Annotated in this window: 97 protein-coding genes (2 of these 97 cut by a window edge); 63 read left to right on the top strand and 34 right to left on the bottom strand. The window is 59.1% G+C overall.

Annotated features, from left to right (window positions below; translation table 11 throughout):
- From rnc to pdxJ, 4 genes are all read left to right on the top strand, one after another.
- A protein-coding gene (gene rnc, locus ACZ9IM_RS16880; RefSeq protein ID WP_007905528.1) for a ribonuclease III crosses the window boundary here: on the top strand, positions 1-250 show its 3' end. The gene continues 440 nt to the left of window position 1, outside the view; only the last 250 of its 690 coding nucleotides appear in the window; the start codon falls outside the window, past its left edge; the stop codon is at positions 248-250.
- Entirely contained in the window at positions 243-1,145 is a 903-nt protein-coding gene (era, locus tag ACZ9IM_RS16875; RefSeq protein ID WP_008073130.1) for a GTPase Era, read from the top strand. Before rnc ends, era begins: the two co-directional genes overlap by 8 nt.
- Before the next feature lie 172 nt (positions 1,146-1,317).
- Complete coding sequence (gene recO, locus ACZ9IM_RS16870; RefSeq protein ID WP_427627526.1) at positions 1,318-2,007, top strand: DNA repair protein RecO; 690 nt, start codon at positions 1,318-1,320, stop codon at positions 2,005-2,007.
- A gap of 99 nt (positions 2,008-2,106) precedes the next feature.
- The gene (gene pdxJ / locus ACZ9IM_RS16865; protein WP_427627528.1) at positions 2,107-2,853 is read left to right on the top strand and encodes a pyridoxine 5'-phosphate synthase; all 747 of its coding nucleotides are present in this window, start codon (positions 2,107-2,109) and stop codon (positions 2,851-2,853) included.
- 128 nt (positions 2,854-2,981) lie between these two features.
- On the opposite strand, the gene mltF is transcribed toward pdxJ, so the two are convergent.
- On the bottom strand, positions 2,982-4,442 hold the full coding sequence (gene mltF / locus ACZ9IM_RS16860) for a membrane-bound lytic murein transglycosylase MltF (protein WP_427627530.1): 1,461 nt from the start codon (positions 4,440-4,442) through the stop codon (positions 2,982-2,984).
- A 274-nt stretch (positions 4,443-4,716) separates the two neighbouring features.
- Between mltF and purL the strand changes: the two genes are divergently transcribed.
- The 3 genes from purL (at position 4,717) to ACZ9IM_RS16845 (ending at position 9,978) form a co-directional block, all read left to right on the top strand.
- On the top strand, positions 4,717-8,613 hold the full coding sequence (purL, locus tag ACZ9IM_RS16855; protein WP_427627532.1) for a phosphoribosylformylglycinamidine synthase: 3,897 nt from the start codon (positions 4,717-4,719) through the stop codon (positions 8,611-8,613).
- A gap of 19 nt (positions 8,614-8,632) precedes the next feature.
- On the top strand, positions 8,633-8,944 hold the full coding sequence (locus ACZ9IM_RS16850) for a YqfO family protein (protein ID WP_038981681.1): 312 nt from the start codon (positions 8,633-8,635) through the stop codon (positions 8,942-8,944).
- A 620-nt stretch (positions 8,945-9,564) separates the two neighbouring features.
- Positions 9,565-9,978 carry a DUF6124 family protein gene (locus ACZ9IM_RS16845; protein ID WP_427627534.1) on the top strand — a complete coding sequence of 138 codons (414 nt, stop codon included), beginning with the start codon at positions 9,565-9,567 and terminating at the stop codon, positions 9,976-9,978.
- 202 nt (positions 9,979-10,180) lie between these two features.
- On the opposite strand, the gene ACZ9IM_RS16840 is transcribed toward ACZ9IM_RS16845, so the two are convergent.
- Complete coding sequence (locus ACZ9IM_RS16840) at positions 10,181-10,684, bottom strand: L,D-transpeptidase family protein (protein ID WP_427627536.1); 504 nt, start codon at positions 10,682-10,684, stop codon at positions 10,181-10,183.
- Between the two features lie 65 nt (positions 10,685-10,749).
- Positions 10,750-11,301, bottom strand: a complete 552-nt coding sequence (locus ACZ9IM_RS16835; protein ID WP_476224500.1) for an NUDIX hydrolase — start codon at positions 11,299-11,301, stop codon at positions 10,750-10,752.
- Between the two features lie 146 nt (positions 11,302-11,447).
- On the opposite strand from ACZ9IM_RS16835, the gene ACZ9IM_RS16830 reads away from it, so the two are divergent.
- From ACZ9IM_RS16830 to purT, 5 genes are all read left to right on the top strand, one after another.
- On the top strand, positions 11,448-12,047 hold the full coding sequence (locus ACZ9IM_RS16830; protein ID WP_007897550.1) for a CoA pyrophosphatase: 600 nt from the start codon (positions 11,448-11,450) through the stop codon (positions 12,045-12,047).
- A 56-nt stretch (positions 12,048-12,103) separates the two neighbouring features.
- A complete protein-coding gene (locus tag ACZ9IM_RS16825; RefSeq protein WP_003221962.1) occupies positions 12,104-12,628 on the top strand; it encodes a gamma carbonic anhydrase family protein in 525 nt (174 codons plus the stop codon).
- Positions 12,625-12,840 (top strand): DUF1289 domain-containing protein, encoded by a 216-nt coding sequence (locus tag ACZ9IM_RS16820; RefSeq protein WP_063341457.1) that lies wholly within the window; start codon positions 12,625-12,627, stop codon positions 12,838-12,840. Before ACZ9IM_RS16825 ends, ACZ9IM_RS16820 begins: the two co-directional genes overlap by 4 nt.
- A gap of 211 nt (positions 12,841-13,051) precedes the next feature.
- A complete protein-coding gene (locus tag ACZ9IM_RS16815) occupies positions 13,052-13,519 on the top strand; it encodes a 7-cyano-7-deazaguanine/7-aminomethyl-7-deazaguanine transporter (protein ID WP_008014742.1) in 468 nt (155 codons plus the stop codon).
- Positions 13,520-13,618: 99 nt separating this feature from the next.
- The gene (gene purT, locus ACZ9IM_RS16810) at positions 13,619-14,800 is read left to right on the top strand and encodes a formate-dependent phosphoribosylglycinamide formyltransferase (RefSeq protein ID WP_123358219.1); all 1,182 of its coding nucleotides are present in this window, start codon (positions 13,619-13,621) and stop codon (positions 14,798-14,800) included.
- Between the two features lie 113 nt (positions 14,801-14,913).
- Here purT and ACZ9IM_RS16805 read toward each other — a convergent pair whose 3' ends face one another.
- The 4 genes from ACZ9IM_RS16805 to ACZ9IM_RS16790 all read right to left on the bottom strand — a co-directional run bounded on the left by ACZ9IM_RS16805 (position 14,914) and on the right by ACZ9IM_RS16790 (position 21,483).
- The gene (locus ACZ9IM_RS16805) at positions 14,914-16,230 is read right to left on the bottom strand and encodes an MFS transporter (RefSeq protein WP_427627999.1); all 1,317 of its coding nucleotides are present in this window, start codon (positions 16,228-16,230) and stop codon (positions 14,914-14,916) included.
- 186 nt (positions 16,231-16,416) lie between these two features.
- Complete coding sequence (gene ltrA, locus ACZ9IM_RS16800; protein WP_476215363.1) at positions 16,417-18,123, bottom strand: group II intron reverse transcriptase/maturase; 1,707 nt, start codon at positions 18,121-18,123, stop codon at positions 16,417-16,419.
- 1,293 nt (positions 18,124-19,416) lie between these two features.
- Entirely contained in the window at positions 19,417-20,658 is a 1,242-nt protein-coding gene (locus ACZ9IM_RS16795; protein WP_427628001.1) for an HlyC/CorC family transporter, read from the bottom strand.
- Positions 20,659-20,670: 12 nt separating this feature from the next.
- Positions 20,671-21,483, bottom strand: coding sequence for a cytochrome C assembly family protein (locus ACZ9IM_RS16790; protein ID WP_032830310.1), 813 nt, complete (start codon positions 21,481-21,483; stop codon positions 20,671-20,673).
- 210 nt (positions 21,484-21,693) lie between these two features.
- On the opposite strand from ACZ9IM_RS16790, the gene ffh reads away from it, so the two are divergent.
- The 5 genes from ffh to rplS all read left to right on the top strand — a co-directional run bounded on the left by ffh (position 21,694) and on the right by rplS (position 25,264).
- Positions 21,694-23,070 carry a signal recognition particle protein gene (gene ffh / locus ACZ9IM_RS16785; RefSeq protein ID WP_008071004.1) on the top strand — a complete coding sequence of 459 codons (1,377 nt, stop codon included), beginning with the start codon at positions 21,694-21,696 and terminating at the stop codon, positions 23,068-23,070.
- Positions 23,071-23,319: 249 nt separating this feature from the next.
- A complete protein-coding gene (gene rpsP / locus ACZ9IM_RS16780) occupies positions 23,320-23,571 on the top strand; it encodes a 30S ribosomal protein S16 (RefSeq protein WP_003198088.1) in 252 nt (83 codons plus the stop codon).
- 5 nt (positions 23,572-23,576) lie between these two features.
- Positions 23,577-24,113 (top strand): ribosome maturation factor RimM, encoded by a 537-nt coding sequence (gene rimM, locus ACZ9IM_RS16775; protein WP_046053340.1) that lies wholly within the window; start codon positions 23,577-23,579, stop codon positions 24,111-24,113.
- Entirely contained in the window at positions 24,095-24,868 is a 774-nt protein-coding gene (gene trmD, locus ACZ9IM_RS16770) for a tRNA (guanosine(37)-N1)-methyltransferase TrmD (RefSeq protein WP_173667518.1), read from the top strand. Before rimM ends, trmD begins: the two co-directional genes overlap by 19 nt.
- 45 nt (positions 24,869-24,913) lie before the next feature.
- Entirely contained in the window at positions 24,914-25,264 is a 351-nt protein-coding gene (gene rplS, locus ACZ9IM_RS16765) for a 50S ribosomal protein L19 (RefSeq protein WP_003175895.1), read from the top strand.
- Between the two features lie 319 nt (positions 25,265-25,583).
- Here rplS and suhB read toward each other — a convergent pair whose 3' ends face one another.
- Positions 25,584-26,402, bottom strand: coding sequence for a type III secretion system regulator SuhB (gene suhB, locus ACZ9IM_RS16760; RefSeq protein ID WP_008070994.1), 819 nt, complete (start codon positions 26,400-26,402; stop codon positions 25,584-25,586).
- Between the two features lie 146 nt (positions 26,403-26,548).
- Here suhB and trmJ point away from each other — a divergent pair, with 146 nt between their 5' ends.
- From trmJ to ACZ9IM_RS16655, 21 genes are all read left to right on the top strand, one after another.
- Positions 26,549-27,319, top strand: coding sequence for a tRNA (cytosine(32)/uridine(32)-2'-O)-methyltransferase TrmJ (trmJ, locus tag ACZ9IM_RS16755; protein ID WP_007903572.1), 771 nt, complete (start codon positions 26,549-26,551; stop codon positions 27,317-27,319).
- Between the two features lie 2 nt (positions 27,320-27,321).
- Positions 27,322-28,098, top strand: a complete 777-nt coding sequence (gene cysE / locus ACZ9IM_RS16750) for a serine O-acetyltransferase (RefSeq protein ID WP_008014724.1) — start codon at positions 27,322-27,324, stop codon at positions 28,096-28,098.
- Positions 28,099-28,362: 264 nt separating this feature from the next.
- Positions 28,363-28,854, top strand: a complete 492-nt coding sequence (gene iscR / locus ACZ9IM_RS16745) for a Fe-S cluster assembly transcriptional regulator IscR (protein WP_007903581.1) — start codon at positions 28,363-28,365, stop codon at positions 28,852-28,854.
- Between the two features lie 50 nt (positions 28,855-28,904).
- Positions 28,905-30,119: an IscS subfamily cysteine desulfurase gene (locus ACZ9IM_RS16740; protein ID WP_476224498.1), complete on the top strand. Its 1,215-nt coding sequence runs from the start codon at positions 28,905-28,907 to the stop codon at positions 30,117-30,119.
- A gap of 85 nt (positions 30,120-30,204) precedes the next feature.
- Positions 30,205-30,591 carry a Fe-S cluster assembly scaffold IscU gene (iscU, locus tag ACZ9IM_RS16735; protein WP_007929523.1) on the top strand — a complete coding sequence of 129 codons (387 nt, stop codon included), beginning with the start codon at positions 30,205-30,207 and terminating at the stop codon, positions 30,589-30,591.
- A gap of 34 nt (positions 30,592-30,625) precedes the next feature.
- Positions 30,626-30,949 carry an iron-sulfur cluster assembly protein IscA gene (gene iscA / locus ACZ9IM_RS16730; protein ID WP_007903589.1) on the top strand — a complete coding sequence of 108 codons (324 nt, stop codon included), beginning with the start codon at positions 30,626-30,628 and terminating at the stop codon, positions 30,947-30,949.
- An 8-nt stretch (positions 30,950-30,957) separates the two neighbouring features.
- Positions 30,958-31,479 (top strand): co-chaperone HscB, encoded by a 522-nt coding sequence (hscB, locus tag ACZ9IM_RS16725; RefSeq protein ID WP_008070981.1) that lies wholly within the window; start codon positions 30,958-30,960, stop codon positions 31,477-31,479.
- 51 nt (positions 31,480-31,530) lie between these two features.
- Positions 31,531-33,396 (top strand): Fe-S protein assembly chaperone HscA, encoded by a 1,866-nt coding sequence (gene hscA / locus ACZ9IM_RS16720; RefSeq protein WP_476224497.1) that lies wholly within the window; start codon positions 31,531-31,533, stop codon positions 33,394-33,396.
- Complete coding sequence (gene fdx / locus ACZ9IM_RS16715; protein WP_007903596.1) at positions 33,396-33,737, top strand: ISC system 2Fe-2S type ferredoxin; 342 nt, start codon at positions 33,396-33,398, stop codon at positions 33,735-33,737. Before hscA ends, fdx begins: the two co-directional genes overlap by 1 nt.
- 14 nt (positions 33,738-33,751) lie before the next feature.
- Positions 33,752-33,952 carry a Fe-S cluster assembly protein IscX gene (gene iscX, locus ACZ9IM_RS16710; protein ID WP_007903597.1) on the top strand — a complete coding sequence of 67 codons (201 nt, stop codon included), beginning with the start codon at positions 33,752-33,754 and terminating at the stop codon, positions 33,950-33,952.
- A gap of 92 nt (positions 33,953-34,044) precedes the next feature.
- Positions 34,045-34,470: a nucleoside-diphosphate kinase gene (gene ndk, locus ACZ9IM_RS16705; protein ID WP_007916882.1), complete on the top strand. Its 426-nt coding sequence runs from the start codon at positions 34,045-34,047 to the stop codon at positions 34,468-34,470.
- 28 nt (positions 34,471-34,498) lie between these two features.
- Complete coding sequence (gene rlmN, locus ACZ9IM_RS16700) at positions 34,499-35,647, top strand: dual-specificity RNA methyltransferase RlmN (protein ID WP_007903600.1); 1,149 nt, start codon at positions 34,499-34,501, stop codon at positions 35,645-35,647.
- A 12-nt stretch (positions 35,648-35,659) separates the two neighbouring features.
- Positions 35,660-36,418 carry a type IV pilus biogenesis/stability protein PilW gene (gene pilW, locus ACZ9IM_RS16695; RefSeq protein ID WP_007903601.1) on the top strand — a complete coding sequence of 253 codons (759 nt, stop codon included), beginning with the start codon at positions 35,660-35,662 and terminating at the stop codon, positions 36,416-36,418.
- Positions 36,418-37,449, top strand: a complete 1,032-nt coding sequence (locus ACZ9IM_RS16690; protein WP_476224496.1) for a RodZ domain-containing protein — start codon at positions 36,418-36,420, stop codon at positions 37,447-37,449. Before pilW ends, ACZ9IM_RS16690 begins: the two co-directional genes overlap by 1 nt.
- 3 nt (positions 37,450-37,452) lie before the next feature.
- A complete protein-coding gene (ispG, locus tag ACZ9IM_RS16685) occupies positions 37,453-38,562 on the top strand; it encodes a flavodoxin-dependent (E)-4-hydroxy-3-methylbut-2-enyl-diphosphate synthase (protein ID WP_008070966.1) in 1,110 nt (369 codons plus the stop codon).
- Positions 38,563-38,599: 37 nt separating this feature from the next.
- Complete coding sequence (gene hisS / locus ACZ9IM_RS16680; protein WP_063341451.1) at positions 38,600-39,889, top strand: histidine--tRNA ligase; 1,290 nt, start codon at positions 38,600-38,602, stop codon at positions 39,887-39,889.
- Positions 39,890-39,929: 40 nt separating this feature from the next.
- Positions 39,930-40,571 carry a tetratricopeptide repeat protein gene (locus ACZ9IM_RS16675; RefSeq protein WP_007903605.1) on the top strand — a complete coding sequence of 214 codons (642 nt, stop codon included), beginning with the start codon at positions 39,930-39,932 and terminating at the stop codon, positions 40,569-40,571.
- The gene (gene bamB / locus ACZ9IM_RS16670; protein WP_476224495.1) at positions 40,564-41,715 is read left to right on the top strand and encodes an outer membrane protein assembly factor BamB; all 1,152 of its coding nucleotides are present in this window, start codon (positions 40,564-40,566) and stop codon (positions 41,713-41,715) included. The genes ACZ9IM_RS16675 and bamB overlap by 8 nt, the downstream gene beginning before the upstream one ends.
- A gap of 140 nt (positions 41,716-41,855) precedes the next feature.
- The gene (gene der / locus ACZ9IM_RS16665) at positions 41,856-43,325 is read left to right on the top strand and encodes a ribosome biogenesis GTPase Der (RefSeq protein WP_008070964.1); all 1,470 of its coding nucleotides are present in this window, start codon (positions 41,856-41,858) and stop codon (positions 43,323-43,325) included.
- A gap of 294 nt (positions 43,326-43,619) precedes the next feature.
- On the top strand, positions 43,620-44,768 hold the full coding sequence (locus tag ACZ9IM_RS16660; protein ID WP_427623016.1) for a pyridoxal phosphate-dependent aminotransferase: 1,149 nt from the start codon (positions 43,620-43,622) through the stop codon (positions 44,766-44,768).
- The gene (locus ACZ9IM_RS16655; RefSeq protein WP_427623015.1) at positions 44,756-45,547 is read left to right on the top strand and encodes an amidohydrolase; all 792 of its coding nucleotides are present in this window, start codon (positions 44,756-44,758) and stop codon (positions 45,545-45,547) included. The genes ACZ9IM_RS16660 and ACZ9IM_RS16655 overlap by 13 nt, the downstream gene beginning before the upstream one ends.
- A 160-nt stretch (positions 45,548-45,707) precedes the next feature.
- On the opposite strand, the gene leuA is transcribed toward ACZ9IM_RS16655, so the two are convergent.
- The 4 genes from leuA to ACZ9IM_RS16635 form a co-directional block, all read right to left on the bottom strand.
- Positions 45,708-47,387, bottom strand: a complete 1,680-nt coding sequence (gene leuA / locus ACZ9IM_RS16650; RefSeq protein ID WP_008014703.1) for a 2-isopropylmalate synthase — start codon at positions 47,385-47,387, stop codon at positions 45,708-45,710.
- 451 nt (positions 47,388-47,838) lie between these two features.
- Complete coding sequence (locus ACZ9IM_RS16645) at positions 47,839-48,660, bottom strand: peptidoglycan DD-metalloendopeptidase family protein (RefSeq protein WP_476224494.1); 822 nt, start codon at positions 48,658-48,660, stop codon at positions 47,839-47,841.
- 3 nt (positions 48,661-48,663) lie between these two features.
- Positions 48,664-50,043: an exodeoxyribonuclease VII large subunit gene (gene xseA / locus ACZ9IM_RS16640; protein WP_063341447.1), complete on the bottom strand. Its 1,380-nt coding sequence runs from the start codon at positions 50,041-50,043 to the stop codon at positions 48,664-48,666.
- Positions 50,044-50,181: 138 nt separating this feature from the next.
- Positions 50,182-51,078: a LysR family transcriptional regulator gene (locus ACZ9IM_RS16635; protein WP_476224493.1), complete on the bottom strand. Its 897-nt coding sequence runs from the start codon at positions 51,076-51,078 to the stop codon at positions 50,182-50,184.
- A gap of 100 nt (positions 51,079-51,178) precedes the next feature.
- On the opposite strand from ACZ9IM_RS16635, the gene ACZ9IM_RS16630 reads away from it, so the two are divergent.
- The 4 genes from ACZ9IM_RS16630 (at position 51,179) to guaA (ending at position 56,021) form a co-directional block, all read left to right on the top strand.
- Positions 51,179-51,946 carry a sulfite exporter TauE/SafE family protein gene (locus ACZ9IM_RS16630; protein WP_427623012.1) on the top strand — a complete coding sequence of 256 codons (768 nt, stop codon included), beginning with the start codon at positions 51,179-51,181 and terminating at the stop codon, positions 51,944-51,946.
- 163 nt (positions 51,947-52,109) lie between these two features.
- On the top strand, positions 52,110-52,658 hold the full coding sequence (locus ACZ9IM_RS16625; RefSeq protein WP_123358101.1) for a sugar ABC transporter ATPase: 549 nt from the start codon (positions 52,110-52,112) through the stop codon (positions 52,656-52,658).
- 216 nt (positions 52,659-52,874) lie between these two features.
- Positions 52,875-54,344 carry an IMP dehydrogenase gene (gene guaB / locus ACZ9IM_RS16620; protein WP_007903618.1) on the top strand — a complete coding sequence of 490 codons (1,470 nt, stop codon included), beginning with the start codon at positions 52,875-52,877 and terminating at the stop codon, positions 54,342-54,344.
- Between the two features lie 99 nt (positions 54,345-54,443).
- Positions 54,444-56,021 (top strand): glutamine-hydrolyzing GMP synthase, encoded by a 1,578-nt coding sequence (gene guaA / locus ACZ9IM_RS16615; RefSeq protein WP_007903619.1) that lies wholly within the window; start codon positions 54,444-54,446, stop codon positions 56,019-56,021.
- A 196-nt stretch (positions 56,022-56,217) separates the two neighbouring features.
- Here guaA and ACZ9IM_RS16610 read toward each other — a convergent pair whose 3' ends face one another.
- Together ACZ9IM_RS16610 and ACZ9IM_RS16605 are read right to left on the bottom strand one after the other, a co-directional pair.
- Positions 56,218-58,290, bottom strand: coding sequence for a TerD family protein (locus ACZ9IM_RS16610; RefSeq protein WP_476224492.1), 2,073 nt, complete (start codon positions 58,288-58,290; stop codon positions 56,218-56,220).
- 577 nt (positions 58,291-58,867) lie between these two features.
- The gene (locus tag ACZ9IM_RS16605; RefSeq protein ID WP_476224491.1) at positions 58,868-59,515 is read right to left on the bottom strand and encodes a TetR/AcrR family transcriptional regulator; all 648 of its coding nucleotides are present in this window, start codon (positions 59,513-59,515) and stop codon (positions 58,868-58,870) included.
- Positions 59,516-59,623: 108 nt separating this feature from the next.
- Between ACZ9IM_RS16605 and ACZ9IM_RS16600 the strand changes: the two genes are divergently transcribed.
- Positions 59,624-60,517, top strand: coding sequence for an NAD(P)/FAD-dependent oxidoreductase (locus tag ACZ9IM_RS16600; protein WP_476224490.1), 894 nt, complete (start codon positions 59,624-59,626; stop codon positions 60,515-60,517).
- On the opposite strand, the gene ACZ9IM_RS16595 is transcribed toward ACZ9IM_RS16600, so the two are convergent.
- Complete coding sequence (locus ACZ9IM_RS16595) at positions 60,412-60,657, bottom strand: DUF736 family protein (RefSeq protein WP_476224522.1); 246 nt, start codon at positions 60,655-60,657, stop codon at positions 60,412-60,414. The two genes, ACZ9IM_RS16600 and ACZ9IM_RS16595, sit on opposite strands and share 106 nt — an antisense overlap.
- Positions 60,658-60,720: 63 nt before the next feature.
- Here ACZ9IM_RS16595 and ACZ9IM_RS16590 point away from each other — a divergent pair, with 63 nt between their 5' ends.
- On the top strand, positions 60,721-61,584 hold the full coding sequence (locus tag ACZ9IM_RS16590) for a class I SAM-dependent methyltransferase (RefSeq protein ID WP_476224489.1): 864 nt from the start codon (positions 60,721-60,723) through the stop codon (positions 61,582-61,584).
- A gap of 321 nt (positions 61,585-61,905) precedes the next feature.
- Here ACZ9IM_RS16590 and treR read toward each other — a convergent pair whose 3' ends face one another.
- Positions 61,906-62,610, bottom strand: coding sequence for a trehalose operon repressor (gene treR, locus ACZ9IM_RS16585; RefSeq protein ID WP_476224488.1), 705 nt, complete (start codon positions 62,608-62,610; stop codon positions 61,906-61,908).
- Positions 62,611-62,847: 237 nt separating this feature from the next.
- On the opposite strand from treR, the gene treP reads away from it, so the two are divergent.
- The 5 genes from treP (at position 62,848) to ACZ9IM_RS16560 (ending at position 70,287) form a co-directional block, all read left to right on the top strand.
- Positions 62,848-64,290: a PTS system trehalose-specific EIIBC component gene (gene treP / locus ACZ9IM_RS16580; RefSeq protein WP_192345556.1), complete on the top strand. Its 1,443-nt coding sequence runs from the start codon at positions 62,848-62,850 to the stop codon at positions 64,288-64,290.
- A gap of 52 nt (positions 64,291-64,342) precedes the next feature.
- A complete protein-coding gene (gene treC / locus ACZ9IM_RS16575; RefSeq protein ID WP_427623010.1) occupies positions 64,343-65,992 on the top strand; it encodes an alpha,alpha-phosphotrehalase in 1,650 nt (549 codons plus the stop codon).
- 94 nt (positions 65,993-66,086) lie between these two features.
- Positions 66,087-67,310 (top strand): carbohydrate porin, encoded by a 1,224-nt coding sequence (locus tag ACZ9IM_RS16570; RefSeq protein WP_476224487.1) that lies wholly within the window; start codon positions 66,087-66,089, stop codon positions 67,308-67,310.
- Between the two features lie 149 nt (positions 67,311-67,459).
- Positions 67,460-69,994, top strand: coding sequence for a phosphoenolpyruvate--protein phosphotransferase (gene ptsP, locus ACZ9IM_RS16565; RefSeq protein ID WP_476224486.1), 2,535 nt, complete (start codon positions 67,460-67,462; stop codon positions 69,992-69,994).
- 2 nt (positions 69,995-69,996) lie between these two features.
- Positions 69,997-70,287, top strand: a complete 291-nt coding sequence (locus ACZ9IM_RS16560; RefSeq protein ID WP_427623007.1) for a PTS sugar transporter subunit IIB — start codon at positions 69,997-69,999, stop codon at positions 70,285-70,287.
- A gap of 247 nt (positions 70,288-70,534) precedes the next feature.
- On the opposite strand, the gene ACZ9IM_RS16555 is transcribed toward ACZ9IM_RS16560, so the two are convergent.
- On the bottom strand, positions 70,535-70,858 hold the full coding sequence (locus ACZ9IM_RS16555) for a hypothetical protein (protein ID WP_476224485.1): 324 nt from the start codon (positions 70,856-70,858) through the stop codon (positions 70,535-70,537).
- A gap of 884 nt (positions 70,859-71,742) precedes the next feature.
- On the opposite strand from ACZ9IM_RS16555, the gene ACZ9IM_RS16550 reads away from it, so the two are divergent.
- Entirely contained in the window at positions 71,743-73,119 is a 1,377-nt protein-coding gene (locus ACZ9IM_RS16550) for a multicopper oxidase family protein (protein ID WP_218398971.1), read from the top strand.
- A complete protein-coding gene (gene tadA, locus ACZ9IM_RS16545; RefSeq protein WP_476224484.1) occupies positions 73,119-73,616 on the top strand; it encodes a tRNA adenosine(34) deaminase TadA in 498 nt (165 codons plus the stop codon). The genes ACZ9IM_RS16550 and tadA overlap by 1 nt, the downstream gene beginning before the upstream one ends.
- Positions 73,617-73,749: 133 nt before the next feature.
- On the opposite strand, the gene cmoB is transcribed toward tadA, so the two are convergent.
- The 7 genes from cmoB to ACZ9IM_RS16510 form a co-directional block, all read right to left on the bottom strand.
- Positions 73,750-74,706, bottom strand: coding sequence for a tRNA 5-methoxyuridine(34)/uridine 5-oxyacetic acid(34) synthase CmoB (gene cmoB / locus ACZ9IM_RS16540; protein WP_476224483.1), 957 nt, complete (start codon positions 74,704-74,706; stop codon positions 73,750-73,752).
- Positions 74,703-75,482 (bottom strand): carboxy-S-adenosyl-L-methionine synthase CmoA, encoded by a 780-nt coding sequence (gene cmoA, locus ACZ9IM_RS16535; RefSeq protein ID WP_476224482.1) that lies wholly within the window; start codon positions 75,480-75,482, stop codon positions 74,703-74,705. The genes cmoB and cmoA overlap by 4 nt, the downstream gene beginning before the upstream one ends.
- Positions 75,483-75,700: 218 nt before the next feature.
- On the bottom strand, positions 75,701-76,336 hold the full coding sequence (locus ACZ9IM_RS16530; RefSeq protein ID WP_476224481.1) for a lysoplasmalogenase: 636 nt from the start codon (positions 76,334-76,336) through the stop codon (positions 75,701-75,703).
- A 2-nt stretch (positions 76,337-76,338) separates the two neighbouring features.
- Positions 76,339-76,731 carry a protease inhibitor I42 family protein gene (locus ACZ9IM_RS16525; RefSeq protein WP_427623005.1) on the bottom strand — a complete coding sequence of 131 codons (393 nt, stop codon included), beginning with the start codon at positions 76,729-76,731 and terminating at the stop codon, positions 76,339-76,341.
- Between the two features lie 201 nt (positions 76,732-76,932).
- Entirely contained in the window at positions 76,933-79,350 is a 2,418-nt protein-coding gene (lon, locus tag ACZ9IM_RS16520) for an endopeptidase La (RefSeq protein WP_427623004.1), read from the bottom strand.
- 256 nt (positions 79,351-79,606) lie between these two features.
- Positions 79,607-82,015: a glucose/quinate/shikimate family membrane-bound PQQ-dependent dehydrogenase gene (locus ACZ9IM_RS16515; RefSeq protein ID WP_427623003.1), complete on the bottom strand. Its 2,409-nt coding sequence runs from the start codon at positions 82,013-82,015 to the stop codon at positions 79,607-79,609.
- Positions 82,016-82,229: 214 nt separating this feature from the next.
- Positions 82,230-83,612 (bottom strand): carbohydrate porin, encoded by a 1,383-nt coding sequence (locus tag ACZ9IM_RS16510; RefSeq protein WP_427623002.1) that lies wholly within the window; start codon positions 83,610-83,612, stop codon positions 82,230-82,232.
- A 350-nt stretch (positions 83,613-83,962) separates the two neighbouring features.
- On the opposite strand from ACZ9IM_RS16510, the gene ACZ9IM_RS16505 reads away from it, so the two are divergent.
- Both ACZ9IM_RS16505 and ACZ9IM_RS16500 read left to right on the top strand, forming a co-directional pair.
- Entirely contained in the window at positions 83,963-84,193 is a 231-nt protein-coding gene (locus ACZ9IM_RS16505) for a VF530 family protein (RefSeq protein ID WP_007941719.1), read from the top strand.
- 2 nt (positions 84,194-84,195) lie between these two features.
- Positions 84,196-84,840: a Pr6Pr family membrane protein gene (locus ACZ9IM_RS16500; protein WP_427623001.1), complete on the top strand. Its 645-nt coding sequence runs from the start codon at positions 84,196-84,198 to the stop codon at positions 84,838-84,840.
- Between the two features lie 170 nt (positions 84,841-85,010).
- On the opposite strand, the gene ACZ9IM_RS16495 is transcribed toward ACZ9IM_RS16500, so the two are convergent.
- Together ACZ9IM_RS16495 and ACZ9IM_RS16490 are read right to left on the bottom strand one after the other, a co-directional pair.
- Complete coding sequence (locus ACZ9IM_RS16495; RefSeq protein ID WP_427623000.1) at positions 85,011-85,808, bottom strand: siderophore-interacting protein; 798 nt, start codon at positions 85,806-85,808, stop codon at positions 85,011-85,013.
- On the bottom strand, positions 85,805-86,386 hold the full coding sequence (locus ACZ9IM_RS16490; RefSeq protein ID WP_008072292.1) for a PadR family transcriptional regulator: 582 nt from the start codon (positions 86,384-86,386) through the stop codon (positions 85,805-85,807). The genes ACZ9IM_RS16495 and ACZ9IM_RS16490 overlap by 4 nt, the downstream gene beginning before the upstream one ends.
- Before the next feature lie 514 nt (positions 86,387-86,900).
- Here ACZ9IM_RS16490 and ACZ9IM_RS16485 point away from each other — a divergent pair.
- From ACZ9IM_RS16485 to ACZ9IM_RS16460, 6 genes are all read left to right on the top strand, one after another.
- The gene (locus ACZ9IM_RS16485) at positions 86,901-87,392 is read left to right on the top strand and encodes a CS1 type fimbrial major subunit (RefSeq protein ID WP_476224479.1); all 492 of its coding nucleotides are present in this window, start codon (positions 86,901-86,903) and stop codon (positions 87,390-87,392) included.
- A 110-nt stretch (positions 87,393-87,502) separates the two neighbouring features.
- The gene (locus ACZ9IM_RS16480; RefSeq protein ID WP_476224478.1) at positions 87,503-90,025 is read left to right on the top strand and encodes a CS1-pili formation C-terminal domain-containing protein; all 2,523 of its coding nucleotides are present in this window, start codon (positions 87,503-87,505) and stop codon (positions 90,023-90,025) included.
- A gap of 5 nt (positions 90,026-90,030) precedes the next feature.
- Complete coding sequence (locus ACZ9IM_RS16475; protein WP_218398986.1) at positions 90,031-91,293, top strand: hypothetical protein; 1,263 nt, start codon at positions 90,031-90,033, stop codon at positions 91,291-91,293.
- A 59-nt stretch (positions 91,294-91,352) separates the two neighbouring features.
- Positions 91,353-92,096 (top strand): molecular chaperone, encoded by a 744-nt coding sequence (locus ACZ9IM_RS16470; RefSeq protein WP_476224476.1) that lies wholly within the window; start codon positions 91,353-91,355, stop codon positions 92,094-92,096.
- Between the two features lie 47 nt (positions 92,097-92,143).
- Positions 92,144-92,638 carry a CS1 type fimbrial major subunit gene (locus tag ACZ9IM_RS16465; RefSeq protein ID WP_218398988.1) on the top strand — a complete coding sequence of 165 codons (495 nt, stop codon included), beginning with the start codon at positions 92,144-92,146 and terminating at the stop codon, positions 92,636-92,638.
- Positions 92,639-92,688: 50 nt separating this feature from the next.
- A complete protein-coding gene (locus ACZ9IM_RS16460; RefSeq protein ID WP_427622997.1) occupies positions 92,689-93,975 on the top strand; it encodes a hypothetical protein in 1,287 nt (428 codons plus the stop codon).
- Positions 93,976-94,196: 221 nt separating this feature from the next.
- On the opposite strand, the gene ACZ9IM_RS16455 is transcribed toward ACZ9IM_RS16460, so the two are convergent.
- From ACZ9IM_RS16455 to ACZ9IM_RS16445, 3 genes are all read right to left on the bottom strand, one after another.
- Positions 94,197-99,308 carry an NEL-type E3 ubiquitin ligase domain-containing protein gene (locus ACZ9IM_RS16455; protein WP_476224475.1) on the bottom strand — a complete coding sequence of 1,704 codons (5,112 nt, stop codon included), beginning with the start codon at positions 99,306-99,308 and terminating at the stop codon, positions 94,197-94,199.
- 146 nt (positions 99,309-99,454) lie between these two features.
- The gene (locus ACZ9IM_RS16450; protein WP_476224474.1) at positions 99,455-102,604 is read right to left on the bottom strand and encodes a transglycosylase domain-containing protein; all 3,150 of its coding nucleotides are present in this window, start codon (positions 102,602-102,604) and stop codon (positions 99,455-99,457) included.
- Positions 102,605-102,949: 345 nt separating this feature from the next.
- A complete protein-coding gene (locus ACZ9IM_RS16445) occupies positions 102,950-103,408 on the bottom strand; it encodes an REP-associated tyrosine transposase (RefSeq protein WP_427622994.1) in 459 nt (152 codons plus the stop codon).
- Between the two features lie 702 nt (positions 103,409-104,110).
- Here ACZ9IM_RS16445 and ACZ9IM_RS16440 point away from each other — a divergent pair.
- A complete protein-coding gene (locus tag ACZ9IM_RS16440) occupies positions 104,111-105,532 on the top strand; it encodes an amino acid permease (RefSeq protein WP_123500624.1) in 1,422 nt (473 codons plus the stop codon).
- A 54-nt stretch (positions 105,533-105,586) separates the two neighbouring features.
- Here ACZ9IM_RS16440 and ACZ9IM_RS16435 read toward each other — a convergent pair whose 3' ends face one another.
- Positions 105,587-106,711, bottom strand: a complete 1,125-nt coding sequence (locus ACZ9IM_RS16435) for an OpgC family protein (protein WP_427622993.1) — start codon at positions 106,709-106,711, stop codon at positions 105,587-105,589.
- A gap of 221 nt (positions 106,712-106,932) precedes the next feature.
- Between ACZ9IM_RS16435 and ACZ9IM_RS16430 the strand changes: the two genes are divergently transcribed.
- From ACZ9IM_RS16430 to ACZ9IM_RS16420, 3 genes are read left to right on the top strand one after another with little or no spacing between them, the layout of a single operon-like run.
- Entirely contained in the window at positions 106,933-107,874 is a 942-nt protein-coding gene (locus ACZ9IM_RS16430; RefSeq protein WP_008072303.1) for a glycosyltransferase family 2 protein, read from the top strand.
- A 1-nt stretch (position 107,875) separates the two neighbouring features.
- Positions 107,876-109,384 carry a glucosyltransferase domain-containing protein gene (locus tag ACZ9IM_RS16425; RefSeq protein ID WP_476224473.1) on the top strand — a complete coding sequence of 503 codons (1,509 nt, stop codon included), beginning with the start codon at positions 107,876-107,878 and terminating at the stop codon, positions 109,382-109,384.
- 47 nt (positions 109,385-109,431) lie between these two features.
- Complete coding sequence (locus ACZ9IM_RS16420; protein ID WP_476224521.1) at positions 109,432-111,003, top strand: glycosyltransferase family 39 protein; 1,572 nt, start codon at positions 109,432-109,434, stop codon at positions 111,001-111,003.
- Here the strand turns inward: ACZ9IM_RS16420 and ACZ9IM_RS16415 are convergent.
- The 4 genes from ACZ9IM_RS16415 to ACZ9IM_RS16400 form a co-directional block, all read right to left on the bottom strand.
- Positions 110,951-111,235 (bottom strand): putative quinol monooxygenase, encoded by a 285-nt coding sequence (locus tag ACZ9IM_RS16415; RefSeq protein ID WP_007905780.1) that lies wholly within the window; start codon positions 111,233-111,235, stop codon positions 110,951-110,953. The two genes, ACZ9IM_RS16420 and ACZ9IM_RS16415, sit on opposite strands and share 53 nt — an antisense overlap.
- A 427-nt stretch (positions 111,236-111,662) precedes the next feature.
- Positions 111,663-113,069 (bottom strand): ATP-binding protein, encoded by a 1,407-nt coding sequence (locus tag ACZ9IM_RS16410; protein ID WP_427622991.1) that lies wholly within the window; start codon positions 113,067-113,069, stop codon positions 111,663-111,665.
- On the bottom strand, positions 113,066-114,877 hold the full coding sequence (locus tag ACZ9IM_RS16405) for a DAHL domain-containing protein (RefSeq protein ID WP_427622990.1): 1,812 nt from the start codon (positions 114,875-114,877) through the stop codon (positions 113,066-113,068). Before ACZ9IM_RS16405 ends, ACZ9IM_RS16410 begins: the two co-directional genes overlap by 4 nt.
- Positions 114,874-115,343, bottom strand: partial view of a cytochrome-c peroxidase gene (locus ACZ9IM_RS16400; RefSeq protein ID WP_427622989.1) — the final stretch only. The gene runs 490 nt beyond the window's last position; the window shows 470 of its 960 coding nt (coding positions 491-960); the start codon falls outside the window, past its right edge; the stop codon is at positions 114,874-114,876. The genes ACZ9IM_RS16405 and ACZ9IM_RS16400 overlap by 4 nt, the downstream gene beginning before the upstream one ends.

Raw genomic sequence — 115,343 nt, 5'->3', positions numbered from 1 at the left:
GCTGGTCGACACCAATAAAGATCCGAAAACCCGCCTGCAGGAATTCCTGCAGTCCCGTGGTTGTGAGCTGCCGCGTTACGAAGTGGTGGATATCCAGGGTGAGCCGCATTGCCGGACGTTCTTCGTCGAATGTGAAATCATCTTACTGAATGAAAAAAGCCGAGGTCAGGGTGTGAGTCGTCGTATTGCCGAACAGGTAGCGGCCGCCGCAGCACTGATTGCCCTGGGTGTGGAGAATGGCAATGACTGATTCAACCGCAACTCGCTGTGGCTATGTTGCCATCGTCGGCCGTCCCAACGTGGGCAAGTCCACGCTGCTGAACCACATTCTGGGTCAGAAGCTGGCGATTACCTCGCGCAAGCCGCAGACCACCCGTCACAACATGCTCGGCATCAAGACCGAAGGCGCCGTTCAGGCGATCTACGTCGACACCCCGGGCATGCACAAGGGCGGCGAAAAGGCCCTGAACCGCTACATGAACAAGACCGCTTCGGCGGCGTTGAAAGACGTCGACGTGGTGATCTTCGTGGTTGACCGCACCAAGTGGACCGACGAAGACCAGATGGTCCTCGAGCGCGTTCAATACGTGACCGGCCCGCTGATCGTGGCGCTGAACAAGACCGACCGTATCGAAGACAAATCCGAGCTGATGCCGCACCTGAGCTGGTTGCAGGAACAGCTGCCGAACGCGCAGATCATGCCGATCTCGGCCCAGCACGGGCACAACCTGGACGCGCTGGAACGAGTGATCGCCGAGCACCTGCCGGAAAACGATCACTTCTTCCCGGAAGATCAGATCACTGACCGCAGCAGCCGCTTCCTTGCCGCCGAACTGGTGCGCGAGAAAATCATGCGCCAGTTGGGCGCCGAGCTGCCGTACCAGATCACCGTGGAAATCGAAGAGTTCAAGCAGCAGGGCAAAACCCTGCACATCCATGCGTTGATCCTCGTCGAACGTGACGGCCAGAAGAAAATCATCATTGGCGACAAGGGCGAGCGCATCAAGCGCATCGGCACCGAGGCGCGCAAGGACATGGAGCTGCTGTTCGACTCCAAGATCATGCTCAACCTGTGGGTCAAGGTTAAGGGCGGCTGGTCCGATGACGAACGTGCGTTGCGTTCGCTGGGTTACGGCGATCTGTAAACCCGGTCTGCGCTGCACCGTAGAACCCTGTGGGAGCGGGCTTGCCCGCGATGAGGATGTAACATTCAGCAGAGATGTTGAATGTAAGTCCGCCATCGCGGGCAAGCCCGCTCCCACATTGGTTTTGGGTTGTTTGTAAAACTGCGCTCCTTCATTGAGAACTGCGATTTCCATGTCGAACACCGCGCCAACCGGCCAACCCGCGTACGTCCTCCACTCCCGCGCCTACCGCGAAAGCAGTGCGCTGGTGGATTTCCTTACGCCGCAAGGTCGGCTACGGGCGGTGTTGCGCAGCGCGCGGGGCAAGGCTGGAACCCTGGCGCGACCGTTTGTGCCGCTGGAAGTCGAATTCCGTGGGCGGGGTGAATTGAAAAACGTCGGTCGCATGGAAAGCGCCGGTGTTTCCACCTGGCTCAACGGCGAGGCGCTGTTCAGCGGTCTCTACCTCAACGAGTTGCTGATCCGTCTGCTGCCCGCCGAAGACCCCCATCCCGCAGTCTTCGATCACTACGCCGCGACCTTGCTCGCCCTGGCCGAAGGCCGTCCATTGGAGCCATTGCTGCGCTCCTTCGAATGGCGTTTGCTCGACGACCTCGGTTACGGTTTCGCCTTGAACACTGATATCCATGGCGACCCCATCGCGCCGGATGGCCTCTACCGCTTACAAGTGGATGCAGGCCTGGAACGGGTCTATCTGCTGCAACCGGGTCTGTTCAACGGCACTGAATTGCTGGCCATGGCCGATGCCGACTGGTCCGCGCCCGGAGCGCTGTCCGCTGCCAAGCGCTTGATGCGTCAGGCGCTGGCCGTTCATCTGGGCGGTCGTCCTCTAGTCAGTCGCGAGTTGTTTCGTAAGCCATAGTTTCGCAAGCCATAGGAACTGTTGATGCTTGCGTCAACAGACCCAGGCTCCCCGTGTATGCTGTGCACCGAACTTTCCCTTGTTTTCAGGAGCGCTTCCGTGACCACCAGCAATCGCATTCTTCTTGGCGTGAACATCGACCACGTTGCCACCCTGCGTCAGGCCCGGGGTACTCGCTACCCGGATCCAGTCAAGGCAGCGCTGGACGCGGAAGAGGCGGGCGCTGACGGCATCACCGTGCATTTGCGCGAAGACCGTCGGCATATTCAGGAGCGCGACGTGTTGCTGCTCAAGGACGTGCTGCAAACCCGCATGAATTTCGAAATGGGCGTCACCGAAGAAATGATGTCGTTCGCCGAACGCATCCGCCCGGCGCACATTTGCCTGGTCCCGGAAACCCGTCAGGAGCTGACCACCGAAGGCGGTCTGGACGTGGCAGGGCAGGAGGCGCGGATCAAGGCTGCGGTGGATCGCCTGGCGAAGATCGGCTGTGAAGTATCGCTGTTCATCGACGCGGACGAGCGGCAGATCGAAGCATCCCGCCGTGTTGGTGCACCGGCCATTGAATTGCACACCGGGCGTTATGCGGACGCCGAGACGCCGACCGAAGTCGCTGAAGAGCTCAAGCGCGTGGCCGATGGCGTGGCATTTGGTCTGGCCCAGGGGCTGATCGTCAACGCCGGTCACGGTCTGCACTATCACAACGTCGAGGCTGTTGCGGCGATCAAGGGCATCAATGAACTGAACATCGGCCATGCGCTGGTAGCCCATGCGTTGTTCGTCGGGTTCAAGTCGGCTGTTTCGGAGATGAAGGCGTTGATTCTGGCCGCTGCGATAAAAGGTTAGATCGGCGGCGCTGCCATCGCGGGCAAGCCACGCTCCCACAGGTCCGAGTTGAACGACAGTTGAATATTCGACGCGGATCTGTGGGAGCGTGGCTTGCCCGCGATGGCGTCTTTGAAGGCTGCGAAGATTTAAAGCGGTGGGGTTTCCTGGCTCGGCTTGGTCTTGTCGACCCCCGGCACATGCAGGTTGCCTTCAGCGACCTGATTGCCTTCCAGCTGCGGCTGCGTGACCCACGTCAGGATGTCGTAGTAACGACGGATGTTCGCCACGAAATGCACCGGCTCGCCGCCCCGGGCGTAGCCGTAACGAGTCTTGCTGTACCACTGTTTCTGCGACAGGCGCGGCAGGATTTTCTTCACGTCCAGCCACTTGTCCGGGTTCAACCCTGCCTTGGCCGCCAGTTTGCGCGCGTCATCCAGGTGACCGCTGCCAACGTTGTAGGCTGCGAGCGCGAACCACGTACGATCCGGCTCCTGGATCGACTCATCCAGTTGCTCTTTCATATAGGCCAGGTACTTTGCCCCACCCATGATGCTCTGCTTGGGATCGAGTCGATTGGACACGCCCATGGCTTGCGCCGTGTTCTGGGTCAGCATCATCAATCCGCGCACGCCGGTCTTGGACGTGACCGCCGCTTGCCACAGCGATTCCTGATAACCGATCGCCGCCAGCAGGCGCCAGTCGACTTTCTCTTTCTTGGCGTACGTCTTGAAATGCTGTTCGTATTTGGGCAGCCGCTGCTGCAGATGCTGGGCGAAGGTATAGGCGCCCATGTAACCGAGTACATCGACGTGCCCGTAATAGCGATCCTTGAGGCGTTGCAGGGTGCCGTTTTTCTTCACTTTGTCGAGGTAGGCGTTGATCTCGTTGAGCAGGCTGTTGTCTTCGCCGGCGGCCACGGCCCAGCTCTGATTGCTGGCGTCACCGAGATCGAAGGCGACCCGCACGTTGGGGAAGTACACCTGGTTCATCGCGACTTCGTTGGAATCGACCAGGGTCAGATCGATCTGGGCTTCGTCGACCATGCGCAGCAAGTCGACGACTTCAACCGCGTCGGATTCTTCGTATTCAATGCCGGGATATTTCTTTTTCAGCTCTGCCAATTGCTCGGCGTGGGTGCTGCCCTTGAGCACCATGATCTTCTTGCCGACCAGATCGCCTGCGTCGGTCGGCCGTGACTGGCCGTTGCGGTAGATGATCTGTGGAGTGACTTCGAGATAGGAGTGGGAAAATCGCACCTGTTTTTTTCGTTCTTCGCTGCTGACCAGGCCGGCAGCAGCCAGCACCGGGCCATTGGGCTTGCCCACCTGATTGAACAGGTCGTCGAGGTTGTCGGCAGTTTCGATCTTGAGCTCGACCCCCAGATCCTCGGCAAAGCGCTTCACCAGCTCGTATTCGAAGCCGGTTTCACCGTTGCGATCCTGAAAGTAGGTGGCGGGACTGTTACGGGTAACCACCCGCAGCACGCCATCCTCCTTTACGCGCTCCAGCGTGTTGGGTTTATCAACACAGCCACCGAGCACCAGGAAGAGTCCGGTTGCGATCAGCCATTTGGCGTACCGCGGACGCAAAGCCGTTGGGGAAAACATCTGCGCAGTATACGCAAAGGACCACGAGCGCCATATCTCGACAGCGAAGGGCTTGTCTGCTAGAGAGTCTAAAACCCGCTTGGAGCCCGCAGGAATGGGCCCGAACAGCATTTTGTGAGATAAAAAATAACCCTCGGCGCACGCTTGTTCAGGGCCCGAAAACCCGGCCCGACGTTCGGGTACAGCCGTGCGTACCGTTTCGGGTGATGTCGCGGGCGGTTTAGGCTAGAATGCACGGCCTCAAAGCACACCCCTTCCCGAGGCTGTCCCGAAGATGTTGATCCTGCGCGGCGCTCCTGCCCTTTCTGCCTTTCGCCACAGCAAACTCCTTGAGCAACTGAGCCAGAAGGTTCCGGCTGTCAGCGGCTTGTATGCTGAATTCGCTCACTTCGCCGAAGTTACCGGCGTCCTGACCGGCGACGAACAGCAGGTGCTCGCGCGCCTTCTGAAGTACGGCCCAAGCGTTCCAGTACAAGAGCCAACCGGTCGTCTGTTTCTGGTGTTGCCACGTTTCGGCACTATCTCGCCGTGGTCCAGTAAAGCCAGCGACATCGCTCGCAACTGTGGCCTGACCAAAGTCCAGCGCCTGGAGCGCGGTATCGCGTTCTACGTCGCCGGCCAGTTCAGCGACGCCGAAGCGCAGCTGATTGCAGACGCCTTGCATGACCGCATGACCCAGATCGTATTGGACAACCTTGAACAAGCCGCCGGCCTGTTCAGCCACGCCGAACCCAAGCCCCTGACCGCGATCGACGTGTTGGGTGGCGGCCGCGCCGCGCTGGAAAAAGCCAACACCGAGCTAGGCCTGGCCCTGGCCGAAGACGAGATCGACTACCTGGTCGCAGCCTTCGTTGGCTTGAAGCGCAACCCGCACGACATCGAACTGATGATGTTTGCCCAGGCAAACTCCGAGCACTGCCGTCACAAGATCTTCAACGCCAGTTGGGACATCGACGGTCAGAGCCAGGAAAAAAGCCTGTTCGGCATGATCAAGAACACCTATCAGATGCACAGCGAAGGTGTTCTGTCGGCTTATAAGGACAACGCCTCGGTAATCGTTGGCTCCGTCGCCGGCCGTTTCTTCCCGGACCCTGAAACCCGCCAGTACGGCGCGGTGCAGGAACCGGTGCACATCCTGATGAAAGTCGAAACTCACAACCACCCGACCGCGATTGCCCCGTTCCCGGGCGCGTCCACCGGTAGCGGCGGTGAGATTCGCGACGAAGGTGCAACCGGTCGCGGCGCCAAGCCAAAGGCTGGCCTCACCGGTTTTACCGTGTCCAACCTGCAAATCCCGGGTTTCGAACAGCCATGGGAAGTGCCGTACGGCAAGCCTGAGCGCATCGTTACCGCGCTGGACATCATGATCGAAGGCCCGCTGGGTGGCGCCGCGTTCAACAACGAATTCGGTCGTCCGGCCCTGACCGGTTATTTCCGTACCTTCGAACAATCGATCACCACCCCGCGTGGCGACGAAGTTCGCGGTTACCACAAGCCGATCATGCTGGCTGGCGGCATGGGTAACATCCGTGCCGAACACGTACAGAAAGGCGAGATCACCGTTGGCTCCAAGCTGATCGTGCTCGGCGGCCCGGCAATGCTCATCGGCCTGGGCGGCGGTGCTGCCTCTTCCATGGCCACCGGCACCAGTTCGGCGGATCTGGACTTCGCATCGGTACAGCGCGAAAACCCGGAAATGGAACGTCGTTGCCAGGAAGTCATCGACCGTTGCTGGCAGTTGGGTGATAAAAACCCGATCAGCTTCATCCATGACGTCGGCGCGGGCGGTCTGTCCAACGCCTTCCCGGAACTGGTCAACGACGGCAACCGTGGCGGTCGCTTCGAGCTGCGCAACATTCCAAACGACGAGCCGGGCATGGCCCCGCACGAAATCTGGAGTAACGAATCCCAGGAACGCTACGTTCTGGCGGTGGGACCTGCGGACTTCGAACGCTTCCAGGCGATCTGCGAACGTGAGCGTTGCCCGTTTGCCGTGGTCGGCGAAGCCACTGCCGAACCGCAACTGACCGTGACCGACAGCCACTTCGGCAACAGCCCGGTGGACATGCCGCTCGAAGTGCTGCTGGGCAAAGCCCCGCGCATGCACCGTTCGGCGGTTCGCGAAAACGAGCTGGGCGATGATTTCGATCCGTCGACCCTCGAGATCGCCGACTGCGTCGAGCGCGTTCTGCATCACCCGGCCGTGGCCAGCAAAAGCTTCCTGATCACCATCGGCGACCGTACCATCACTGGCCTCGTGGCCCGTGATCAGATGGTCGGCCCGTGGCAGGTTCCGGTGGCTGACGTTGCCGTCACCGCTACCAGCTTCGACGTCTACACCGGTGAAGCCATGGCCATGGGCGAGCGTACTCCGCTGGCTCTGCTGGACGCTCCGGCGTCGGGTCGCATGGCCATCGGCGAAACCCTGACCAACATCGCGGCGTCGCGCATTGCCAAAATCTCCGACATCAAACTGTCGGCGAACTGGATGTCCGCCGCCGGTCACCCGGGTGAAGACGCGCGTCTGTACGACACCGTGAAAGCGGTCGGCATGGAATTGTGCCCGGACCTCGGCATCACCATTCCGGTAGGCAAGGACTCGATGTCCATGGCCACCCGCTGGAACGACGAAGGCGTCGACAAGACGGTGACGTCGCCGATGTCGCTGATCGTGACCGGCTTCGCCCCAGTGGCTGACATCCGTCAGACCATGACCCCGCAACTGCGCATGGACAAGGGCACCACCGACCTGATCCTGATCGACCTCGGTCGCGGTCAGAACCGCATGGGCGCTTCGATCCTCGCTCAGGTTCACGGCAAACTTGGCAAGCAGGCACCGGACGTCGATGACGCCGAAGACCTGAAAGCCTTCTTCGCCGTGATCCAGGGTCTCAACGCCGACGGTCACTTGCTGGCTTATCACGACCGTTCCGACGGTGGTCTGCTGACCAGCGTCGTGGAAATGGCCTTCGCCGGTCATTGCGGCCTGAGCCTGAACCTCGACGGTCTGGCAGAAACCTCCGCCGACATCGCCGCGATCCTGTTCAACGAAGAACTGGGTGCTGTGATCCAGGTTCGCCAGGACGCCACTCCGGACATCCTCGCGCAGTTCAGCGCAGCTGGCCTGGGTGACTGCGTGTCGGTGATCGGTCAGCCGATGAACAACGGCGAGATCAGCATCACCTTCAACGGCGACACCGTGTTCGAAGGTCAGCGTCGTCTGCTGCAACGTCAGTGGGCCGAGACCAGCTACCAGATCCAGCGTCTGCGTGATAACGCCGACTGCGCCGAACAAGAGTTCGACGTGCTGCTGGAAGAAGACAACCCGGGCCTGAGCGTCAAGCTCAGCTACGACGTCAACCAGGACGTCGCCGCGCCTTACATCAAGAAAGGCATCCGCCCACAGGTTGCCGTGCTGCGTGAGCAGGGCGTCAACGGTCAGGTGGAAATGGCGGCTGCGTTCGACCGCGCCGGTTTCAACGCGATCGACGTGCACATGAGCGACATTCTGGCCGGCCGTGTCGACCTGAACGAGTTCAAAGGTCTGGTGGCTTGCGGCGGTTTCTCTTACGGCGACGTGTTGGGCGCCGGCGAAGGCTGGGCCAAGTCCGCACTGTTCAACAGCCGCGCTCGCGATGCCTTCCAGGGCTTCTTCGAACGTAATGACAGCTTCACCCTCGGCGTGTGCAACGGTTGCCAGATGATGTCCAACCTGCACGAGCTGATCCCGGGCAGCGAGTTCTGGCCGCACTTCGTGCGTAACCGTTCCGAGCAGTTCGAAGCTCGCGTTGCCATGGTGCAGATCCAGGAGTCGAACTCGATCTTCCTGCAGGGCATGGCCGGTTCGCGTATGCCGATCGCTATTGCTCACGGTGAAGGTCATGCCGAATTCGCCAGCGAAGAAGCGTTGCTGGAAGCCGATCTGTCGGGTTGCGTGGCGATGCGTTTTGTCGACAACCACGGTAAGGTCACCGAGAACTACCCGGCCAACCCGAACGGCTCGCCGCGCGGGATCACCGGTTTGACCAGCCGCGACGGGCGCGTGACCATCATGATGCCGCACCCGGAGCGTGTGTTCCGCGCCGTGCAGAACTCGTGGCGTTCGGAAGACTGGAACGAAGACGCACCTTGGATGCGTATGTTCCGTAACGCTCGCGTTTGGGTTAACTAAGAGCGGGGAGCTGATTGCCGTGTACAAGCTCAGTTTTTTTGTTCCGGCCAGTCATGTCGAGGTGGTCAAGAGTGCTGTGTTCGCTGCCGGTGGCGGGCGGATCGGGGCTTATGATCACTGCGCGTGGCAGGTGTTCGGGTTGGGTCAGTTTCGACCTTTGGATGGCAGTCAGCCGTTTATTGGTGAAGCGGGGCAGGTCGAGCAGGTTGAAGAATGGAAGGTTGAGCTGGTGGTCAGCGATGAGTTGATTCGGGCGGTGGTGGTGGCTCTGAAAGAGAGCCATCCCTATGAGACGCCGGCTTATGAGGTATGGCGGTTAGAGGATTTCTGATCTTCCTGGCCGCTGAAAATGAGAAACCCGCTGAAAGTGATTTCAGCGGGTTTTTTATTGGCTGCGATTTTAGGGCGTGGCGGCCTTGGAGCCGACCAGGTTCTTGTTGATTGAGTGTGCGGGCTTGCTCGCGAAGGCGGTCTGACAGCCAACCAATCTCTCGAAGATGCACACGGCTCAATTGTAGGAGCGAGGCTTGCCCGCGAAGGCGGCCTCACAGCCAACCAATCTCCCCCCGGATGTACGCCAACCCACTGTGGGAGCGAGCCTGCTCGCGATGACGGCCTTACAGGCAACGATGTTTATTGATCAGAAAAAACATCAGAACCTTCCCACAAGTTTTTCAGGTTGTCCGTCGGAAGTGGACTCTCTAACCTTTGGCTGTCGCTGCCAATTCAGTGACCGGGACTGCAAGCCCGCCGATAGTTTGTTAGACACCTTTAAGCGCACCTATAATCGTGGCGCTTAAATCAATGGTCATCGATTTATGGTGGCTGTGTGCGGGAGACCTTCGGGTCTGCCGAGGGCCTAACAACTCGGTCTTGCAGACCCGCGCACAGCTGCCACCCATCATCTGCAAGTGATGCTGGTAGCTCCAACTTTTTGTTAGGAGTTTCACAATGATCAAAGACAGCCCAAATCCTCCAGAAACAGACGTAGAAACAGACGTAGAAACAGATTTAGAAACAAACATGGAAAACGAATCCGTTTCCCCCTACGCCTGCCTTAATTCCAAAAAGCTCCACGACGCCGCAATCCGTGCACTCGATCACTATCTGGCGCCACCTTCCCAGAAGAAGGCCGAAGCCGGCCAGCGTCCAAGTACGATTTTCGTCGTCGCGCCCAACGTAGATTCCGAAACCCTGCTGGCCCATGCCTGTGAAACCCTGGCTTCGGCGAATGTCATGGCCAGTGAGTTGGCGTACGACCTCACTGGGCCGGCGTGCAATCTGGCCTTGGGCATTCAGCAGATGATTTCGTTGGCGGAGTTGTCGGTGAATCGTGTGTTGGATCATCTGGACCCGCAGGGGTAGCACAATGAAAAAAGCCCGCTGGACCTGTGACGGTCAGCGGGCTTTGAGATTTTCATTGGTTGTGCGGGCCTCTTCGCGGGCAAACCCGCTCCCACACTTTGATCTGTACCAAAAAGTTGGATATCAATCCTGATTTTGGGGGCAGATCACCACAGGCAACCCCCTCGCCACAAAAGCTCCTCGCCAGCCTTAAAGGTTGCCGTTAAGGGCGAATTTCAATCATCGTGCCGTCCGGCACCAAACCCCAAACCTCGCGCATGTCCATGTTGCGCATGGCGATGCAGCCGTCGGTCCAGTCCAGTGTATGGAACAGGTCTTCGGGATTGTCTTCGGTGTCCGGGGTGCCGTGGATCATGATCATGCCGCCAGGCTCGACGCCTTCGCGCCGGGCACGGGCGGCGTCGCTGATGTTGGGGTAGGAGATGTGCATCGCCAGGTTGAAACGGTCGCTGATCTTGCGCCAGTCCACCCAATAAAAGCCTTCGGGGGTGCGTTTGTCACCCTCCATCAGCTTTGGCCCCTTGGGGCGTTTGCCTAGGGAAATGCGATAGGTCTTGATCGGCCTGCCGTCATTGATCAACTGCAACTGGTGGGCAGATTTGAGAACCAGGACTTTTTCGATGACCTTGCCGTCCAGCGTTTCCGTGGAGGAAGCCTGGGCGACAGCGACGAACGATAAGCAAAAAACAGCAAGCAACCAGCGCATTGAAACGATATCCCTAAGAGGTGTCGCGACTATTTATTTTATAGGTGCTTTTATGTGTAGCAGCTTTAAATGATGGCAGGCTGGACGAGCGGCGGGATCGATTCGGACCGCACGGGGTAGACCTCGGTCCGCCGGTCAGCGAAGAAGCATTCTAAGGTACGGCCCACCGTGCGGAAAGCCAGTTCGCCCCAAGGAATGTCGGCTTCTTCGAACAGTTGCACTTCCAGGCTCTCGGGCCCCGCGGAAAAATCCAGGTCCACCAGCTCGGCGCGAAAGAACACATGCACCTGGCTGATGTGTGGCACGTCGATCAGCGTATAGATACTCAGGTTGCGCACGCGGGCACAAGCTTCTTCGGCGGTCTCGCGAATGGCGGCCTGCTCGATGGTCTCACCGTTTTCCATGAACCCGGCGGGCAGGGTCCAGTAACCGCGCCGTGGCTCGATGGCGCGACGGCACAGCAACACCTTCGAACCCCAGACCGGCACGCAACCGGCAACGATATTGGGGTTTTGGTAATGGATGGTATGACAGCTGTCGCAGACAAAACGCAGGCGCGAATCGCCTTCGGGAATGCGATGGGTTACCGGGTTGCCGCACTGGCTGCAAAATTTCATGCTTGGGTTCCTGAATGCTGCGCCTATCTTGGCGTGCAGCGGTGTCGGTCGGCAAGTTGTCGTTTCGCGACATGAGGCTGTTCGGGGCTTGGGCGGCCGATGCGATTGGTGCATGATGCAGGGTAAGGCACAGATCGAGAAGACTCATGCTGGACGAGCTACTGCACCGGGTAAGCAATCACACGCCGCGTACGCTGGAAACCGACCGACGTTTCCCCGAAGCCGCGGTATTGGTGCCCATCACGCGCAGTGACGAACCGGAACTGGTGCTAACCCTTCGCGCCAGCGGGCTTTCGACCCATGGCGGCGAAGTTGCCTTTCCCGGCGGTCGACGCGACCCCGAAGACCCTGACCTGATTTTTACCGCCCTGCGCGAAGCCGAAGAAGAAATCGGCCTGCCGCCGGGGCTGGTTGAAGTGATCGGCCCGCTGAGCCCACTGATCTCCCTGCACGGCATCAAGGTCACGCCCTATGTCGGCGTGATTCCGGATTTTGTCGAATACCAGGCCAACGACGCCGAGATCGCCGCGGTGTTCAGCGTGCCGCTGGAGTTCTTCCGCAAAGACCCGCGCGAGCACACTCACCGCATCGACTATCAGGGCCACAGTTGGTACGTGCCAAGCTACCGTTATGGCGAATACAAGATCTGGGGGCTGACGGCGATCATGATCGTCGAGTTGATCAACCTGCTCTATGACGCGAAAATCAGCCTGCATCAACCACCCAAGAGTTTTATCAACACCTGAAGCCATCGTTCGCATGGCATGAGTCTGCGGCTGCCTGAGCCTTTGAGGACAATAAGATGAAATACCGCCTGGGCGACGCCCGCGTCGACACCCATCCGCAGAGTTGGGTCGCACCCAATGCCGTGCTGGTGGGCAAGGTCAAACTGGAAGAGGGCGCCAACGTCTGGTTCAACGCCGTGTTGCGGGGCGACAACGAACTGATCCTGATCGGCAAGAACAGCAATGTGCAGGACGGCACCGTGATGCACACTGACATGGGCTACCCGCTGACCATTGGCACCGGCGTGACCATCGGCCACAACGCAATGCTTCACGGCTGTACGGTGGGCGATTACAGCCTGATCGGTATTAATGCGGTGATTCTCAACGGCGCGAAAATCGGCAAGAACTGCATCATCGGCGCCAACTCGCTGATCGGGGAGGGCAAGGAAATTCCGGACGGTTCGCTGGTCATGGGCTCACCGGGCAAGGTCGTGCGCGAGTTGACCGAGCCGCAAAAGAAGATGCTCGAAGCCAGCGCTGCCCACTATGTGCATAACTCGCAGCGTTACGCCCGCGATCTGGTCGAGCAGGAAGAATGAGCACCACTGAACGACCGGTTCCATCGCCGTGCGTGAACATTTGTGCGCTGGATGAGGATGACATTTGCACCGGGTGTCAGCGCACGGTGGAGGAGATCACGCGCTGGAGCCGGATGGACAACGAAGAGCGGCGCAAGGTGTTGGGGTTGTGTCATGAGCGGGCGAAGTCGAGTGGGTTGATCTGGATGTTGCCCTCCAAATCCGATTCCTGATGGTTGTACGCGGTTCTGTGGCGAGGGGGCTTGCCCCCGTTGCGCTGCGAAGCGGCGCTAAACCTGCGACTTTATTCTTTCAGGCGTATGGCATTTGCTGATTTCACGACTGCTGCGCAGCCGAACGGGGGCAAGCCCCCTCGCCACAGGTGATCTGTGCGTTGAGGATGAAGTACCCTGTGCACCAAAATCGACAGGTACTCCCGCCCCCATGCTCTTCCTGATCGCCTACATCAGCAGCGTTGTGCTGATCAATTACGCTTTTTCCAGCGCCCCGCACCTGGACATCATCTGGTCGGCCTGGGGTGGTCTGGTGTTCGTGCTGCGGGACATGGTGCAAACCCGTTTCGGCCACGGCGCGATCGCGGCGATGCTGGTGGCGCTGGTGCTGTCTTATGTCACTTCTGACCCGTCTATCGCACTGGCCAGCGCGATCGCATTCGCCGTGTCCGAGTGCATCGACTGGCTGGTGTTCAGCATCACCAAGCGTCCATTGCATGATCGCCTGTGGATAAGTTCGGCGCTGAGCATCCCGCTGGACACCTTCATCTTCTTCGGCATGATCGATGCGTTCACTCCGGCCGTGATCCTCACCGCCATGGGTTCGAAGTTCGCAGGTGTGACAGTCGTGTGGCTGATCATGGCCTGGCGCTTGCGTAATCAGGCCGTCGTCAGCTGAAGCCAAAGCCTCAGGTTCATGTAAAATGCCGCGCTTTCTCCCCATGGGAAGCGTGCCAGGCACCGCATCCCTCGATGATCCGCTTCTTGAGGACCTGAGATGACCCGTATCGGAACTCCATTGTCGCCAACCGCGACCCGCGTATTGCTGTGTGGTTGTGGTGAGTTGGGTAAGGAAGTGGTGATCGAGCTGCAACGCCTGGGCGTTGAAGTGATTGCCGTGGATCGCTACGCCAATGCGCCGGCCATGCAAGTTGCCCATCGCAGCCATGTGATCAACATGCTCGACGGCGCAGCCCTGCGTGCAGTGATCGAAGCCGAGAAGCCGGACTTCATCGTGCCGGAAATCGAAGCCATCGCCACCGCGACCCTGGTAGAGCTGGAGTCCGAAGGCTTCACCGTGATCCCGACCGCTCGCGCCGCGCAGCTGACCATGAACCGCGAAGGTATCCGTCGCCTGGCCGCCGAAGAGCTGGGCCTGCCGACGTCGCCGTACTACTTCGCCGACACCTTCGAGGACTACAGCAAGGCCGTCGACGATCTGGGTTTCCCATGCGTGGTCAAACCGGTCATGAGTTCCTCGGGCAAAGGCCAGAGCCTGCTGCGCAGCGTTGATGACGTGCAGAAAGCCTGGGATTACGCTCAAGAAGGTGGCCGCGCCGGTAAAGGTCGCGTGATCATCGAAGGCTTCATCGATTTCGACTACGAAATCACTCTGCTGACCGTGCGTCACGTTGGCGGCACCACGTTCTGTGCGCCGGTTGGCCACCGTCAGGAGAAGGGCGACTATCAGGAATCCTGGCAGCCACAAGCCATGAGCCCGGTTGCTCTGGCTGAATCCGAGCGCGTTGCCAAAGCGGTGACCGAAGCCTTGGGTGGCCGTGGTCTGTTTGGCGTCGAGTTGTTCATCAAAGGTGATCAGGTCTGGTTCAGCGAAGTCTCGCCGCGCCCGCATGACACCGGTCTGGTGACCCTGATTTCCCAGGACCTGTCGCAGTTCGCGCTGCACGCACGGGCGATCCTGGGCCTGCCGATTCCATTGATTCGTCAGTTCGGGCCTTCGGCTTCGGCGGTGATTCTGGTGGAAGGGCAGTCGACTCAGACCGCATTCGCCAATTTGGGCGCTGCGCTGAGCGAGCCGGATACCGCGTTGCGTCTGTTCGGCAAGCCTGAGGTCAATGGCCAGCGTCGGATGGGGGTGGCGTTGGCGCGTGATGAGTCGATCGAGGCTGCACGGGCTAAAGCGACCCGTGCTTCTCAGGCTGTTGTGGTAGAGCTGTAACCGAGGCGCGGCATTCGCGAGCAAGCCCGCTCCCACAGGGTTTTCAGTTGATCACAAATTTTGTGTACACCTGAAAATCCTGTGGGAGCGGGCTTGCCCGCGATGGCGTTTTATCAGGCAACCCGATTCAAATCGTTATGCCGCGTTTCCTTCAGGCACAGCACAGCAATCAGACTGAGTACTGCCGCCCCCGACACATACCCGCCGACATAACTCAAACCGCCCATCGCCACTAGTTTTTGCGCAAAGAACGGCGCCGCTGAGGCTCCGACAATGCCGCCCAGATTGTAGGCCGCCGACGCGCCGGTATAGCGCACGTGGGTCGGGAACAGCTCCGGCAGCAGCGCGCCCATCGGCGCAAACGTCACGCCCATCAGAAACAGTTCGATGCACAGGAACAGCGCCACACCCCAGGTCGAGCCTTGGGTCAGCAGCGGTTCCATCAGGAATCCGGACAGAATCGCCAGCACGCCGCCGATGATCAGCACCGGTTTGCGCCCGAAACGATCACTGGCCCAAGCCGATAGCGGTGTCGCGGCCGCCATGAACAGCACCGCGAAACACAGCAGACCGAGGAAGGTTTCGCGGGTGTAGCCGAGCGTCGAAACACCATAGCTCAGCGAAAACACTGTCGAGATGTAGAACAGCGCGTAACACACCACCATCGAGCCGGCACCCAGCAGCATCGGCGCCCAGTATTGGCTGAACAGCTCGACCAGCGGGATCTTCACCCGTTCCTGACGAGCCATGGCATTGGCGAATACCGGGGTTTCGTGGAGCTTGAGGCGTACATACAGGCCCACCATCACCAGCGCGGCACTGAGCAGGAACGGAATCCGCCAGCCCCACGAACGGAACTGCTCGTCGTTGAGGCTCATGGCCAGGGTCAGGAACAGGCCGTTGGCCGCCAGAAATCCGATCGATGGGCCGAGTTGCGGAAACATGCCGTACCAGGCGCGCTTGCCTTTGGGCGCGTTCTCCGTGGCCAGCAATGCGGCACCGCCCCATTCACCGCCCAGCCCCAGGCCTTGGCCGAAGCGCAGCACGCAAAGCAGGATCGGCGCCCAGGCGCCAATGCTGTCGTAACCCGGCAGCACGCCGATCAACGTGGTGCACACGCCCATCAGCAGCAGGGAGGCGACCAGTGTCGATTTACGCCCGATGCGGTCACCGAAGTGGCCGAACAGCGCCGAACCCAGTGGTCGCGCAAGGAAGGCGATACCGAAGGTGAGGAACGCCGACAGCATTTGGGCGGTACCGGAGGTCTGCGGAAAGAACACCGGACCGATCACCAGCGCTGCCGCAGTGGCATAGACGTAGAAGTCGTAGAACTCGATGGCCGTGCCGATGAAACTCGCGGTGGCTACTCGGGTGGCGGAGTTGGTTGGTTGGACAGGCGTGGTGTCGCTGAACGTTGTGCTGGTCGTCATGCGGTAATCCCTGACAGTCATGTGCCCCAGTGGAGCGAATTATTATGGTCGAATACCCAGGGATGTGGGTTTAACGCAGAGTGCGGGTAGCACGGGGTATGGCGGGGCTGGGTGTCGGGTAGCCCCACTCCATTGCTGGAATGAGGCCCCCTAAGAACCGTACGTGCGCCTTTCAGCGCATACGGCTCAAGCCTTCGCTAAGCCTCGATCAGAGGCCGGTTTGTTCACTGTCAAATCCAACACATGGAGCCGCTGGTGACAAACTGGGTGTAACAATACTCGATTGCCCAAAGAGTCGTCACCGCCTTGAGTGCGGTAAACGATGTGGTGGTCATGCCACCCGGTTTCTTTGGTAACCTCCTGCCCACATAACGCACACCTTCCTTGTTGTTGCTGAAACAGGCTAATTATCTGCTTTCGGTACTTCAGCTTTTTGAGCATCCGTTCCATACGAAGCTTCTCGCCCATTTCCTCCATTGATGGATCGAAGGGGTTGTACCCTCCGCTCACCTTTTTGTGGCGTTCGATGGATGTTTCGGCTATCGAGTACAGCTTCAGGGTTACAAACTCTCCCTTTTTGTTCATCACCTTGACGGCAAATACCCAGTTACGTTGCTCGTGAGCATGGAAATACTTCCTCCGCACCCATGAGGCGTTCTTGTTTGGATGCCGCCGTTTGGCCCAGCGCCATAGTGCGTGGAATATCAGGTAATCCATGCGACTGTATGCCTGCTTTGCCACCACAGGTTGGTGATAAAGCGCCCAGCCCCGCAGCATCGGGTTCAGCGTTCGGATCAGGTCCTCCTGCCTTACCGTCTTTTTGGTGCTTATGACTTCTTTTACCTTGCGATAGAACGTTTGCACGTTCTTCTTGCTTGGTTTGATCAGGAGCTTCCCGTCGTACTTGCGGAAATTCCATCCCAGAAAGTCGAAGCCTTCATCCATATGGATGACATGGGTTTTCTCGAGTGATAACTCCAGCCCTCGCACCGCGAGGAACTGTTCCACCCAAGGTTTGACCTCGTTCTCCAGTATCTCTTTCGAGCTGCCGGTGATCACAAAATCATCCGCATATCGCACCACATTGATTTTCAGCTTTTTGGCCCTTGTCACGCCCAGATGTTGCTTGAGCTGAGTTTCCAGACCATCCAGCACCATGTTTGCCAAGGTGGGAGAGATAATCCCTCCTTGTGGTGTACCCGCATTCGTTGCACTCAGGTGCCCCTTGTGTATCACGCCAGCTTTCAACCATTTCCTGAGGATCGTTTTGTCCGTGGGGACGTTGGCGATCAGCCAGTCGTGGTTGATATGGTCGAAACAGCCTTTGATGTCCGCCTCCAATACCCATTTAGACGAAGCCTTTTGGGATAGGGAGATGAACAGCTGTCCCATCGCATCCGCCGTCGAGCGTTCAATCCGAAAGCCGTAGCTGTTCGGATCTCCCGTGGTCTCTGCGATGGGCGCCAGAGCCAGCAGATACAGCGCCTGCATGGCCCTGTCAGTCATGGTTGGAATACCCAGAGGGCGTTCCTTGCCATTCGACTTCGGAATGAACACACGCCGTAAAGGCCGTGGCTTATATCCGTGGCGCCTCAACCCGTTTGCCGCTTCCCATTTGGCATTGGGTGTATCCCAGAGCACGCGGTCGACTCCCGCCGTGCGCTTACCCTGGTTTTCAGTGACTCGCCGTACGGCCAAGAATCTGGCCGTTCGAGAGTGGGTCAGCATCCGTTGCAAGGCTTTCACCCTGCGCCATTGGCCTTCCCGACAAGCCTTCGCAATCCGTACCTGCATTGCCCGAACATTCCGCTGAACACGACGCCAATCGATGTCGTGCCACTGCTGCGGAACGCCGGAGGGCGCAGACACGGCCTTTAGGCTGTGTTCTATCATGCTGCCTTCCTCTCAAGTTTCCCCGGACAGAAGACGTACGCATCCCCTGACGGGAATGGACGTTCCCGTCAGGGTCGGATTAATTGGAGACCACTACTGCTGGCCTCTAAGATCATTGAGACAGGTTCAGTCAGAGTTCATGCGACGAAAGACCACGCAGAAGTCTGCCCGGTTTCCCGTGGGGTAATGTCTCAACCCCTATCCGAACCATTACAGCCCGGCGTTCGCTTTCTCTGCGATCCCATACCCGCACAGCCAACAGATCCCCTTGCGGTTCACCTGCCCGAAGGCAGCCATACGGGCTTACCACGTTCCCTGCCTGTCACACGATTGGTTTAGGGTCTGCCTATTCACCGGTGGTCTTGTGACGACGTATCCCAACCGCTTAAAGGGATAACCGACCACGTACCTTTTGGTTCGAGCCTGACAGCAGTTTGGGCTCGTCAATCGTTACGATGTTTATCAGCAGTTCACCTGAGTTACCCATGCCAATCAGCCTGGCGCCTCAACCCGGCACTGCTCCGAGTATCTACATTCCGCCTCACGACGGTGATGTACCTATTAGGGGCTACTTTGTAAGAAGAGCTTCACACCTCACCGTTACCAGTGACGCATGTCTTCGTAGGCTATCGTTGGTCGCACAACGAGTCCGCTGCCACCTTGCAGGCAAGGTAGATGGACAATGACAGACAGAGCTTTCGCTCATGTCTCCGAGAGTTGACGAGAGCAGGAACTGCTTATGCAGCATGCTCGAAGAAGTATTGCCTCGTGTGTCTGAGGCGGGAAATAACCCCTGCGGGGATTATTTTCCGCAGGGTTGTGCCTAGAAACAGGCTGGGATGAAACGAGATGAAAGTGCACTCCCGAACCGGGGGAACCGGTTCTTCGGTCAGCGAATAGAGTGCGAGCCGACCTGGATTATGCAGCCGCCAAAGCGGCCAAGTCCTTGAAGCATATGGACTTCTGGGGGGGCCTCAGGATCATGCTCCTGAGCTCAAGTTCTCATTTTGAGAACCCTTCTGGATGCTTTGCACCCCGAAGTTCGGAGACACGCTCTGCGTGTCGCACAAGCGGCTCGATTATAGGAAGGCGGCTAATGATTCAACAAGCGGCTTGGAGGATGCGATGGCTTTTGTGGCGAGGTAGCTTGCTCCCGCTCGGGCGCGTAGCGGCCGCAAACGGCTGAATGCATTCTTTCAGGCTAATCGCGCTGTCTGTGATCGGGCCTGCTTCGCAGTCCAGCGGGAGCAAGCTCCCTCGCCACAGGCAAGCCCCTAGCTACGGGGGGGGCTGTCAGATTTTGGAAAGGGCAGGCACTGAACTGGTATGCCAAATCAACACGCGCGTGACGCGATTGTCTTCCGTCTCCAGAATCTCCAGCCGATAACGCCCGATCTTCAGGCAAACCGCACTCTCCGGAATCGTTTCCAGCGCCTCGGTCACCAACCCGTTGAGGGTTTTCGGACCATCACTGGGCAGATGCCAGCCAAGGCTCTTGTTCAATTCACGAATCGACGCCGCCCCCTCGATGACCAGGCGACCATCGGCCTGCGGGTGGATGTGCGGGTTGTCCAGGCTGTGCTGGCTTTCGAATTCACCGACGATTTCTTCGAGAATGTCTTCCAGGGTCACGATGCCCAGCACTTCGCCGTATTCGTCAACCACCATGCCCAAGCGCCGCTGCTGCTTGTGGAAGTTCAGCAATTGCAGCTGCAGCGGGGTGCTTTCCGGTACGAAGTACGGTTCGTGACTGGCTGCCAGCAGTGCTTCCCGGGTCAGGCTTGAATCCGGTAGTAAATGACGGATCTGTCGGGTGTTGAGCACCGCTTCGACCTGATTGATGTCGCTGTGAAATACCGGCAGGCGAGTGCGTCTGTTATGGCGCAGTTGTTCGATGATTTCTTCGAGGGAATCGTCCAGATTGATTCCGTCGACGTCACTGCGCGGCACCAGAATATCGTTGACCGTGATGTTATCCAGCGCATGGATACCTGACAGCGAATGCGGGCGACTGGCGGCGTGTTCGTGATCGTCATGCCGATCTGCTGGCGCCTCGTCTTCGCTTTGTTGCACCACATTGATTTTGCGGGCGAATGGTCGCATCAGCAGTTGGCTGATGGCATTGAGCAGCCAGGCAGCCGGGTAGACGATCTTCAAGGGTATGCCGAGCAGTGTGTTGCCCAGGCTCAGGACGGCATCGGGATAGCGCACGGCAAGGGTGCGCGGCAGGTAGTCGGCGAACACCAGCAGCACCGCGCTGGCACCGAGGCAGGCAATCCATACACCGTTTTGCGCCCAGGTGAAAATCGCCAGCAAAGTGCTGATGACCACTACCAGCGCGCGGCACAGGGTATTGCAGAGGATCAGGCTGTTGAGCGGGAAACTCAGCTTCGCAACGGGTTTGTCGCTCGAACGCGAGGCCGTGCGCTGGGCCAGCAGCTGCTGTTGTGCAATTTCGATGGCGGTAAACAGCCCCGACCATAAAATCAGCAGGGCCAGCACCGCGAGCATCGGCCCTATGGGCAAGTCGTCCATTAATGCCGCCCGTCAGATATGCAGAATGTATTCGCGGACCAGCTTGCTGCCGAAGTACGCCAGCATCAGCAGGCAAAAACCGGCAAGGGTCCAGCGGATGGCTTTGTGTCCGCGCCAGCCGAGGCGGTTACGTCCCCAAAGCAGCACGCTGAACACGATCCAGGCCAGGCACGCCAGCAAGGTTTTATGCACCAGGTGCTGGGCGAACAGGTTCTCGACGAACAGCCAGCCGGAGATCAGCGACAACGAAAGCAGGCTCCAGCCGGCCCACAGGAAACCAAACAGCAGGCTTTCCATGGTTTGCAGCGGCGGGAAGTTCTTGATCAGCCCGGATGGATGCTTGTGTTTGAGCTGATGGTCCTGAACCAGCAGCAGCAAAGACTGGAACACGGCAATGGTGAACATGCCGTAAGCGAGGATCGACAAGAGGATGTGGGCGAGGATGCCTGGCGCTTCGTCAATGATCTGCACCGTACCGGCGGGGGCGAACTGTGCCAGCACCACGGTGGCGGCGCCCAGCGGGAACAGCAATAGCAGCAGGTTTTCCACCGGAATCCGCGAACAGGCCAGCAGGGTCAGGGCGATGACCGCTGCGGCAATCAGGCTGGCGGCGCTGAAAAAGTCCAGGGCCAGGCCGATCGGTGTCAGCAGATAGGTGATCAGGCTGACGCTGTGAGCCAGCACGGCCAGCACACCGAGCGTGACCAGCAGGCGCTTGTTCGCCTTGGCGCCGGTGGCCAGACGAGTGCCTTGATAGAGGGTCGCAGCGGCATATAAGCAGGCGGCGGCGAGGGTGGTAAGCAAACTGGGTGACAAGGGGAGCATAAATCCTGTTAGGCAAGCCCGAAAGGCGCTGAGTTTGGCATAGAACCCCCATAGCACGAAAGACCATGCAACCTGACGGCGAGGTGTCCGCCAGACGCAGTCTTCGCTATAATCCGCGACCTGCCCACGCCGCAGGCTCGCCGAGCACATGTTTATTCCGGTCTGGGCCGCCATTATCCCGGTCTACACAGGGCCTGAAAGGATCGCGCAATGTTTGAAAACTTAACCGACCGTCTCTCGCAGACGCTGCGCCATGTCACCGGCAAAGCCAAACTGACCGAAGACAACATCAAAGACACCCTGCGCGAAGTGCGCATGGCGCTGCTCGAAGCCGACGTCGCCTTGCCGGTGGTCAAAGACTTCGTCAATTCGGTCAAGGAGCGCGCTGTCGGCACCGAGGTGTCACGCAGCCTGACGCCGGGCCAGGCCTTCGTGAAAATCGTCCAGGCCGAACTCGAAAGCCTGATGGGCGCGGCCAACGAAGACCTGAACCTGAGCGCCGTTCCTCCTGCCGTCGTGTTGATGGCCGGTCTGCAGGGTGCGGGTAAAACCACCACCGCCGGCAAACTGGCGCGCTTCCTTAAAGAGCGCAAGAAGAAGTCGGTCATGGTTGTGTCCGCGGACGTTTACCGTCCGGCGGCGATCAAGCAGCTTGAAATGCTCGCGGGTGAAGTTGGCGTTACCTTCTTCCCGTCCGACCTGAGCCAGAAGCCGGTCGACATCGCGCAAGCTGCTATTAAAGAAGCAAAACTGAAATTCATTGACGTGGTTATCGTCGATACCGCCGGTCGTCTGCACATCGACGAAGAGATGATGGGCGAGATCAAGGCGCTGCATGCCGCGATCAACCCGGTTGAAACCCTGTTCGTGGTCGATGCCATGACCGGCCAGGACGCCGCCAACACGGCCAAGGCTTTCGGCGATGCGCTGCCGCTGACCGGTGTGATCCTGACCAAGGTCGACGGCGATGCCCGTGGCGGTGCCGCGTTGTCGGTACGTGCCATCACCGGCAAGCCGATCAAGTTCATCGGTATGGGCGAGAAGAGCGAAGCGCTCGAGCCGTTCCACCCTGAGCGTATTGCTTCGCGAATCCTCGGCATGGGTGACGTGCTCAGCCTGATCGAGCAGGCCGAACAGACCCTCGACAAAGACAAGGCCGATAAACTGGCCAAGAAGCTGAAGAAGGGCAAGGGCTTCGACCTCGAAGACTTCCGCGATCAGCTGCAACAGATGAAAAACATGGGCGGCCTCGGCGGCCTCATGGACAAACTGCCGAACATGGGCGGCGTGAATCTGGCGCAAATGGGCAACGCCCAGGGCGCGGCAGAGAAACAGTTCAAGCAGATGGAAGCCATCATCAACTCCATGACCCCGGCCGAGCGCCGCGACCCTGAGCTGATCAGCGGTTCGCGCAAGCGCCGGATCGCCATGGGTTCCGGCACTCAGGTGCAGGACATCGGTCGCTTGATCAAGCAGCACAAGCAGATGCAGAAGATGATGAAGAAATTCTCCGCAAAAGGCGGAATGGCCAAAATGATGCGCGGCATGGGCGGTATGTTGCCCGGCGGCGGCATGCCGAAAATGTAAAAGATTCGCGCCGGCAGTCATGTCGGCGCTGCCCACATGGAAGTGGGATCTCCAGCAAACCCGCACTTGGCGGGAGCTGACTGGCCGTTTTCAACGACGGCTCTATAGCAAATCTGGATGGCGACCGATAGGCCGCCGGAAAAAGACATTTGCAAAAGTCCGGATATTCCTTAGAATATGCGGCCTTTCGGGCACCTATGCCCGCTGTGCCTTTAGATTTGCAGCACCGACTACAGGAACGATGTTCACATGCTAACAATCCGTCTTGCCCTTGGCGGCTCCAAAAAGCGCCCGTTTTACCACTTGACCGTAACCGACAGCCGCAACCCGCGCGACGGTTCGCACAAGGAACAGGTTGGTTTCTTCAACCCTGTTGCTCGTGGTCAAGAAGTTCGTCTGTCCGTGAACCAAGAGCGCGTAGCCTACTGGCTGAGCGTTGGTGCACAACCTTCTGAGCGCGTTGCTCAGTTGTTGAAGGAATCTGCTAAGGCTGCGGCCTGAGCAATATGAACGCGACGCCAGCTGTTGCTGATGATTTGATCGTTATTGGCAAAATTTATTCTGTTCATGGCGTTCGCGGCGAAGTGAAGGTGTATTCCTTTACTGATCCGACTGAAAACCTGTTGCAGTACAAAACCTGGACGCTCAAGCGCGAAGGCAATGTGAAGCAGGTTGAGCTGGTCAGCGGACGTGGGAGCGACAAGTTCCTGGTCGCAAAGCTCAAGGGTCTTGATGATCGTGAAGAAGCGCGTCTTCTGGCTGGTTATGAGATCTGTGTGCCGCGCAACCTGTTCCCTGAATTGACCGACGGCGAGTACTACTGGTACCAGCTGGAAGGTCTGAAGGTTATTGATCAACTCGGGCAACTGCTCGGGAAAATCGATCATCTTCTGGAAACCGGCGCCAATGATGTAATGGTGGTCAAGCCTTGCGCTGGTAGCCTGGATGATCGCGAACGCCTGTTGCCCTATACGGAGCAATGCGTGTTGGCTGTCGACCTTGCCGCGGGCGAGATGAAGGTGGAATGGGATGCGGACTTCTAAACGTGGCTAACCTGCGCGTAGAAGTGATCAGTTTGTTTCCCGAGATGTTCTCCGCCATCAGCGAGTACGGCATCACCAGTCGGGCGGTGAAACAGGGGCTGTTGCAGCTCACCTGTTGGAATCCGCGAGACTACACGACGGATCGACATCACACGGTGGATGATCGCCCATTTGGCGGTGGTCCGGGCATGGTGATGAAGATCAAGCCCCTGGAAGATGCTCTGGTTCAGGCCAAAGCAGCAGCCGGGGAGGCGGCGAAGGTAATTTACCTGTCCCCCCAAGGCCGTCAACTGACTCAGTCGGCGGTACGCGAGTTGGCGAATCTGGATGCATTGATCCTGATTGCCGGCCGCTATGAAGGCATTGACGAGCGTTTTATAGATGCTCATGTCGATGAAGAGTGGTCGATTGGCGACTATGTACTGTCTGGCGGCGAGCTGCCGGCGATGGTCCTGATCGATGCGGTTACACGACTGCTGCCTGGAGCTTTAGGGCATGCGGACTCCGCCGAGGAAGATTCCTTTACGGATGGTTTGCTGGATTGCCCGCACTACACCCGACCGGAGGTGTATGCGGATCAGCGTGTTCCCGACGTATTGCTAAGTGGCAATCACGCGCACATCCGGCGTTGGCGTTTACAGCAGTCCCTTGGTAGGACCTTTGAACGACGCGCCGATCTTCTGGAAAGCCGCTCGCTTTCTGGAGAAGAGAAGAAGCTGCTCGAGGAATACATCCGCGAGCGGGACGATAGTTAACAACGTATCGATGGTAGATCCGACGATTTACCTTAGGAGCACAGCATGACTAACAAAATCATCCTTGCACTCGAAGCAGAGCAGATGACCAAAGAGATCCCTACCTTTGCCCCGGGCGACACCATTGTCGTTCAGGTGAAAGTGAAGGAAGGCGATCGTTCGCGTCTGCAAGCGTTCGAAGGCGTAGTTATCGCCAAGCGTAACCGCGGCGTAAACAGTGCTTTCACTGTTCGTAAAATCTCCAACGGTGTTGGCGTAGAGCGTACTTTCCAGACCTACAGCCCGCAAATCGACAGCATGGCCGTTAAACGTCGCGGTGACGTACGTAAAGCCAAGCTGTACTACCTGCGTGACCTGTCCGGTAAAGCAGCTCGCATCAAGGAAAAACTGGCTTAAGTCCAGCTTCCGATGCGCAAGAGCCAGCCTGTTCAGGTTGGCTCTTCAAGAAAATGCCTCGTATCGAAAGATACGGGGCATTTTTCGTTATGGCTGCATATAAAGGTCGGCTAATGTGCGGAACCTGTGGGGGCGGGCTTGCTCGCGAAGAGGGTATATCAGTCGACATTGATGTTGCCTGGTGCGTCGTCTTCGCGGGCAAGCCCGCTCCCACAGGGATCGCGGCGTTAAGGGAGAAGACTTTTTTCGCACAAAAGAAAACGCCCCGAACAGGTCGGGGCGTTTGCTTGAAGTGCTACGGCTTTTTGAGCGTGGGCGCTTAGCGCTTCAGCGAAGCTGGCAGGTGCGGCTGGATCGCCGTCAGTACTGCCTTGAAGCACTTGGTGTTGCCGGCGACGATGTGGCCTTTCTCAAGGAAGTCGTGACCGCCGGTGAAGTCGCTCACCAAGCCGCCGGCTTCCTGGATCAGCAGGGCGCCTGCAGCCATGTCCCACTCGGACAGGCCCGACTCCCAGAACGCATCGAAACGGCCGGCGGCCACATAGGCCAGGTCCAGGCTCGCCGAGCCGGCGCGGCGGATGCCGGCGGTCTGGCCAACCAGGGCGCGGAACATGCCCAGGTAGTTGTCGAGGTTGTCCATCTGGTCGTCGCGGAACGGGAAGCCGGTACCCAGCAGGGCGCCGTCCAGGCTGGTGCGACCGCTGACGCGCAGACGGCGACCGTTCAGTTGGGCGCCGCGACCACGGCTGGCGGTGAATTCTTCCTGGCGAACCGGATCCAGAACAACAGCGTGCTCCAGGCGACCGCGGTATTTGCAGGCAATGCTGACAGCGAAGTGAGGAATGCCGCGCAGGAAGTTGGTGGTGCCGTCCAGTGGATCGATGATCCACAGGTACTCTTCGCCTTCGATGCCGCTACCGGCGTGCATACCGGTTTCTTCACCCATGATCGAGTGATTAGGGTAAGCCTTGCGCAGTGCATCGATGATTTTCTGTTCGGCGGCGCGATCCACCTCGGATACATAATCCTTGGCGTCTTTTTCGTCGACCTTGATGGTATCCAGGCGCTCGATGGAGCGGAAAATCAATTCACTGGCGCTGCGGGCGGCGCGCAGCGCGATATTCAGCATGGGCTGCATGGATGTGTCACCTAAGGTTGTTAAAGAAAGCCGGGCATTCTATCAGAACTTTTCTACAGGTGAAGGTCAGTGTTCGCTTTCATAGCTTAACGGTAGGTTGAGCTGTAAGATTCTGCTCCCCATTAAAGTGTTCGAGAGCGCCTCCCTTGCTGCAAAACATTCGTGTCGTCCTGGTCAATACCAGTCACCCCGGCAATATCGGCGGGGCTGCGCGTGCCATGAAGAACATGGGCCTGTCGCGGCTGGTGCTGGTCGAACCGCGGTTGTTCCCGCACCACGAGGCCGATGCGCGTGCGTCCGGCGCCGGTGACATCCTTGAAAATGCTCAAGTCGTCGCCACCCTGGAAGATGCCTTGGTCGGCTGCAATCTGGTGCTCGGCACCAGTGCTCGTGATCGTCGCATTCCCTGGCCGTTGCTCGATCCCCGCGAATGCGGTGTGAAGGTGGTAGAGGAGGCGGGTCAGGGCGCCGAGATCGCGTTGGTGTTCGGTCGTGAAGATTCCGGCCTGACCAACGAAGAGCTGCAGCGATGTCATTATCACGTGCACATCCCATCAGACCCTGAGTTCAGTTCGCTGAACCTTGGGGCGGCGGTGCAGGTGTTGAGCTATGAAGTGCGTATGTCCTGGTTGGCGGCTGCAGGTCAGCCGAGCAAGGTCGAGAAGGAAGAAGTGGCGTCCACCAAAAGTGGTGAGCTGGCGACCATGGATGAGCTGGAGCGATTCTATGAGCACCTGGAGCAAACGCTGGTGGCCATCGAATTCCTCGACCCGGAAAAACCACGGCACTTGATGGCGCGTCTGCGCCGGTTGTACGGACGCAGCTCGGTCAGCCGGGCGGAAATGAATATATTGCGTGGCATCCTCACGGAAACCCAGAAAGCGGCCCGTGGCGAGCTTCTAAAGCGGAAGGATTAATGATGTTCGAGCGTTTGCGTGAAGATATCCAAAGTGTTTTCCATCGTGACCCGGCGGCGCGTAATGCTTTTGAGGTTCTGACGTGCTACCCGGGCATGCACGCCATCTGGATCCATCGCCTGTCGTCGGCGTTGTGGGGTATGGGCTGGAAATGGCTGGCGCGTCTGGTGTCGAACTTCGGTCGCTGGTTGACCGGAATCGAGATTCATCCGGGTGCCAAGGTCGGTCGTCGTTTCTTTATTGACCACGGCATGGGCATCGTTATCGGTGAGACTGCCGAGATCGGCAACGATGTCACCCTGTATCAAGGCGTGACCCTTGGCGGCACCAGCTGGAACAAGGGCAAGCGTCACCCGACCCTGGAAGACGGCGTGGTGGTCGGGGCGGGCGCCAAGGTGCTCGGCCCGTTTACGGTGGGTGCCGGGGCCAAGGTGGGTTCCAATGCCGTGGTCACCAAGGCGGTTCCGCCCGGGGCAACGGTGGTGGGGATTCCGGGGCGGATCATCGTCAAGTCCGATGAAGAGCAGGACGCCAAGCGCAAGGCCATGGCCGAGAAGATCGGTTTCGACGCCTACGGTGTCGGCGAAGACATGCCGGACCCGGTGGCTCGAGCCATTAACCAGTTGCTCGATCATCTGCAGGCTGTAGACGGTCGACTTGAAGGGATGTGCGGGGCGCTGAAGGACCTGGGTAGCAATTACTGTGCGAAAGATCTGCCTGAACTGCGCGAAGAAGACTTTGCCTGTGTGAAGGATAAGGATCAGAGCCAGGCCGGCTAAACCGAGTCAACTTCATCGCGGGCAAGCCCGCTCCCACAAGGTCTCCGGTGAAGCACAGATTGTGTGAACACCGAAAATCCCTGTGGGAGCGGGCTTGCCCGTGATGAACGATAACTCGGTACTGCTGGCTGTGCACCGCCAGCCTTTGCTATGATGCGCGCGCTCTTTTGCGGGTAAACCTGAGTAAAGCACTAGGTCTTATAGTTGACTTAAATACTCGGGAATTGCATACTCGCCCCATTCCGAATTCCGTGGTAATTGTCCATGCGACTGACTACAAAAGGCCGATACGCCGTGACCGCCATGCTTGACCTGGCGTTGCATGCGCAGCACGGGCCGGTGTCCCTGGCCGATATCTCCGAGCGCCAAGGCATATCCCTGTCCTACCTCGAGCAGCTTTTTGCCAAATTGCGCCGCAGCAATCTGGTGTCCAGTGTTCGCGGTCCAGGCGGTGGTTACCAGCTGTCGCGCGACATGCAGGGTATCCAGGTCGCCCAGGTGATCGATGCGGTGAACGAATCGGTCGATGCAACCAAATGCCAGGGCCAGGGCGATTGCCATCAGGGCGACACCTGTCTGACCCACCACTTGTGGTGCGATCTGAGCCTGCAGATTCACGAATTTCTGAGCGGTATCAGCTTGGCTGACCTTGTAACTCGCCGTGAGGTGCAAGAAGTAGCCCAGCGTCAGGACCAGCGTCGTTGCAACAGCAAGGCGCCACGCCTGGACAAGATTGAAGCGTCCGCCGTCGAATGACAGCCAAAGAGCTAGCGGCACGCCAGCCAGCCTGATTTAGGAGATAGTCCATGAAATTGCCGATTTACCTTGATTACTCTGCGACGACCCCGGTTGATCCACGTGTCGCGCAAAAGATGAGTGAATGCCTGCTGGTCGACGGAAACTTCGGTAACCCGGCGTCCCGTTCCCACGTGTTCGGCTGGAAAGCTGAAGAGTCCGTCGAGAACGCTCGCCGTCAGGTCGCCGACCTGGTTAACGCCGACCCGCGTGAAATCGTCTGGACCTCCGGTGCCACCGAGTCCGACAACCTGGCAATCAAGGGTGCGGCGCATTTCTACTCCACCAAAGGCAAGCACCTGATCACCACCAAGATTGAGCACAAGGCTGTCCTCGACACCATGCGCCAACTGGAGCGTGAAGGTTTCGAAGTGACCTACCTCGACCCTCGCGAAGATGGTCTGGTCACTCCAGAGATGGTCGAAGCTGCCCTGCGTGACGACACCATCCTGGTCTCGGTCATGCACGTGAACAACGAAATCGGCACCATCAACGACATCGCCGCCATCGGTGAACTGTGCCGCTCCAAGGGCATTCTGTTCCACGTCGACGCCGCTCAGTCCACCGGCAAGGTCGAGATCGACCTGTCGAAGCTGAAAGTCGACATGATGTCGTTCTCTGCCCACAAAACCTACGGCCCTAAAGGCATCGGCGCGCTGTACGTCAGCCGCAAGCCGCGTGTTCGCATCGAAGCGACCATGCACGGCGGCGGTCACGAGCGCGGCATGCGTTCCGGCACCCTGGCGACCCACCAGATCGTCGGCATGGGCGAAGCTTTCCGTGTGGCCAAGGAAGACATGGCTGCCGAGAACGTACGCATCAAAGCCCTGAGCGACCGCTTCTTCAAGCAGGTCGAAGGCCTGGAAGAGCTGTACGTCAATGGCAGCATGACCGCCCGCGTACCGCACAACCTGAACCTGAGCTTCAACTACGTTGAGGGCGAGTCGCTGATCATGGCGCTCAAGGATCTGGCGGTTTCGTCCGGTTCGGCCTGCACCTCGGCATCGCTTGAGCCTTCGTACGTACTGCGCGCCCTGGGCCGCAACGACGAACTGGCACACAGCTCGATTCGCTTCACCTTCGGCCGTTTCACCACCGAAGAAGAAATCGACTATGCCGCGCAGAAAGTCTGCGAGGCCGTTACCAAGCTGCGCACTCTCTCGCCGCTGTGGGACATGTACAAAGATGGCGTCGACATTTCGAAAATCGAGTGGGCGGCGCACTGATATTCAAGTCGCCGCAACCGGGCCCTGCCAATCCACGATTTGCAGGGCTTCAAGAGCGACTCCTGATGAGTGAGGATTAAGAATCATGGCTTACAGCGAAAAGGTCATCGACCACTACGAGAACCCGCGCAACGTCGGCAAGATGAACGCGGAAGATCCTGATGTCGGCACCGGCATGGTCGGCGCTCCGGCGTGCGGCGACGTGATGCGCTTGCAGATCAAGGTCAACGAACAAGGCATCATCGAAGACGCCAAGTTCAAGACCTACGGTTGCGGTTCGGCGATCGCCTCCAGCTCCCTGGCGACCGAGTGGATGAAAGGCAAGACTCTGGATGAAGCAGAGACCATCAAGAACACTCAGCTGGCCGAAGAACTGGCGCTGCCGCCAGTGAAAATTCACTGCTCCGTACTTGCTGAAGACGCTATCAAAGCGGCCGTTCGCGACTACAAGCAGAAGAAAGGCTTGATCTGACTTTCAAGATTTGGCGACGAGTAAGGAGTCACCGATGGCTATCAGCATGACAGAAGCGGCTGCTCAACACGTGCGACGCTCCCTCAACGGGCGCGGCAAAGGTGAAGGGATTCGCCTGGGTGTTCGCACCACAGGCTGTTCCGGCCTTGCCTACGTGCTGGAGTTTGTCGACGAGGTGGTTGCAGAGGATCAGGTGTTCGAAAGTCACGGCGAGAAAGTGATCATCGACCCGAAAAGCCTGGCCTACCTGGACGGCACCGAACTCGATTTCGTCAAGGAAGGGTTGAACGAAGGCTTCAAGTTCAACAATCCCAACGTGCGCGGTGAATGTGGCTGCGGCGAAAGCTTCAACATCTGAGGCTGCGCGTGGGTACTCCTTGTCATTTCGCTTTATTTGAGCTGAAACCGAGCTTCCGTCTGGATCTCGATCAGTTGGCCACGCGCTACCGTGAGTTGGCGCGCGGTGTTCATCCGGACCGCTTTGCTGACGCTTCCGAGCGTGAGCAGCGGCTGGCGCTCGAGCAATCCGCGAGCCTCAACGAGGCCTACCAGACGCTCAAAAGTCCCCCCAAACGCGCGCGATACCTGCTCGCCATGGGTGGTCGCGAGCTGCCGCTGGAGGTCACGGTGCATGATCCGGAGTTTCTTCTGCAGCAGATGGAGTTGCGTGAAGAACTCGAAGACCTGCAAGACAGCGCCGACCTGGCGGGTGTTGCAGTGTTCAAGCGTCGCCTGAAAACCGCGCAGGATGAACTGAACGAAAGCTTCGCAGCCTGTTGGGATGATGCAGCGCAACGTGAACAGGCCGAACGCCTGATGCGGCGCATGCAGTTCCTCGACAAGCTCACCTACGAAGTGCGCCAGTTAGAAGAGCGCCTCGACGATTAACCCAGTGCCGCTCCGGTCGCACGCCTGATATACAGATAAGTCCTGATCACGATGGCCCTACTGCAGATCGCCGAACCCGGCCAAAGTCCTCAACCGCACCAGCGTCGTCTGGCTGTGGGGATCGACTTGGGCACTACCAATTCGCTGGTCGCTGCGTTGCGCAGTGGTCTTTCCGAGCCTCTGGCCGACGCGCAAGGGCAGGTCATTCTGCCGTCTGCCGTGCGCTATCACGCCGATCGCGTCGAAGTCGGCGAGTCGGCCAAACTGGCCGCCGCGTCCGATCCTTTGAACACGGTGCTGTCGGTCAAGCGCTTGATGGGTCGTGGTTTGTCCGACGTCAAGCAATTGGGCGATCAACTGCCGTACCGTTTTGTCGACGGCGAGTCGCACATGCCGTTCATCGACACGGTGCAAGGTCCGAAAAGCCCGGTCGAAGTCTCCGCCGATATCCTCAAGGTGCTGCGTCAGCGCGCTGAAGCGACCTTGGGTGGCGAGCTGGTTGGCGCGGTGATCACCGTTCCAGCCTATTTCGATGATGCTCAGCGTCAAGCCACCAAGGATGCGGCCAAGCTGGCCGGTCTGAACGTGCTGCGTCTGCTCAATGAGCCAACCGCCGCCGCTGTCGCCTACGGTCTGGATCAGCACGCCGAAGGCTTGGTCGCGATTTATGACCTGGGCGGCGGTACGTTCGATATTTCGATTCTGCGCCTGACCGGCGGTGTGTTTGAAGTGCTGGCCACCGGCGGCGACAGCGCCCTGGGTGGCGATGACTTTGACCATGCTATCGCTGGCTGGATCATCGAGAGCGCCGGTCTGTCGGCCGACCTCGATCCGGGTACGCAACGTAATCTGCTGCAAACCGCGTGCGCAGCCAAAGAAGCCCTGACCAATTGCTCGTCCGTCGAAGTCGCTTATGGCGACTGGAAGGCCGAGCTGACCCGAGACGCCTTCAATGCGTTGATCGAGCCGATGGTTGCTCGCAGCTTGAAAGCCTGCCGTCGCGCGGTGCGTGATTCCGGTATCGAGCTGGAAGACGTACACGCTGTGGTCATGGTCGGCGGCTCGACGCGTGTGCCTCGCGTCCGCGAAGCTGTTGCGCAGGCCTTCGGTCGCGAGCCGCTGACCGAAATCGATCCGGATCAAGTCGTCGCCATCGGTGCCGCGATCCAGGCCGATACCCTGGCCGGCAACAAGCGTGATGGCGGCGAACTGCTGTTGCTCGACGTGATTCCGTTGTCCCTGGGGCTGGAAACCATGGGTGGTCTGATGGAGAAGGTGATTCCGCGCAACACCACCATCCCCGTCGCCCGGGCTCAGGACTTCACCACTTATAAAGATGGCCAGTCGGCCATGGCGATCCACGTATTGCAGGGTGAGCGCGAGTTGATCAGCGACTGCCGCTCCCTGGCACGCTTCGAATTGCGTGGTATTCCGGCGATGGTGGCTGGCGCGGCGAAGATTCGCGTGACCTTCCAGGTCGACGCCGATGGTCTGCTCAGTGTCTCGGCTCGCGAATTGGGTTCGGGCGTCGAAGCCAGCATTCAGGTCAAGCCGTCTTACGGCCTGACCGACGGCGAAATCGCCAAGATGCTCAAGGATTCGTTCCAGCATGCCAGCGATGACAAAGTCGCCCGCGTATTGCGTGAGCAGCAAGTCGATGCCCAGCGCCTGATCGAGGCGGTGCAGGGCGCTCTGGAGGTTGACGGCGAACGCCTGCTTGACGCCGAAGAGCGCATGGTCATCGAATTGCAGATGCAGGAACTGACCGAATTGATGAAAGGCACCGATGGTTACGCCATCGAGCAGCAGACCAAGCGTCTGTCGCAGGTGACCGATGCCTTTGCTGCCCGCCGCCTGGACTCTACGGTGAAAGCCGCTCTGGCGGGGCGCAATCTGAATGAAATCGAGGATAACTGATGCCGCAGGTCATTTTTCTGCCACACGAGAAGTTCTGCCCGGAAGGCATGGTTGTAGAGGCTGAACCCGGTATTTCCATTCTCGAACTGGCCCATGAACATCATATCGAGATGGAAAGCGCCTGTGGCGGCGTCTGCGCCTGCACTACCTGCCACTGCATCGTTCGCGAAGGTTTCGATTCGCTGGAAGAGGCTGATGAGCTGGAAGAAGACTTTCTTGATCGGGCGTGGGGTCTGGAAGCGCAATCTCGTCTAGCCTGTCAGGCGATCGTCGGGACAGAAGACCTGACCATCGAAATTCCGAAATATTCGCTCAACCATGCAGCCGAAGCGCCGCACTGATTCAAGGAACCGACATGAGTCTGAAATGGGTTGATGTGCTTGAAATCGCGATCCAGCTGGCTGAGTCCAGGCCGGAAGTGGATCCGCGTTATGTGAACTTCGTCGATCTGCACCAATGGGTGCTGGCATTGCCGGAGTTCAGTGATGATCCGACCCGCGGTGGCGAGAAGGTGCTTGAAGCCATTCAGGCTGCCTGGATCGAAGAAGCAGACTGATTCTGCACCGTACGCAGTTAGGCAATACCAAAGAACCCGCGTATAATTCGCGGGTTTAATTTTTCGCAAATTACCGTTTCTGGAGTTACACCATGGCTGTTCAACGTACTTTCTCCATCATCAAGCCTGACGCTGTTGCAAAAAACGTTATCGGCGAGATCACCACTCGTTTCGAAAAAGCTGGCCTGCGCGTTGTAGCTTCGAAACTGAAGCAACTGTCCAAAGCTGAAGCTGAAGGCTTCTACGCTGAGCACAGCGCTCGTGGTTTCTTCGGCGACCTGGTTGCTTTCATGATCTCCGGTCCGGTTGTCGTTCAGGTTCTGGAAGGCGAAAACGCTATCGCTCTGAACCGTGAGCTGATGGGCGCTACCAACCCTAAAGAAGCTGCTGCCGGCACTATCCGCGCTGACTTCGCTGATTCCATCGACGCCAACGCTGTACACGGTTCGGACTCCGAAGCCGCTGCTGCTCGCGAAATCTCGTACTTCTTCGCAGCTACTGAAGTAACCACTCGCTAAGCATTGGCTTAAGAGTGAAGGTGAATCCATGACTACATCGACTGTAAAAACCAACCTGCTGGGTCTGACTCAACAGGAAATGGAAAAATTCTTCGACTCAATCGGGGAGAAGCGTTTCCGTGCCGGTCAGGTAATGAAATGGATTCACCATCTTGGCGTTGATGATTTCGACGCCATGACGAACGTCAGCAAGGCCTTGCGCGACAAGCTCAAGGCCATTGCTGAAGTCCGCGGCCCCGAAGTGGTCAGCGAGGACATCTCCACCGATGGCACCCGTAAGTGGGTGGTGCGCGTGGCGTCCGGGAGCTGCGTCGAGACCGTGTACATTCCCCAGGGCAAACGCGGCACTCTGTGCGTTTCGTCCCAGGCAGGCTGTGCCCTGGATTGCAGTTTCTGCTCCACCGGCAAGCAAGGTTTCAACAGCAACCTCACCGCCGCCGAAGTGATCGGTCAGGTGTGGATTGCCAATAAATCGTTCGGCAGCATCCCGGCGACCGCCGACCGTGCCATCACCAACGTGGTGATGATGGGCATGGGTGAGCCGCTGCTGAACTTCGACAACGTCGTGGCCGCCATGCATCTGATGATGGATGACCTGGGCTACGGGATCTCCAAGCGCCGCGTGACCCTGTCGACTTCGGGTGTGGTGCCGATGATCGATGAGCTGTCCAAGCACATCGACGTGTCCCTGGCGTTGTCGCTGCACGCACCGAATGACGCATTGCGTAACCAATTGGTGCCGATCAACAAGAAATATCCGCTTAAGATGCTGCTCGAGTCGTGCCAGCGCTACATGTCGTCCCTGGGCGAAAAGCGCGTGCTGACCATCGAGTACACCTTGCTTAAGGACATCAACGACAAGGTTGAACACGCCGTTGAGATGATCGAGCTGCTCAAGAACATCCCGTGCAAGATCAACCTGATTCCGTTCAACCCGTTCCCGCATTCCGGTTACGAGCGCCCAAGCAACAACGCGATTCGCCGGTTTCAGGATCAGCTTCACCATGCAGGCTTCAATGTCACCGTACGCACCACCCGCGGTGAAGACATCGATGCCGCGTGTGGCCAATTGGTAGGGCAGGTGCTGGATCGCACCCGTCGCAGCGAACGTTATATCGCCGTGCGCGAGTTGAGCGCCGAAAACGATATCGCAACAAACGCTGCGAACAATAATTAAGAGAGGATCTCTATGTCCCTGCGCTTCGCGCTGCTTGTGCTGTTGGCCAGTCTCTGTGCTGGTTGTGTCCTGTCGGGCGATTTCAACCCGATGAAGACCAGCAAGGGCCGTGATGAGGCGCGTGCCGCCTACGTGCAGCTGGGCCTGGGTTATCTGCAGCAAGGCATGACCGAGCGCGCCAAAGTCCCGTTGAAGAAGGCCTTGGACCTGGATAGCTCGGATCCTGATGCCAACGCGGCTCTGGGGCTGGTGTTCCAGGCTGAGATGGAGCCGGAACTGGCCGATCAGCATTTTCGCAAGGCGCTGTCTTCTCGTCCCGCCGATGCGCGAATCCTGAATAACTACGGCAGTTTTCTTTTCGAAGAGAAACGTTACAAAGAGGCGTACGAACGCTTCGAACAGGCCGCCGCCGATACTTTGTATCCTGAGCGTTCACGGGTTTTCGAAAACCTGGGCATGACCGCTTCAAAGCTTGGCCAGCGTGATCTGGCCCGCCAGCAACTGGAAAAAGCCCTGCGTCTGAATCGCCAACAGCCACGTGCATTGCTGGAAATGGCTGAGTTGTCTTACGAAGACAGGCATTATGTGCCCGCGCGTGACTATTACGACCGTTTTAGCCTGCTCACCGAGCAAAATGCACGTAGTCTATTGCTCGGCGTTCGGTTGGCAAAAGTGTTCGAAGATCGCGACAAGGCCGCCAGTTTTGGCCTGCAATTAAAACGACTCTATCCCGGTACGCCGGAATATCAGCAATACCTGTCGGAGCAATGATGAAAGCGGCGCATCCCGAAGTTGTAGCAGCGAATCGCGTTAACCCCGGTGAGACTTTGCGCCAGGCCCGCGAAAGCAATGGCTGGTCGCTGGCCGAAGTGGCCCTCAAGCTCAACCTCACCGTCAATTCCCTGAGCAATCTGGAAGCCGGCGCTTTCGACAAGCTGCCTGGGCACACCTTTGCTCGTGGCTATATTCGCGCGTATGCCAAATTGCTCGGCATGGACCAAACCGTTCTGGTCCAGCAGTTCGACCAATCCACCGGCACCGACTCCCAGGGCAGCAACGTCCACAGCCTGGGACGTATCGAAGAGCCGGTTCGGGTTTCCCACACTATTTTGCGAATTGTCAGCCTGCTGTTGCTGCTTGCGGTGATTGGCGGCGGTTTTATCTGGTGGCAGGATCAAACTTCACTGCGTACCAAAGACCTGATTGGCCTGGCGCCGGAACACGTTGAAGTCGAAGGCGCTGACGGCACCACCCAGATCCATCCACTGGACGAGCCGGAAGACCAGGCCGTTGCGCAAGGTCAGGCTGAAGGGGAAACACCTCTTGCGCTGCCTCAGGCCGAGACTTCGACCGAGGAGCCAGTCAGTGCCGAAACGAGCGCATCGGTTCCAGCACCAGCGGCTCCAGCAGTGACGCCTGCGGCTGCGGCCCACAACACTGCTCCGGTTGTCGCGACACCGGCGACGCCTGCACCGGCTGTTCCAGCTGTTCCGGCACCGGTTGTCACTGCTCCGATTGCTCCGACCGCCCCGGCTCCAGCTCCGGCAGCTCCGGTGGCCGGCCAAGGCCAGGTTCAACTGCAATTCACCGCCGATTGCTGGACGCAAGTGACCGATGGCACCGGCAAGGTGCTGTTGAGCGGTCTAAAGCGTAAAGGCGAAAATGTTTCCGTTAGCGGCAAGCCACCCTTTTCCGTGCGTCTGGGCTTCGCCCGTGGTGCGCAGGTCAGCTACAACGGGCAGGTGGTCGATGTCGCTCCGTTCACCAGTGGCGAGACTGCTCGCCTGAAGTTGGGTCAATAAGTCATGCACGGCGAATCTCCAATCAAACGTCGCGAATCCCGCAAGATCTGGGTCGGCAACGTGCCCGTGGGCGGCGATGCGCCTATCGCTGTGCAGAGCATGACCAACAGCGATACCAATGACGTGGCCGCCACAGTGGCCCAGATCAACCGTCTGGAAGCCGCTGGCGTCGATATCGTGCGGGTTTCCGTGCCGGACATGGACGCCGCCGAAGCCTTCGGCAAGATCAAGCAATTGGTCAAAGTGCCATTGGTGGCCGACATCCACTTCGACTACAAGATCGCTTTGCGCGTCGCCGAACTGGGTGTGGATTGCCTGCGGATCAACCCGGGCAACATCGGTCGTGAAGACCGCGTGCGTGCGGTGGTCGATGCCGCCCGTGATCGCGGGATTCCGATCCGCATCGGCGTCAACGCCGGTTCCCTGGAAAAAGACCTGCAAAAGAAATATGGCGAGCCGACTCCAGCCGCGCTGGTCGAGTCCGCCTTGCGCCATGTCGAACACCTCGAGCGCCTGAATTTCCAGGACTTCAAGGTCAGCGTGAAAGCCTCCGACGTGTTCATGGCCGTCGCCGCCTACCGCCTGCTGGCCAAGGAAATCGTTCAGCCGTTGCACTTGGGCATCACTGAAGCCGGTGGTTTGCGTTCAGGCACAGTGAAATCCGCCGTGGGCCTCGGTATGCTGCTCGCCGAAGGGATTGGCGATACTATTCGCATCTCGCTGGCGGCCGACCCGGTCGAGGAAGTGAAAGTCGGCTACGACATTCTCAAATCCCTGCACCTGCGTTCCCGTGGTATCAACTTCATCGCCTGCCCGAGTTGCTCGCGGCAGAACTTCGATGTGGTCAAAACCATGAACGAGCTGGAAGGGCGCCTCGAAGACCTGCTGGTGCCGCTGGATGTCGCGGTAATCGGTTGCGTGGTCAACGGACCGGGCGAAGCCAAGGAAGCCCATATCGGCTTGACCGGCGGCACGCCAAACTTGATTTACATCGACGGCAAGCCGGCGCAGAAACTGACTAATGACAATCTGGTGGATGAGCTTGAACGCTTGATCCGTCAGAAAGCGGCCGAAAAGGTCGAAGCCGACGCAGCGGTAATCGCTCGCGGCTGAGCCTGACTAAAGAGCCGAACGAATTTAAGGATTTATAGTGAGCAAGTCTCTGCAAGCCATTCGTGGCATGAACGACATCCTGCCCGAACAGACTCCCCTGTGGCGTCATTTCGAAGGCACCGTCTCGCGTCTGCTGGATAACTACGGTTACAAGCAGATCCGCATGCCGATCGTCGAGTTCACCGAGCTGTTCAAACGCTCCATCGGTGAAGTGACCGACATCGTCGAAAAAGAGATGTACACCTTCGAAGATCGCAACGGCGATTCCCTGACCCTGCGCCCTGAAGGCACAGCGGCCTGCGTGCGTGCGGTGCTCGAGCACGGCATCACCGGCGGCGGTCAGGTGCAGAAACTCTGGTACATCGGCCCGATGTTCCGTCACGAACGTCCACAGAAAGGTCGTTATCGCCAGTTCCACCAGATCGGTTGCGAAGTCTTCAACCTCGACGGTCCGGACATCGACGCCGAGCTGATCGTGCTGACCTGGCGCCTGTGGGGCGAGCTGGGTATCCGTGATGCGGTCAAGCTCGAACTCAACAGCCTGGGCACCAGCGAGTCCCGTGGTCGTTATCGTGAAGCATTGGTCGACTACCTGTCCGCTCGCCTGGATCAACTGGACGAAGACAGCCAGCGCCGTCTGAAGACCAACCCGCTGCGGGTTCTGGATACCAAGAATCCCGACACTCAAGCGGCATTGGCCGACGCGCCAAAGATGGCCGATTACCTCGACGAAGAATCCCGCGTGCACTTCGAGGGCCTTAAGGCTCGTCTGGACGCCGCCGGCATTCCTTATGTGATCAACCCGAAGCTGGTTCGCGGGCTGGACTACTACAGCAAGACCGTTTTCGAATGGGTCACCGACAAGTTGGGCGCCCAGGGCACCGTATGTGCCGGTGGTCGTTACGACGGTCTGGTGGAGCAGATGGGCGGCAAGCCGACCACGGGCGTCGGTTTCGCCATGGGCATCGAGCGTCTGGTGCTGCTGCTTGAAACCCTGGAGCAGATTCCCGAAGAAATCTCCCGTCAGGTCGATGTCTACCTCTGCGCCTTCGGTGAAGCCGCCGAGCTGGCCGGTCTGACCCTGAGCGAACGCGTTCGCGATCAATTGCCCAACCTGCGCCTGCAAGTCAATGCCGGCGCCGGCAGCTTCAAAAGCCAGTTCAAGAAAGCCGACAAGAGCGGTGCGCTGTACGCATTGATCCTCGGTGACGACGAAATGGCCCAGCAAGTGGTAGGTTTCAAACCCCTGCGTGGCCAGGGCGAACAACAAAGCATTGCCTGGGATGCGCTTGCTGCACACCTGGCCACCTGCGTCGTGCAGGGTTGAAGCTGTCAAACAGCCGATTTAGCGATTAAGGAGTATTGGGGTGTCGAGTACCGAAGACGAACATCTGGCGGAGTTGAAGGACTGGTGGACACGCAACGGCAAGCCCCTGGTCACTGGCGGCCTGTTGGCGCTGGTCATCGTATTCGGCTGGCAGGCCTTTCAGAAGTATCAGAGCAATCAGTCGCAAGGCGCCTCGATTCTCTATCAGCAATTGCTCGAAACCACGCTGACGCCTGACGGCAAGCCTGATGCTGCACGTGTTTCGGACCTGGCCGGCAAGCTCAACAGCGAGTTCGGCGGCACCGCTTACGCACAATACGGCAGCCTGTTCGTGGCGAAAGTTGCAGTCGACAGCGGCAAGCTGGACGACGCAGCCAGCGAGCTGAAAGCCATTGTCGCCAAACCGGCCAACCCGGCACTTGGCGAAATTGCCCGTCAGCGTCTGGCGCAGGTGCTGGCCGCGCAGAACAAGGTCGATGAAGCCCTGAAACTGCTCGAAGGCGATGCCGACAAAGCTTTCCTGGCCACTCGCGAAGAACTCAAAGGCGACCTGCTGGTGCAGTTGGGTCGTACCGACGAAGCGAACACGGCGTATCAAAAAGCCAAGGCGGCACTGTCGGATGAAGCGGCGGTCGGTGGCCTACAAATCAAGCTGGACGACCTGGCCAAAGGGGATGCGTGACGTGATCCGTTGGAAACATGCAGCATTGCTGGCTCTGGCCATATTGGCCGCGGGTTGCAGCAGCAACAGCAAAAAAGAATTGCCTCCGGCTGAGTTGACCGACTTCAAGGAAGAAGTGGTTCTGCAAAAGCAGTGGAGTCGTTCGATCGGTGACGGTCAGGGCGAAACCTACAACATGCTGGTTCCGGCGATCGATGGCGATACCATCTATGCCGCCGACGTCACCGGTGTGGTGATGGCGATGGATCGCAGCAATGGCGACGTCAAATGGAAGAAAGATCTCGAACTGCCTGTCTCCGGCGCCGTTGGCGTGGGTTACGGTCTGGTCATGATCGGCACGCTCAAGGGTGAAATCGTTGCCCTGGACGCCAGCAGCGGTGAAGAGAAATGGCGCGCTCGCGTGACCAGTGAAGTGCTCGCGCCGCCGGCCACCAACGGTGATGTTGTTGTGGTTCAGACCCAGGATGACCGTCTGATCGGTCTGGATGCCGCTACCGGCAACCAGCGCTGGTTGTATGACAGCACGCCAGCGGTTCTGACCCTGCGCGGCACCAGCGCACCGATCGTCACCAACCGCCTCGCGGTGGCTGGCCTGTCGACTGGTAAAGTGGTTGCTCTGGATGTTTCCAACGGCGTGCCGGTGTGGGAGCAGCGCGTAGCGATTCCACAAGGTCGTTCGGAGCTGGAGCGTGTGGTCGATATCGACGGTGGCTTACTGCTGTCCGGCGGTACGCTGTATGTCGCCAGCTACCAGGGTCGCGTCGCGGCACTGGATCTGGAAAGCGGTCGTCAGCTCTGGCAGCGTGATGCTTCCAGCTATGCCGGCGTTGCTCAGGGTTTTGGCAGCGTCTACGTGAGCCTGTCTGCAGGCACCGTTGAAGGCGTTGACGAACGTTCCACCACTGCCTTGTGGAGCAACGATTCGCTGGCCCGCCGTCAATTGTCGGCTCCGGAAGTGTTCTCCAGCTATGTTGCAGTCGGTGATATGGAAGGTTACCTGCACTTGCTGAGTCAGGTGGACGGTCGTTTCGTCGGCCGCGAGCGCATCGACAGCGACGGCCTGCGTGCCCGTCCGCTGGTGGTGGGTGAAACGATTTATCTGTATGGCAACAGCGGCAAACTGGAAGCCCTGACCATCAAGTAATGGTTTGACTATGCTTGGGGTTAGTTCCCCAAGCGGCCCCGTTCTGCGGGGCTCGCAGCGCTTACAGGCGCTGCCCCGAGCACCAGCCGCTGCCTCGCAGCGGCTTTTGTATTTTCTGAAATAACGAAGTGGAGAGCCGCATGGTTCCCGTAATCGCCCTGGTGGGCCGACCGAACGTCGGCAAGTCCACCTTGTTCAACCGCCTGACCAGGACTCGCGACGCCATCGTCGGCGACTTGTCCGGTCTGACCCGTGATCGCCAGTACGGTGAGGCCAAGTGGCAAGGGCGTTCCTACATTCTGGTCGACACCGGCGGTATCTCCGGTGACGAGCACGGTATGGACGAAAAAATGGCCGAGCAGTCGCTGCTGGCCATTGAAGAAGCGGATGTCGTTCTGTTCCTGGTAGATGCCAAGGCCGGTTTCACCGCGGCCGACCAGATGATCGCCGAGCACTTGCGCAAGCGTAACAAGCGTTCCTACGTGGTTGCCAACAAGGTCGACAACATCGACCCTGAAATGGCCCGCGCCGAATTCGCCCCGTTGGGCATGGGCCACGCGATCCCGATCGCCGGTGCTCATGGTCGTGGCATCACCCAGATGCTGGAAATCGCCCTGAGCGACTTCCCGAAAGATGACGAAGAGCCGGAAGAAGGCGAAGAAGAGATCGTTGCCGAAGGTGAGGAAGCCAAGCGCATTCCTGGCCCAAGCGAAAAAGACGGTATCAAGATCGCCATCATCGGCCGCCCGAACGTCGGCAAGTCGACCCTGGTCAACCGCATGCTCGGTGAAGACCGGGTTATCGTTTATGACCAGCCCGGCACCACCCGCGACAGTATCTACATCCCGTTTGAACGTAACGACGAGAAGTACACGCTGATCGACACCGCTGGTGTGCGCAAGCGCGGCAAGATCCACGAAGAAGTCGAAAAGTTCTCCGTGGTCAAAACCCTGCAAGCGATCAAAGACGCCAACGTGGTGATCTTCGTGATGGACGCCCGCGAAGGCGTGGTGGACCACGACCTCAACCTGCTGGGCTTTGCCCTTGAAGCCGGTCGTGCGCTGGTTATCGCGATCAACAAGTGGGACGGCATGACGCCGAGCGAGCGCGACTTCGTCAAGGTCGAGCTGCAACGTCGACTGTTCTTCGTCGACTTTGCCGACATCCACTTCATCTCGGCCCTGCACGGCACTGGCGTAGGCAACCTCTACGCGTCGGTACAGAACTCGTTCAAGTCCGCGGTCACCCGCTGGCCGACCAACCGCCTGACCCAGATTCTGGAAGATGCGGTCGGCGAGCACGCGCCACCGATGGTCAACAACCGCCGGATCAAGCTGCGTTACGCCCACTTGGGTGGTGCGAACCCGCCGATCATCGTGATTCACGGTAACCAGATCGAGAAGGTGCCGAAGTCTTACGTGCGTTACCTGGAAAACACTTATCGCCGTGTCTTGAAGCTGGTCGGTACGCCGATCCGCATCGAGTTCAAGGGCGGCGAGAACCCGTACGAAGGTAACAAGAACTCGCTCACCGACCGCCAGGTCAACAAGAAGCGTCGGATGATGTCGCACCACAAGAAAGCCGACAAGAAGCGCCGCGACAAGCGCTGATTCACGGCTCGCCCATGCCGCTGGTGTGGGCTTGTTGTGGCGAGGGAGCTTGCTCCCGCTCGACTGCGCAGCAGTCGCAAACCAGCCGATGTGTTCTGTCTGAACGACTTTGGTTGCAGAGATTGTGACCGCTTCGCGGTCCAGCGGGAGCAAGCCCCCTCGCCACAGGGTTATGTGGTGAATGTTTTAGAAGAAGGGCGCCGGTTGGCGCCCTTTTTTTATGGACGCCGTTTGGGCTATTCTCGAGCTCTCCCGTGCCGTCGTAGAGCCGGGTGTAGAGCCAGGGAATCACCGATGATCACCAGTAAGCTGCCGAAAGTCGGCATCACTATCTTCACGCAGATGTCCCAGCTTGCGGCGCAAACCGGGGCGATCAATCTATCTCAGGGGTTTCCCGATTTCGACGGCCCGCAGGCCCTGCGTGATGCAGTCGGTCGGCACATCGCCAGTGGCCACAACCAGTATTCGCCGATGACTGGCTTGCCGGTGTTGCGTCAACAGATTGCGGCGAAGATCGCTCGCAGCTACGGCGCCCATGTCGATGCCGACAGCGAAGTGACGGTCACTCCCGGCGCGACTCAGGCGATTTTCTGCGCCATTCAGGCGGTGATCCACAGCGGTGACGAAGTCATCGTGTTTGATCCTGCCTACGACAGTTATGAACCCTCGGTTGAGCTGGCCGGTGGTCGCTGCGTCCATGTGCAGTTGGGCCTGAATGACTTCGCCATCGACTTCCAGAAGCTCGCTGAAGCCATTACGCCGCGCACGCGGATGATTATCCTCAATACCCCGCACAACCCCAGCGGCGCGCTGATCAGTCGTGCCGAGCTCGATCAGTTGGCGGCGTTGATTCGCGACCGCGATATCTATGTGATCAGCGACGAAGTCTACGAACACCTGGTATTCGATGGCGTATCTCACGTCAGCGTATTGGCCCACGAAGAGCTCTATCAGCGCGCATTCGTGGTTAGTTCGTTCGGCAAGACCTACCACGTCACCGGCTGGAAAACCGGTTATGTCGTGGCACCTCCGGCCCTCACCGCGGAGCTGCGCAAGGTTCACCAATACGTTAGTTTCTGCGGCGTGACGCCACTGCAATACGCGTTGGCCGATTACATGGCCGAGCATCCGGAACACGTCGAAGAGTTGCCGGGCTTCTATCAGGCCAAGCGCGATCTGTTCTGCGATCTGCTGTCGCCGTCGCGCTTCAGTTTCACCCGCGTGGCCGGTACTTACTTCCAGCTGGTCGATTACTCGCAGATTCGCCCGGACCTCAATGACGTCGAGATGGCGCTGTGGATGACCCGCGAACATGGCGTCGCGAGCATCCCGATCTCGGTGTTCTACCAGACGCCACCCGAAGGCCAGCGCCTGGTGCGTCTGTGCTTTGCCAAGCGCGAGGAGACCCTGCGTGCAGCAGCGGCAAAACTATGCGTGATCTGAGTGCTCTGCCCAATCTGAATGTTGCGCTGATCCAGACCACCCTGGCCTGGCATGATCGTCAGGCCAATCTTCAGCATTTCGAGCCCTTGCTGGAACAGGCTCGCGGCGCGGACCTGATCATCCTGCCGGAGATGTTCACCACCGGTTTCTCCATGGAATCGGAAACCCTCGCCGAGCCGGAAAATGGCCCCACCAGTAAATGGCTGCGGGTTCAGGCGGCGAAACTGGATGCGGTGATCACCGGCAGCATCATCGTCCAGGTGGCTGACGGCAGTCATCGCAATCGTCTGTTGTGGGCGCGGCCGGATGGGGAGGTGTGGCATTACGACAAGCGTCACCTGTTCCGTATGGCGGGCGAGCACAACCATTTCACCCCGGGCGAGCGTCAGGTGCAGTTCGAATTGAAGGGCTGGCGAGTGCGGCCGCTGATTTGCTACGACCTGCGTTTCCCGGTCTGGAGCCGCGACCCTCAAGACACCGACTTGTTGCTGTACACCGCCAATTGGCCGGGCGCCCGGCGCCAGCACTGGAACCGTTTGCTACCGGCACGGGCGATTGAAAACCTCTGCTATGTGGCGGCGGTGAACCGCATCGGTACCGATGGCAAAGGCTTTGCGTATACCGGTGACAGTCAGGTGCTGGATTTTCAGGGTGAGACATTGCTTGGCGCGGGCGATGCTGATGGTGTCTTCAAGGTCGTTCTGGATGCGGCGGAGCTGGCGGCTTATCGCGCGCGGTTTCCGGCGAATCTGGACGCGGATACCTTCGAGTTCACGTAACCGATCGTTCCCACGCTCTGCGTGGGAATGCAGCCCGTGACGCTCCGCGTCACTGGACGCGGAGCGTCCCTTGAGGCGTTCCCACGCGGAGCGTGGGAACGATCAACAAAAAGGCCCCGAGGTTCTCACCCCGGGGCCTTTTGCATTGCAGCGCTGACACTTACGCCGCTTTCGCTTCCGGCTGGCTCAGGGAGCGGTTCAGCGCGCTGAACAGGGCCTTGAAGCTGGCGGTGGTGATGTTTTCATCGATGCCGACGCCGTGCACCGCACGCTCACCGTTTACGCGCAGTTCAATGTAGGCCGCAGCCTTGGCATTGGTGCCCGCGCCGATGGCGTGTTCGTTGTAGTCCATGATTTCCACCGGAATCGGCAGACCGGCCACCAGCGCTTCCAGAGCGCCGTTGCCCTTGCCACGCCAGTGCAGGTTGGTTTCGCCCTGACCTTTGCTGGAGACTTCCACTTCCACGGCGCTGTGACCGTTTTCTTCCTGCAAGCGATGGCTGACCAGCGCGTACGGGGTGTTGGCCTGCAAGTACTCGCTGTGCAGCAACGCGTGGATCTGCTGGGCTGTCATCTCAAGGCCCAGACGATCGGTTTCACGCTGCACGACCTGGCTGAACTCGATCTGCATGCGGCGCGGCAAGTTGATGCCGTATTCCTGTTCCAGCAGGTAAGCGATACCGCCTTTGCCCGACTGGCTGTTGACGCGAATCACCGCCTCGTAGCTGCGGCCGATGTCGGCCGGGTCGATCGGCAGGTACGGAACTTCCCACAGGGCGTCCGGTTGCTGCTGGGCGAAACCCTTGCGGATCGCATCCTGGTGCGAGCCGGAGAAGGCGGTGTGAACCAGATCGCCGACATACGGGTGACGTGGGTGCACAGGAATCTGGTTGCACTCTTCGACGACTTTGCGCACGCCATCGATGTCGGAGAAGTCCAGCTCAGGGTCGACGCCCTGGGTGTAGAGGTTCAATGCCACGGTCACCAGATCGACGTTACCGGTCCGCTCGCCGTTGCCGAACAGGCAACCTTCGACACGGTCGGCACCGGCCATCAGGCCCAGCTCGGTGGCGGCCACGCCAGTGCCACGGTCGTTGTGGGTGTGCAGGCTGATGATCACGCTGTCACGACGGTTGATGTGGCGGCCGAACCATTCGATCTGGTCGGCATAGATGTTCGGGGTGGCGCATTCGACGGTGGCAGGCAGGTTGAGGATCACCTTGTGCTCAGGCGTCGGGTTCCACACTTCGATCACCGCGTCGCAGACTTCCTTGGCGAATTCCAGTTCGGTGGCGCTGAAGGTTTCTGGCGAGTACTCGAAGGTCCACTCGGTTTCCGGCTGCTGGGCGGCGTATTTGACGAACAGCTTGGCGGCATTCACGGCGATGGCCTTGATCCCGTCCTTGTCCTGGTTGAAGACAATGCGGCGGAAGGAAGGGGAGGTCGCGTTATACAGGTGAACGATGGCTTTCTTGGCCCCGCGCAGGGATTCGAAGGTACGTGCGATCAAGTCTTCACGGCCCTGGGTCAGCACCTGAATGGTGGTGTCGTCCGGGATGTGGCCGTCTTCGATCAGGGTACGCACGAAGTCGAAGTCGGTTTGCGAAGCGGCCGGGAACGAGGCTTCGATTTCTTTCACGCCGACTTGCACCAGGGTTTTCCAGAAACGCAGCTTCTTGACCGCGTCCATCGGCTCGATCAGCGACTGGTTGCCGTCACGAAGGTCCGAACTGCACCAGATCGGCGCGGCGGTAATGGTCTTCGACGGCCAGGTGCGGTCCGGGATGTCGATGGTCGGGAACGCGCGGTATTTCGAAGACGGGTCTTTGAGCATGCTCATCGGGAAATCCTTATTGTGTGGGCCGAAAAAAGGCGGCCTGCCGGTGGATCAAAAGTTGGGATAAAGCGTAAGACGAGGCACCGCGATTCAGCCTGGCAGTCGTGCACTGACAAGGCACAGGCTGCGGTGCTGGCGAAGCTGAATGAGGGTGTGAGAGGTTTTCATGCCTTCAACCCTAACCGCGAGGATGAAGGATGGCAAGCAGTCGAAAAAAATTGAGAGGAATACTCGAAAAGCGGAGGTTTGCGCGATTTTATTGTGTTTTATTCGACCGATCGTTGTGATTTTTGCGCGGGGTTTGATAGGTGCGCAATTACGCTGGTCGAGATATTTCAGTGCCTGGGAGTGCGTCATCGCTAGCAGGCTAGCTCCCACAGGGGAGTTGTGTGGTGAACACGGTCCAATGTGGGAGCCAGCCTGCTGGCGATGAGGCCAGTGGCCTCACAATGCTTCAGGGCTGAAATGCGCCAATGAAAATCGCCGGGTCCACCCGGGCGTCATTCAGGCTGACGTTCCAGTGCATATGCGGCCCAGTCGCCCGGCCAGTCGCACCGACCTTGCCAACCACGCCACCGCGAGCCAATTGCTGGCCGACCTTCACGTCGATCTTCGACATATGGCAAAACATGCTGATAAAGCCCTGGCCGTGGTCGACGAACACCGTATTGCCGTTGAAGAAGTAGTTACCGATCAGGATCACCTTGCCGGCGGCCGGGGTCTTGATTGGCGTGCCGGCGGGCACTGCGAAGTCGAGGCCCGCGTGGGGATTGCGTTCTTCACCATTGAAAAAGCGGCGCACGCCGAACTTGCTCGACAGCGGCCCATTGACCGGTTTGTCCAGCAGCAGATTGCTCGGGGTGTTCGGGCTGAAGCTGCGGTAGGCCTGCATCTGCTCCGCCAGCTCACCCTCGATGCGCTTGAGGTTCTCCGGGTTCGGATTGACCTGCTGGGTATTCTTCAGGGTGATGTGCTGTTCCGGGTATTTCTTGCTGGCGACGATGAAGTTCAGGTTACGACCGCCGCTGCTGATTTGTTGTGTACCTAGTTTTACAGTCAGTGGCACGCCGACGATGGCCAGCCAGTTGTTCTGTTCCTTGACCACCAATACCGGTTTGCCTTGATAACTGGCTTTGGGTGCCTGGGCGGAGCTGCCCAAATCCACCACCGCCACGCCACCCGGCACCGGTTTGTTCAACAGGCGGGTGATGTAACTGTCGGCGTGGGCGTTAAAGGTCAGGCACAGCAACAGCAGCGGAGCTAAAAAACGCGGCATGGATCAATCCAGTAAAGAAAGGGTGACAGGCGTCAGGTGATTGTCTTCGACCCGCACTTGCAGTTCGCCTTCACCTAGTTTGGCTTTCAGGCGCTGGCCGGTGTGGGTCTGAGCGGCGCTGCGAATCGCGTTGCCGCGCTCGTCCAGCAGAATGCTGTAGCCACGGGCGAGGGTCGCCAGCGGGCTGACCACATGCAGCGTCTGCATTTGACTTTGCAGTTGCAGGCGACGGGACTTAAGTCCTTCACGCATGGCCCGGGGCAGACGTTCGGCGAGGCTGTCGAGGCGCTGGCGAAGCATCGCCAGTTGTCGCCCGGGATGTTGCCCGGCGAGGCGGGTTTCCAGGCGGATCAAACGTTCGCGACGGGTATTGAGGCTGCGTTCGAATGCGCGGCGCATGCGCATGTCCAGATCATCCAGACGTTGTGCTTGCTGACGCAGTCGTTCACCGGGATGGCGCAGTCGGCGTGAAATACCTTCCAGGCGCAGCCGATCACGCATCAGGCGGTCGCGCATGCGCATCACCAGGCGCCGGTGCAGGCTTTCGACGCGTCGCACCAGATCACTGGAATCCGGCGCGAGCAGTTCGGCCGCGGCGGACGGTGTCGGGGCGCGGACGTCGGCGACGAAGTCACTGATCGACACATCGGTCTCGTGGCCGACGGCGCTGACAATCGGCGTTACGCAGGCATCCACGGCGCGAGCCACGGCTTCCTCGTTGAAACACCAGAGGTCTTCCAGCGAACCGCCGCCACGGGCCAGGATCAGCGCGTCGAAACCGCGGGCGTCCGCCAGTTTCAGCGCGCGGACAATCTGCGCGGTGGCTTCGCGGCCTTGTACGGCGGTGGGGATCAGTGTCAGTTGGATCTGCGGCGCGCGGCGGCGGAACACACTGATGATGTCGCGGATCACCGCGCCGGTGGGCGAGCTGATGATGCCGATGCGTTGCGGGTGCGCCGGCAGCGGCACTTTGCGCTCGGCGCTGAACAGGCCTTCGGCGCTGAGCTTTTCCTTCAAGGCATCGAAGGCCAGGCGCAGGGCGCCATCACCGGCCGGCTCCACGGTGTCGAGGATCAGTTGGTAGTCACCACGGCCTTCAAATAGCGAAACCTTGCCGCGAACCTTGACCGCCAAGCCGTCCTTCAACGCCTGCCGAACCCGAGCGGCGTTCTGCCGGAACAGCGCGCAACGCACCTGGGCGCCGCTGTCCTTGAGGGTGAAATACACATGGCCGGACGCCGGGCGGGCGAGGTTGGAGATTTCACCTTCGACCCAGATGTTGCTGAACACGTCTTCGAGCAACACCCGCGCACGGCCGTTGAGCTGGCTGACAGTCAGGACTTCCCGGTCCAGGCCGAGTCTTGCAAAGGGATCTTTAATCATGGGGCGCATGATAAAGGCAATCTCCTGCGCAATGCACGATCCCCCTGTAGGAGCTGCCGCAGGCTGCGATCTTTTGATCTTGATTTTCGGCGAGGCTGAAATTGCTGAAGATCAAAAGATCGCAGCCTTCGGCAGCTCCTACGCCGATCGGGTGAAGTGTTCGACAAATTGCTGGACCAATGCCGTGGGGGGCTGCCGAAAGGCGAGGGCGACGGTGCTGTGGCAATCCGGGTCGGCCAGGGGGAGGAAGTGGATATCCGGCGGCGCGATGTCCTGCATCGATTCCGGTAACAGCGCGATGCCGAACCCGGCCTGGATCAATTGCAGTTGCGTGGTTTTACGCGACACCACCCGAGCCGCCAGGGGAAAGAACCCCTGGCGCATGCACAACTCGGCGGACAGATAGCTCAGGCCGCCACGCTGTGGATGAGGGATGGAAATAAACGCTTCATTCTTCAACTGCGCCAGATCGATGCCTTGCGCGGACTTATCCACAGCCAGCCGATGATTCGGCGGCACCGCCAGCAACAGACGCTCGCTGTACAGCGGAACAATCTGCACCCCTTCACGCTGACGCAGCACCGGCAGGCGCAACAACCCCACATCGAGACGACCTTCGGCCAATTCTTCCAGTTGCGCCTCGGAGGACAGCTTGACGATGTCCATCGACACTCCTGCATGCCGATCCAGATAGACACTGATGCCTCGCAGCAGTCGACCGCTCATGGGCACGGTACTGGAATGACTCAGGCGCAACACGCCCAGTTGACCGCTGCCCACTTGGGTGGCCATCTCGCTGGCCTTGGTCAGTTCGTTCAGCAGGTTTCTCGCCCGAGGCAAAAAAGCTTCACCTGCCGCCGTCAAACGGGGCTGGCGCGCGGTGCGTTCGAACAGCGGCGTTTGCAGCCGGGTTTCCATGTCCTTGATCTGCCGGCTCAGGGCGGATTGAGCAATAAACAGTCGTTCGGCCGCAGCGCTGAAGCTGCCGCTCTCGGCGATTTCCACGAAGTAACGCAATTGGCGGGTTGAAAGCACGAGGTATGCCTTTTCGAGATGGGTAGTCGACGTTGAAGATATTAGTCGCAACGCTTGGCGCTGGCTAAAGTCATCGCAGGAATAAAAGGAAGCCGTATCGATGAATGTGCTGGAGTTATTGAACCAATGGCCGTGGGGTTCGGTGGATTGGCTGGTGATCGGGTTGGGCGTTGCCTTGGCCTACATAGTGTTCGGCATCGCTGGTTTTGGTACCGCCTTGGTGGCGGGGCCGATTCTGATCCTGTTCATGCCACTGTCGAAAATCGTGCCGCTGTTGGTGCTGCTAGATTTCGTCGCGGCGTTCGGCAATCTGCTGCCCTCGCGACGGGATGTGGCGAGGCCAGAATTGCTTCGACTGCTGCCGTGCATGGCGGTGGGCTGCACGTTGGGGGTGATCTTTCTGCTGAACCTGAAATCCGATGTTTTGCTGCTGTTGATGGGGCTGTTTATCAGCGCCTATGCGGTTTACAGCCTGTGGATTAAAACCCGCCCCACGCAACTGTCCGCCGGGTGGGCGGTGCCGATGGGCACCGTGGGCGGGATGTTCGGGGCGCTGTTTGGCAGTGGCGGCTTTTTATATGCGATCTATTTGAACAGTCGGCTGCCCAAGGACGCGGCCCGGGCGACCCAGAGTGCCCTGATCAGTTGCAGCACTGTGGTGCGTTTGAGCCTGTTTGCCATCGCCGGTGTGTATGCCGAGCTACCCTTGTTGGTGTTGGCGCTGTGTTTGTTGCCGGCGATGGCGTTGGGGTTGTGGATCGGTCGGCGGTTGACCATGAAATTGTCCCGCGAGGCATTCGTGCGGCTGGTGACCTGGCTGGTGCTGGCCAGCGGGATTGCCTTGATCGGGCGCTATTTGAGTACTTGACCGGATTTCGTCAGGGATTAAGCTGCCGGCCGCAAATCCTGTGGGAGCGAGCCTGCTCGCGATGGCGGTGGGTCAGGCAACAACAATGTTGGCTGCAATGGCCTCATCGCGAGCAGGCTCGCTCCCAAAAGGGTGGATCATTCAGCATTTGTAGGCTTGCACCATGAATTCCCAAAGCATCATCGTCCCGAAAATCTCCACCCTGCCGGTACACGAACCCCGGGCCAGGGCGGTCGTGCGTTGGCTGGTGCGCAAGAACATCATCAAAGAAGAATTGACCACCTGTGGCCGCACCGGCAATCGCATGGCCCACGCCATCGCCGACGGAGCCCGCGCCGTGGTCCTGCACCCTGACGCGCTGCCGTTCGGCGAGCCGGTCAATGGCCTGGAAATCATCACCAAGCGTTGCATCTACACACCGGCCAAAGGGTTTCTCGAAGAAGCCGGCTGCGCCGAGTGCCGCAAGGAGATCGGCGAAGCGCTGTTCGAAAGCCTGGAAGAGTGGATGCCGGGGCGCACCGATAACTTCACGTGCCCTGAGTGCGGGCATGAAGACGACATCAACGGGTTTCTGTTCTTGCAGGAATGCGGCTTTTCCAACCTGGGTTTCATCTTCAACAACTGGCTCGAGGCCGGGTTCAAGCAGAGCTTCATCGACGAATTTGCCGATTGGCTGGATCAACCCGTGAGCTGGGTCAAAGTCGAACTCTGAACGCGGGCGCCTTTGTAGGAGCTGCCGAAGGCTGCGATCTTTTGATCTTGTTTTTGAATATCAAAGTCAAAAGATCGCAGCCTTCGGCAGGTCCTACAGAGGCTTTGTTTCTCCGTATGTCAGTAATGCCAATAATAGACAGAGTTTTACATTGAACCCGAGGGGGTGTCTGACTATAATGGCGCGCTTCCATTTTCCCGCTCGGGAGCCCCCGCGATGCTGCGTATCAGCCAAGAAGCTCTGACCTTCGACGACATTCTTTTAGTGCCCGGTTATTCCGAGGTTCTTCCTAACGAAGTCAGTCTCAAGACCCGCCTTACCCGTGGCATCGAGCTGAATATTCCACTGGTTTCTGCTGCCATGGACACCGTTACTGAAGCCCGCTTGGCAATTGCCATGGCTCAGGAAGGTGGCATCGGCATCATCCACAAGAACATGACCATCGAGCAGCAAGCTGCCGAAGTGCGTAAGGTCAAGCGGTACGAGGCCGGCGTGGTCAAGGACCCGATCACCATCGAGGCTGACGCCACGGTTCGTGAACTGTTCGAACTCACCCGCCTGCACAACATCTCCGGCGTACCGGTACTGCACGATGGCGACCTGGTCGGCATCGTCACTTCCCGTGACGTGCGTTTCGAAAACCGTCTGGATGTCAGTGTCCGTGAAGTGATGACGCCTAAAGAGCGTCTGGTCACGGTCAAGGAAGGCGCCGACAAGAACGACGTCCGTGAGTTGTTGCACAAGCACCGCATCGAACGCGTACTGATCGTCGACGACAAATTCGCCCTTAAAGGCATGATGACCGTCAACGACATCGAAAAAGCCAAGGCTTACCCGCTGGCAAGCAAGGACGATCAAGGTCGTCTGCGCGTTGGCGCTGCAGTCGGTACCGGTAAAGACACTGGTGACCGCGTAGCTGCCCTGGTTCACGCTGGCGTTGACGTGGTAGTGGTCGACACTGCTCACGGTCACTCCAAGGGCGTGATCGACCGCGTTCGCTGGGTCAAGCAGAACTTCCCTGAAGTGCAGGTCATCGGCGGCAACATCGCCACCGGCGCTGCCGCCAAGGCCCTGGCCGAAGCCGGCGCTGACGCAGTCAAGGTCGGTATCGGTCCTGGCTCGATTTGCACCACCCGTATCGTCGCCGGTGTCGGCGTCCCGCAAATCAGTGCCATCGCCAACGTCGCCGCTGCCCTCGAAGGCACTGGTGTTCCGTTGATCGCCGACGGCGGCATCCGGTTCTCCGGTGACCTGTCCAAGGCCATCGTTGCCGGTGCTTCCTGCGTGATGATGGGCTCGATGTTCGCCGGTACTGAAGAAGCGCCAGGCGAGATCGAACTGTTCCAGGGCCGTTCGTACAAGGCTTACCGCGGCATGGGTTCGCTGGGCGCCATGTCCCAGGCTCAAGGTTCCTCCGACCGTTACTTCCAGGACTCCTCGGCAGGTGCCGAGAAACTGGTTCCGGAAGGCATCGAAGGGCGTGTTCCGTATAAGGGCACCCTGAGCGCCATCATCCATCAACTGATGGGCGGCCTGCGTTCTTCCATGGGCTACACCGGTAGCGCCGATATCGAAGAAATGCGCACCAAGCCTGAATTCGTGCGGATCACCGGCGCTGGCATGGCCGAGTCCCACGTTCACGACGTGCAAATCACCAAAGAAGCGCCAAACTACCGCGTAGGTTGAGGCTTCAAGCAAATCGTTAAGCAACCGGGGCTGTTCTATTCAGCCCCGAGTTGTTTCTGAATCACGACTGTTTCTGAATTATCTAGACGAGACTGAATCATGGCCCTCGACATTCACGCCCACCGCATCCTGATCCTCGACTTCGGTTCCCAGTACACCCAGCTGATCGCCCGCCGCGTGCGTGAAATCGGCGTGTACTGCGAACTGCATCCGTTCGACATGGACGACGAAGCGATTCGCGAATTCGCTCCAAAAGGCGTCATTCTCGCCGGCGGCCCCGAATCCGTGCACGTAGCCGACAGCCCGCGCTGCCCGCAAGCGGTGTTTGACCTGGGCGTACCGGTCTTCGGTATCTGCTACGGCATGCAAACCATGGCTGAACAGCTGGGTGGCAAGGTCGAAGGTTCCGAGCTGCGTGAGTTTGGTTATGCCCGCGTTGACGTGGTCGGCAAGAGCCGTCTGCTCGATGGCATCGAAGACCATATCGACGCCGATGGCCTGTTCGGCCTCGACGTGTGGATGAGCCACGGTGACAAGGTCACCAAGATGCCGGAAGACTTCCACATCCTGGCCAGCACCCCAAGCTGCCCGATTGCCGGCATGTTCAACGATGCGCGCGGCTACTACGGCGTGCAGTTCCACCCGGAAGTGACCCACACCAAGCAGGGCGGTCGCATCCTCTCGCGCTTCATCCTCGACATCTGCGGCTGCGAAGCCCTGTGGACACCTTCGAAGATTGCTGAAGACGCCATCGCCCAGGTCCGCGCCCAGGTTGGCACCGACAACGTGTTGCTCGGCCTGTCCGGCGGCGTTGACTCCTCGGTGGTTGCCGCGCTGCTGCACAAGGCTATCGGCGACCAGTTGACCTGCGTCTTCGTCGACAACGGCCTGCTGCGCCTGCACGAAGGCGAGCAAGTGATGGCCATGTTCGCCGAGAACATGGGCGTCAAGGTGATTCGCGCCAACGCCGAGGACCAGTTCCTCGACAATCTGGCAGGCGAAAGCGACCCAGAGAAGAAGCGCAAGATCATCGGCCGTACCTTCATCGACGTGTTTGATGCCCAGTCCAACAAACTGGACAACATCAAGTACCTGGCCCAAGGCACCATTTACCCGGACGTCATCGAGTCGGCTGGCGCCAAAAGCGGCAAGGCCCACGTGATCAAGTCGCACCACAACGTGGGCGGCCTGCCGGAAGAAATGAACCTCAAGCTGGTTGAACCCCTGCGCGAACTGTTCAAGGACGAAGTCCGTCGTCTGGGTCTGGAGCTCGGCCTGCCGTACGACATGGTCTACCGTCACCCGTTCCCGGGCCCGGGCCTGGGCGTGCGGATCCTCGGTGAAGTGAAGAAGGAATACGCCGACCTGCTGCGTCGCGCCGACCACATCTTCATCGAAGAACTGCGCAAAGCCGACTGGTACCACAAGGTCAGTCAGGCATTCGTGGTGTTCCAGCCGGTGAAATCGGTTGGCGTTGTCGGCGATGGCCGTCGTTACGCCTGGGTCGTTGCCCTGCGTGCCGTGGAAACCATCGACTTCATGACCGCGCGTTGGGCACACCTGCCTTACGAACTGCTGGAAACTGTCAGCGGCCGGATCATCAATGAAATCGAAGGCATCTCCCGCGTCACCTACGACGTGTCGAGCAAGCCGCCGGCGACGATTGAGTGGGAGTGATGCCCCCGGCCTCAGGGCCGATCGGCTGAAACAAAAAACGCCTGGTGCTTATGTACCAGGCGTTTTTTTTGAGTTTTTCATAGTGCTCTGGAGCGAACAGCCACTCAGTCATGCTGACTGGAATTTTTGTTTTTGGTTGGAAAGCACCGAAGCAAGAGCCGTTGTTCTCAATAGATCGCAAAGGCTGGCGTAGGTATTAGAGAAACTGTGATCGAATCAAATCCGTATCGAACGGCGTTATCCCTTGATCTGGCGCAAACACCGCCTGTGCCTGCTGCAGCGAAGCCACTTGTTCCCCCCGTGCTCGAACATGTAAGTCGAACAGAGTTTCCAAATCTGGCCTTGGTGTATGCACCAGAGCCCGCAGCATCAACGATACCCCACTGAGGTTGTTCCCGACGTTGTTCCACCGCGGAGATGAAGTGAGCCCCAGATCGGCCCAAATCATGCGTCGTTCCTGCAAGTCCATCACGAATGGCAGACAGATCCCTGTGTCGGATGCGATATCGATACGGTCGAACACGGATCGCGGCTCGAATACTTCACCCGACGCCGCGTCGGCGCGGGCCATCCAGCCAGCGAAGCATTCTGGAAGATCGCAGTACGGCTGCTCGGTGAATGAGTTGATAGACGTGACGACATAGCGGATACCCTTCTCGACGAGGACATCAAGGTCGAGGTCGATGAACTCCGAAGCCCCGTCGGGCGCGTCGACGATGTCGCCGCTGTGGTAGCCGCCGAAACCCTTCAAGTTGTAGTACGCGACCGTTTGTGTGAACACGAAGTTGGCGTCGAAAAATGCGGCGGACAAGTCGATGTCCGTGCGCCCGGTGCCATTCTTCCACCACAGGAACAGGCGAATGAAACGTGTATCAGGCATAGGCAACCGACTGCCTCGCACCAGCGTACGTAGCGACTTCGATGAGGCACGCTGCGCCAGCGGCACCTTGTATTCGCGTAATGCTGGATCGATGAAACAGCGGCCTAGTGGCGGCAGCGATGCAAAACGCATTACAAGCGCGCTTTCGCAGATTCGGGCTGCGCGAGCCAACACTTCGGGTGTGAGAGGTTCGCGGCGATCCTTGATGCCATAGACCTTGGCGAATGCACCTTTCGGTGTGAAGGCCCGCAGGGGCAGGGGGCGCGGAGCGCGTACCTGGGCCAGCAACTGCAGCAGGACAGGTGAGGACACTTGTGTCGCAACAGCCTCGAACGCGTCGAGAACCGACTCTGGTTCCGTCGCGCGCCGCAGGGTCACGTCCAGCCGTCGTGCGAACTCACCGGGACGGCTCTGTAGTATGGGCATAAGCGTGGCGATGTCGCGCTGGGCAAGCAGTGTTTCGACACGTGAACCAAATGTGGCTGGCGCCTCGTTGCGACGCGCTGCCGTGATGGCCGCTAGCGCTCGTGGGTACTTGTCGGCGTAGTCGCCCGGATGCAGTACTTCAGCCAGACGCTTCCAGCGCTCGGCATGGCGCATCACGTCTTCTACAGCGTTGGGTATGTGGTCGAGCAGGCGTAACAGCAGGCGGCGGACCGAGCGCTTCATCGCTGTGAAACGTGTCGAAGCTGTCGTCAGTGACACGTCTCCTCCATTCAGCGCAACCGCGAGTCGTAGCACATCAGTCGCCGTTTCGACGTTGCGCTCCAGGAATGCGTCCACCCGTGCATCGCCAGCTACATGCAGGATAAGTGCGCCGCCAACCTGTGCACGGATCTCCCGGAAAGGGATAGCCTCGGGCAGCAGACGGAACACATCGCTTTTGTACTCTCGGACAAACCAGACGACATCAGCAGTTTCCTCTTCGGAAAGTGAGGTGCGCGATGAAACCAGCGGCTCGAGCAGTGACTCGAACTCAGGGATGCTTCCCGGTTCAATAACCCAGGGTATGAAGTTGCCTTCAAGCAGTGGAGGTCGGGATTCTTCAGTCGGTGGTAAACGCCGAAGCGTGAGGTAATGCATGACGGCGTTAAGGTACAACTCCGCCTCTGTGGCCGTCAGAACCTGCTCTGGAAAGTCAGGATAAAACGGCCGGTGGTGCACATGAGCGCCACTCCTCCGCCGAAGGACTCCGACAATGTCGTGCAGCCAGTGCTTGAGTTCTGTCGCTGACAACATGCCGATTTGCTCAATCAGAGTTTCTGATAGTACGCATCGGAACGCCGCGACTTCCCGGACAGCCGACGCGACCTGAGCACGCGTGGCACCGCCAGTGCCCATCGGGACGTGAACTTTGCTACGGCGACGCAGGAACAGCTCCTGATTCATCCTTGATTTTCTCCCTTGGCCGCCGTCGTGAACGAGCTGCAGCATCGTGTCTACTGCCGATATAAAAACGCCTGCAAGAAGCAGGCGCGGTGTGGAGAGCGAAACCCCTAGGTCATAGGAGGTTTAGAAGGAAGGTGTTCCATAGCCACGCAGGCATTCTACGTAAGGCATTCGCTTTTTGTCAGGTTGTTGTTTCTCTCAACGGTAACAAGCTGCTTCACGAGAGGAATGGGGGGGATGAACGACAAGTCGCTTGTCTATCGTCCAGTTATCGACATACATAGTTTCAGCTTTGGCTGCGGTACCGATCGATGTTCCGGACCCGATAGCATATCGTCGGATTGCACCGCCGCATTACCTATCAAATGTTGTCCCGACTGCTGCCGGATCTGCGATGGAGAGAAGCGTCGACCGCATCCAGGCGGGAGCTTGGACCGCGGTAGATGCGAGCGTCTTTTTATCGTTGGGGGAAAGATGAGGTGCCGCGATCTGTGCAAGCTCGGCCGCGCGCGCCGGCCCAATATGACGAAGCGCCTGGACGACGGCCCCGGCCAAGCTGCCCGGAGCAATCAAATGCTTATCCGCCCACGTGGTCGTTGCCACCGTGCGCGGCGATGAACATGGCGACGGCCGACCGGCAATAGGATTCGATTTCGTTGTCGTCCTCTGCTCTCGCCTCATCGAAGCGCGCGATAATCAGGAGATCGGATCCTTTGAAAAGCGCGGCAAACAAGCGGGCGGACTGGAGAGGATCGGGCACGTTCAGAACCGCCTTCGCGTGCAACTGACGCAACAGGGCCTCGATTTGGGCGATGACATAGGCGGGGCCGGCTTCGTATTGGCGCTTGCTTAACGACTTTTGATTCGTCTTGTCGGCCATGATCATGGCTTCGACACTCCGCACGTCCGGGCTCAACAGCGTGCGAAGCAGGGTTGATCCCACCGCCATTAGCTGATCTTCGGCCGAACCGCCGACGCCTTCAAAAAGGGCTTGTGGTGCAAACTGCTGGCAGTGGGCCGCGATGGCTGCGCTGAACAGCGCCTCCTTGTTCTCGAAGTGCCGATAGATGCTTAGCTTGGATATCTTCGCCCGCTGGGCGACCTTATCCATGGTCGTCGCTTGAAAACCCAATTCCACAAAAAGTTCGCACGCGGCGTCGGCTATCGTTTGGCCAAGCGCCTCGTTGGCGGGCCGGCCGCGCCGGCTCTGGCTGTTTTCGCTCATAAAAAATTCCAGTACTTGACAGTATTCTAATTCTTGAATTAGGGTACTCCAAAGTATCTTAAGTGTGCAAGCTGATCTCCCTTCATCCACAGCGCGGAGCCCATCACCATGAATGACGTCATCATCATCGGCGGCAGTTTTGCCGGTCTTGCCGCCGCCTTGCAGCTCGGCCGTGCCCGGCGCAAGGTCACCGTTCTCGACACCGGCCTGCCGCGCAATCGCTTCGCCGACCACTCGCATGGCCTGCTCGGCCACGACCACAAGCCACCGCTGGAGATCCTGGCCGAGGCGCGGCAGCAGCTGGCGCGCTATCCCACGATCAGGCTGGTCACTGCCCGGGCCGAGAGTATCTCCGGCGCCATCGACGATTTCTCCGTCCTCACTGGCGATGGCGAAAGCCTCAGGGCGCGCCGCCTGATCCTGAGCTATGGCGTCGCCGACCAGATGCCTGAACTTCCCGGCTTTGCCGAAGGCTGGGGCACCTCCATCGTGCCTTGCCCCTATTGCGACGGCTTTGAAGTTGCTGGCCGGCATTGGGGCCTCGTCTGGTCCGGCCCGCCGTCGCACAACTACGTCAGGCTGTACCACGATTGGACCGACACGTTGACGGTCTTCGCCAATGGTCACGACATTCCACCCGACATCCGGGCCGATCTGGCTCGCCGCGGCATCCCTGTCGTCGATGGCCGGATCACCGAAATCGACCATGACGAGAGCCATAACGCCACCGTCAGGCTCGACGCCGCCCCCCCTGTCGCGGTCGACATCCTGTTCGCGCATCCGCGCAACAAGCCGTCCGCACGCCTGCATGAATCGCTGGGCCTCGCCACGGTCGATACGCCCCTGGGCATCGCCCTCAAGGTCGACGAGCGCCGCGAAACCAGCATGCCCGGCATCTACGCCGCGGGCGACCTAGCAAACCCCCTCATGGCCTCGGTCACCCTGGCAACATCGCACGGCGCGACGGCGGGTATCTCCGCCCAGCAGTCGATGCTGGTTTGAGAGCACAGATTCCCTTCTCCGGTTGCGTCGTCGCTTTCGAAGAGGTTGGCGTAGATCGGCGCGGTGAAGGACGGATCGTCGAGTTTGACGCAATGGTAGGAGCGGTTGTCCTTCGAGGTCCGGCGCCAGGCGGCACCGATCTCGGTCTGGTGCCTTATCGCTGCTGGAGGCGGGTTTAGAACGAATCAAAACGAGGAGATGTCATGACAGAGCAAAATGCCTATCAGGTCGCCGACTGGAATGGCCAAAGCGGAGAGTACTGGGTCGCCAACCAGGCCCGGCTCGACGCCATGTTTGCGGTGTTCGGCCAGGCCGCGATCGAAGCCGCCGCGCCCACGACGGGTGAGCGCGTGCTGGACGTCGGCTGCGGCGCGGGCGCGTCGAGTCTGGCTCTGGCCGCCCGCGTCGGCGCGGGGGGCCAAGTGTTGGGCGTGGACATATCCGAACCGCTGATCGGCCGAGCGCGCGCGCTTGCGCCACAGGATACGCCAGCCCTGTTCCGGGTGGCCGACGCCAGCAGCGCCGAGCTGCCCGAGGGCGCGTTCGACATCCTGTTCTCGCGTTTCGGAGTGATGTTCTTCGATGATCCGACAGGGGCGTTCGCCCATATGCGACGCGCGCTCCGGCCGGGCGGGCGGGTCGCTTTCGTCTGCTGGCGCGGTGTGGCCGAGAACGATTGGGTGCGCCTGCCGATGGGCGCGATCAAGGGCATCGTCCCGCCGACCGCACCGCCCGATCCCGAAGCGCCCGGCCCATTCTCGTTCGGCGACCGGGGGCGGGTGACGCGCATCCTGAGGGCGGCCGGCTTTACCGATATCGCTATCGCGCCCTTCGATGTTTCCGTCCCGTTCGGCGAGGGCGGGACGCGGGACGCGGCGATCGACGACGCGGTGAAGATGGCGTTCGAGGGCGGCCCGCTGTCGCGTGTGCTCGCTGATCAGCCCGACGACATCCGCGCCCGTGCCTGGGCTGCGGTTCGTGCCGCCTTCGCGGGCCTCCCCGGCGAGCGGTCGGTGATGATCGACGGCGCGGCGTGGATCGTCATGGCACGCAATCCGGCAAGCTGACAGGGATTAACAGGGGAGATGCCCCCGCTCGGAAGCTTGTCACGCCGACGGACATGAAGGACAAGTCGACCTTCCGCTATTTCCATTTTGTGGCCACTGCCCGCGTCGATCATGCAACGTCGAAGGACAAGGAGATTGCCCAAATGTTTTGCGTCAGCTCGATGCATTACCTCCTTGCGCGGATACGGCATTGCACGCCTACTGCAAAGGGCACAATGGCAGGCAGGAGCAGGCGGGAAATTTCGAGCGATCTCGACTGTAACTGATCGTCCCTAACACCTGAAGGCCCCGTGAACGCGAGTTCACGGGGCCTTTTGCGTTTCAGCGCCGCGCCACATCCGAAAAGTAGAACTTATCCAGGGTATGCCGCGACTCGGTGTACTCGAACTGCCGGCCATCCTGCAAAAACGTCTGGTTACTGACCACAATCACATGGCTCTGGCCGTCGAGATCCAGGTGTTGCTGGTCGTCCTTGCTGCGGGGCACCGCTTCGATGGTGCGCTGGGCGTAGGCGATTTGCAGCTGCAGGGTCTGTTCGATAAAGGCGTAGATCGATTGCTCGGCGATGTCGCGGGACAAGCCGGGAATCACGTCGCTGACGAAATGGTTGATGTCGAGGATCACCCGTTTGCCATCAATCCGCCGCACGCGTTTGATCCGCGTGATCAGGCTGCCCTCTTCGGCCTTGATGTGTTCGAGCAGTGGGCCTTCGAGGGGGATTTGTGTGAACTCGACCACCTCGGTGCTGACGTCATTGCCCAGTCGTGGGTAAGTTTCCTGAAAGCTGACAATGCCGCCGAGTTGAAACTCGATCGGGTTGGTCGACAGCACAAAGGTGCCTTTGCCGTGGATTTTCTGGGCAAAGCCGCGCTCCTGCAATTGCTCGATGGCCTTGCGCACGGTGCCGCGGCTGGCCTGATAGCTGTCCATCAGTTCGGTTTCGGAGGGCAATCGGGCGCCGCGTTCCAGACGTTCGGTCGTGATGCTGGCAAGCAGATCGCTGTAGATCTGGTTGTATTTACTCATGGGGATGGCTCTGTGCCGCGCTGTGCTCAAGGTTTTGAACCTTAAGGGCAGGGTAGGGGTTTGTCCATGCGGGTTTAGGTTTCTTTGACTTTTGAGGTAGGAAATATCGCCGCTTGTCGGGTTCAGGATAAACAAAACCAAACTCGTCTGTACGAGTTGTTGCAATAACTCGTACAGACGAGTACTTTTCGCTTCGGCGTGCTGCCAATAACAAAAAACTACAGCGGAAGAACAAGCATGAGCCACGACTATCCGAACATCGCCTCTGAGCTGCTGCACAGCCTCGGCGGCAGCGATAACCTCGAGCAGGCCGCGCATTGCGTCACACGGCTGCGCCTGGCCCTCAAGGACCCGAGCCTGGTCAATAGCGCCACGCTGAACCAGATCGATCTGGTCAAAGGTTCGTTCTTTACCGGTGGCCTGTTCCAGGTGGTCATCGGCCCCGGCGAAGTGGAAAAGGTCTACGCCGAACTGCGCCGGCAAACCGGTCTCGCCGCCTCGACCATCGCCGACGTCAAACAGAAAAGCGCCGACAAGATCCACCCGATGCAGCGGTTGGTGCGGGTGTTTTCCGACGTATTCATGCCGATCCTTCCGGCGCTGATCATTGCCGGCCTGCTGATGGGCATCAACAACCTGATCGGCGCCAAGGGCATGTTCATCGAGGGTAAGACTCTGCTGGACGCCTATCCCAAGCTCGACGGGCTCTGGAGCCTGATCAACCTGATGGCCAACACCTCGTTCGTGTTTCTCCCGGCGTTGGTGGGCTGGTCGGCGGCCAAGCGCTTTGGCGGTAGCGAAATCCTTGGCATCGTGCTCGGCCTGATGCTGGTGCACCCGGATCTGCTCAATGCCTGGAACTACGGCAAAGCGGTGGCTGGGCTTGAGGGGCAGAGCCTGCCGTACTTCGACATCCTCGGTATGTTTCAGATCGAGAAGGTCGGTTATCAGGGGCAAATCCTGCCGATCCTGATGGCGGCCTATGTGATGAGCGTCATCGAAAAGTGGCTGCGGGCGCGAGTGCCTAATGCGGTGCAATTGCTGGTAGTGCCGATCACCACCATCGTCGTCACCGGTGTGCTGGCGCTGGCAGTGATTGGTCCGGTGACCCGCCATCTGGGGATTCTCATCACCGAAGGCGTGGTGACCCTGTTCGACCTGGCGCCCATGGTCGGCGGCGCTATTTTCGGCCTGCTCTACGCACCGCTGGTAATCACCGGCATGCACCACATGTTTCTCGCGGTCGACTTGCAACTGATCTCCACCCAGGGCGGCACCTTCATCTGGCCGATGATCGTCATGTCCAACCTCGCCCAAGGCAGCGCGGCACTGGCGGTGTTCTATATGACCCGCAGTGTGCGGGACAAAAGCATGGCCTCGACTTCAGCGATTTCCGCTTACTTCGGCATCACTGAACCGGCGATGTTCGGGGTCAACCTGCGCTACAAATTTCCGTTCTATGCAGCCCTGATCGGCTCGGCGCTGGGCAGCATTTTCCTGTCGCTGAACAAGGTCCAGGCCTCGGCGATCGGCGTTGGCGGCTTGCCCGGTTTCATCTCGATCATCCCCCAGTTCATTCCGATGTTCGTGGTCGGGATGGTGATTGCCATGGTCGTGCCGTTTGTTCTGACCTGCGGCTTGAGCATGAGGATTGTCCGGCCGGGGTATCGGGTCGCCTGACAGATCGCATTCGCCCGTAGGGGCCAGTACATATTTAAGAGGGAATCCCGCCATGCAAGACTGGCAACGTTCGGTGATCTACCAGATCTACCCGAAGAGTTTTCACAGCCACGCCGGCAACCCCACGGGGGATTTGCTCGGCGTCGTGGCCAAGCTCGACTACCTGCACTGGCTGGGTGTCGACTGCCTGTGGATCACGCCGTTCCTGCGTTCGCCCCAGCGCGACAACGGTTACGACATCAGCGATTACTACGCCATCGACCCCAGCTACGGGACCATGGCTGACTGCGAGTTGCTGATCGCCGAGGCGGGCAAGCGCGGGATCAAATTGATGCTCGACATCGTGGTCAATCACACCTCGATTGAGCACACCTGGTTTCAGCAGGCCCGCAGCAGCCTCGATAACCCTTACCGCGATTTCTACATCTGGCGCGACCAGCCGAACAATTGGGAATCCAAGTTCGGCGGTTCGGCCTGGGAATACGAGGCCCAGACCGGTCAGTATTACCTGCACCTGTTCGACCACACGCAGGCCGACCTGAACTGGGACAACCCCCAAGTGCGTGCCGAAGTGTTCAAGATGATGCGTTTCTGGCGCGACAAAGGCGTGGGCGGTTTCCGTCTGGACGTGATCAACCTGATTTCCAAACCGGCGGATTTCCCCGAGGACAACAGCGACGGTCGGCGCTTCTACACCGACGGCCCGAACGTCCACGAATACCTGCAGCAGATGCACCGTGAAGTGTTCGAAGGCCATGACCTGATCAACGTTGGCGAGATGTCGTCCACCAGCCTGGAACACTGCATTCGCTATTCGCGGCCGGAGTCGAAAGAGCTCTCGATGACCTTCAACTTTCATCACCTGAAAGTTGATTACCCGAACCTGCAAAAGTGGGTTCGCGCCGATTTCGACTTCCTCGCACTCAAGCGCATCCTCTCCGACTGGCAGACCGGCATGCAGGCTGGCGGCGGCTGGAACGCGCTGTTCTGGTGTAACCACGACCAGCCGCGTGTGGTCTCGCGTTTTGGTCACGACGGCGAACATCGGGTGGTGTCGGCGAAGATGCTCGGCACGGCGCTGCATTTCCTGCAGGGCACGCCGTTCGTGTATCAAGGCGAAGAACTGGGCATGACCAATCCGGGGTTCGATCACATCGATCAGTACCGCGACGTCGAAACCCTGAACATCTTCCGGCTCAAGCGCGAAGCCGGTAGCAGCGACGCCGACAACATGGCGGCGATCATGCAGAAGTCCCGGGACAACGGTCGCACGCCGATGCACTGGAACGCCGAGTCGAACGCTGGCTTCAGCGCGGTCGAACCCTGGATCGGCGTGCCGGCCAACGCGGCGCAGATCAACGTCGCTCACCAACTCGACGACCCGGATTCGGTGCTGCATCACTATCGACAGTTGATTGCGCTGCGCCGCAGTGAAACGTTGATGTCCGACGGCGTGTACCGGCAGTTAATGCCTGAGCACACACAAGTCTGGGCGTACGTGCGTGAAGGCCATGGCGAGCGTTTGCTGGTGCTGAACAACTTCTACGGCACGCCGTGCGAAATCGAGCTGCCGCCAGAAGTGATCAACGAATCGATGGTGCAATCTCTGGTCATCAGCAACTACCCGGACTGCCCGCCGCGCAATCGGCAGGTGTTTCTACGGCCCTATGAGTCGTTCGTTCTGCGCCTGACTGACCACTAAAAAACACTAATTCAAAAAACACGCAGAACGCTGCGCGGGGGAGTTTTGCGCGCCGATTTTGCTGCATCACACAATAAAAATAATGAGGTGGTTCTTGAAAACAACAATAAATCGCAGCCTTGTAGCGGCGGGCGTGTACCTGGCGTTACCGTTATCGGCCCATGCGCTGGAGTTCGCCGGCTATGTGCGTAGCGGTGTCGGTACCTCGGTCAACAGCAGTTCGCAGTCATGCTTTCAATTGCCGGGCGCGCAGTCGAAATATCGCCTCGGCAACGAATGCGAACAGTATGCAGAGCTGGAGTTGCGTCAGGACTTGTTCACCCTCGACGACGGCTCGGTGTTCAGTATCGACGGCATGGCCTCGCTGTATAACCAGTACGACCGCAGCCTGACGTTCAACGGCGACAACGGCTCGGTGCGCATGCCGCAGTTGTATGCGCAATGGTCGAACATGCCCAGCCTCAACGGTGGTTCACTGTGGGCCGGTCGGCGTTACTACAAACGGAACGATATCCATATTTCCGACTTCTACTACTGGAACCAGAGCGCCACCGGTGGCGGTATCGAAGATGTGCTGATCGGTGATCTGAAGTACAGCTACGCCTTCTCGCGCAAGGACAACCTGTACCAGAAAGACTACATCAACCGTCACGATTTCAACGTCGCCGGCTTCAACACCAACCCTGGCGGTGAGCTGGAGTTCGGCTTGAGCTACATCGACAAACCCGACAGCCGCGACGCTCACCACGGTTGGGCGATTACCACCCAGCATGTGCAGAAAGACTTTCTGGGTGGCAAGAATAAACTGGCCTTTCAGTACGGCGAAGGCCCCGGCACCGGGTTGGGCTATACCGGTAACGTGAGGCTGGACGACAGCAGTAAAAGCTATCGCGTGGTGGAGTTCTTCGACTGGCAAGTGACGCCGCGTTTCGGCGGGCAAGTTGAAGCGGTCTACCAGAAAGACATTCGCCCGGACGGCGCCGACCAGAACTGGATTTCCCTCGGGATTCGCCCGGCCTATGCGATCACCGAGCAGTTCAAACTGGTGACCGAGTTGGGCCACGATCAGGTTGAAGCCACGGGCGGGACGCGCAAGCTGAGCAAGTTCACCTTCGCCCCGACGTGGTCGCCCAAGGGCCCGGAATTCTGGGCGCGCCCCGAGGTGCGTCTGTATTACACCTATGCCAGCTGGAACGAGGCGGCCAAACGGGCGGCCAATGAACTGGCGGCGGGTTCGGCGTTGTCCGACACCGGCGCCTTCGGCACGGCGCGACACGGTTCGAACGTCGGATTGCAGGTCGAGTATTGGTGGAAATAAACGCCGCATGACCCCGTAGGAGCTGCCGAAGGCTGCGATCTTTTGCCTTTAAAAGATCAAGATCAAAAGATCGCAGCCTTCGGCAGCTCCTACCAGGTACCGCGAGATCGCAAGCGTCTTTTATAAAGAACAAAACAGCAGGTGACGTCATGGCCACACCCCAACAATTGCAACTGCTGGCACCCTTGTCCGGCGTGCTGATGCCGCTGGATCAGGTGCCCGATCAGGTGTTTTCCAGTCGCGTGATCGGCGACGGTCTGTGTATCGATCCGACTTCGCAAACCTTGTGCGCACCGCTGGCCGGCGTGATCAGCAATGTGCAGGTCAGTGGGCATGCCGTCAGCATCACCGACGACAATGGCGTGCAGGTGCTGATGCACATCGGCCTCGATACTGTGAACCTGGCTGGAAAGGGTTTCACCCGATTGGTGGAGGAGGGGCAGCGGGTAATCGTGGGGCAGGCACTGATCGAGTTCGATGCCGATTACATTGCCTTGCACGCACGCAGTTTGTTGACCTTGATGCTGGTGGTCAGCGGTGAGCCGTTCACCTGGCTGGCGCCCGAAACGGGTGTGGTGGAAAGTGGCCAGCCGCTGCTGAGTCTGAATCCATCCGAAGGGGCGGCCGATGAGGGAATTGCGCAGGAGGGCGAAGCGCTGTTTTCCAAACCGGTGACGCTGCCCAACACCAACGGTTTGCATGCTCGCCCCGCAGCAGTGTTTGCCCAGGCGGCGAAAGGCTTTGCGGCGAGCATTTGCCTGCATAAACAGCAGGACAGCGCAAACGCCAAATCCCTGGTGGCGATCATGGCTTTGCAGACCGCCCATGGTGACGTCCTGCAGGTCAGCGCGGCGGGCGCGGATGCCGAAGTGGCAATCAAGACGCTGGCCGAGTTGTTGGCCGCCGGTTGTGGAGAAGCCGTAACGTTGATGGCAGAGGTTGAGACAGTTGCCGCGCAGGCCTCATCGCTAACGGTGCTGCGCGGCGTCTGTGCATCGCCGGGGTCGGCGTTTGGCCAGGTGGTGCAGATTGCCGAGCAGAGCCTCGAGGTGAGCGAGTCAGGCGTCAGCCCTCAGGTTGAGCGTGAGCACCTGTCCCGAGCGCTGGCCAAGGCGGTTCTGGCCTTGCAGCAATTGCGAGACAAGGCCACGGGTGACGCCCAGGCAGACATCTTCAAGGCTCATCAGGAACTGCTCGAAGACCCTGGCCTGCTGGATCAGGCACTGGCACTGATCGATGCAGGCAAAAGCGCCGGTTTCGCCTGGCGTGCGGCCACCGAGTCGACGGCCACCTTGTTCAAAAAACTGGGCAATGCCTTGCTGGCCGAACGGGCCGCGGATTTGGCTGACGTCGGTCAACGGGTACTCAAGCTGATTCTCGGCGTAGAGGATCGTGCAATGGAGTTGCCGGACGGGGCGATTCTGATTGCCGAGCAACTGACGCCCTCCCAAACGGCCGGTCTGGATACGCGCAAAGTACTCGGGTTCGCGACGGTCGGTGGTGGTGCCACCAGCCACGTGGCGATTCTCGCGCGGGCCTTCGGTTTGCCGGCGATCTGCGGCTTGCCGGTTCAGGTGCTGACACTGATCAATGGCACCCGGGTGTTGCTCGATGCCGACAAGGGCGAACTGCAGCTGGATCCCGAGCTGGCTGCCATTGAGCAGTTGCAAGCCAATCGTCAGCTGCAAAAGAAACGCCAGCAATACGAGCTGGAAAATGCAGGACTGGCCGCCTGTACCCGCGATGGGCATCACTTTGAAATCACCGCCAATATCGCGTCCTTGGCCGAAGCCGAACAGGCCATGGCGCTGGGCGGCGAGGGCGTTGGTCTGTTGCGTTCGGAGTTTCTTTATCTGGATCGCAACCACGCGCCGAGCCATCACGAACAGGCCTCCACCTACAGCGCCATTGCCCGCGCCCTTGGGCCGGCGCGCAATCTAGTGGTGCGCACCCTGGATGTCGGCGGTGACAAACCCTTGGCCTATGTGCCGATGGAGCGCGAAACCAACCCGTTCCTGGGCATGCGCGGCATTCGTTTGTGCCTGGAGCGTCCGCAACTGTTGCGCGATCAGTTCAAGGCGATCCTGAGCAGCGCCGGGATGGCTCGCCTGCACATCATGCTGCCGATGGTCACGCAATTGTCGGAACTGCGGCTGGCTCGCCAACTGCTGGAAGAAGAAGCGCTGGCATTGGGCCTGACTGAACTGCCGAAGCTGGGGATCATGATCGAAGTACCGGCTGCGGCGCTGATGGCTGATCTGTTTGCGCCCGAAGTGGATTTCTTCTCCATCGGCACCAACGACCTGACCCAGTACACCCTGGCCATGGACCGCGATCACCCACGGCTGGCCAGTCAGGCCGACAGTTTTCATCCTTCGGTATTGCGCTTGATCGCCACCACCGTGAAAGCCGCCCATGCCCATGGCAAATGGGTCGGAGTATGCGGTGCCCTGGCTTCGGAAAAACTGGCGGTGCCGCTGTTGCTGGGGCTTGGCGTGGATGAACTGTCGGTGAGCGTGCCGTTGATTCCAGCGATCAAAGCGGCAGTTCGCGAAGTGGATTTGCTGGAATGCCAAGCCATCGCCCAGCAAGTGCTGGGGCTGGAAAGTGCCGAACAGGTACGCGAGGCATTGCGGCTGCACCACGAGGCGACGGTCGATACTTCACTGGTTCTGGAGAACTGAGCATGTTCGAGAAAATGCAGCGGGCGTTCTGGAAAGCGTTGACCCCGGACCTAGTGGTGGACGAGCCGAAAATGGAGGCTCAGCCGATTGGCGGTTTGGCCGCAAATATCGTCGCTGCGCTTGGCGGAATGGATAACCTCAAGTCGCAACAGCCAGTGGCGCTGACCCGGGTGCGGGTGGAATTGCGGGATGTGGCGCGGATGGATCGACAGGTTTTGGCTGCGGCGGGGGTACCGGGGGTGATGATGCTGGAGGATGGGGTTGTTCATCTGATCACTGGTCTTCAGCCATAACCGGACCTTTGTGGTGAGGGGGCTTGCCTGTGGCGAGGGAGCTTGTTCCCGCTGGTCTGCTGAGCGGACAATCCTGATGTCGCCAACTCTACACGGTGATCGTTCCCACGCTCCGCGTAGGAATGCCTCAAGGGACGCTCCGCGTTCCAGCCACACCGCCGCTGTCGAGCCAGACACCGATGTGACGCAGAGCGTCACGGGCTGCATTCCCACGCAGAGCGTGGGAACGATCAAATGTCGGCCGCCGCTACTCCGACGGCCGAGCCCGCAACCGCCGCCCAATCAGATCCAGCACATCACAGCCATCGCGCAATGGAATGGCGCAGAGCAAGGCGAAGTCGCTGAGAATGAAGGATTCGCACTCGACTGAACCGCGCATCGACATGTTCTCAAGCACCTGAGTGACGGCACGAATTCGATAGCCGGCAGCGTCATACAAAACATCGAGCGGCGCGTGGGTATCGACGAACAGGGTCGGCATGTCGTTGCAGTTGCCGGTGAGTGCCATGAAGCGGTTGTCGGGATGAGGAATTGGATTTTCGTAGGGTGGATCGGGATGAAGACTTTTCATTTTTAAACCTCTGGTAGAAGTGGAGCTACCATCGGCCTTCCTACAGGCTTGGGTGGCAGCTATACGCGGGGTAGGAATATCGAGACCAGAGAACTCGACCACACCGAAGCGTGCCCGCGCACAGCCGCCGCAACTGATCTTACGGACACACGTTGATGGCCGCAATTCAGGTGTCAACGCCAAAGCGTCCTCTCTAGTCTTGAAGGGTTCCTACACCCTGCCACTGAATTTTCAGTGACCACCAGAGACTATCGATGGAGCGCATTTCACACCAGTTCATGGAAACCGCTACGAGTTGAAGGAAACTTCCGATGACCTTGCCCAGAAATTTCACCGTCTTGTAAGACCGCCTTCGCGGGCAAGCCTCGCTCCTACGGAATCGAGGCAGACCGCTAAATATGAGAACGACTTTAATCCTGTAGGAGCGAGGCTTGCCCGCGATTGAGCGCGAAGCGGTCATAAAATCTATCTGCCTCAGAGATAACAGGCCTTACCTGGCGCAGAAAATTAGGCGCGGGGACTTTGCGGGGGATCGATCAGGAAAGAAGTCGGGAAAGGTGGAAATGGATGTAGGGCGATTCGCTGATTAGCGGCGACCAAGTCATGTTCAGCGAAGCGGCCCTAAACCCTGCAATCGCATTGCATCTGATACATCGTGCTGGATGGTTTTACGACTGCTTCGCAGCCCAACGGGGGCAAGCCCCCTCGCCACAGGGTTTCATTTCATTCAATTAGCTGAGGTTGAACACACCAGGCGCATTGCCAGCCATGCTTTGACTGTGACCATCCGCCGCGCTGCCCTTACTGTTTCTCAACCGCAGGTGTATCGTATTCGCCTTTTGCAGGCCCCGCGCCTGTGGCTGATACGTGAGGTAGTTGAGTTCATGTCCTTTACCCGTCGACAAATACTCGGTGGTCTGGCCGGTCTTGTGGTGGTTGGCGTGGGGGCCGGTGGCGCGTCGCGTTACTGGCTGGGCAAGATGGCCGACGCTGACGCCGGCCACGACTATGAGCTGATCGCCGCACCGCTGGACGTCGAGCTGGTGGCCGGGCACAAGACCCCGGCCTGGGCGTTCGGCCCGTCGGCGCCGGGCACTGAATTGCGCGTGCGTCAGGGCGAATGGCTGCGGGTGCGCTTCATCAATCACCTGCCGGTGGCGACCACTATTCACTGGCACGGCATCCGCCTGCCGCTGGAGATGGATGGCGTGCCGTATGTCTCGCAATTGCCGGTGTTGCCGGGGGAGTACTTCGACTACAAATTCCGCGTACCCGACGCTGGCAGCTACTGGTATCACCCGCACGTGAACAGCAGCGAAGAGCTCGGTCGCGGATTGGTCGGCCCGCTGATTATCGAAGAGCGCGAGCCCACCGGTTTCAAGTACGAAAAAACCTTGAGCCTCAAGAGCTGGCACGTCGATGAAGAGGGGGCTTTCGTCGCGTTCAGCATTCCTCGCGAAGCGGCCCGTGGCGGCACGGCGGGGGGCTTGTCGACCATCAACGGCGTCTCGCAAGCGGTGATCGACTTGCCCGCCGGGCAGATCACTCGCGTACGGTTGCTCAACCTCGACAATACGCTGACGTACCGCCTCAACATTCCTGGCGTCGAAGCGCAGATCTATGCTCTGGATGGCAATCCGATTGAACCGCGCCCACTGGGCAAGGAATACTGGCTGGGTCCTGGCATGCGCATTTGCCTGGCGATCAAGGCACCGCCGGCCGGTGAAGAATTGTCCCTGCGCAACGGCCCGGTACGCCTGGGCACCTTTCGCTCAGTGGCCAATACCGACGCGCCGACCGCGTGGCCGCCGGCGCTGCCCGCCAACCCGGTGGCCGAGCCGGATCTGGCCAATGCCGAGAAACTCAACTTCAATTTTGAATGGGTAGGCTCGGTGTCGGTCAATGTCGAAAACGGCAAGCCGCCAAGCCTGTGGCAGATCAACGGCAAGGCTTGGGACATCACCGATAAGACCTGCGCCGATCGGCCGATTGCCAAGCTCGAAAAGGGCAAAAGCTATATTTTCGAATTGAAGAACATGACTCAGTATCAACATCCGATCCACCTGCATGGCATGAGCTTCAAGGTCATTGCCTCGAACCGGCACAAGGTCATCCCGTACTTCACCGACACCTACCTGTTGGGCAAGAACGAGCGTGCGCAAGTGGCGCTGGTGGCGGATAACCCGGGGGTCTGGATGTTCCACTGCCATGTGATCGACCACATGGAAACCGGCCTGATGGCCGCCATCGAGGTGGCGTGATGCGTCAGATTCGCCCCGCAGCGATTATCGACCGCAGCCGTGATCGTGATTTCATGCGCGAAGCCCTGGCCCTGGCCGCTGAAGGCGCGGCGCTGGGTGAAGTGCCGGTGGGCGCGGTGCTGGTGCAGGACGGTGAAATCATCGGGCGGGGTTTCAATTGCCCGATCAGCGGCAACGACCCCAGCGCCCACGCCGAGATGGTCGCGATCCGCGCCGCGGCCCAAGCCGCCAGCAACTATCGCCTGCCGGGCAGTACGCTGTACGTGACGCTGGAGCCGTGCAGCATGTGCGCCGGGCTGATCGTGCATTCGCGGATTGCGCGGGTGGTGTATGGCGCGCTGGAACCCAAGGCCGGGATTGTGCAGAGCCAGGGGCAGTTCTTTACCCAAGGCTTTTTGAATCACCGGGTGTTGTATGAGGGCGGGGTGTTGGCGGAGGAATGCAGCGCGGTGTTGACTGAGTTCTTCAAGGCACGCCGAGCAAAACCTTCAGAGTAAACACCGAACCATTGTGGGAGCGAGCCTGCTCGCTATAGCGGACTAACATCCAACATTTTCGTTGGCTGAAAGGTCCTCATCGCGAGCAGGCTCGCTCCCACAAGTGATCTCCATTGTTTGGGAGATCGGGGTTTTACTTGCGGGCGACGATGACGGCGCGCATCGGCGCCGGCAGCCCTTCAATTGTCTTGCTGTGATCCTGCGGATCAAGGAAGTCGCTCAACGACTGATACTTCATCCACTCCGTCCCGCGTTGTTCCTCGACCGTGGTCACGCTCACATCCACGCAACGCACATCGCTGAACCCGGCGCGGCGCAGCCACAGTTCCAGCGCCGGCACCGACGGCAGGAACCACACGTTACGCATCTGCGCGTAACGGTCTTCGGGCACCAACACCTGCTGCTGATCGCCTTCAATCACCAGCGTCTCCAGCACCAGTTCACCGCCCTTGACCAGGCAATCCTTCAGCGCCAGCAAATGCTCGATCGGCGAGCGGCGATGATAGAACACGCCCATGGAAAACACGGTGTCGAAGCCTTCCAGATTGGGAGGAAGATCCTCAAAGGGAAACGGCAGGTGCCAGGCATTGGGCTCGGACAGGTAACGCTGCACGGCCTGGAACTGGCAGAAGAACAGCCAGTTGGGGTCTACGCCGATCACGCTGTCGGCCCCGGCGCCGAGCATGCGCCACATGTAATAACCGTTGCCACAGCCGACATCGAGGATGCGTTTGCCTTTCAAATCCAGATGTGGCGCGACTCGCGACCATTTCCAGTCCGAGCGCCATTCGGTGTCCACATGCACACCGAACAGGTCGAACGGCCCTTTGCGCCAGGGCGACAAACCCATCAGCGCGGTGCGCATTTGGGCGCGGGTTTCGTCGTCGCAATCGGTGTCCAGTTTCAGGCCGTTCAACAAATCGACTTCGCTAGGCTGAATCTTCGGCAACGCGTCCAGCGCGCTCTGCCAGCGTTCCAGGTCGCCGTGACCTTTTTCCATTTTCTTGTCGAGTTGCGCTTGCAGGGTGTTGGCCCATTCGGCCAGCGGAGTACCGGCCAGGCGGCGGGCGAGGGGGGACAGATCAATCATGGCAAGGCAATCAACGAGGCAAAGTTAAGACACTGGAACCACGGCACGACTTTCGAGAACCCGGCGGCCAGCAGGCGTTCGCGGTGTTCTTCGAGGCTGTCGGGCTTCATGACGTTTTCGATGGCACTGCGCTTCTGGGCAATTTCCAGTTCGCTGTAGCCGTTGGCGCGTTTGAAGGCTACATGCAGGTCGGTGAGCAGCGCGTGTTCTTCGGGGTCGTTGAAGCGCAGCTTCTCCGAGAGAATCAGCGCACCACCGGGCAACAACGATTGGCGGATGCGTGAGAGCAGCGCGGTGCGCTGGTCCGGGGCAATGAATTGCAGCGTGAAGTTCAGCGCCACTACCGAGGCTGGCTGGAATTCCAGGGCAAGGATATCGCCCTCGATCACTTCCACCGGCAGCAACTCCTGGAACATCGAGTCCTGGCCGTTGAGGTACTCACGGCAACGCTCGACCATGGCTGCGGAGTTATCCACAGCGATGACGCGGCAGCCGTCGGTGCGCACGTGACGGCGCAGGGCCTGAGTCACCGCGCCGAGAGACGAGCCCAGGTCGTAGAGCACGCTGTTGGGCTGGGCGAACTGCGCGGCGAGCACGCCGAGGTTTTCCACGATGGTCGGATAACCCGGCACCGAGCGCTTGATCATGTCCGGGAACACCCGCACCACGTCCTCGTTAAAGGCGAAGTCAGGCACCTGGGTCAAAGGCTGGGCGAAAAGGCGATCGGATTCTTTGCTCACGGCGGTTCCAGCGGCATGGGTGGAAAAGGCTGGCATTTTAGCCAAATTGACGGGGGGATGCGCGGGTTGTCGGATAAAGCGGCTGGACTGATGCGCTTTGAATGGTGAGAGGGCTGTTGTGGCGAGGGGGCTTGCCCCCGTTCGGCGGCGTAGCCGTCGTAGAACGTTAGATGCAATCGACCTGAAAGAATGCGTTGGTCGGGATTTGGGGCTGCTTCGCAACCCAACGGGGGCAAGCCCCCTCGCCACAGAGTTCAGTGCGGTTTCTGGGTGAACGCCGACGCCGCAATCCCCCATTGCCCCAGCCAGTAGCTGAGGATGATCACATAAGGTGCTGCGTTGAACGGTGATACAAACCGGTTAATGCCAATCACGCTGTCAGAAAACACAAACGCCACCGCGCCCGCCGCCGCCAGCAGCGCCGAGCGTTTGGGCACGTCAGTGCCGAGTCGGGCCAGGGCGCGCCAGAGCATCGCGCTGATGGCCAGGCCATAAACGATTACCGGGACCAGTAACGGACCCAAGCCATTGGAAATCAGAATCCCCAGCAGCACAGCGCCCACGCTCAACGCGAGGATCAACGGCAACAGCGCCAGACGCCGGCAATCGCTCAAATAAGCCTTCAGATACGCCAGATGCGCGACCAAAAACGCCCCAAGGCCAAACACGAACAAATCCCCCGGCCATGCCAGCAACACGTCACCGAGCAAGGAGAAAATCAGCCCCAGGCTGATCCAGCGTCGATAGTCGCTGGGCGGCGCATCATGCAACCAGCCGAGCAGCGCCAGCACCGGCAACGGTTTGACCAACAGGCACAGCAGCGCCGCATGGGTGCTCACCCCATAGAGAAACGTCACCGCGCCCATCAGCGCCAGAATCAGCCAGCCCACGATCAGTTAACCGCGATGGCGCAGTCGAAGGTTTTCACCGCCGGTACTTCGGGTGCCCACGGCTGTGAATACGTCAGCCGCAACCGACCAGTGCCGGTGGCAAAGGCCTGAAAGCGCCAGGTGGAAATGCCCGCGCTGCCGACGATCCCGGCATCTTCCGGGTTGCTGTAAACCTCGGGGCTGAGCGCGCGCAACACGCCACCGGCCGAATCCTGGATCGCCCAGCGGTAACCCGTGGTCGGGTTGCTGGGCAGGGTCAGGATCAGGTTTTGCCCGTTGTTCAGTTGCACCGGGCATTCGCTTTGTTTTTCCACGGTCACGTTGTGTTTCGGTTGCGTGGCGCAAGCGCTCAGCAGGGCGAGGGCGAGGGGGATAAACAGGCGGGTGGGGGACATTAGTCAGCGGCTCCGGCATTCACGACGAACGGCGAGCATAACTGAAGATGAGACAAAGTGTGACAGCGTTGCGGGAGATGATCGTTCCCACGCTCTGCGTGGGAATGCATCCTGTGACGCTCTGCGTCACGCTGGTGAAGGGACGCGGAGCGTCCCGGGCGGCATTCCCACGCAGAGCGTGGGAACGATCAGTTACGGGGGTTAGAACAGAATTTTCGCCACATCCGCAAAGCGTTTGGCAAAGTGCACGGTAATCCCTTCCTTCAGATAATCCGGCAGTTCTTCAAAGCTTCCACGATTAGGCTCGGGCAGGATCAACTCGAAAATCTTCTGCCGCCGCGCTGCAATCACCTTCTCGCGCACACCGCCAATCGGCAGGACATGCCCGGTCAGCGTCAGTTCGCCGGTCATGGCCACGCCTTTTTTCGGTGGCTGGTTGCGGGCCAGGGACAGCAGGGCGCTGGCCATGGTCACGCCGGCGCTCGGGCCGTCTTTCGGCGTGGCGCCTTCCGGTACGTGGAGGTGAACGAAGGCTTCGTCGAAGAACGTCGGATCACCGCCAAATTGCTTCAGATGGGAGCTGACGTAGCTGTAGGCAATTTCTGCCGACTCTTTCATCACTTCCCCCAGTTGCCCGGTGAGTTTGAAGCCACGGTTGAGGGTGTGAATGCGCGTGGCTTCGATCGGCAGGGTCGCGCCGCCCATGCTGGTCCAGGCCAGCCCGGTGATCACGCCGATGCCGGACAGCACTTGTTCGTTGCGGAACACCGGTCGGCCGAGTGAGGCTTCCAGGTCTTTCGGCCCGAGCTTGATCACCGCTTTCGGTTCGTCGAGCAACTTCATCACAGCCTTGCGCACCAGTTTGCCGAGGTTTTTTTCCAGCTGCCGCACCCCGGCTTCACGGGCGTAGCCGTCGATCAAGGCTTTCAATGCGTTGTCGCTGATGCTCAGGCTACCCTTGGACACGCCGGCTTTTTCAAGTTGTTTCGGCCACAGGTGACGCTTGGCGATCGCGACTTTCTCTTCGGTGATATAGCCCGACAGGCGAATCACTTCCATCCGGTCCAGCAACGGGCCGGGAATCGAATCCAGGGTGTTGGCGGTGCAGACGAACAGCACTTTCGACAGGTCCAGGCGCAAATCCAGGTAGTGGTCGAGGAATTCGACGTTCTGCTCCGGATCGAGGGTTTCCAGCAGCGCCGAGGCCGGATCGCCCTGGTAGCTCTGGCCCATTTTGTCGATCTCGTCGAGCATGATCACCGGGTTCATCACTTCGACGTCTTTCAGCGCGTGGACGAGTTTGCCCGGCTGCGCGCCGATGTAGGTGCGGCGGTGGCCCTTGATCTCGGCTTCGTCACGCATGCCGCCGACACTGAAGCGGTAGAACGGCCGGCCGAGGGATTCGGCGATGGATTTGCCGACGCTGGTCTTGCCCACGCCCGGCGGGCCCACCAGCAACACGATAGAGCCGCTGATCTCGCCCTTATAGGCACCGACCGCGAGGAATTCGAGAATGCGGTCCTTGATGTCGTCGAGGCCTGCGTGGTGTTTATCCAGCACCTTGCGCGCGTGTTTGAGATTGAGATTGTCTTCTCCGTACACGCCCCAGGGCACTGAGGTTGCCCAGTCGAGGTAGTTGCGGGTCACCGCGTATTCCGGCGAACCGGTCTCGAGGACCGCCAGCTTGTTCATTTCCTCTTCGATGCGTTTCTGCGCCTGAGGCGGCAACACCTTGCCCGTCAGACGTTGCTCGAACTGCTCGATGTCGGCGCTGCGATCATCCTTGGTCAGCCCCAGCTCTTGCTGGATGACCTTGAGTTGTTCCTTGAGGAAGAACTCGCGCTGGTGCTCGCCGATCTTGCGGTTCACTTCGGCAGAGATTTCTTTCTGCAGGCGCGCGACTTCGACTTCCTTGCGCAGCATCGGCAGGACTTTTTCCATGCGCTTGAGCATCGGCACGCAGTCGAGCACTTCTTGCAGCTCGCTGCCAGTGGCCGAGGTCAGGGCGGCGGCGAAGTCGGTCAGCGGTGACGGGTCGTTGGGGCTGAAGCGGTTGAGGTAGTTTTTCAGCTCTTCGCTGTACAGCGGGTTGAGCGGCAGCAGTTCCTTGATCGCGTTGATCAGTGCCATGCCGTAGGCCTTGACCTCATCGGTCGGCTCGGTGGGCTGATGCGGGTATTCGACTTCCACCAGGTACGGCGGGCGATGGTGTTTGAGCCAGGTTTTGATGCGTACGCGGCTCAGACCCTGGGCGACGAATTGCAGTTTGCCGTTTTCGCGACTGGCGTGGTGGACTTTGACCAGGGTGCCGTATTCCGGCAGGGCTTTGGTGTCGAAGTGGCGCGGGTCTTCCTGGGGAGTGTCCATGAAGAACAGGGCCAGGGAATGGTGATCGGATTGGCTGACCAGTTCGAGGGTTTCGGCCCACGGCTCTTCGTTGACGATCACCGGCAATACTTGCGCCGGGAAGAAAGGCCGGTTGTGGATCGGGATGATGTAGACCTTGTCCGGCAGGTTCTGGCCAGGCAGGGCGAGGCCTTTGCCGGTGGAGTGGTGTTCGACGTTGTCTGTTTCGGCGTATTCGCTCGTGTCTTCGGGGAATTCTTGCTGGTCGGTCATGGGGCACCTGCGCAATAGGGTATGGGTCTTAGATGGGGCAGGTGGGGGGTGGTTTCAATGGGTCTGGATATTTCAGCGTGTGTGTTCAGGGTTTTGACAGCGCCCTCAGGCGCGTCTTTCCTGACTGCTGAAAATCAAGATCAAAAGATCGCAGCCTTCGGCAGCTCCTACAGGGGGATGGGTGACCTGAAACAATCGAGCACAAAAAAGGCGACCCCCTCTCAGGAGTCGCCTTTGCTTTAACTGCCGCTACCGCTTATTCCGACAGTTTGTACGCAATCACATAGTCACCCTGTTTGGTGCCCAGCGATCCGTGACCGCCCGCAACAACGAGCACGTATTGCTTGCCGTCTTTGCCGGTGTAGGTCATCGGTGTGGTTTGCGCGCCTGCTGGCAGGCGGCCTTCCCACAGTTGCTTGCCGTTTTTCACGTCGTAGGCGCGCAGGTACTGGTCGAGGGTGCCGCTCAGGAAGGCCACGCCACTGGCAGTGGTGAAGGCCCCGCCCAGGCTCGGTACACCCATGCTCAGAGGAATTGGAACCGGCGAGCTGTCGCGCACGGTGCCGTTCTTGTGCATCCAGATGGTTTTGTTGGTGGTCAAATCGACCGCCGCCACGTAACCCCATGCCGGTGCCTGGCACGGCAGGCCCATTGGTGACAGCAGGGCTTCGAGGATCACGCCGTAAGGCGCGCCTTTGTTGGGCTGCACGCCTTCGGTTTCGCTGACGCGAGGGCCTTGTTTGGCGATTTCGGCGGCCGGGATCAGTTTCGATTTGAACGCCATGTAGCTCGGGTTCACGAAAGCAATCTGACGCACCGGGTCAACCGAGATGCCGCCCCAGTCGAACACGCCGAAGTTACCGGGATAAACGATCGAGCCTTGCAGCGACGGCGGAGTGAACATGCCGTCGTAGCGCAGGGATTTGAAGTCGATCCGGCACAGCATCTGATCGAACGGGGTCACGCCCCACATGTCGCGTTCCTTGAGGGTCGGCGGCACGAAGTTCAGGTCGGACATCGGTTGGGTCGGCGAAGTGTGGTCGCCTTCCACTGCGCCTTGCGGCACCGGAATTTCCTTGATCGGCACGATCGGCTGACCATTGCTGCGGTCCAGCACGTAGATGCTGCCTTGCTTGGTGGACGCGAGCACCGCCGGTTTCACACCGTCTGCGGTTTTCAGGTCCATCAGGGTTGGCTGGCCGCCGACGTCCATGTCCCACAGGTCATGGTGGGTGAACTGGAAGTGCCAGCGCACCTTGCCGGTGGCGATGTCCAGCGCGGTCAGGCCGGCGGCGTGCAGTTCCGATTCAGGGGTGCGTGCGCCACCGAACTGATCCGGGGTCTGGTTGCCCATCGGCAGGTAGATCATGCCGAGTTTTTCGTCGACGCTGAAGATGGACCACATGTTCGGCGAGTTGCGGGTGTAGACCTTGCCTTCGGCAATCGGCGTGGTGTCGTCCGGGTTGCCGCTGTCCCAGTTCCATACCAGTTTGCCGGTGTGCACGTCGAACGCGCGGATCACGCCGCTTGGCTCGTCGATGGAAACGTTATCGGTCACGTGGCCGCCAATCACCACCAGGTCTTTGGTGACCGCCGGTGGAGATGTGGAGTAATAACCGCCGGCGGTGAATTCACCGATGTTGGTCGTCAGGTCAACCTGGCCACCGTTGCCGAAGTCTTCGCACATTTTGCCGGTGTCGGCGTTCAGGGCGATCAGGCGGGTGTCGGCGGTCGGCAGGAAGATCCGGCGCGGGCAGACGCTGGCGACAGGCGCGTTGGCAGTGCCGGTAGGGCTCTGCTCGGACGCGTAGGCGGCGTCATCGTGATAAGTCACGCCACGGCAGGTCATGTGCGCCCAACCCTTGAAGTTCGCCGCGTTCTGCGTGGAGAGCTTCGGATCGAAACGCCAGAGTTCCTTGCCGGTGTCCGGGTCCAGCGCGATCACCTGGCTGTGCGGCGTGCAGACATAGAGCATGCCGTTGGCTTTGAGCGGGGTGTTCTCGGCGGTGGTTTCGCCCGGGTCGTTGGGGCCAGGCAGGTCGCCGGTGCGGTAGGTCCAGGCGGGAACCAGTTTGTTGACGTTCTGCGGCGTGATCTGCGCCAGTGGCGAGTAGCGATCGCCATGGGCGCTGCGGCCGTAGGAGTTCCAGTCGCCATCGGGCATGGCCGGGGCGGTGTTGCTCATGCCAGGCACGGCGTCACGATCCAGTTCGCCTTTGATTTCACCGGGGTTGGTGAACAGGCTGGCCAGCGCGGCGATACCGGCGATGACCACGGCAGCGCTCAGCACGCCGGTGCCGACCGGGTTGAACTCGCCGGTACGCAACGGACGACGGAACCATGGCAGCAGCATGACGATACCGAGGGCAAAGAGCAGCGCCAGACGTGGCACCAGTTGCCACCAGTCCAGGCCGACTTCCCACAGTGCCCAGACCGTACTGGCGAACAGCACCACCGCGTACAGGCTCAGCGCTGCATAACGGTCGGCAAGCAGCAGCCCCCCGGTCAGCATCAGGCCGATACCGGCCAGCAGGTAATACAGCGAACCGCCGAGCATGCTCAGCTTGATCCCCCCGGCCAGCAAGGCCAGGCCCATTAGTAGAAGCACGATACCGAGCAGGCTCGGCAGCAGACGGCTTCGACTGAAAGCACCATCAGCGCTCATAGTGTGGTTCTCCGTGACGTTTTAAGTAAGCCCGCGCAAGTTCACTGTAGATGACGATCTGGCGCGGGCAGGGTTCAGTTAAGAAAGGTGTGCGGTTGATTCAATCCCTGTGGGAGCTGGCTTGCCTGCGATAGCGGTGTGTCAGTTGGCAAAAGTGTCGGCTGACCCACCGCTATCGCAGGCAAGCCAGCTCCCACAGGTCTTGTGGTTTTAATTAGAACGATGACTGGATCTTGATCCCGCCAATCAGCGCGTCATCGACCTTGTCCACGCCACCGGGGTGGCGGATGTATTGCAGGTTCGGGCGCACGGTCAGCCAGTTCGTGACGTGCACGCCGTAATAGAGCTCGCTGCTGTATTCGGTGTCTTGTGGCGGCAGGAACGACGGGTCGTCGAAGTCGAAGACGGCGCGGGCCTGATTGGTGGCCTCGGCGTTCTTGCGATAAGCCGGGTTGACGTGGACACGGGCCAGGGCAAAACCGATGTCGTCCCTGGCGCGGGCATCGAACAAGCCTTTGTAGACGACGCCGGCCTGGACGTAGTTATCGATGGCGTTGGTTTTCTTGTCGTGCATCGTGCCGTTGGCAAACACGCTCAGGCCCCGAGAGTGGTCACTGGCGCGGCTGGTCAGCTGCTGCTGCACGCCCAGCCACACGCCATGCTTGCTCGATGCGCTGCGATAAGCCTCGCCGCTGAGGGCTGCTGGCTGGCCGTTGCTGTCCTTGTAGACATCGGTGGCCTTGGCATTGCTGTAGTAATAACCGGCACGGTATTCACCCGGCAGGCCATTGAATTTCGGGGTCCAGACCAGTTCCACCGGCAGGATCGCGCCCTGAGTACCGCTGCCGCTGAGTTTGAAGCCGTTGTCGCGATCCAGGTTGGACGGGTTTTGCTCGTAAGCCCCGACCTGCGCGTACAACTGCGGCGTCAGGTGATATTTGACGCGCATCGCCCACTGGCTGACCGGCCAGTTGTACCAGATGTCGCCCACCCAGTTGCCGACCTGGGAACCGCAGAACGCCAGGTTCTGGAAGTCGCAGGGGAAGCTGTTGAAGTCTTCGCCCTCGCCGAAGCGACCAACCTTGATGTCGAGCTTCTGATCGAAGAATTTCTGCTGATACCACATCTGCGTCAGGCGCCAGGTCTGGCCGCGACCCCAGACTTCCTGAGCCGAAGTGAAACCGCCGACCCGCGGATCGTTGATCCGGTCGTTGCTGATGTTGTTGCCGTTGCGCTCGGTGATGGTCAGCTGAAATTCAGCGTCGTCCCAGCCCAAAATTTTCTGCAAGTCCAGATGACTGCCAAAGCCGAACTGGTCGCTGTAGCGAGCGGTGCGATCGTGGTCGTAGCCGCCGTGCAGGTTGCTGCCCATTTCACCGGTGTAATCGACTTTGAAGTCGTAGCCCTTTTCCGAAAGTTCGGTGCGCGTGCCGTTCCAGTCACCGAGCATCCACGGCGAGTCGCTATCGAAGGCTGGCGCGGCCTGGGTGCAAGTGGCGAGGCTCAATGCGGTGAATCCACCGAGCAGGCTCAGGGTTTTTCGACTGGCCATAGGGAGTAAGACAGCGCTGTCTCGCGGAGTTTTAAAATCAGGCATAGAGAAGGAATTCTTGGTTTTTTTCTAAAGGGGTGAACTGAACGCAGCGGGAATGCAGCAGGGGGAGAAGCGTTTCAGCTGGACGGGCGTAAGGATAATGTTCTGAAACACATTGAGAAAGGGCTTTTACTGACATGGATCATTTCGGATTTGGTAATAGTCCATTGAACAAAGCAAAATCAAAAGATCGCAGCCTTCGGCAGCTCCTACGCGCCTGTGGGCGCTGCCGAAGGCTGCGATCTTTCCAAGGTCACCTACATTTAACAGAGAGCAAACAGATAGCTTCCCCCCAACGAAGCCCTCGGCTAAGGTGCGCGGCTTCCAATTCCCACTTCGCTCGAAGGCCCGGCATGACCGAACAGAACACCAACCCCCTGCACGGCGTGACGCTGGAACAGATCCTCAACGCCCTGGTTGAACACTACGAATGGTCAGGGCTGGCCGAGCGTATCGATATCCGCTGCTTCAAGAGCGACCCGAGCATCAAGTCGAGCCTGACATTCCTGCGCAAAACCCCGTGGGCGCGGGAGAAGGTCGAACGCCTGTACGTGAAGCTGATGCGCACCAAGCGCCCGGTCTGAGCATGGTCATACCCTCGACCGCGAGGCGTCGTTGTGTTGCCGTGGCGGCGATTCTGGGCTGGGCGGGTTTGAGCATTCAGCTGTACCTGATTTTTTACTTACGCTGGAGTGTTGCGGCCAGTCTGCTGGGTGGGCTGGTGAGTTTTTTCAGTTTCTTCACCGTGCTGACAAACACGCTGGTCGCGGTGGTGCTGACCTGTGAACTGACGTCCCGAGAATCGGCGGCGCGACGCTGGTTTTTGCAGCCATGGGTGAGCAGTGGGATTGCGGTGAGCATCGCCGTGGTCGGTGTGGCGTACAGCCTGTTGTTGCGCCATTTATGGCATCCAGAAGGCTGGCAATGGCTGGCCGATGAGCTGATGCATGACGTCATGCCGCTGCTGTTTCTGGTTTATTGGTGGTTCTGTGTGCCCAAAGGTACGTTGCGGCTGCGGCACATTGCGCTGTGGGTGATCTATCCGCTGGTGTACTTCGGCTATGCGTTATGGCGCGGGCATCTGCTGGCGGTTTATCCGTATCCGTTCATTGATGTGGACAAACTGGGTTATCCACAGGTGTTTGTGAATGCAGGGGGATTGTTGGCGGGGTTTGTGGTGATTGCGCTGCTGGTGATTGGGCTGGATCGGTGGCGCACGGATCGGCAGTGAACACTGACTGTGGCGAGGGAGTTTTGTGGCGAGGGGGCTTGCCCCCGTTGCACTGCGAAGCAGTGCTAAAAACCTGCAACCGATTTTTTCTGGCGTACCGCGTTTTCTGATTTTGCGACTGCTACGCAGCCGAACGGGGGCAAGCCCCCTCGCCACATTTGGATTTGCTGTTATTCCTCTTCGCTGTCATCCAGCCGCCAGTATCCGACGGCTTTGACGAATTGCTCATCCAGCCCGTGCTCATCGAGCAATACCCGACGGATCTGCCGCGACACTTTGGACTCGGTCGCCACCCACGCATACAGATTGCCATCGGGCACCTTGATCTGTTGCACGGTGGTCAGCAGGTTGTTTTTGCCTCCCTCACGCAGCACCCAGATCACATCGACCTGGGCTGCGCTTTCCAGGCGTTGTTGTTCGGCGCCGTTCTCCACTTCCACGATCACCTGCGCACGCCGGTTGGCCGCCAGGCCTTCGAGGCGACGGGCGATGGCGGGCAGGGCGGTTTCGTCGCCGATCAGCAGGTAGCTGTCGAAGATGTCCGGCACGATCATCGAGCCCCGTGGCCCGCCGATTTGCAGGAACTGGCCAGGTTTGGCCTGCTCGGCCCAGGTCGAGGCAGGGCCGTCGCCGTGCAGCACGAAGTCGATGTCCAGCTCCAGGGTGTCGAGGTCGTAGCGGCGCGGGGTGTAGTCGCGCATTTCGGGCAACGGGCCGTTGTCTTTGCCGGCGCCCAGCACCAGGTTTTCCAGCGCTGCCTCTTGCTCGGCATTTTGCGGGAACAGCAATTTGACGTGGTCATCCGTACCGAGGCTGATGAAGCCTGCCAGCTCAGGGCCACCCAGCGTAATCCTGCGCATGCGCGGCGTCAGGTCGACCACTCGCAACACTTTCAGGCGACGGCGTTTGAGCTCATGCATGACGCGGTGAATGGATTGGGATGGGGATTGCAGGATCACGTCAGTCATTCGGCTTTCTCCTGAACAGGTTGAACAGCGGGGCCATCGACGATGGCCTTGGCGGTGTTGTTGAGCAGATCGCGCACCCGCAGGATTTCTTCCGGGCTCCAGCGGCCATGGTGCATTTGCAAGGCATGGCGCAGGTTGTGCACCGCTTCGTGAATTTCGGCGGGGCGGTCATGGCCGCGCAATGAGCGCTTGCTGACTTCGATACGCATGCGCACGCCGTCCAGGGCAATCGCCTGCTCGCTTAATGACAGACGTCCGGCGTCGGTGATGCTGTAGCGTTTTTTTCCGCCTTCGGCATCGCCCAGGATCATTTCGCTTTCTTCAAGGAAGGTCAGGGTCGGGTAGATCACACCGGGGCTGGGGCTATAAGCGCCGTCGAACATGCTTTCGATCTGGCGGATAAGGTCATAGCCATGGCACGGCTGCTCGGCGATCAGGGCCAGCAGCAGCAGTTTCAGGTCGCCGGGGGCGAATACCCGTGGGCCGCGCCCACCACGTTCGCGGCCGGGGCCGGGGCGTTTCTCGAAGCCGTCGCGGCCTTCGCCGTGTTCACGGTGGGGGGAATGATGGTCTCTCATTTTTGCTTGCTCTCGTCGTGTTTAGATACAACGTAAGATATATCTTAAGGCCGAAGCAAGCGCTTCAGACCAACGGTGCCTCTGTGCTCGGGACGAAAAAAACAATCCGACGAGGAAAAAACACAAAGGAATTCCCATTCATGCACCTGTTAATTACAGAGAATTAGTGTTAACTCTCTAATACGTGGACATTAACCTTTAATTTCAGGGGGTGTGGTACTTGTCTTACGGAAGTTACACGGTGTTGGACAAGTAAGGCAGGTCGTGTTTTGCATGATTTGTAGTCCGTCTCTTACAGTCACTGTTTGATTATTTCAATATGTCGGGTTTTTTCACGCTGCCGCCATGTCCATTTGGCTACACGCTCATCAGAAGTTGCCTGCTTACTTTCAAGAGAGATTGCTTGATGATCTTCCGGCATTGAAAGTTCAACAAAACCTCTGACGGTTATATGACCGATCACAGGCTTTCGGACTTCAATGAGCCAATCCTTAGATAAAAAGACAGGTATTAGATGATGTTCAAGAAAATTGCGATGACTGCTCCACTGGCCATTCTGGCGCTGAGTTCCTCCATGGCTTTTGCCGCCGGGGAAGCGCGACACTCCATCAGTCTGATCGCCACCGTGCCGGAAAACGGTTTCTACGTGGTTCCTGTCGATCCAGACCTGGTCAATAAGGATCAGGACATGAGCCCAGGCGTAGGCGGTAACACTCTGACGCCAATTACCGGCTTTTTCGATGTGCGCAACAACAACGGTTCGGTTCACGCCAGTGTAGAAGGGACACCACGTCTCTACGGTGGGGCCAACACGATTGATCTGGTCGTAGCGTTCAACGGCATTGCCCTCACCAATACGCCGCAAATGGTTGTCGGTGAACAGGAGTCGGATGTTAACTATCGCGCACCGATCCGCATCAGCGCGGTGGGCTCCAACCACCCGGCGGGCGATTACACCGGCGCCGTTGCCATCGTTTATGACGCCGTTCCGCCTGTTGCACTCTAAGCGTCACGCAAGACCCTGAAACGCTTACTTGTCCAAGTAACGCAACCGGTCGGCAAATACGTTTGTTTGTCGGCCGGGCTTTAATCTATTGGTAACCAGAGTACGTGTTCATGTTCCCGATGACGCCCATCGCGGCTGCGCTTGCGTTGCTGCTTTGTAGTAGTGCATTTGCAGCGCCCGCCACTGTTGCTAATACGCCGAGAAGTTTGTTGTCTCAGGCCAAAGGTTTGCCGGCGGACTTTGAAGAACACTTCTTTGATGTTCCGCTGGCCGTCAGGGTGGAACTTGATCAGCAGCCGCTTGGCGAGGCCATGATTATATTGTCTCGTGATGACCGTATTACCCTACTTGAATTCACCGATACCAGTGAAAGTAATATCAGTGCCGTTGAACGTGATAGTTGGGCCACTTATCTTAAATCCGGTGTGAGCCTTGGGGCTTGCACGGGGACGTGTCCGGAACAACTGCAGGCGATCCACTACAACCTGCAAAATTCATTGGTGTCGATCGGTACTGAAAACGCCGAACGCGACACCGAAGCCAAGCGCTACTACGACCAGCCCGAGGGCGGCAGCAGTGGCTTGATCGTGCGCAATCAGCTCAACCTCAATGGTGGGCAGGAACAGGATCTGGGCGGCCGTTTTGGCCTGGAGGCCAGTGGCAGCCTGGGCAATTGGAGCCAGACATTCAACATGCAGCTGGCCCGTCTCGGTGGGCCCGATGACAAGCTTTATCACGCCATACATGAACTCCATACCCAGCGTGAATTGCAAGGCAGCTTTTTTCGCCTGGGCTTCTTTACCCCCAATTCCGAAGGCCTGACCCGCCAGCCGCGCACTTTCGGCACCAGTCCCGATACTGCGATGGGCATGATGTTCGGCAGTTCCGACAGCCTGGCGATCGACACCCCGAAACCGAGCGTCTATCCGATCTATGTCACTGCCAACCGGCAGGCCTCGGTGGAAATTTTCCGCGACGGTTTGCTGATCAATACCCAATCGGTGCCGGCCGGCTTGCAAACCCTCGACACCCGGCCGCTGCCCGGTGGCATTTACGAAGTGGAAGTACGCCTGATCGAAGACGGTCAAATCACCTCGACGACCCAGGAGCTGGTGTACAAGCCGAACAACTGGCGCAACGTCGATGAGCGTTGGCGCTACAACCTGTTTGCCGGGCAGGAACGCAAACTGTTCAGCAACTGGGATCAACAGGCCAGTGGGGACGCGACGGCGGGCGCGTCGATCAACTACCTGCTGCACCCCAGGGCCATTCTCGGGCTGTCGTTGCGTCAGGTACGCGAGAAGCTGCAATACGGCAGTTCCATCGATTGGACGCTGGCTAACAGCACCAGCGTATACGCCAATATTTATCAGACTGAAGACCATGGCACCGGGCTCGACCTGCAAGGCCTGTACAACTATGGCTCCGGCAGCGTGGTGGTCAGTCACAATCGCAGCTGGCTCGATACCACCAACATTTACGAAACGTTGCCCGACGGCACCCGAGTGCGCCAACGCAACGTGTTCACCGGCGAGACCAGCAATTCCTCCCTGGCGCTGAACCACCGCATCAGCCGTAAAAGCTCGGTCAACGCGCGGGTGTCCCACAGCGAAGGCAATGTCGAAGGCGTTGGCGTGGACCTGGGATGGACGCAGCGCGGCGAGCTGTTTGGCAGCGATGCCAGTTGGCGCCTGTCGCTGTTCGATCGTCCGGGTAGCTACAGCAGCGGCAATGATCGTAATCGCGGCGTCGACCTGAGCGTCAACGTCGCGCTGGGGACACCGGGACAACAAATATCCGGCAGCATCGGTTCGCGCACGGCGCGCGACGGCAGCCGTGACAACAACGCCTCCCTGGGTTACCGCAAAGACCTGCAGGACCACATATTGCAGAGCGTTTCGGTGACGGCACTCACCGACACCTATGGCGTCGGCGTGTCGAGCCTGGCGAACTTTAGTACCGATACGATCCGGGGCGACGGGTTTGTGCAGCGCTCGTCCTACAACGGCAACTTTACCGGTGGCCTGAACCTGGACAGCACGGTTGCCATCGGCGCCCGGCAGATGGTGATGACCAGCCAGCCTCAGGGGCGGGGCGCCGGGATGATCGTCGATGTCGAGTCCGATATCGACGGCATCGCCTTGCGTGCCGACGACCTCAGCGGCGGCAGCGCCGCCTTGCGACCGGGGCGCAATTTCATCCCCATCACCGCCTACAAAAACAGCTCGGTGAGTTTCGACTTCGAAGGCAATCACGTCCCGGCGGCGACCATCGAGCCGGCGCGCACCCGTTATCACCTGAACAAGGGCGGGGTGGAGTACCGCAAGGTGCGCGTGATGAAAACCCTGACCGTGCTCGGTCGCTTGCTCGACCCACAAGGCCGTCCCCTCAAGGGCCATCACGTGATCAACCACGCCAGCCGCGGGGTGAGTGAAGTGGACGGGTTCTTCTCCATGGAAATGAACGCCGGCTCGCCGACCCTGCAAGTGCGTTACGCCGATCAGTTGCTGTGCCAGTTCCGACTCGATACCGGCAAGTACCGCAGTGAAAACGACGTGCTGATGATCGGTGACCTGCGCTGCAGCCCGGACACCTTGGCGGACGCCACCCACATGACTGAGAAGGCGGGATGATCGACATGAGTGTCTTCAACAGGCTTGAAAAAAAACTGCGTAGCGGGGCATTGCTGACGGTGCTGTATGGGTTGTGTTCGTTACCGGCGGGTGCGGCGGTGTTGAACATCAATGCGTCGTTCGCCCCGGATTCGGCTGCCCCCCATAGGAATGAATTCAAGAATCAAACCCCGTCTCAAGGTTTCTGCACCCAAGTCCCTCAGGCATGTGAGCCGGAAGGTCTGTTCAGTCTGATCGCGCCGATTACCTTTACGGCCAATGCACCGATCCGCGCCAACCATGCGGATCCACGTCAGGGAGGAATGGCCAAAGTACCGTCGGAGTGGCGGGACGTGCAGGTCACCCATTCGTCCGGTGAGACCCATATTGTCAAGATCCGGATTGCTGGCATCGGTCACGAATCGGCAATACCGGTGCCGATCTCTGAGTTGACGGGGCAGGATGGGTTGCGCGGTTGGGACAGTCTGTGGCAGGGAGGCGGATGGATTTATGCGCCGTCCCCTTGTCAGGGTGTCGGTTGGGCCACCGCCGGGACTCGTGGTTACAACAGCTTCTGGAAAGTCCCCCGGGGCGCGGGCGTCTGCGCCAAACAGGCCCTACTCGAAATCCCTTTGTCCTTTCGCTACCTGTACTTCGTGTTCGGTTACCAGCTGATAACCCCTAATCCGTTAAGCATGCAGAGCGGTCAATACACCGGTTCGATCACCTTCAGCGTCGGGCCAGGTCAGGATTTCGACATGGGCGATGTCATGCAGCCCGACGACTCGACATTGACCTTGAACTTCAATCTCGACGTACAGCACACCCTCAAAGTCGACATTCCTCCCGGCGGCAACAAGGTCGAACTGGTACCGGAAGGCGGCTGGCAAAACTGGCTGCAAAACGGGCGCAAACCGGTGCGGCTGTTCCGGGACCAGACCTTCAATATCTCCGCGTCGTCGCGGTTCAAGATGGAGCTGAGTTGCTTCATCACCGGAACTAACAATTGCATGATTGTCGACCTGGTTTCAGGGCGTACCGCGGAGGTGCAGATATCAATCAGCTTGCCCAATGGTCTGACGGACCTTGTGGGGGAACCGGTCAAGCGCAGGCGTTTTTATCCTGGCTCGCATAGGGCCCAACAGTTTCAACCTGCCTTCTATGTCGATCGGGCCCCCGGCGTTTTGCACTTCGAAATCGATTCCTTTTACGTGAACTCAATGCTGCAAAGCGGCCGTGCGGCCACCTATTCCGGGACGGTCACGGTGATCTGGGATTCGGAAGTCTGATGGGCTGTTTATCGAGTTATCGAGCCAGCGTTGTATTCAATGTCATGAGGTTCAAGGTTATGAAGCGTCTGTTTGCACTGGTAAGTCTGGGCGGGTTTTCCCTGGCCGTTCAGGCGGGACCCAATATCAATGTCGGGACGGTTTACGACTATCTGGATGGCGATAAAAGTACCTACCTGAAACGGGTGTTCAATGGCGGCGACAGCACGGCTTTCGTCAAGGTCAACATTCTGGAAATCATCTACGACGCCGATGGCACGCCCCGTGAAGTGCCGGTCAAGAGCAAGGCCGACGCCAGCGCCCGCGACGGATTGATGGCCAGCCCCGCGCGGCTGATCGTACCGGCCAATGGCATGCAAGGTTCGCGTCTGTTGTACATGGGCGAACGTGACACCGAACGCTATTTCCGCGTGCGCTTCGTGCCCGTGGTGCCGGAAAAGGAAGACGAATTCGCCGTTTCCGAGGAAGAACGCGACACCTACAAAAAGAACCTGTCGGCGGGGGTCAACGTGATGGCCGGTTTTGGCACGGTGTTCTTCGTGCGGCCGAAAAACACCCGTTATGACAGCGTGATCGATGATGGTCCGGGCACTTACAGCATTCGCAACAACGGCAACACCGTGGTGGTGGTCGATGAGTTCAAGAACTGCTCGCTGAAGGTCGAGACCGAATGCGAGCCGACCACCAAGCACCACATCCTCGCGGGAAAGAGTTTTCAGTTCGAGAAAAAAACCGGTCGTGAGTACCGTTTCCAGCTGATTGAAGGCCAGGCCAAAAAGACCATGCGCATTGCCAGCCGGTAGCACCGACCCGTGTTGCTGCGGTTTTCTTTGATGAACAGGTACCAGACATGATCAAGCAATGGGCCTTCGCGGCATCGTTGAGTGCCGCGACGCTGATGAGCTCCCAGGTGTTCGCGGCGCGGGAAGAACATGAGTTCGAAATTTCGGTGAACATCCCCACCTTGGCGTTTTACGTGATACCGGCGGAAACGGACTGGATTCATCGCGAGCAGAGATTGCCGTGGAATCCTCATACGTCAACCTTGGGCGGTTTGCGCAAGTATTTCGACGTCAAGCACGACACCAGCGCGATTGAAGCGCGGCTGGAGACCGAACCTTATATCTCCAACGGCAACGATGCCGAGAATATATACCTGCGCGTCAGCTTCAACGGTCAGGAGCTGAGTCACGACGCTCAGCCCCGGCAAGTGGTCTCGGCACAGGAGGCCATGGCAGGCAGTCGGGTGCGGTTGGACATCGAGCCGACAATCCCCACTGGAGGTTATAAACCGGGCAGTTACTACGGCAACGTGCTGTTGGTGTTCAGTGCCGTGGCGCCCTGAGCCCGTTAAAAAAACGTCCTCCATCCCATGACAGGGAGTCATGAGCGAAGATGAAATCAGTGAAGGTTTGTAAAACCCTCCTCCAGGGCAGCGCGGGGTGGGTGATGTTGTGTGCATTAACCGTTGAATCGGTGATCGGCGCGACCATGGACATCAGCGCTTCGTTCAGGCCGGATCCGTCCAAACCCCATGAAAACAAGTTCACCAATGACACCCCGGTGAGCGGACATTGCGCACATCAACCTGAATTCTGCAAGGAGCAGGGGTTGTTCTCATTGCTTGTCCCCATCGAGTTTCAGTCCATCGCTCCCATCCTGGCCGGGCATGCCGATCGCCGCAAAGGGGCGATGTTCAAAGTGCCGGCCGATTGGCGACGGCTCACGATCAGAAAGGCCGACGGTCAGCCAGAGACATCGGAGGTCGAAGTTCGTATTGTTTCTATCGGTGGCCGTTACATTCTTCCCGATACGGCGCAAAACCTGGTCGGTGAAGGCTCACCATCCAATGATAATTCGGTCTGGCACCGCCGTTTATGGGGAGGGACTGACTGGACATGGGCACCACCTGCGCCCTGCATGGGCTCTGGTGGCGGCATGTACGTGCAGCCAACCTGGCGCACTTTTTTCTGGCTGACGCCCACATCGGGCGAGTGTGCTGCAATTGCGGGATATCGAATCGAGACGTTCAGGTATGACCAGATGCAAATCGGTTATGAATTGAGAACACCCGATCCGCTGCATATGTCTTCCGGAATTTTTATCGGCGATTTGACCTACAGCGTCGGCCCCGGCATGGACTTCGACATGGGCGATATCATGCACCCCAGCGACTCTACCCTGACATTGAGTTTTACCCTCAACGTTGAACATACGCTCAAGGTCGATATCCCACCGGGCGGTAACAAAGTCGTGCTGGAGCCGGCCGGCGGGTGGCAACACTGGCTGCAACACGGACGAAAACCGGTACGCCTGTTCCGCGACCAGGTCTTCAATATCTCGGCGTCATCACGGTTCAAGATGCAAATCGACTGCGAAATCCCCGGACTGTACGACTGCATGATTCGCGACCCCGTTTCGCAGCGTGCCGTCCTGGTGGAACTCAGCGTCACCCTGCCCGATGGCTTGACCGATCTCGCTGGCGTACCGGTCAAGCGCCGTCGTCTGGTACGTGTGGGTCAGGAGGAGGAGCAAAAATACCAGGCCCTGAATTATGTGAACAATCGGCCGGGCATCCTGCACTTTGAAGTCGCGAGCGAATACATGGATTACATGCTGCAACCTGGCGTCGCCGCCCGCTATACCGGGAACATCGTCGTGATCTGGGATTCGGAAATATGAAAGGCCTTGGGCTAATGCCGGTAAGTCAAGACATTTGAGCGGCGAAAATCCTGTGGGAGCGTGGCTTGCCCGCGAAAAATGCACCGCGGTTTTTCAGGTGCTACGCGTCATCGTTCTTCGCGGGCAAACCACGCTCCCACAGGTTCTGCGTCTTGACTTACCGGCTGACCGTTTGCCTCCAGGTACAGCATTTGGCAATGGTCGAAACGTTCAGGGCGTTATCAATGACCTGCCATTCTCAATGCCATTCGGGTCAGGCGTCGCGCCAGTTCCTTTTCGTCTTCGAAAAGGTCGTTGATCAACCGGTTGTACACCTCATCGGTCATTTCCTTGCCGGTGAACACAACCGACTCGGGAACAGCGAGCTGTCGGGCCAGTTCTTTGAGTTTTTCCCCGAGCTGATTCTTGTATTCATCCGTGCGGTGCCGGGTATGAGCCCGTTCGTTTTGCGTCTGCCGCAAGTCCGCCAGTAACCCGGCCTTGACCACCGCGTACAGCTCGGTGTTCTCCTCAAATGCTCGCGGGTGCGTCGCTTGCAGGTATTCAACCCAGAAGCGTTGCTCCAGCATCTGGTTCACCAGCCCGTCACCGTACTCCAGTGACAGCACCGCGCCGTAGGCGTGATCGATCATGCTCTCACTCACGCCGGCAACCGGCCGGTGAAGCATGCTTCGCGATTGCCAGGGCAGGTCCAGCCGTCGGGCCAGACCGGTCTGGTAAGCGAGATAGACCTCGACTTCATCCGGTGTGAGGCCGCTGGCCATCCGTTCCTGCATGTCCGCCCGGGCAATCTCGTTCACATGATCCAGACGCGCCGCACTCCGGGCCAGGGTCACCAGTTGACGTTCGAGCATCTGCGGCGAGGTGCTCAATGACCTGGCTTCCGAGGCCAGCACTTCCAACCCCATGTTGTTGAACAATTGAGCGCCGGCATCGGCGCAGTTAACGGGTGAGCTGGCCATGGTGAAGAGCCTGTTCCTGAGCTCGGCATCCATGTCGGCGGCATCGATCATTCGCCATACACGCTTGGCCAGATCGGTTCGAAACTCGCCTCCCGCTCGATAATCAGCAGACTGGGTAAGGCCGCGAATCACCGTGAAGAATCCCGCCGAGTCCGGTTCATCGGCCAGATCAGCCCAGGCCTCGCCACGGTATCGGCCAAGCCCGGGCGAAGGCGTCCACCATTCGCTGTCGTCCGTTACAGGCCAGAAGACCAGATCGTTGTCGGTGGCAGGTGGATAGGCATGTCGAGGGCTGAGCCCCACGGACCTCCTGAGGTCTTCGTAGGCCAACCGGTTCACGTCACTGAGCGCTTGCGCGTCAAGCCGGGTGCGCGCGATCACAAAGGCATCGTTCGAGCCCGGGAGCACATCAGGAATGCGCGCCAGCGGGTTGTCCTGCAAGTCGAGGAAAAAACCGCGCGGTCGAGGTTTGGCGAAGGTGCCTCGGGGCCAGGTGTCGATGCCGGTGCCACGCAGGCTGACGATCATCAGGCCGGGCATGCGTCCGATGTCCGGGAGGGCGCCCAAGGGGTTGTGATCCAGCCTGAGGGTTTTCAGGTAGGTCAGGCGACTGAGTTGTTCGACGCTTTGCGGTGTCAGGCGGATGTGGTTGCCGTTCAGGCGCAGGGTCGACAAAACGTGCATCGCGGTGATGCCCTGGGGTATTTCAGTCAGTTGACAGCCTCTGGCGCTTAATTCGTCCAGGTGCGCAAAGTCCTTCAACAGACCGCCCGGTTCGCTGGAGAAACGCGTGTTGTCCAGATTCAGGATCGAGACCTTGTCGAGAAACCGCTTGAGATCGGGCTTCTGTTTCCACCAGGTCTCAAGATTGACACTGCTCAGCTCCACCGATAAATCGAGACGATAACCGCCGTGGGGATGCAGGCTGCGTTCGTCGAACACCAGGCTTCGACGTTCAAAACACTCGATCAGCCGTTCGGCGATGTGGCGCCCGCCGCCGTCGCGGAAACCCTGGGGGTCAGGCCCCCAGATGTCGGGTTGCTGATAGCGCCACTGATTGAGGGTGACGCGCAAATCGTCGAGTTCATCCTCAAGCGCCGAAAGGGCGGTCAGGGGGTCACCTTGCGCGGTCAAGGCCTCGACAAATCGCGTCGCCTCCTCAGCGCTGAAGGTCGGGTAAAGGTCGCGAACCCGCCGATCCAGTGAGGCTGAACCGTCCTTGCTCAGGCCCCCACCCTGTAACAGCAGGGTGGTGATCCGGTCACGCTGCGAGCGAATCGGTAGTTCGGCGAGCGCGGTTCTGCGGACGTCAGGGGTGACGAGGATTTGCTTGAACCAGTGTTTGAGCGCTTTGCCCTGGCCGAGCTGGAAACCCAAGGCGTTGCGCTGATCCTGCGGCATTGCACGCAGCAACGACTCATAGAGGCTGCTGGCTCCGTAAAGGCGATTGTCCTCGTCGAACACTTCGTATTTGTTGCGTCCGCCGCTGCTGACGAGCGTCCTGACCCGGCTGGCAGATTGCGCGCCAACGCTGCAGCGCAATCTTCCGTGCGGGGAGCCGTCGCGGATGTCGACACGCAGGTCGGTGAATACGTCGCTGTGCAGTCTCAGCGTATTCAGGACCAGACGCTCGGTGTCCTCTGTTAATCCCGAATGCCCATAAAGGCTCTCGGTTGCCCGGACCGCGCGCACTTCGAAATTCAGTTCACGGGCCTGATTTTTTATACGCAACGGAAGGCGTTTTTCGCTGAGCATCTTGAAACGTTCCGCGCCCGTGGCGTTGGCCAGCAGTGTTTGGCTGATGCTTGAGGGCAGTTCGGGAAACGCGTCTCTGAGCAGCCTCACTTGCGGATCGCGATTTTTTTCCCGGGCGCGATACGTCCGTTTGGCCAACCTGTCCATGTCGCCTTCGACAAAGTCGGCCAGTTGATCGCGCAAGGCTTGTGCCCGATGCACCGGTGGCACGTCGGGGCCGAGCATGACGGCGAGTTCGGGCTCATCCAGAAACGCCGCCACGCGTTCGGGCAACTGCCCGGCCATGACGTCCGCCAGGCTGATGCTGAGGATGTCCGATGGCAAGGCCTCGGGATTGCCATAGAAGCGGTCTTGCGCCGAAGCACTGGTTTGATGAAGCACGCGCAGGGCCTTGTCCTCAGGCCAGCCGGGCAGCTCAGTCACGGTTTGTTCGAACCAGGCCGAAGCCGGATCAGGCGTCAGCGGCAGACCACCGCGAATCTGTTCTTCCAGCCGGGCGACATCTTCATACGCCTCGAAGCGTTTCAGCGCATCGGCCAGCAGCGGCGGTGGCGCTTCAGATTCGACATACATCCGTCGCAACGCATCGTGGTCGGTGCCGCTGATGGTGCGGATCTGCTCCAGTTCGCCGTCGCTAAAACGCTCGACCGAATGCCCGAGCCGGCGCATCAGTTGGCGTTCACTCCAGGCTCTGGGCTGTTCGCCTTCATGCACGAAGGCACCCAGACCATTGTGTGTCACCTGCGGCCGATAAGCGTCCGGCCGCCGGGGATGAATCACCCGCATCCGGCCGGAGGGTTCTCGCTCGACCTCAAGCAGTTTGCCCTCGTGGGGCAGAATGGATTTGCCTTGATGCCGGTGCAACCCCCAGGCGTCAGGTGTCGAATCGGCGGGCAATGACAGGTTGTGCTGTTGATAGGGGGTGAGATCGGGATGCCAAAGGCGTTGGCTGCCGTCAGGCAATTGCACCGGTTTCATCGCGTCGATGAACGGTGAGGAGAGGGATTTTCCCAGCTTGGCGGCGCTGCCGAAGATACCGAACTGAACCAGATTTTCGACAATGCCCAATACATGCCCGGCCGCTTCGGTGGTCTGTCCTTCAGCCCAGTCCACAACGCCTTCGAACACCTCATCCGTCAGTTGGTAAGCGGTGTACGCCAGCATCAGCTCACCGAGCACCGGCACGAACGGCGTGACCACGAACAGGGCAACATTGAAGATGTCCGAGAGCATTTTCTCCAGGTTATCCCACCAGGCCCAACGCGCCATGCGGTCGGCATCCTGGGTGGAGATCGCGAGGTCGCGGGCATCGTTGACGATCTTGTTGAGCCTGACCCGGAGCAGGTATTGCCAAAGGTCGTCGTGGGCCGGGTCGGGCGAGCGATTTTGATAGTCATCGGTGATCGCCTGGACGCTGAAACTCAGGTTGGGATTGTCCACCGGCGTATCCCTCCAGACGGGGCCGCCGGCCTGCCGATCTCGTTGATGCCATTTCACTGTGCTCAGGCGTTGATTGAGACTGGCGAAGAAATGCCCTCGCTCCTTGTGGGGCACGAACTGGCTGAAGAACTGTTGATAAACGAACCCACCCGATGACTGTCCGTCGGCGGGTTTTTCTTCCTGCAACTGGCGAGTCAGTTCGGCCATGAACTCGGCGGGCGAGGGGTATTCCTTGAGTGGGTGTTGGTTGTCGTGTGGCACATAGGCGATCAGGCGGCCGGGAGAGCCACCCGGTCCCGGGTCGGTTGTGATCAACAGAATGCCCGCCAGCACCGTTTCCATCATGGCCAGGTTGTAGTAGCTCACGGGCTTGCCGTCCAGCCTCAAATCTTGTCGGCCATGGACCAGATCGAGGATGAGTCGATGGGCGTGCGCATCAATGTGTTTGTTCAGCAGTGTCAAATGTGCCGCTGCTTTCAACGCGGCTTTTTGGCTGGCAATGACCGCCGTGCGCACGTTGTTGGCGACCTGGGGGCTGCCGAATCCGAGGGCCTGACGCAGTGCCTGCTGGTAGCGGGCGCCGATGTCCAGATCACGGCAGATGGCCTTGAACGCCTGGGCGGTAAGCGGGGCTCCCGTGATCCTGTGGTTGATGTGCAGCGTTTTCATCTGTCCGCGCGGGTCCGGCGCGTCAAGAAAAGCAAAGTCCGAGAATGTTTCGTCATCCGAGAAATTGTGCAGGGCCGCGTTCAGTAACGAGACCGTCCGGACCTTCGTGCCACCCTTGAAATCGTGCACCCACCATGGGAGGCCGACGGCGGCATAAAGCCGCAGGTAGGTGTTCCTGACATCAATGTCGCCGTAGTGCTCGCTGAGCGTTTTTTTCAACAGGGGTTCGGCAAACGCATAGACATCGGTCAGGTTATCAAGCAGGGCGTCCACGGCGTTCTGGGTAGACCAGTGCTCGGATATCGCCTCTTTGAGCTGATGATGAGCGGAACGGGCATGGGTTTTGAACGGAGCGAAGTCGCGCTGGGCAGCCTTTAATGCGCGAGCGTTGACAGGGGAAATGTCGGTGATCCAGGCGGGCAGCGCCTGAGCGATCCAGGCGTCATTAATGCCGTCCTGGTTTTTGGTGTTGCGGCGTCTTTGATCAATCCTTGATAAATTCGTCATGTGCTAACCGTCAAAAGCTGTAATCAGGCTCTTCAGGTTAGGCAGGTGCTGCGGTCGAAAAAAGCTCAAATACAGGGTTGGATTGCCCCGAAAGACGCCTCAATCCAACGATAAACAAAGAGCAAAAAATACAGGAATACCACCCTTTAATGTGCGGATGTGCCCAGTGCCGCCGTAGCTTGAGTAACGACCGGCAATCCAGTCCCGGCATAGCACAACGTGTGGGTGCCCGGTTGCAGATAAGGCGACAGGATCGGCGCCATGCCCTTGAGCACTTGCGCGGGCAACGCCGAGGTGAATTTGAAATTCTCCGCCGTGCGACCGGGGACATAGGCGGTGAGGGTGCCGAAATGCTTGTCGCCGATAAAGAACACGAAAGTTGCCGTGCGGTTGATCGATTTGGAGCTGAGAATCCGCCCGCCGGAACCGATGGCTTCAATGCGGTTGTCGCCAGTGCCGGTCTTGCCCCCCATGGCCAACGGGCTGCCATCGGCCAGTTTAAAGCTGCCGGCCAGGCGTTTGGCAGTGCCGGCGTCCACCACTTGTGAGAGGGCTTCGCGCATCGCGGCGGCCACTTCCGAAGGCATCACTCGTTTGCCGACCACCGGATTGTTGATCAGGCGGGTTTCATAGGGCGTATCTGCCGCGAAGTGCAGACTGTCGATACGCAATGTCGGCATCCGCACACCATCGTTGAGAATGGTGCCGATCAACTCTGCCAACGCAGCGGGGCGATCGCCCGAGCTGCCGATAGCGGTGGCCAGCGATGGCACTAGGTGATCGAACGGATAGCCGACTTTCTGCCAGCGCTGGTGAATGTCGAGGAACGCTTCGATCTCCAGCATGGTGCGGATGCGGCTGTCACGGGCGCCCTTGTGACGGCTTTTGAACAGCCAGCTGTAGACTTCCTGGCGTTCGAACTGGCTGGCTTTGACGATCTGGCTGAACTTGGCATCGGGGTTATTCAGCAAGTAGCCGATCAGCCACAGATCCAGCGGGTGGACTTTGGCGATGAAGCCTTGATCCGGCAGGTCGTAGCTGCCAGGGCCGTAACTCAGGTAGAGGCGTTCGAGGCGTTCATCGGTCAGTTTTTCTTGAAGCTTGGCGCCTTTGAGGTGCGAGCGTACGAAGGTATTGAAGTCTTCCTGGTCGGCCTGGGGGAATAGATAACGATGCACGGCGGACATGCGAATCGGCGTCGGGCGCATGCCGTCGAGAAAGGTCTCGAGCCGCGCCTGGGTGTTCTTGTTGCGGTACTTCTTCCAGAACTTCAGCAGGAATGAGGTGCCTTCTCTGTCGGCGAATGAGGCCAGGTATTCCTGACGCCGCGGGTCGCGGTCATCCTTGAGCAATTCGGCGCTGCTGTTGGGGCCCGCGTAGGTGCTGTAGCGTACCAGGTCACGCATCAGCCGAATGAACGGCAGGTTGATCGATTCGCGCAGAGCATCGCGCAGGGTCGGCAGGCGACCGTTGTCTTCCTTGCGGAAGTTGACGAATGTGTGCAGTCCGCCGCCGGTGAAAAAGGCCTCGCCAGGGCTGGCGGAATATTTGCGATCCAGCGCGGCGCCGAGCATTTTTGGCAGGCTGCGGTCGGTGTTCTGAATCATGTAATCGACGGCCCAGCGGGTCAGGCGATCCGGGTCGGCGACTTCGATTTTCTTCAGTTCGGCGACGCTCATGCTGGCGTAGCGATCGTGCAGTTCGGCCATGATCTGCAGGTAGGTGGTGAGCACGCGCATTTTTGCGGTGGAGCCCAATTCCAGCTTGCTGCCTTCATTGATGTCGAATGGCTGGTCAGTGCTGTCGGTTTGCACCCGCACGCGCGAACCGTCCGGGGTCAATTCGAACAGGGTGAAGCTATAGCGCACCTGCGCAGTGTTGGTGGGGGTGAGCAGGCGTTCGCCGATCAGGCCAATTTCCGCTGCATAAGTTGGATCGGCCAGATGCTTGAGGTATGCGGTGGCCTGGGTTTGCAGCTCGCCTTGCAAGGTGCTGGTGGCGGACAGGTCGAGGCGGTCGAGGTCATACAGCGGACGATTGAGCAAACCGGCCAGGCGGCTGCGCGCCACACTGATGCCTTTATTGGTTTCGATGGGCTGAATGGTGGGCTGGGTGGCCCAGTCGCGGTAAGTCACTTTACTGGCCAATGCCGCCGTGGCGAGTGGCGCATCGATCACGCCGTTTTGAGACAGCAGGCGAATATGGCTGTCGGTGAGACTGGCCAACTCATCACGGCCCTTGGTCAAGTAATGGGAAGGGCGGCGCTGAGCAATCATCAGTGACAGCATTTCGCGCAGGGCCAGGCCTTTTTCCGACAGGCTTTTCGGATCGGTATCAGTGCTGGCCAGCCGTTCGTTGGCCTGGTTGAAGTCGGCGCCGTACCAGACGCGCAGACCTTCGGCCATGCCATGCACTTCACCGTGGCCCGGTACCGCCGACAGCGGAACACTGTTGAGGTAGTCGCGAATCACGTTTTGTCGCGCCTGGAGGGTTTCCGGCCCCGCCTGATAGGCGCGCACGCTGGCGGAAATCATCTGCCGGATTTTTTCCGCGCCCGACACCGTCAAGCCATCGGGTGAATGGCGATATTTCTCAAGTTGCGTGGCCAGCGTACTGCCGCCCGCCGACTGACCGGGCAGGCCCAACAGTTTGGCCACTTGGGACCACGCTGCCCTGCCGAACCGCGGCCAGTCCACGGCGGGGTTGGCCAGAGGCTGACGGGGATCGAGCAAAAAACGGTTTTCAATAAACAGCAAGCTGCTGACCACGAGCGGCGGGATCGCGGCAAAGCTTGAATAGAGTTGCTGGGGGTACTTGAACTGGTACAGCGGGGCCGCGCGGCAATCGGTGATCGACAGCCCGGCCTGGATTTTTTCTGCATAGGGCACAAAAAACCCCTTGTCGGTGTAATTCATCAGCGCTGGGGAAAAGCGGGTTTGTGCCGCTATTACGTAATCGCGTTTGAGCAGTCGCGGTAGAAACTCATCCATGGCGCTGTAACCCAAACGCTGATCGAACGGGCCTGCGCCAGGGTAGCGAATCGCATCGCTGTGTCCGGGTTGCAGCTCGTACTTCAGCGAGGCGGCGTATTTGCTGATTTCCCGGGCCTGAAACTTGGAGGTGCGCATTTCCTTGGTCGCGGCGAGGCCCAGGACAATCAGGATAATCAGCAACAGCAACCAGAAAGCCCCCCAGCCGTGCCGGGAGCGACGGGGTTTCTCAGGTATAGGCGCTTCATCCACTCGTTCAGTCGGAACCACGGTTTTACTCGAATCGGTTTGCCACAAAGCGCCCATAGTCGACTGATCCATTCACGCAGATTGATCGGACTTGCTTGAAGCTTAGACGGTGGTTGGCGTTGGTGAAAAAATTGTGAATAACCAAATATCGGGTACGCACCATTCCTTGTGGCGAGAGAGCTTGCTGTGGCAAGGGGGCTGTTGTGGCGAGGGGGCTTGCCCCCGTTCGGCTGCGCAGCAGTCGTGAATCCATTACACGCGGTATGTCTGACACAAATTAGTGCTGCTTGTTTTTGGGACTGCTGCGCAGTCCAACGGGGGCAAGCCCCCTCGCCACAGCAAGCCCCCTCGCCACAACAGCCCCCTTGCCACAGAATTCCCTCACAGATGTGCTGTTCAGCGTTATAGCCAGCAGGCATCCCAGAGCGGGTAATCGCCAATTTTTTCCACCAACCCAGCGCGCAACGGATTGGCAACAATGTAACGAGCGAACGGCAGGAGTTCTTCGCCATCGCGGATTGCTCGATCGTGATAGCCGGTTTGCCACAGCGGACCACTCCGACCGGTCATTTTGTTCACCGCCTGGGTGCAGCGTGACTTGGTAGAGCCGACAACACTGCCCAGATTGTTGTCCCGCAGCTGCATTAGCCAATGGAAATGATCGGGCATCACTACCCAAGCGATTGAATCCACTAACCCCGCGTCGTGAACTCGGCGCAGTTCTGCGACCAGCAGACGTCCCAATTGCCAGTCAGAGAATATAGGTTGGCGTTCGTGAATAACTGCGGTGATGAGGTAAGCGCGGCCATTTTCGGAGGCTCTGCCAAAGCGCAGGCGATGAGAGTTTGGTTGATTAGGCAATCCATTGCTTCCTTGCATAAGTAGTCAACTTGACGTTCTCAGGCTAGTTCCCGATTTCCTGGATCGGGGCCGTAGTTATTGAGTGAATATTCCGATTTTTGCGAAGGATTAACTGCGGTGCGGGCGCAGCTATTCCCAGAGAGCTGTTGTGGCGAGGCGGTTTGCTGTGGCGAGGGGCTGTTGTGGCGAGGGGGCTTGCCCCCGTTCGGCTGCGCAGCAGTCGCAAACCCTTTGCACGCGGTATGTCTGATACAAATTAGTGCTGCTTGTTTTTGGGACTGCTGCGCAGTCCAACGGGGGCAAGCCCCCTCGCCACAACAGCCCCTTGCCACAGGGGCTGTGTCGTCTGTAATAGCCGAGCTAGACGCATCAAAGAGCTAAATGCTGCCTGGATAGGGGCATGACGATGCACCATTGCTGTGCAATACTCGGCGCCGTTTCAGTGGCGAATAATCCTACATAAGTCAGGTAATGCCCCTCCGAAAACCCCGCTTTTGCCGAGAGTTATGGCTGAATGTTGTGGTTTATAGAGTGAAAAACCCTGCTGGAAGCTTTTTATACTGCATGCCCGCTGATCTTGCAGGTTTTGGTCCTGCAAGACGTGTCTGCCCATGAAGCAGGCCCGGTTTCAACAGGCACTGGCTTATCGGTCGGTGCTTCGACACTCGGTGGTCATATCCAATAACAAGACGAGGTACCCCTATGCCAGTTGGCAATCATCTGCCTCACGGCGAGACCGCTCAGGGCGGTCCGCTTAAACGCGAACTCGGCGAACGGCATATTCGCTTGATGGCGCTCGGTGCCTGTATCGGCGTCGGCCTGTTCCTGGGTTCGGCCAAGGCCATCGAAATGGCCGGCCCGGCCATCATGCTCTCTTACATCATCGGCGGTCTGGCGATCCTGGTCATTATGCGTGCCCTCGGCGAGATGGCAGTGCACAACCCGGTCGCCGGTTCGTTCAGCCGTTACGCTCAAGACTATCTCGGCCCGCTGGCAGGTTTTCTGACCGGCTGGAACTACTGGTTCCTGTGGCTGGTAACCTGTGTCGCGGAAATCACCGCGGTGGCGGTGTACATGGGCGTCTGGTTTCCCGACGTGCCGCGCTGGATCTGGGCACTGGCGGCGTTGATCAGCATGGGCTCGATCAACCTGATCGCGGTGAAAGCCTTCGGTGAGTTCGAGTTCTGGTTCGCCCTGATCAAGATCGTCACCATCATTGCGATGGTGGTCGGCGGCATCGGCGTGATCGCATTCGGTTTCGGCAACGACGGTGTGGCGCTAGGGATTTCCAATCTCTGGGCTCACGGCGGCTTCATGCCCAACGGCGTGCAAGGCGTGTTGATGTCTCTGCAAATGGTGATGTTCGCCTACCTCGGCGTCGAGATGATCGGCCTGACCGCCGGTGAAGCCAAGAACCCGCAGAAGACCATTCCCAATGCGATCGGCTCGGTGTTCTGGCGGATTCTGCTGTTCTACGTCGGCGCCTTGTTCGTGATCCTGTCGATCTACCCGTGGAACGAAATCGGCACCCAGGGCAGTCCGTTTGTGATGACCTTCGAGCGCCTGGGTATCAAGACCGCCGCCGGCATCATCAACTTTGTGGTGATCACCGCAGCGCTGTCGTCCTGCAACGGCGGCATCTTCAGCACCGGGCGCATGCTCTACAGCCTGGCGCAGAACGGCCAGGCCCCGGCCGGTTTCGCCAAGACCTCGAACAACGGCGTGCCGCGTCGCGCGCTGCTGCTGTCGATCGGTGCCTTGCTGCTGGGCGTGTTGCTTAACTATCTGGTGCCGGAGAAAGTCTTCGTCTGGGTCACCGCGATTGCCACCTTCGGCGCGATCTGGACCTGGGTGATGATCCTGCTGGCCCAGCTCAAGTTCCGCCAAGGCCTGAGCGCCAGCGAACGTGCCGGCCTGAAATACCGCATGTGGCTGTACCCGGTCAGTTCTTACCTGGCGCTGGCATTTCTGGTGCTGGTGGTCGGCCTGATGGCGTACTTCCCGGACACTCGCGTGGCGCTGTATGTCGGGCCTGCTTTCCTGGTACTGCTGACGGTGTTGTTCTACATGTTCAAGCTGCAACCGACCAATGTGTCGCAAGGTGCGGTGCGTTCGGCTTCGTAAGTCGTAACGCCAGAAATGCAAAAGCCCCGGTTTAGATGACCGGGGCTTTTGATCTTAAGCTACCGACACCACCATCGAGCGATTCAACCGCTTGTTGAAATCCAGCCAGGCCCCCAGCAGCACCATCAACCCGACCCCCAGCATCGCGCTGAATACCTGCATCGCCAGTGCATTCGCGCCCAAGGCGTTGAGCATGTCCGCCAATGGCGCCAGCAACACGCCAAAACAAAACACTTCCAACGAATAACGACCCATGCGACAGCTTTGTTGCGCCAGCCAATGTTGCGTCCAGCCATTGTCGGGCAACAACCTGGCGGTGACGTAGGCGAGGGCGAGGAAATGCAGCAGGCGTGCCGGCGAGAGGTTGGTCTTGCTGATCGGATAGAGCCATTCGCCGAGTGTCTGGGGCATGAAGACGTCATGCACGGTCGGCCACTTCCACGACACCGCGATCAGCCCGGTCAGCAGCAAATAGGTCAGCGCTGCGATAAAAACCGGCTGCCGAGTCAGCGGTCGAGGTTGCGGCGCCCGAGGCCTTTGCCCGTGAATCGCCGTGGCGCCACCGAGAATAAACAACAGTTGCCAGGCCATCGGATTGAAAAACCACACGCCACCGTCGGTGCCCGCCAGGTTCCATTGAAGCCATGGCGCCAGCAGATACACCACCACCGACAACCCCACCACGTATTCAGGCTTGCGCAGCAGCATCGGCAGCACCAACGGCAGGCCGAGCAGCAAAAAAATATACAGCGGCAGCGGGTCCATCAGGTTCGGCTTGAAACGCAGCAACAGCTCATCCATCAATGCCTGCTGCGGATTGCTGAGGAAGTACTGCAAGCCCATCTCCTGCACCAGGTCACGGGTTTCCACGTGGCTGTTGGCGAAAAACACGATACCCATCAGCAGCGCCAGCAAAAAGATATGCACCACATACAGCACCCAGGCGCGTCGCAGGATTTTTACCGTGGCGACCATGAAACCGTCGCGCCGGGCGATTTTGCCGTAGGCCAGCACGGCCGCGTACCCGGCCAGGAACACGAAAATCTCTGCCGCATCGCTGAACCCGAAATTACGCACCGTGAACTGCGCGAGCGGGTTCTGTGGCACGTGATCCCAGAAGATGAAGATCAAGGCCAGGCCGCGAAAAAAGTCGATTCGGTGATCGCGTTCAAACGTCATGATGGCGGGCTCTTGAACGGGTTGAGTAGGAGCGAGCGGCGCGCAGGGTGGCGTGATTCGCCGCCAATTGCAAAAGGCTGGATATTACCGAATGTCTCAGGGGGCTATAGCGAACGATCGGGATGGCGTGTCCGTCGGTCTGCCGGGCAGTTCGCGCACCAGAACGCCCCCTGATGGCGGTCTGCCGAACATCTACACTTCGATTTTCAGGAGTGTGAAACGTGAAAGTTTCGCTGATTGTTCCGGTATTCAATGAAGAGCAGGCGATCAGTCTGTTCCATCAGGCGGTGCGTCGCGAATTGAAACTTGACCCGTGTGAGGTCGAGATCGTGTTCATCAACGACGGCAGTACCGACCGGACGGCTGAGCAGGCCAAGGCGCTGGCACAGGTCGATGAACAGGTATTGCTGATCAACTTTTCGCGCAACTTCGGCAAGGAACCGGCGTTGTTTGCCGGCCTGGAATACGCCACCGGCGATGCAGTGATCCCCATGGACGTGGACCTGCAGGATCCGATCAGCGTCATCCCGCAGTTGATTACCGAGTGGCAGAAGGGGGCCGATGTGGTGCTCGCCAAACGCCGCAATCGTGACAGTGACAGTTATTTGAAACGCCACAGCGCATCGCTCTTCTATCATTTGTTGAACAGGATTTCCTACACCCGGATCGAAGAAAACGTCGGGGATTTCCGGCTCATGGACCGCAAGGTGGTCAATGTGATTCGTGCGCTTCCCGAGCATCAGTTGTTCATGAAGGGCGTTCTGTCCTGGGCCGGATTCACCACCGCGGTGGTGGAGTACGAGCGGGCCCGGCGAGTGGCAGGACGCAGCAAGTTCAATGGCTGGAAACTGTGGAACCTGGCGCTGGAAGGCATTACCTCGTTCAGCACGGTGCCGTTGCGATTGTGGACTTACATCGGTGGCGGCATTTCGATCTTCGCGGTGCTGTACGCGGTGTACATGGTGCTGGACAAGATTTTCTTCGGCAACAATGTCCCCGGTTACCCCTCGCTGATGACGGCCATTCTGTTTCTCGGCGGCGTCCAATTGATCGGTATCGGCATCCTCGGCGAGTATGTCGGCCGCATCTATATCGAAGCCAAGCATCGACCCCGTTATGTGGTCAAAGACGTCATTGGCGGCAAAGACCGGACCGGGCTTTAGCATGGGCAGGCTGAGCGACTTTTTCAGCAAAGAGCTCGGGCGTCGTCGGGTCTGGCTGTTTTTTTTTATCGCGACGCTGGTTTATGTCATTCCGCTGGTCCTGGCGGACTATCCCTACATCGATGACAACTGGCGCTCGCTGTCGGCCGGCACAGCCTGGGCGGGACAGGGGCGGTTGTTCACCGAGCTGTTCTACAACCTGCTGACGTTCAGCGATGGCGCACCGAACATCTTTCCATTGCCGCTGTTGATCGCCACGCTGGTCATGGCTTTTGCGTTGACCAGCCTGACATTCCATTACTACCCACGGCCGACAATATCCTGCTGCCTGGTGCTGTTGCCGCTCTGGTACAACCCGTTCTTCCTGCAGAACCTGTCTTATCAATACGACGGGCCGGCCAATGCCTTGAGTCTGGTGGCAGTGATCTACGCGATCACTTTTCGTCATCCCTCGCGCATTCTGCAATGGCTGGTGCCGGCCTTCCTGATTGCGCTGGCGCTGGGGCTCTATCAGGTGAGCCTGAATGTGTTTCTGGGCCTGTGTTGCCTGGAACTGCTCAGGGGCGTGAATGACAAATGGGCGTGGCGGCAGTGGTCCGAACTGATCGGCTGGAAAATCGCCCAGGCAGGGCTCGGCGGGTTGATCTATAGCGTCACGGCTTATCCGTACATGAACCAGGATCGCGCCTTGCTGCTGAACTGGGCAGCAGAGCCTTTGCTGCAAGTTGAAATCAACATCGGCCGGGTGCTGGAAAAAGTCACGCTGCTGTTTCACGGTGGATTCACTTGGGTGTTCGCTGCGCTGCTGTTGTGTGCACTGGCGGGCAGCGTGCGGCTGGCCCGGAACGTGATGGAACGCCACGACACCGGGCTGAGAAAAATCGTGATGGGCCTGGCGTGCGTGCTGACGGTATCGGTCGTGACTTTACTGGTGTCGGGTGCTGCGCTGTTTTTCCGCGACTTCAATGAAGGCGCCAGAACCTTGATGGGTTTTGCGGTGTTGCTGGTGCTGGTGTTCTATTTAAGCCATCTGGCGCTGGCGCCCATCCATGAGCGGCTGCCGCTGCTGTTGGCGGTGCCTCTGTTGGCCATGCTTTCGTTGTCTTACGCCTATGGCCGCGTGCTGACAGTGCAGAACACCTTTGCGTCCAGCGCGTTGTTTTCCCTGGGGCATGACATTGCGGCCCATCGGCAACTGCACGAGGCCAAGCGTATTTATCTGGCGGTGAGTTATTCCGATCACTGGCTGGTGGGGGCCGCGGGGTCGTTCAAGCAGATGCCGGTCTTGCATTATCTGCTGAACATCAACTTCTTCATGCTGGCTGAAAACCTGCCGAAGGCGGGCATCACCAATGTGGTCGCGGAGAGGGAGCGGCGTAATGCGACCCTGATGGGTTACCAGGCTTATCCGCCGCTGGTGGAGAGCAAGTTTTACCGCATCTATCTGCTGGGTGATTACGGTTTCATCGTCATGAAGGAGCCAACCCCGATCACCACGCTTCAGTGGTGAGCCTGGTGATTACCTCTTCGATCCCTCCCGAAAGCTTTCCATCCCGGATGGCCGACAGGGCAGGTCTGGTGGCGGTGATCGTCCTCGCGTTGTTCGCAAGGTTTCATTCCATCACCGTGCCGGTCATCTGGTACGACGAGGCCTACAGCATCTTGCTGGCCGAAGGCTCGCCTGCGTATATCTGGGCTACGACGGCACGGGATGTTCATCCGCCGCTTTACTATGTTTTGCTGCATTTGTGGATGTTGCTGTTCGGCAACGGCGTGTTGGCTGCGCGATCCCTGAGTGCGCTGGCGGATGTCGGCACGCTGTTGCTGTGCATTAAATTAATGAGTCAGGTGACGACGCGAAAGGCGACCTGGATAGCCGCCGTGTTGTTGGCGTTGCTGCCGATGTCGGTGCGTTATAGCCAGGAAGTGCGAATGTACACCTTGCTCGGCTTTTGGCTGATGGGCGCGACCGTGGCGCTGGTGTGCTGGGTCAAGGCACCGGATCAAAAACGTTATCCGGTTTTTTACGTGCTGCTGATGTCGGCTGCTTTCTACACGCACTACTTCGCCGCACTGTCCGTTCTGGTGCATTGGCTTTGTTGGTGGCGAGTGCGAGAGGGCGGTCGGCCCAGGGCAATACCGATTCGTGCGTGGGTCGTGGCCAACAGCGCAATCGTTGTGCTGTACCTGCCGTGGACTCCTCATTTCATCGATCAGTTGCTGCGAATGGACGGGCTCGAGTGGATACCGCCGCTCACTTGGCAAACAGCGCTGACCTTCGTTTGGCAATTGGTGATGATGGAGGGAGCGGTCAGTTATTCATCCTTATGGCGGGTGTTGCCCTCGGTGTTGATCGTTGTTTGCGCCGCTGCGGTGCTGCTCAAGGCACGCGATGAGCGACCTTTCAGCGTCTTGCTGGTGGGCTATTTCTTTGTGCCGGTGCTGACCGTTTTTCTGGTGTCGCTGATCGTGCCGGTTTTCAATGCCAGATACCTGGTGTTCGCTGTCGCCGCGTTGCCCCTTATCGTTGCGCTCGCGTTGGACGCATTCAGCCAACGCCATGCCGTTCTTGCCGCTGTCGCCATGGCGTTGGTTTTATTGGCAGAAGTACACGGGCTTTCGGCGGTCTATGCACAAACCGATGAGATGAACGGGACGAGCATTCGCAAGGACGCAAGACTGGACGCCGTGGTCGCAGGGCTTGGCCGCGAAGTACGTCCGGGTGACGAGATCGTTGTGGATAACCTGTATTGGTATTTGCCGTTTACGTACTACAACTCGACCGGTATTCAGCCGAGGTTATACGCTTTCAAACCACCGACAGGCACCCTTTGGGGAACCGCCGAATACGGTGGTTGGGCACTCATCCCCCGTCACCTGCATTCGATTCTCTTCGACGATTTTTCAACCTTGCAACTGAATGCCAAGCGGATCTGGTGGGTCACGGGCGACGCTCGTCCTGAACACGACGCCTTGTTTCCCAAACACTGGAAGCAGGTGCTGATGCTAAAGGAAGGGGATAGCGAAGCCCGTTTGTTTATCCGAGGGGAAGCGGCAACCCCCCTTGAGGTTGACGTCAGAACGCATCCATCAGCACAACAATACAATCCTTCGCCTGGTAACCATTGATCTGCGGCACCAGACGCCGAAAATGCTCAGACTGGCAATGAGCATCCAGCGCCGCCTTATTCGGCCATTGTTCGACGAAGATAAAGTGCCCCGGGTCTTTTTGATCGATGAACAGATCGTAAGCAATGCAATCAGGTTCCAGTCGAGTCTTCTCGACCAGTTCGGCGTACCACGGGCGAACGGTTTCAATGTATTCGGGTTTGATGAAATCTTGAGCGATTACTTTCAGCATGGTGTTCTTCCTTGGTGCATGGGTATCTACACATCTTCCCGGATTTTGAGGGTGTACATATCCGTTTTTGCGGTAATAGCCACTTAGGGGGCCGCCCTTACGGCGGGTCACTTGGAAAAGGGCGAGCGACTCAGGAGGGACAGGCTCAAACGGTTTTCTTGGGTTCGGACTCGGTAATGGCAGGCAGTGGCATACAGGCTCTGTGGCGAGGGGGCTTGCCCCCGTTGGACTGCGCAGCAGTCCCAAACGATTCACTGCATTCTTCCTGACAGATCTCATTTGCAGGTTTTACGGCTGCTTCGCAGCCGAACGGGGGCAAGCCCCCTCGCCACAAGATCTCCTGTGTTAGAGCAGGGCGTCAGGCATTCTGCGCCTGGAGAAAAAACGAAAACAGCCCGGATTGAGATTTGATCCCTTGTTCGGCTGGTCAGACAGCCGCTTTCGATTGGCGCACCGGCAACTCGACCCGAAAGGTGCTGCCCACCCCGACTTCGCTGCGTACCGAAATATCGCCCTGGTGTTTTTTCACGATGCCATAGGACAGGGACAACCCGAGCCCTGTCCCCTGGCCCACCGGTTTGGTGGTGTAGAACGGGTCGAATATTTTCTGCAGGTTGTCCGGCTCGATACCTATGCCCGTGTCCGCGACCTCGATCGATACCGTTTCACCTTCAAGCCCGGTGCGTAGCGTGATGGTGCCCCGTTTCGGCCCCATTGCCTGAGACGCGTTGACAATCAGGTTCATGATCACCTGATTGATTTGCGACGGCAGGCATTCGATATCGGGCAGCTGTTGAAACTCCTTCACCACATCGGCCTTGTACTTGAGTTCATTGGCGACGATGTTCAAGGTCGACTCGATGCCCTGTTGCAGATTGGCCCACTGCCATTCCTGATTGGAGTCGACGCGGGAGAAGTCCTTCAGGTCTTTGACGATTCGCCCGACCCGGCCGATGCCATCCTTGGATTCCTTGATCAGCAGGGGAATGTCTTCACGCAGAAAGTCCAGTTCCACCCGTTCACGCAACTGACTGAGTTGCTCGATGACCTCGCTTGAGCCAATGGCGTTTTCCGCCTCCCGATAGGCATCAAGCATTTCCTGCAGTTGCTTGAAGTAGCCATCGAGGGCGCCGAGGTTGGAGGAAATGAAGCCGATGGGGTTATTGATTTCATGGGCGACGCCCGCCGCCAGTTGCCCCAGCGAGGCGAGCTTTTCCGACTGCACCAATTGGGATTCAAGCTGTTTGCGCTCGTCGATTTCCCGCTGCAACGCCTCGCTGGCCTGCTTGAACTGGTCCGTGCGCTGATCCACCAGATGCTCCAGATGGATCATCTGAATAGACGCCCGTTCGGTCATTTCCCATTTGGTGAGCAGGGTGTTGGCCATCTGCTGGACTTCAATGTTGTCGAACGGCTTTTTCAGAATCAGCAGGCGATCATGGGCGTGCAAGCGTTCCAGCAGTTCATCCCACGAATAGTCGGAATAGGCAGTACACACCACCACTTGCAGCTGCGGGTCTTCCTGCCACAGGTGTTCGATGGTCTGCGCGCCGTCCCAACCCTCGGGCATGCGCATGTCGACGAAGGCCAGCGCATAGGGGCGGTTTTCCTGTAATGCCTGGATGAGTTTGCCCAGCCCCTCCTGACCGCCATAGGCCGAATCCAGCTCGAACAGCAGGTTGGTGGATTTCGCTTCGCTGCCGAACAGCGCGGCCTCCATTTCGTCCAGCTCTGCATGCTGCGCTGATGTCGGGGTGAGGATCTTGCGAAAATCTTCATGGATGGACGGTGTGTCGTCGATCAGCAAAATGCGTCGGTTTGAAAGATCGCTCATGCTTCCTCCATGACGGGTTTCAACGGGATCTGCAAAGTGAACAGTGCACCTTTGCCCGGTCCGTCGCTGTGGGCGGTGAGATGGCCGTTCATCTCGATTGCGGCCAGGGCACAGCTGTGCAGGCCGAAGCCGTGACCTTCCTTGCGGGTGGTAAAACCATGGGCAAAGATCCGCGTCATGTTCTCCGGCGCGATGCCTTCGCCGTCATCCTTGACGCTGATTTGCAGGATCGTGTCTTCGACGACTTTCACCCCAAGGGTCATTTGTCGCGGGCGATTGCTGAGGTCAGTCATGGCGTATTTGGCGTTGCTGATCAGGTTGATCAGGATCAGCAACAACCGGTGTTTGTCGCCCATCACTTGCGGTACGTCGCCGTACTCCTTGACCACCGTGACGTGATGCCGGGTCAGGGCGCCAGCGTTCATCCGCAGGGCATCTTCCAGCAGTTCGTTGATGTGCAACGGCTCCATCAGGCTGTTGGCACCCGCGTAGGATTGCTGGGTGGCGACGATGTCCTTGATGTGATCGACGCTTTTGCTCAGTTGCCCGAGTTCGTCGGCCATGCCTTGTTGCTCAAGGGCAATGGCATCCACCAGTTGGTTCAGGTAACCGGGCAGCAGTTTTCCTTTCTCGTCCTGGGTCAGGAAGGCGCCCAAGTCGTCTTGATGCGCGTTGATCAGCAGCATCGCCTTGCCCAGTCCCTGGGTCTTGCTGTTACGCAGCTTGCGGGTGACCAGATCGGCCGAGATGTTCACGCTGTTGAGCACGTTGCCGACGTTGTGCAGCACGTTGGTGGCGATTTCAGCCATGCCGGCCTGGCGCGCGGTGTCGAGCAGTTCACTCTGGGTATCCTTGAGTTCGCGGGTGCGTTCTTCGACCCGTTGTTCGAGTACGTCGTTGGCAGTTTGCAGTTCCTTGTTGACCCGATGGGTCTCCCCGAAGCTGCGCATTAGGCGAATGGCCAGGTACACCAGCACCATCACCAGCAGCGTCGAAAATACCAACATGTAGAGGTGGTAGCGCCGGTTGGCTGCATCGGTTTGCTGCTGATCCTTGTTCAGCAGCGCAGTCATGTCGTCCAGCCGTGCGGCCACGGGAACGGCTTCGATATTTTCCAGCAGCCGATTGACCACGGGTTGTTCCCGCAGGATCAGCGCAATGTGACTGCTCAAGACATCGATCGGGCTATGAAACTGCTCCGGTAATCGTTCCTTGTTCACCTGCAGTTTGTTCAGCCCGACCAGGATATCGGCCGCTTTGTCGTCGGAGGTGACCTGGGCGAACTCCAGGCTGCTGAGCAGCAAGTCGTAGGTGTCGGTGGCGATGTTCTGTAGTTGCAGTTTGTCTTCGTCGACCAGTTGGGTAAGCGGTTCCTGGATATCATCTTCGGCGGTGGGCAAAAACGCCAGTGAGTTACGCAGCACAGCGTTGTGCGATTTGAACTGCTCCACCAATCGGGTTTTTTCCTGAATGGCTGCGTGGTAAGCCTCATGGCTGGCACGCCAGATCGGCGAGTCATTGCGACCATGACTGGATTCCATGGTCTCGAACCGCTCCCACAGGTGTGTCATCTCGGTCAGTGGTGCAACCAGCGGGTCGTAGTTGTGACTGATGGCAATCCTGGCCTTGAGAATCTCGGTTTCCCACTGCGCGTTGAACTGTTTGATCCGGCCAATCAGGTCCCGGGATTCGGCGTACGTCGAGGTCTGGTCGGAGCTTGATTTGAGGTACAGAAACAGCAGTGTCGAGGCCAGCAACACGGCCACGCCACTGAGCAACAAGAGGTTGCGACGGTGGTACGTTTTCATAAAGATTTGCCTCCCCACTCACCGGTCAGGGTCTTGAGGAATTTGACGATCAAGGTTTTGTCCTTGTCAGAGGGCACGCGACCGAGCTGGAACTTGAACATCACGTCTACCGCTTCTTCGAGGGTCTTGGCCGAGCCGTCATGAAAGTACGGTGCGGTCACGGCGACGTTGCGCAGGCTCGGAACCTTGAACACGTTGCGGTCTTCTTCATCTTTGGTGACCAGATAGCGGCCCAGATCGGCTTCGGTGGGGTTGCCCCGAATCTGGAAGTAATCGCCCATGACCCCGAATTTCTGGAACATGTTGCCGCCGATATTGACCCCCTGATGGCAGGCGATGCAGCCGTAGTCCTTGAAACGTTGGTAACCGTATTTCTCCTCGGTCGTCAGAATCTCGGTATTGCCCAGCAGGTATTGGTCGAAACGCGAGTTGGCGCTGATCAGCGTGCGCTCATAGGTGGCCAGGG

Source organism: Pseudomonas sp. TE12508, from assembly GCF_056279485.1.
This window is presented reverse-complemented; position numbering and strand designations above follow the sequence as displayed.

Coding starts and splice junctions, on each gene's coding strand:
- ACZ9IM_RS16645 (WP_476224494.1), bottom strand. CDS start 48,660: ATGCCGCGTTTTTTAGCTCCGCTGCTGTTGCTGTGCCTGACCTTTAAC.
- ACZ9IM_RS16410 (WP_427622991.1), bottom strand. CDS start 113,069: ATGAGCGATCTTTCAAACCGACGCATTTTGCTGATCGACGACACACCG.
- ACZ9IM_RS16440 (WP_123500624.1), top strand. CDS start 104,111: ATGCCAGTTGGCAATCATCTGCCTCACGGCGAGACCGCTCAGGGCGGT.
- ACZ9IM_RS16405 (WP_427622990.1), bottom strand. CDS start 114,877: ATGAAAACGTACCACCGTCGCAACCTCTTGTTGCTCAGTGGCGTGGCC.
- ACZ9IM_RS16450 (WP_476224474.1), bottom strand. CDS start 102,604: ATGGGCGCTTTGTGGCAAACCGATTCGAGTAAAACCGTGGTTCCGACT.
- ACZ9IM_RS16550 (WP_218398971.1), top strand. CDS start 71,743: ATGTCCTTTACCCGTCGACAAATACTCGGTGGTCTGGCCGGTCTTGTG.
- treR (WP_476224488.1), bottom strand. CDS start 62,610: ATGAGTAAATACAACCAGATCTACAGCGATCTGCTTGCCAGCATCACG.
- ACZ9IM_RS16805 (WP_427627999.1), bottom strand. CDS start 16,230: ATGACGACCAGCACAACGTTCAGCGACACCACGCCTGTCCAACCAACC.
- ACZ9IM_RS16690 (WP_476224496.1), top strand. CDS start 36,418: ATGAAAGCGGCGCATCCCGAAGTTGTAGCAGCGAATCGCGTTAACCCC.
- ACZ9IM_RS16590 (WP_476224489.1), top strand. CDS start 60,721: ATGACAGAGCAAAATGCCTATCAGGTCGCCGACTGGAATGGCCAAAGC.
- ACZ9IM_RS16420 (WP_476224521.1), top strand. CDS start 109,432: ATGGCCGACAGGGCAGGTCTGGTGGCGGTGATCGTCCTCGCGTTGTTC.
- suhB (WP_008070994.1), bottom strand. CDS start 26,402: ATGCAGCCCATGCTGAATATCGCGCTGCGCGCCGCCCGCAGCGCCAGT.
- iscA (WP_007903589.1), top strand. CDS start 30,626: ATGGCTATCAGCATGACAGAAGCGGCTGCTCAACACGTGCGACGCTCC.
- ACZ9IM_RS16435 (WP_427622993.1), bottom strand. CDS start 106,711: ATGACGTTTGAACGCGATCACCGAATCGACTTTTTTCGCGGCCTGGCC.
- fdx (WP_007903596.1), top strand. CDS start 33,396: ATGCCGCAGGTCATTTTTCTGCCACACGAGAAGTTCTGCCCGGAAGGC.
- iscU (WP_007929523.1), top strand. CDS start 30,205: ATGGCTTACAGCGAAAAGGTCATCGACCACTACGAGAACCCGCGCAAC.
- ACZ9IM_RS16470 (WP_476224476.1), top strand. CDS start 91,353: ATGAAGCGTCTGTTTGCACTGGTAAGTCTGGGCGGGTTTTCCCTGGCC.
- ltrA (WP_476215363.1), bottom strand. CDS start 18,123: ATGATAGAACACAGCCTAAAGGCCGTGTCTGCGCCCTCCGGCGTTCCG.
- ACZ9IM_RS16825 (WP_003221962.1), top strand. CDS start 12,104: ATGAAATACCGCCTGGGCGACGCCCGCGTCGACACCCATCCGCAGAGT.
- hscA (WP_476224497.1), top strand. CDS start 31,531: ATGGCCCTACTGCAGATCGCCGAACCCGGCCAAAGTCCTCAACCGCAC.
- ACZ9IM_RS16485 (WP_476224479.1), top strand. CDS start 86,901: ATGATGTTCAAGAAAATTGCGATGACTGCTCCACTGGCCATTCTGGCG.
- recO (WP_427627526.1), top strand. CDS start 1,318: ATGTCGAACACCGCGCCAACCGGCCAACCCGCGTACGTCCTCCACTCC.
- ACZ9IM_RS16510 (WP_427623002.1), bottom strand. CDS start 83,612: ATGCCTGATTTTAAAACTCCGCGAGACAGCGCTGTCTTACTCCCTATG.
- ACZ9IM_RS16495 (WP_427623000.1), bottom strand. CDS start 85,808: ATGACTGACGTGATCCTGCAATCCCCATCCCAATCCATTCACCGCGTC.
- cmoB (WP_476224483.1), bottom strand. CDS start 74,706: ATGATTGATCTGTCCCCCCTCGCCCGCCGCCTGGCCGGTACTCCGCTG.
- rimM (WP_046053340.1), top strand. CDS start 23,577: ATGAACGCGACGCCAGCTGTTGCTGATGATTTGATCGTTATTGGCAAA.
- ACZ9IM_RS16610 (WP_476224492.1), bottom strand. CDS start 58,290: ATGAATCAGGAGCTGTTCCTGCGTCGCCGTAGCAAAGTTCACGTCCCG.
- ndk (WP_007916882.1), top strand. CDS start 34,045: ATGGCTGTTCAACGTACTTTCTCCATCATCAAGCCTGACGCTGTTGCA.
- xseA (WP_063341447.1), bottom strand. CDS start 50,043: ATGATTAAAGATCCCTTTGCAAGACTCGGCCTGGACCGGGAAGTCCTG.
- ACZ9IM_RS16555 (WP_476224485.1), bottom strand. CDS start 70,858: ATGAAAAGTCTTCATCCCGATCCACCCTACGAAAATCCAATTCCTCAT.
- pilW (WP_007903601.1), top strand. CDS start 35,660: ATGTCCCTGCGCTTCGCGCTGCTTGTGCTGTTGGCCAGTCTCTGTGCT.
- ACZ9IM_RS16815 (WP_008014742.1), top strand. CDS start 13,052: ATGCTCTTCCTGATCGCCTACATCAGCAGCGTTGTGCTGATCAATTAC.
- ACZ9IM_RS16455 (WP_476224475.1), bottom strand. CDS start 99,308: ATGACGAATTTATCAAGGATTGATCAAAGACGCCGCAACACCAAAAAC.
- ACZ9IM_RS16480 (WP_476224478.1), top strand. CDS start 87,503: ATGTTCCCGATGACGCCCATCGCGGCTGCGCTTGCGTTGCTGCTTTGT.
- ptsP (WP_476224486.1), top strand. CDS start 67,460: ATGGCCACACCCCAACAATTGCAACTGCTGGCACCCTTGTCCGGCGTG.
- leuA (WP_008014703.1), bottom strand. CDS start 47,387: ATGAGCATGCTCAAAGACCCGTCTTCGAAATACCGCGCGTTCCCGACC.
- lon (WP_427623004.1), bottom strand. CDS start 79,350: ATGACCGACCAGCAAGAATTCCCCGAAGACACGAGCGAATACGCCGAA.
- guaA (WP_007903619.1), top strand. CDS start 54,444: ATGGCCCTCGACATTCACGCCCACCGCATCCTGATCCTCGACTTCGGT.
- ACZ9IM_RS16600 (WP_476224490.1), top strand. CDS start 59,624: ATGAATGACGTCATCATCATCGGCGGCAGTTTTGCCGGTCTTGCCGCC.
- ACZ9IM_RS16660 (WP_427623016.1), top strand. CDS start 43,620: ATGATCACCAGTAAGCTGCCGAAAGTCGGCATCACTATCTTCACGCAG.
- iscX (WP_007903597.1), top strand. CDS start 33,752: ATGAGTCTGAAATGGGTTGATGTGCTTGAAATCGCGATCCAGCTGGCT.
- cysE (WP_008014724.1), top strand. CDS start 27,322: ATGTTCGAGCGTTTGCGTGAAGATATCCAAAGTGTTTTCCATCGTGAC.
- trmD (WP_173667518.1), top strand. CDS start 24,095: ATGGGATGCGGACTTCTAAACGTGGCTAACCTGCGCGTAGAAGTGATC.
- ACZ9IM_RS16820 (WP_063341457.1), top strand. CDS start 12,625: ATGAGCACCACTGAACGACCGGTTCCATCGCCGTGCGTGAACATTTGT.
- ACZ9IM_RS16500 (WP_427623001.1), top strand. CDS start 84,196: ATGGTCATACCCTCGACCGCGAGGCGTCGTTGTGTTGCCGTGGCGGCG.
- ACZ9IM_RS16560 (WP_427623007.1), top strand. CDS start 69,997: ATGTTCGAGAAAATGCAGCGGGCGTTCTGGAAAGCGTTGACCCCGGAC.
- purT (WP_123358219.1), top strand. CDS start 13,619: ATGACCCGTATCGGAACTCCATTGTCGCCAACCGCGACCCGCGTATTG.
- treP (WP_192345556.1), top strand. CDS start 62,848: ATGAGCCACGACTATCCGAACATCGCCTCTGAGCTGCTGCACAGCCTC.
- ACZ9IM_RS16840 (WP_427627536.1), bottom strand. CDS start 10,684: ATGCGCTGGTTGCTTGCTGTTTTTTGCTTATCGTTCGTCGCTGTCGCC.
- ACZ9IM_RS16625 (WP_123358101.1), top strand. CDS start 52,110: ATGAATTCCCAAAGCATCATCGTCCCGAAAATCTCCACCCTGCCGGTA.
- ACZ9IM_RS16490 (WP_008072292.1), bottom strand. CDS start 86,386: ATGAGAGACCATCATTCCCCCCACCGTGAACACGGCGAAGGCCGCGAC.
- ffh (WP_008071004.1), top strand. CDS start 21,694: ATGTTTGAAAACTTAACCGACCGTCTCTCGCAGACGCTGCGCCATGTC.
- ACZ9IM_RS16460 (WP_427622997.1), top strand. CDS start 92,689: ATGAAATCAGTGAAGGTTTGTAAAACCCTCCTCCAGGGCAGCGCGGGG.
- ACZ9IM_RS16605 (WP_476224491.1), bottom strand. CDS start 59,515: ATGAGCGAAAACAGCCAGAGCCGGCGCGGCCGGCCCGCCAACGAGGCG.
- bamB (WP_476224495.1), top strand. CDS start 40,564: ATGCGTGACGTGATCCGTTGGAAACATGCAGCATTGCTGGCTCTGGCC.
- ACZ9IM_RS16830 (WP_007897550.1), top strand. CDS start 11,448: ATGCTGGACGAGCTACTGCACCGGGTAAGCAATCACACGCCGCGTACG.
- ACZ9IM_RS16425 (WP_476224473.1), top strand. CDS start 107,876: ATGGGCAGGCTGAGCGACTTTTTCAGCAAAGAGCTCGGGCGTCGTCGG.
- ACZ9IM_RS16790 (WP_032830310.1), bottom strand. CDS start 21,483: ATGCTCCCCTTGTCACCCAGTTTGCTTACCACCCTCGCCGCCGCCTGC.
- ACZ9IM_RS16515 (WP_427623003.1), bottom strand. CDS start 82,015: ATGAGCGCTGATGGTGCTTTCAGTCGAAGCCGTCTGCTGCCGAGCCTG.
- ACZ9IM_RS16505 (WP_007941719.1), top strand. CDS start 83,963: ATGACCGAACAGAACACCAACCCCCTGCACGGCGTGACGCTGGAACAG.
- ACZ9IM_RS16740 (WP_476224498.1), top strand. CDS start 28,905: ATGAAATTGCCGATTTACCTTGATTACTCTGCGACGACCCCGGTTGAT.
- ACZ9IM_RS16475 (WP_218398986.1), top strand. CDS start 90,031: ATGAGTGTCTTCAACAGGCTTGAAAAAAAACTGCGTAGCGGGGCATTG.
- treC (WP_427623010.1), top strand. CDS start 64,343: ATGCAAGACTGGCAACGTTCGGTGATCTACCAGATCTACCCGAAGAGT.
- ACZ9IM_RS16525 (WP_427623005.1), bottom strand. CDS start 76,731: ATGTCCCCCACCCGCCTGTTTATCCCCCTCGCCCTCGCCCTGCTGAGC.
- ACZ9IM_RS16630 (WP_427623012.1), top strand. CDS start 51,179: ATGAATGTGCTGGAGTTATTGAACCAATGGCCGTGGGGTTCGGTGGAT.
- iscR (WP_007903581.1), top strand. CDS start 28,363: ATGCGACTGACTACAAAAGGCCGATACGCCGTGACCGCCATGCTTGAC.
- cmoA (WP_476224482.1), bottom strand. CDS start 75,482: ATGCCAGCCTTTTCCACCCATGCCGCTGGAACCGCCGTGAGCAAAGAA.
- ACZ9IM_RS16465 (WP_218398988.1), top strand. CDS start 92,144: ATGATCAAGCAATGGGCCTTCGCGGCATCGTTGAGTGCCGCGACGCTG.
- ACZ9IM_RS16835 (WP_476224500.1), bottom strand. CDS start 11,301: ATGAAATTTTGCAGCCAGTGCGGCAACCCGGTAACCCATCGCATTCCC.
- ACZ9IM_RS16655 (WP_427623015.1), top strand. CDS start 44,756: ATGCGTGATCTGAGTGCTCTGCCCAATCTGAATGTTGCGCTGATCCAG.
- ACZ9IM_RS16795 (WP_427628001.1), bottom strand. CDS start 20,658: ATGGACGACTTGCCCATAGGGCCGATGCTCGCGGTGCTGGCCCTGCTG.
- ACZ9IM_RS16415 (WP_007905780.1), bottom strand. CDS start 111,235: ATGCTGAAAGTAATCGCTCAAGATTTCATCAAACCCGAATACATTGAA.
- ACZ9IM_RS16845 (WP_427627534.1), top strand. CDS start 9,565: ATGATCAAAGACAGCCCAAATCCTCCAGAAACAGACGTAGAAACAGAC.
- rlmN (WP_007903600.1), top strand. CDS start 34,499: ATGACTACATCGACTGTAAAAACCAACCTGCTGGGTCTGACTCAACAG.
- ispG (WP_008070966.1), top strand. CDS start 37,453: ATGCACGGCGAATCTCCAATCAAACGTCGCGAATCCCGCAAGATCTGG.
- era (WP_008073130.1), top strand. CDS start 243: ATGACTGATTCAACCGCAACTCGCTGTGGCTATGTTGCCATCGTCGGC.
- mltF (WP_427627530.1), bottom strand. CDS start 4,442: ATGTTTTCCCCAACGGCTTTGCGTCCGCGGTACGCCAAATGGCTGATC.
- purL (WP_427627532.1), top strand. CDS start 4,717: ATGTTGATCCTGCGCGGCGCTCCTGCCCTTTCTGCCTTTCGCCACAGC.
- der (WP_008070964.1), top strand. CDS start 41,856: ATGGTTCCCGTAATCGCCCTGGTGGGCCGACCGAACGTCGGCAAGTCC.
- rplS (WP_003175895.1), top strand. CDS start 24,914: ATGACTAACAAAATCATCCTTGCACTCGAAGCAGAGCAGATGACCAAA.
- rpsP (WP_003198088.1), top strand. CDS start 23,320: ATGCTAACAATCCGTCTTGCCCTTGGCGGCTCCAAAAAGCGCCCGTTT.
- tadA (WP_476224484.1), top strand. CDS start 73,119: ATGCGTCAGATTCGCCCCGCAGCGATTATCGACCGCAGCCGTGATCGT.
- guaB (WP_007903618.1), top strand. CDS start 52,875: ATGCTGCGTATCAGCCAAGAAGCTCTGACCTTCGACGACATTCTTTTA.